General features: G+C 69.3%; 106 protein-coding genes and 1 pseudogene (1 of these 107 only partly in view). 63 read left to right on the top strand and 44 right to left on the bottom strand.

Annotated features, from left to right (window positions below):
• Window positions 1-132, top strand: the final stretch of a protein-coding gene (locus ACIRGA_RS01350) for an NAD(P)-binding domain-containing protein (protein WP_400935481.1). 927 nt of this gene lie to the left of the window's left edge; the window shows 132 of its 1,059 coding nt (coding positions 928-1,059); its start codon lies off the left edge, out of view; its stop codon occupies window positions 130-132.
• Here ACIRGA_RS01350 and ACIRGA_RS01345 read toward each other — a convergent pair.
• The gene (locus ACIRGA_RS01345; RefSeq protein ID WP_400935479.1) at window positions 101-967 is read right to left on the bottom strand and encodes an alpha/beta hydrolase; all 867 of its coding nucleotides are present in this window, start codon (window positions 965-967) and stop codon (window positions 101-103) included. The two genes, ACIRGA_RS01350 and ACIRGA_RS01345, sit on opposite strands and share 32 nt — an antisense overlap.
• Before the next feature lie 166 nt (window positions 968-1,133).
• Here ACIRGA_RS01345 and ACIRGA_RS01340 point away from each other — a divergent pair, with 166 nt between their 5' ends.
• The 4 genes from ACIRGA_RS01340 (at window position 1,134) to ACIRGA_RS01325 (ending at window position 7,260) form a co-directional block, all read left to right on the top strand.
• On the top strand, window positions 1,134-4,913 hold the full coding sequence (locus ACIRGA_RS01340; RefSeq protein ID WP_400935477.1) for an amino acid adenylation domain-containing protein: 3,780 nt from the start codon (window positions 1,134-1,136) through the stop codon (window positions 4,911-4,913).
• Window positions 4,914-4,925: 12 nt separating this feature from the next.
• Entirely contained in the window at window positions 4,926-5,672 is a 747-nt protein-coding gene (locus ACIRGA_RS01335) for an arylmalonate decarboxylase (protein ID WP_400935475.1), read from the top strand.
• Window positions 5,673-5,715: 43 nt separating this feature from the next.
• Window positions 5,716-6,294, top strand: a complete 579-nt coding sequence (locus ACIRGA_RS01330; RefSeq protein WP_400935473.1) for a TetR/AcrR family transcriptional regulator — start codon at window positions 5,716-5,718, stop codon at window positions 6,292-6,294.
• 99 nt (window positions 6,295-6,393) lie between these two features.
• Window positions 6,394-7,260, top strand: coding sequence for an NAD(P)-dependent oxidoreductase (locus ACIRGA_RS01325; RefSeq protein WP_400935472.1), 867 nt, complete (start codon window positions 6,394-6,396; stop codon window positions 7,258-7,260).
• Window positions 7,261-7,264: 4 nt separating this feature from the next.
• Here ACIRGA_RS01325 and iolD read toward each other — a convergent pair whose 3' ends face one another.
• From iolD to ACIRGA_RS01290, 7 genes are read right to left on the bottom strand one after another with little or no spacing between them, the layout of a single operon-like run.
• The gene (gene iolD, locus ACIRGA_RS01320) at window positions 7,265-9,109 is read right to left on the bottom strand and encodes a 3D-(3,5/4)-trihydroxycyclohexane-1,2-dione acylhydrolase (decyclizing) (RefSeq protein ID WP_400935470.1); all 1,845 of its coding nucleotides are present in this window, start codon (window positions 9,107-9,109) and stop codon (window positions 7,265-7,267) included.
• A complete protein-coding gene (gene iolB / locus ACIRGA_RS01315; RefSeq protein ID WP_400935468.1) occupies window positions 9,106-9,996 on the bottom strand; it encodes a 5-deoxy-glucuronate isomerase in 891 nt (296 codons plus the stop codon). The genes iolD and iolB overlap by 4 nt, the downstream gene beginning before the upstream one ends.
• Window positions 9,993-10,925, bottom strand: coding sequence for a 5-dehydro-2-deoxygluconokinase (iolC, locus tag ACIRGA_RS01310; protein ID WP_400935466.1), 933 nt, complete (start codon window positions 10,923-10,925; stop codon window positions 9,993-9,995). Before iolC ends, iolB begins: the two co-directional genes overlap by 4 nt.
• Complete coding sequence (locus ACIRGA_RS01305; RefSeq protein WP_400935464.1) at window positions 10,922-11,707, bottom strand: ATP-binding cassette domain-containing protein; 786 nt, start codon at window positions 11,705-11,707, stop codon at window positions 10,922-10,924. The genes iolC and ACIRGA_RS01305 overlap by 4 nt, the downstream gene beginning before the upstream one ends.
• On the bottom strand, window positions 11,704-12,738 hold the full coding sequence (locus ACIRGA_RS01300) for an ABC transporter permease (RefSeq protein ID WP_400935463.1): 1,035 nt from the start codon (window positions 12,736-12,738) through the stop codon (window positions 11,704-11,706). The genes ACIRGA_RS01305 and ACIRGA_RS01300 overlap by 4 nt, the downstream gene beginning before the upstream one ends.
• A complete protein-coding gene (locus ACIRGA_RS01295; protein ID WP_400935461.1) occupies window positions 12,735-13,724 on the bottom strand; it encodes a sugar ABC transporter substrate-binding protein in 990 nt (329 codons plus the stop codon). Before ACIRGA_RS01295 ends, ACIRGA_RS01300 begins: the two co-directional genes overlap by 4 nt.
• A 24-nt stretch (window positions 13,725-13,748) precedes the next feature.
• Window positions 13,749-14,651: a sugar phosphate isomerase/epimerase family protein gene (locus tag ACIRGA_RS01290; protein WP_400935459.1), complete on the bottom strand. Its 903-nt coding sequence runs from the start codon at window positions 14,649-14,651 to the stop codon at window positions 13,749-13,751.
• A gap of 116 nt (window positions 14,652-14,767) precedes the next feature.
• On the opposite strand from ACIRGA_RS01290, the gene ACIRGA_RS01285 reads away from it, so the two are divergent.
• The 3 genes from ACIRGA_RS01285 (at window position 14,768) to ACIRGA_RS01275 (ending at window position 17,477) form a co-directional block, all read left to right on the top strand.
• Entirely contained in the window at window positions 14,768-15,772 is a 1,005-nt protein-coding gene (locus ACIRGA_RS01285; protein ID WP_400935457.1) for a LacI family DNA-binding transcriptional regulator, read from the top strand.
• 4 nt (window positions 15,773-15,776) lie between these two features.
• Window positions 15,777-16,778, top strand: coding sequence for a Gfo/Idh/MocA family oxidoreductase (locus ACIRGA_RS01280; protein WP_400935455.1), 1,002 nt, complete (start codon window positions 15,777-15,779; stop codon window positions 16,776-16,778).
• Between the two features lie 183 nt (window positions 16,779-16,961).
• On the top strand, window positions 16,962-17,477 hold the full coding sequence (locus ACIRGA_RS01275; protein ID WP_400935453.1) for a hypothetical protein: 516 nt from the start codon (window positions 16,962-16,964) through the stop codon (window positions 17,475-17,477).
• Here the strand turns inward: ACIRGA_RS01275 and ACIRGA_RS01270 are convergent.
• Entirely contained in the window at window positions 17,474-20,452 is a 2,979-nt protein-coding gene (locus tag ACIRGA_RS01270; protein WP_400935451.1) for a BTAD domain-containing putative transcriptional regulator, read from the bottom strand. The genes ACIRGA_RS01275 and ACIRGA_RS01270 overlap by 4 nt on opposite strands.
• A gap of 417 nt (window positions 20,453-20,869) precedes the next feature.
• Here ACIRGA_RS01270 and ACIRGA_RS01265 point away from each other — a divergent pair, with 417 nt between their 5' ends.
• From ACIRGA_RS01265 to ACIRGA_RS01250, 4 genes are read left to right on the top strand one after another with little or no spacing between them, the layout of a single operon-like run.
• Window positions 20,870-21,265, top strand: coding sequence for a GntR family transcriptional regulator (locus tag ACIRGA_RS01265; protein ID WP_400935449.1), 396 nt, complete (start codon window positions 20,870-20,872; stop codon window positions 21,263-21,265).
• Window positions 21,262-22,125: an ABC transporter ATP-binding protein gene (locus tag ACIRGA_RS01260; protein ID WP_400935448.1), complete on the top strand. Its 864-nt coding sequence runs from the start codon at window positions 21,262-21,264 to the stop codon at window positions 22,123-22,125. Before ACIRGA_RS01265 ends, ACIRGA_RS01260 begins: the two co-directional genes overlap by 4 nt.
• Window positions 22,126-22,133: 8 nt before the next feature.
• On the top strand, window positions 22,134-22,922 hold the full coding sequence (locus ACIRGA_RS01255; protein WP_400935446.1) for an ABC transporter permease: 789 nt from the start codon (window positions 22,134-22,136) through the stop codon (window positions 22,920-22,922).
• 14 nt (window positions 22,923-22,936) lie between these two features.
• Window positions 22,937-23,857, top strand: a complete 921-nt coding sequence (locus tag ACIRGA_RS01250) for an ABC transporter permease (protein WP_400935444.1) — start codon at window positions 22,937-22,939, stop codon at window positions 23,855-23,857.
• A gap of 20 nt (window positions 23,858-23,877) precedes the next feature.
• Here ACIRGA_RS01250 and asnB read toward each other — a convergent pair whose 3' ends face one another.
• On the bottom strand, window positions 23,878-25,710 hold the full coding sequence (gene asnB, locus ACIRGA_RS01245; protein WP_400935442.1) for an asparagine synthase (glutamine-hydrolyzing): 1,833 nt from the start codon (window positions 25,708-25,710) through the stop codon (window positions 23,878-23,880).
• A gap of 344 nt (window positions 25,711-26,054) precedes the next feature.
• On the opposite strand from asnB, the gene kdpF reads away from it, so the two are divergent.
• From kdpF to ACIRGA_RS01215, 6 genes are read left to right on the top strand one after another with little or no spacing between them, the layout of a single operon-like run.
• The gene (kdpF, locus tag ACIRGA_RS01240) at window positions 26,055-26,156 is read left to right on the top strand and encodes a K(+)-transporting ATPase subunit F (protein WP_020630647.1); all 102 of its coding nucleotides are present in this window, start codon (window positions 26,055-26,057) and stop codon (window positions 26,154-26,156) included.
• Complete coding sequence (gene kdpA / locus ACIRGA_RS01235; protein ID WP_400935440.1) at window positions 26,156-27,817, top strand: potassium-transporting ATPase subunit KdpA; 1,662 nt, start codon at window positions 26,156-26,158, stop codon at window positions 27,815-27,817. The genes kdpF and kdpA overlap by 1 nt, the downstream gene beginning before the upstream one ends.
• The gene (kdpB, locus tag ACIRGA_RS01230; RefSeq protein ID WP_400935438.1) at window positions 27,814-29,907 is read left to right on the top strand and encodes a potassium-transporting ATPase subunit KdpB; all 2,094 of its coding nucleotides are present in this window, start codon (window positions 27,814-27,816) and stop codon (window positions 29,905-29,907) included. The genes kdpA and kdpB overlap by 4 nt, the downstream gene beginning before the upstream one ends.
• A 3-nt stretch (window positions 29,908-29,910) precedes the next feature.
• On the top strand, window positions 29,911-30,522 hold the full coding sequence (locus ACIRGA_RS01225; RefSeq protein WP_400935437.1) for a potassium-transporting ATPase subunit C: 612 nt from the start codon (window positions 29,911-29,913) through the stop codon (window positions 30,520-30,522).
• 5 nt (window positions 30,523-30,527) lie between these two features.
• Window positions 30,528-33,113 carry a DUF4118 domain-containing protein gene (locus tag ACIRGA_RS01220; RefSeq protein WP_400935435.1) on the top strand — a complete coding sequence of 862 codons (2,586 nt, stop codon included), beginning with the start codon at window positions 30,528-30,530 and terminating at the stop codon, window positions 33,111-33,113.
• Window positions 33,110-33,811, top strand: a complete 702-nt coding sequence (locus tag ACIRGA_RS01215) for a response regulator (protein ID WP_400935433.1) — start codon at window positions 33,110-33,112, stop codon at window positions 33,809-33,811. Before ACIRGA_RS01220 ends, ACIRGA_RS01215 begins: the two co-directional genes overlap by 4 nt.
• A 77-nt stretch (window positions 33,812-33,888) precedes the next feature.
• Here the strand turns inward: ACIRGA_RS01215 and ACIRGA_RS01210 are convergent, their stop codons facing one another.
• Entirely contained in the window at window positions 33,889-34,518 is a 630-nt protein-coding gene (locus ACIRGA_RS01210) for a hypothetical protein (RefSeq protein WP_400935431.1), read from the bottom strand.
• Window positions 34,519-34,685: 167 nt separating this feature from the next.
• Between ACIRGA_RS01210 and ACIRGA_RS01205 the strand changes: the two genes are divergently transcribed.
• Together ACIRGA_RS01205 and smc are read left to right on the top strand one after the other, a co-directional pair.
• Window positions 34,686-34,973, top strand: coding sequence for an acylphosphatase (locus tag ACIRGA_RS01205; protein WP_400935429.1), 288 nt, complete (start codon window positions 34,686-34,688; stop codon window positions 34,971-34,973).
• 88 nt (window positions 34,974-35,061) lie between these two features.
• Entirely contained in the window at window positions 35,062-38,661 is a 3,600-nt protein-coding gene (smc, locus tag ACIRGA_RS01200; protein ID WP_400935427.1) for a chromosome segregation protein SMC, read from the top strand.
• A gap of 3 nt (window positions 38,662-38,664) precedes the next feature.
• Here smc and ACIRGA_RS01195 read toward each other — a convergent pair whose 3' ends face one another.
• The 3 genes from ACIRGA_RS01195 to ACIRGA_RS01185 form a co-directional block, all read right to left on the bottom strand.
• On the bottom strand, window positions 38,665-39,189 hold the full coding sequence (locus ACIRGA_RS01195) for a DUF3455 domain-containing protein (protein WP_400935425.1): 525 nt from the start codon (window positions 39,187-39,189) through the stop codon (window positions 38,665-38,667).
• 90 nt (window positions 39,190-39,279) lie between these two features.
• Window positions 39,280-40,863 (bottom strand): sodium:solute symporter, encoded by a 1,584-nt coding sequence (locus ACIRGA_RS01190; protein WP_400935423.1) that lies wholly within the window; start codon window positions 40,861-40,863, stop codon window positions 39,280-39,282.
• 9 nt (window positions 40,864-40,872) lie between these two features.
• Complete coding sequence (locus ACIRGA_RS01185; protein ID WP_400935421.1) at window positions 40,873-42,081, bottom strand: anhydro-N-acetylmuramic acid kinase; 1,209 nt, start codon at window positions 42,079-42,081, stop codon at window positions 40,873-40,875.
• A 152-nt stretch (window positions 42,082-42,233) separates the two neighbouring features.
• On the opposite strand from ACIRGA_RS01185, the gene ftsY reads away from it, so the two are divergent.
• Entirely contained in the window at window positions 42,234-43,562 is a 1,329-nt protein-coding gene (gene ftsY, locus ACIRGA_RS01180; RefSeq protein ID WP_400935419.1) for a signal recognition particle-docking protein FtsY, read from the top strand.
• Here ftsY and ACIRGA_RS01175 read toward each other — a convergent pair.
• Together ACIRGA_RS01175 and ACIRGA_RS01170 are read right to left on the bottom strand one after the other, a co-directional pair.
• Window positions 43,559-44,149 carry a hypothetical protein gene (locus ACIRGA_RS01175; protein ID WP_400935417.1) on the bottom strand — a complete coding sequence of 197 codons (591 nt, stop codon included), beginning with the start codon at window positions 44,147-44,149 and terminating at the stop codon, window positions 43,559-43,561. The genes ftsY and ACIRGA_RS01175 overlap by 4 nt on opposite strands.
• A 90-nt stretch (window positions 44,150-44,239) precedes the next feature.
• The gene (locus ACIRGA_RS01170; RefSeq protein ID WP_400935415.1) at window positions 44,240-45,730 is read right to left on the bottom strand and encodes an MFS transporter; all 1,491 of its coding nucleotides are present in this window, start codon (window positions 45,728-45,730) and stop codon (window positions 44,240-44,242) included.
• 107 nt (window positions 45,731-45,837) lie between these two features.
• Here ACIRGA_RS01170 and ACIRGA_RS01165 point away from each other — a divergent pair, with 107 nt between their 5' ends.
• Window positions 45,838-46,569, top strand: coding sequence for a TetR/AcrR family transcriptional regulator (locus ACIRGA_RS01165; protein WP_400935413.1), 732 nt, complete (start codon window positions 45,838-45,840; stop codon window positions 46,567-46,569).
• Here the strand turns inward: ACIRGA_RS01165 and ACIRGA_RS01160 are convergent.
• Entirely contained in the window at window positions 46,559-47,335 is a 777-nt protein-coding gene (locus ACIRGA_RS01160) for an IclR family transcriptional regulator (RefSeq protein WP_400935412.1), read from the bottom strand. The two genes, ACIRGA_RS01165 and ACIRGA_RS01160, sit on opposite strands and share 11 nt — an antisense overlap.
• A gap of 103 nt (window positions 47,336-47,438) precedes the next feature.
• On the opposite strand from ACIRGA_RS01160, the gene aceB reads away from it, so the two are divergent.
• Entirely contained in the window at window positions 47,439-49,016 is a 1,578-nt protein-coding gene (gene aceB / locus ACIRGA_RS01155; RefSeq protein ID WP_400935411.1) for a malate synthase A, read from the top strand.
• A 4-nt stretch (window positions 49,017-49,020) separates the two neighbouring features.
• Window positions 49,021-50,217: a DUF6986 family protein gene (locus ACIRGA_RS01150; protein ID WP_400935409.1), complete on the top strand. Its 1,197-nt coding sequence runs from the start codon at window positions 49,021-49,023 to the stop codon at window positions 50,215-50,217.
• Here the strand turns inward: ACIRGA_RS01150 and ACIRGA_RS01145 are convergent.
• Window positions 50,196-50,942 (bottom strand): ABC transporter ATP-binding protein, encoded by a 747-nt coding sequence (locus tag ACIRGA_RS01145; RefSeq protein ID WP_400935407.1) that lies wholly within the window; start codon window positions 50,940-50,942, stop codon window positions 50,196-50,198. The genes ACIRGA_RS01150 and ACIRGA_RS01145 overlap by 22 nt on opposite strands.
• Before the next feature lie 71 nt (window positions 50,943-51,013).
• Here ACIRGA_RS01145 and ACIRGA_RS01140 point away from each other — a divergent pair, with 71 nt between their 5' ends.
• On the top strand, window positions 51,014-51,637 hold the full coding sequence (locus ACIRGA_RS01140; RefSeq protein ID WP_400935405.1) for a TetR/AcrR family transcriptional regulator: 624 nt from the start codon (window positions 51,014-51,016) through the stop codon (window positions 51,635-51,637).
• A gap of 110 nt (window positions 51,638-51,747) precedes the next feature.
• Here the strand turns inward: ACIRGA_RS01140 and ACIRGA_RS01135 are convergent.
• Together ACIRGA_RS01135 and ACIRGA_RS01130 are read right to left on the bottom strand one after the other, a co-directional pair.
• A pseudogene (locus ACIRGA_RS01135) lies at window positions 51,748-53,000 on the bottom strand (DUF222 domain-containing protein).
• Between the two features lie 158 nt (window positions 53,001-53,158).
• On the bottom strand, window positions 53,159-53,545 hold the full coding sequence (locus ACIRGA_RS01130) for a GNAT family N-acetyltransferase (protein ID WP_400935403.1): 387 nt from the start codon (window positions 53,543-53,545) through the stop codon (window positions 53,159-53,161).
• Between the two features lie 154 nt (window positions 53,546-53,699).
• On the opposite strand from ACIRGA_RS01130, the gene ACIRGA_RS01125 reads away from it, so the two are divergent.
• Window positions 53,700-54,332 (top strand): hypothetical protein, encoded by a 633-nt coding sequence (locus tag ACIRGA_RS01125; RefSeq protein WP_400935401.1) that lies wholly within the window; start codon window positions 53,700-53,702, stop codon window positions 54,330-54,332.
• Between the two features lie 6 nt (window positions 54,333-54,338).
• On the opposite strand, the gene ACIRGA_RS01120 is transcribed toward ACIRGA_RS01125, so the two are convergent.
• From ACIRGA_RS01120 to ACIRGA_RS01110, 3 genes are read right to left on the bottom strand one after another with little or no spacing between them, the layout of a single operon-like run.
• Window positions 54,339-54,941: a DsbA family protein gene (locus ACIRGA_RS01120; RefSeq protein ID WP_400935399.1), complete on the bottom strand. Its 603-nt coding sequence runs from the start codon at window positions 54,939-54,941 to the stop codon at window positions 54,339-54,341.
• 35 nt (window positions 54,942-54,976) lie between these two features.
• On the bottom strand, window positions 54,977-55,459 hold the full coding sequence (locus ACIRGA_RS01115) for a MarR family winged helix-turn-helix transcriptional regulator (protein WP_400935397.1): 483 nt from the start codon (window positions 55,457-55,459) through the stop codon (window positions 54,977-54,979).
• A 1-nt stretch (window position 55,460) separates the two neighbouring features.
• The gene (locus ACIRGA_RS01110) at window positions 55,461-56,882 is read right to left on the bottom strand and encodes a PucR family transcriptional regulator (RefSeq protein WP_400935395.1); all 1,422 of its coding nucleotides are present in this window, start codon (window positions 56,880-56,882) and stop codon (window positions 55,461-55,463) included.
• Window positions 56,883-57,018: 136 nt separating this feature from the next.
• On the opposite strand from ACIRGA_RS01110, the gene ACIRGA_RS01105 reads away from it, so the two are divergent.
• Genes ACIRGA_RS01105 through ACIRGA_RS01075 form a run of 7 tightly spaced genes read left to right on the top strand, consistent with a single transcriptional unit; the run spans window position 57,019 to window position 64,337 of the window.
• Window positions 57,019-57,888, top strand: coding sequence for an FAD binding domain-containing protein (locus tag ACIRGA_RS01105; RefSeq protein WP_400935393.1), 870 nt, complete (start codon window positions 57,019-57,021; stop codon window positions 57,886-57,888).
• Entirely contained in the window at window positions 57,879-58,349 is a 471-nt protein-coding gene (locus ACIRGA_RS01100; RefSeq protein ID WP_400935391.1) for a (2Fe-2S)-binding protein, read from the top strand. Before ACIRGA_RS01105 ends, ACIRGA_RS01100 begins: the two co-directional genes overlap by 10 nt.
• Complete coding sequence (locus ACIRGA_RS01095) at window positions 58,346-59,695, top strand: 8-oxoguanine deaminase (protein WP_400935389.1); 1,350 nt, start codon at window positions 58,346-58,348, stop codon at window positions 59,693-59,695. The genes ACIRGA_RS01100 and ACIRGA_RS01095 overlap by 4 nt, the downstream gene beginning before the upstream one ends.
• Window positions 59,692-61,971, top strand: coding sequence for a xanthine dehydrogenase subunit D (pucD, locus tag ACIRGA_RS01090; RefSeq protein WP_400935387.1), 2,280 nt, complete (start codon window positions 59,692-59,694; stop codon window positions 61,969-61,971). The genes ACIRGA_RS01095 and pucD overlap by 4 nt, the downstream gene beginning before the upstream one ends.
• Window positions 61,972-62,004: 33 nt before the next feature.
• Window positions 62,005-62,499, top strand: coding sequence for a nucleoside deaminase (locus tag ACIRGA_RS01085; protein ID WP_083650148.1), 495 nt, complete (start codon window positions 62,005-62,007; stop codon window positions 62,497-62,499).
• 33 nt (window positions 62,500-62,532) lie between these two features.
• Complete coding sequence (locus ACIRGA_RS01080) at window positions 62,533-63,975, top strand: NCS2 family permease (protein WP_400935385.1); 1,443 nt, start codon at window positions 62,533-62,535, stop codon at window positions 63,973-63,975.
• On the top strand, window positions 63,966-64,337 hold the full coding sequence (locus ACIRGA_RS01075; protein WP_400935383.1) for a gamma-glutamylcyclotransferase: 372 nt from the start codon (window positions 63,966-63,968) through the stop codon (window positions 64,335-64,337). The genes ACIRGA_RS01080 and ACIRGA_RS01075 overlap by 10 nt, the downstream gene beginning before the upstream one ends.
• Window positions 64,338-64,425: 88 nt before the next feature.
• Here ACIRGA_RS01075 and ACIRGA_RS01070 read toward each other — a convergent pair whose 3' ends face one another.
• Window positions 64,426-65,115, bottom strand: a complete 690-nt coding sequence (locus ACIRGA_RS01070) for a hypothetical protein (RefSeq protein WP_400935381.1) — start codon at window positions 65,113-65,115, stop codon at window positions 64,426-64,428.
• A gap of 102 nt (window positions 65,116-65,217) precedes the next feature.
• Window positions 65,218-65,769, bottom strand: coding sequence for a TetR/AcrR family transcriptional regulator (locus ACIRGA_RS01065; RefSeq protein ID WP_400935673.1), 552 nt, complete (start codon window positions 65,767-65,769; stop codon window positions 65,218-65,220).
• A gap of 148 nt (window positions 65,770-65,917) precedes the next feature.
• Here ACIRGA_RS01065 and ACIRGA_RS01060 point away from each other — a divergent pair, with 148 nt between their 5' ends.
• Both ACIRGA_RS01060 and ACIRGA_RS01055 read left to right on the top strand, forming a co-directional pair.
• Window positions 65,918-66,916 (top strand): SGNH/GDSL hydrolase family protein, encoded by a 999-nt coding sequence (locus ACIRGA_RS01060; RefSeq protein ID WP_400935379.1) that lies wholly within the window; start codon window positions 65,918-65,920, stop codon window positions 66,914-66,916.
• Between the two features lie 113 nt (window positions 66,917-67,029).
• The gene (locus ACIRGA_RS01055; protein ID WP_400935377.1) at window positions 67,030-68,535 is read left to right on the top strand and encodes an alpha/beta hydrolase; all 1,506 of its coding nucleotides are present in this window, start codon (window positions 67,030-67,032) and stop codon (window positions 68,533-68,535) included.
• On the opposite strand, the gene pucL is transcribed toward ACIRGA_RS01055, so the two are convergent.
• The 4 genes from pucL to ACIRGA_RS01035 are packed head-to-tail and all read right to left on the bottom strand — an operon-like array spanning window position 68,532 to window position 70,757.
• A complete protein-coding gene (gene pucL, locus ACIRGA_RS01050; protein WP_400935375.1) occupies window positions 68,532-69,410 on the bottom strand; it encodes a factor-independent urate hydroxylase in 879 nt (292 codons plus the stop codon). The genes ACIRGA_RS01055 and pucL overlap by 4 nt on opposite strands.
• A 6-nt stretch (window positions 69,411-69,416) precedes the next feature.
• Entirely contained in the window at window positions 69,417-69,734 is a 318-nt protein-coding gene (gene uraH / locus ACIRGA_RS01045) for a hydroxyisourate hydrolase (RefSeq protein ID WP_400935373.1), read from the bottom strand.
• Entirely contained in the window at window positions 69,731-70,222 is a 492-nt protein-coding gene (uraD, locus tag ACIRGA_RS01040; RefSeq protein ID WP_400935371.1) for a 2-oxo-4-hydroxy-4-carboxy-5-ureidoimidazoline decarboxylase, read from the bottom strand. The genes uraH and uraD overlap by 4 nt, the downstream gene beginning before the upstream one ends.
• 58 nt (window positions 70,223-70,280) lie before the next feature.
• A complete protein-coding gene (locus ACIRGA_RS01035) occupies window positions 70,281-70,757 on the bottom strand; it encodes a helix-turn-helix domain-containing protein (protein ID WP_400935369.1) in 477 nt (158 codons plus the stop codon).
• Window positions 70,758-70,861: 104 nt separating this feature from the next.
• Between ACIRGA_RS01035 and allB the strand changes: the two genes are divergently transcribed.
• Both allB and alc read left to right on the top strand, forming a co-directional pair.
• Complete coding sequence (gene allB, locus ACIRGA_RS01030; RefSeq protein ID WP_400935367.1) at window positions 70,862-72,190, top strand: allantoinase AllB; 1,329 nt, start codon at window positions 70,862-70,864, stop codon at window positions 72,188-72,190.
• A gap of 1 nt (window position 72,191) precedes the next feature.
• On the top strand, window positions 72,192-73,208 hold the full coding sequence (gene alc, locus ACIRGA_RS01025) for an allantoicase (protein WP_400935365.1): 1,017 nt from the start codon (window positions 72,192-72,194) through the stop codon (window positions 73,206-73,208).
• Here the strand turns inward: alc and ACIRGA_RS01020 are convergent.
• Genes ACIRGA_RS01020 through ACIRGA_RS00985 form a run of 8 tightly spaced genes read right to left on the bottom strand, consistent with a single transcriptional unit; the run spans window position 73,199 to window position 80,398 of the window.
• The gene (locus ACIRGA_RS01020) at window positions 73,199-73,375 is read right to left on the bottom strand and encodes a hypothetical protein (RefSeq protein ID WP_400935363.1); all 177 of its coding nucleotides are present in this window, start codon (window positions 73,373-73,375) and stop codon (window positions 73,199-73,201) included. The two genes, alc and ACIRGA_RS01020, sit on opposite strands and share 10 nt — an antisense overlap.
• Before the next feature lie 35 nt (window positions 73,376-73,410).
• A complete protein-coding gene (locus tag ACIRGA_RS01015) occupies window positions 73,411-73,887 on the bottom strand; it encodes a CoA-binding protein (RefSeq protein ID WP_400935361.1) in 477 nt (158 codons plus the stop codon).
• A complete protein-coding gene (locus ACIRGA_RS01010; protein WP_400935359.1) occupies window positions 73,884-75,173 on the bottom strand; it encodes an O-acetylhomoserine aminocarboxypropyltransferase/cysteine synthase family protein in 1,290 nt (429 codons plus the stop codon). Before ACIRGA_RS01010 ends, ACIRGA_RS01015 begins: the two co-directional genes overlap by 4 nt.
• Before the next feature lie 54 nt (window positions 75,174-75,227).
• Complete coding sequence (locus ACIRGA_RS01005) at window positions 75,228-76,409, bottom strand: hypothetical protein (protein WP_400935357.1); 1,182 nt, start codon at window positions 76,407-76,409, stop codon at window positions 75,228-75,230.
• Window positions 76,410-76,433: 24 nt separating this feature from the next.
• Complete coding sequence (locus tag ACIRGA_RS01000) at window positions 76,434-77,804, bottom strand: hypothetical protein (protein ID WP_400935355.1); 1,371 nt, start codon at window positions 77,802-77,804, stop codon at window positions 76,434-76,436.
• Window positions 77,801-78,265, bottom strand: coding sequence for a hypothetical protein (locus tag ACIRGA_RS00995; protein WP_400935353.1), 465 nt, complete (start codon window positions 78,263-78,265; stop codon window positions 77,801-77,803). Before ACIRGA_RS00995 ends, ACIRGA_RS01000 begins: the two co-directional genes overlap by 4 nt.
• Window positions 78,262-79,605: a hypothetical protein gene (locus tag ACIRGA_RS00990; protein WP_400935351.1), complete on the bottom strand. Its 1,344-nt coding sequence runs from the start codon at window positions 79,603-79,605 to the stop codon at window positions 78,262-78,264. Before ACIRGA_RS00990 ends, ACIRGA_RS00995 begins: the two co-directional genes overlap by 4 nt.
• On the bottom strand, window positions 79,589-80,398 hold the full coding sequence (locus ACIRGA_RS00985) for a hypothetical protein (protein WP_400935349.1): 810 nt from the start codon (window positions 80,396-80,398) through the stop codon (window positions 79,589-79,591). The genes ACIRGA_RS00990 and ACIRGA_RS00985 overlap by 17 nt, the downstream gene beginning before the upstream one ends.
• 348 nt (window positions 80,399-80,746) lie before the next feature.
• Between ACIRGA_RS00985 and ACIRGA_RS00980 the strand changes: the two genes are divergently transcribed.
• Window positions 80,747-81,046 carry a helix-turn-helix transcriptional regulator gene (locus ACIRGA_RS00980; RefSeq protein ID WP_400935347.1) on the top strand — a complete coding sequence of 100 codons (300 nt, stop codon included), beginning with the start codon at window positions 80,747-80,749 and terminating at the stop codon, window positions 81,044-81,046.
• Between the two features lie 598 nt (window positions 81,047-81,644).
• Here ACIRGA_RS00980 and ACIRGA_RS00975 read toward each other — a convergent pair.
• Both ACIRGA_RS00975 and ACIRGA_RS00970 read right to left on the bottom strand, forming a co-directional pair.
• On the bottom strand, window positions 81,645-82,271 hold the full coding sequence (locus ACIRGA_RS00975; RefSeq protein WP_400935345.1) for a (2Fe-2S)-binding protein: 627 nt from the start codon (window positions 82,269-82,271) through the stop codon (window positions 81,645-81,647).
• The gene (locus ACIRGA_RS00970) at window positions 82,271-83,131 is read right to left on the bottom strand and encodes a putative RNA methyltransferase (protein WP_400935343.1); all 861 of its coding nucleotides are present in this window, start codon (window positions 83,129-83,131) and stop codon (window positions 82,271-82,273) included. Before ACIRGA_RS00970 ends, ACIRGA_RS00975 begins: the two co-directional genes overlap by 1 nt.
• Before the next feature lie 175 nt (window positions 83,132-83,306).
• On the opposite strand from ACIRGA_RS00970, the gene ACIRGA_RS00965 reads away from it, so the two are divergent.
• The 5 genes from ACIRGA_RS00965 (at window position 83,307) to ACIRGA_RS00945 (ending at window position 88,766) form a co-directional block, all read left to right on the top strand.
• On the top strand, window positions 83,307-84,701 hold the full coding sequence (locus ACIRGA_RS00965) for an ammonium transporter (protein WP_400935341.1): 1,395 nt from the start codon (window positions 83,307-83,309) through the stop codon (window positions 84,699-84,701).
• Window positions 84,698-85,036 carry a P-II family nitrogen regulator gene (locus ACIRGA_RS00960; RefSeq protein WP_400935339.1) on the top strand — a complete coding sequence of 113 codons (339 nt, stop codon included), beginning with the start codon at window positions 84,698-84,700 and terminating at the stop codon, window positions 85,034-85,036. The genes ACIRGA_RS00965 and ACIRGA_RS00960 overlap by 4 nt, the downstream gene beginning before the upstream one ends.
• A 9-nt stretch (window positions 85,037-85,045) precedes the next feature.
• On the top strand, window positions 85,046-87,361 hold the full coding sequence (locus ACIRGA_RS00955; RefSeq protein WP_400935337.1) for a [protein-PII] uridylyltransferase: 2,316 nt from the start codon (window positions 85,046-85,048) through the stop codon (window positions 87,359-87,361).
• A 92-nt stretch (window positions 87,362-87,453) separates the two neighbouring features.
• The gene (locus tag ACIRGA_RS00950) at window positions 87,454-87,846 is read left to right on the top strand and encodes a hypothetical protein (protein ID WP_400935672.1); all 393 of its coding nucleotides are present in this window, start codon (window positions 87,454-87,456) and stop codon (window positions 87,844-87,846) included.
• A 50-nt stretch (window positions 87,847-87,896) separates the two neighbouring features.
• Complete coding sequence (locus ACIRGA_RS00945; protein ID WP_400935335.1) at window positions 87,897-88,766, top strand: Ku protein; 870 nt, start codon at window positions 87,897-87,899, stop codon at window positions 88,764-88,766.
• A 247-nt stretch (window positions 88,767-89,013) separates the two neighbouring features.
• Here the strand turns inward: ACIRGA_RS00945 and ACIRGA_RS00940 are convergent, their stop codons facing one another.
• The 4 genes from ACIRGA_RS00940 to ACIRGA_RS00925 are packed head-to-tail and all read right to left on the bottom strand — an operon-like array spanning window position 89,014 to window position 93,962.
• A complete protein-coding gene (locus tag ACIRGA_RS00940; protein ID WP_400935333.1) occupies window positions 89,014-90,024 on the bottom strand; it encodes an NlpC/P60 family protein in 1,011 nt (336 codons plus the stop codon).
• 4 nt (window positions 90,025-90,028) lie between these two features.
• Entirely contained in the window at window positions 90,029-90,511 is a 483-nt protein-coding gene (locus tag ACIRGA_RS00935) for a poly-gamma-glutamate biosynthesis protein PgsC/CapC (RefSeq protein ID WP_038509849.1), read from the bottom strand.
• Window positions 90,511-91,692, bottom strand: coding sequence for a poly-gamma-glutamate synthase PgsB (gene pgsB / locus ACIRGA_RS00930; protein WP_400935331.1), 1,182 nt, complete (start codon window positions 91,690-91,692; stop codon window positions 90,511-90,513). The genes ACIRGA_RS00935 and pgsB overlap by 1 nt, the downstream gene beginning before the upstream one ends.
• On the bottom strand, window positions 91,689-93,962 hold the full coding sequence (locus ACIRGA_RS00925; protein ID WP_400935329.1) for a hypothetical protein: 2,274 nt from the start codon (window positions 93,960-93,962) through the stop codon (window positions 91,689-91,691). The genes pgsB and ACIRGA_RS00925 overlap by 4 nt, the downstream gene beginning before the upstream one ends.
• A gap of 184 nt (window positions 93,963-94,146) precedes the next feature.
• Here ACIRGA_RS00925 and ACIRGA_RS00920 point away from each other — a divergent pair, with 184 nt between their 5' ends.
• The 18 genes from ACIRGA_RS00920 (at window position 94,147) to ACIRGA_RS00835 (ending at window position 109,559) form a co-directional block, all read left to right on the top strand.
• Entirely contained in the window at window positions 94,147-95,058 is a 912-nt protein-coding gene (locus ACIRGA_RS00920) for a hypothetical protein (RefSeq protein WP_400935327.1), read from the top strand.
• Between the two features lie 107 nt (window positions 95,059-95,165).
• Window positions 95,166-96,707, top strand: a complete 1,542-nt coding sequence (gene ffh, locus ACIRGA_RS00915; protein ID WP_125673195.1) for a signal recognition particle protein — start codon at window positions 95,166-95,168, stop codon at window positions 96,705-96,707.
• 3 nt (window positions 96,708-96,710) lie between these two features.
• Complete coding sequence (locus tag ACIRGA_RS00910; protein ID WP_400935324.1) at window positions 96,711-97,784, top strand: amidohydrolase family protein; 1,074 nt, start codon at window positions 96,711-96,713, stop codon at window positions 97,782-97,784.
• Window positions 97,785-97,829: 45 nt separating this feature from the next.
• On the top strand, window positions 97,830-98,582 hold the full coding sequence (locus ACIRGA_RS00905; protein WP_400935670.1) for a lysostaphin resistance A-like protein: 753 nt from the start codon (window positions 97,830-97,832) through the stop codon (window positions 98,580-98,582).
• A gap of 57 nt (window positions 98,583-98,639) precedes the next feature.
• Entirely contained in the window at window positions 98,640-99,446 is an 807-nt protein-coding gene (locus ACIRGA_RS00900) for a lysostaphin resistance A-like protein (protein WP_400935322.1), read from the top strand.
• Between the two features lie 156 nt (window positions 99,447-99,602).
• Complete coding sequence (gene rpsP / locus ACIRGA_RS00895; RefSeq protein ID WP_005154724.1) at window positions 99,603-100,049, top strand: 30S ribosomal protein S16; 447 nt, start codon at window positions 99,603-99,605, stop codon at window positions 100,047-100,049.
• Window positions 100,046-100,285, top strand: a complete 240-nt coding sequence (locus ACIRGA_RS00890) for an RNA-binding protein (RefSeq protein WP_003103110.1) — start codon at window positions 100,046-100,048, stop codon at window positions 100,283-100,285. Before rpsP ends, ACIRGA_RS00890 begins: the two co-directional genes overlap by 4 nt.
• A gap of 16 nt (window positions 100,286-100,301) precedes the next feature.
• Window positions 100,302-100,814, top strand: coding sequence for a ribosome maturation factor RimM (gene rimM / locus ACIRGA_RS00885; RefSeq protein ID WP_400935320.1), 513 nt, complete (start codon window positions 100,302-100,304; stop codon window positions 100,812-100,814).
• Window positions 100,814-101,578, top strand: a complete 765-nt coding sequence (gene trmD, locus ACIRGA_RS00880) for a tRNA (guanosine(37)-N1)-methyltransferase TrmD (RefSeq protein ID WP_400935317.1) — start codon at window positions 100,814-100,816, stop codon at window positions 101,576-101,578. The genes rimM and trmD overlap by 1 nt, the downstream gene beginning before the upstream one ends.
• Window positions 101,579-101,738: 160 nt before the next feature.
• Entirely contained in the window at window positions 101,739-102,107 is a 369-nt protein-coding gene (gene rplS, locus ACIRGA_RS00875; RefSeq protein ID WP_005154717.1) for a 50S ribosomal protein L19, read from the top strand.
• Between the two features lie 31 nt (window positions 102,108-102,138).
• The gene (gene lepB, locus ACIRGA_RS00870) at window positions 102,139-103,068 is read left to right on the top strand and encodes a signal peptidase I (protein WP_038509871.1); all 930 of its coding nucleotides are present in this window, start codon (window positions 102,139-102,141) and stop codon (window positions 103,066-103,068) included.
• Window positions 103,069-103,126: 58 nt separating this feature from the next.
• Entirely contained in the window at window positions 103,127-103,906 is a 780-nt protein-coding gene (locus ACIRGA_RS00865; RefSeq protein ID WP_007032893.1) for a ribonuclease HII, read from the top strand.
• A complete protein-coding gene (locus ACIRGA_RS00860) occupies window positions 103,903-104,226 on the top strand; it encodes a DUF2469 domain-containing protein (protein ID WP_003096226.1) in 324 nt (107 codons plus the stop codon). The genes ACIRGA_RS00865 and ACIRGA_RS00860 overlap by 4 nt, the downstream gene beginning before the upstream one ends.
• A 241-nt stretch (window positions 104,227-104,467) precedes the next feature.
• Window positions 104,468-104,854 carry a YraN family protein gene (locus ACIRGA_RS00855; protein ID WP_400935315.1) on the top strand — a complete coding sequence of 129 codons (387 nt, stop codon included), beginning with the start codon at window positions 104,468-104,470 and terminating at the stop codon, window positions 104,852-104,854.
• A complete protein-coding gene (locus tag ACIRGA_RS00850; protein WP_400935312.1) occupies window positions 104,855-106,366 on the top strand; it encodes a YifB family Mg chelatase-like AAA ATPase in 1,512 nt (503 codons plus the stop codon). It abuts the gene before it with no gap.
• Window positions 106,363-107,502, top strand: coding sequence for a DNA-processing protein DprA (gene dprA / locus ACIRGA_RS00845; protein WP_400935310.1), 1,140 nt, complete (start codon window positions 106,363-106,365; stop codon window positions 107,500-107,502). Before ACIRGA_RS00850 ends, dprA begins: the two co-directional genes overlap by 4 nt.
• Before the next feature lie 105 nt (window positions 107,503-107,607).
• Window positions 107,608-108,603 carry a tyrosine recombinase XerC gene (locus ACIRGA_RS00840; protein WP_400935307.1) on the top strand — a complete coding sequence of 332 codons (996 nt, stop codon included), beginning with the start codon at window positions 107,608-107,610 and terminating at the stop codon, window positions 108,601-108,603.
• A gap of 107 nt (window positions 108,604-108,710) precedes the next feature.
• Window positions 108,711-109,559 carry a FliA/WhiG family RNA polymerase sigma factor gene (locus ACIRGA_RS00835; RefSeq protein WP_400935304.1) on the top strand — a complete coding sequence of 283 codons (849 nt, stop codon included), beginning with the start codon at window positions 108,711-108,713 and terminating at the stop codon, window positions 109,557-109,559.
• Window positions 109,560-109,766: 207 nt separating this feature from the next.
• On the opposite strand, the gene ACIRGA_RS00830 is transcribed toward ACIRGA_RS00835, so the two are convergent.
• Window positions 109,767-110,372, bottom strand: a complete 606-nt coding sequence (locus ACIRGA_RS00830; protein ID WP_400935301.1) for a murein hydrolase activator EnvC family protein — start codon at window positions 110,370-110,372, stop codon at window positions 109,767-109,769.
• Window positions 110,373-110,754: 382 nt separating this feature from the next.
• Between ACIRGA_RS00830 and rpsB the strand changes: the two genes are divergently transcribed.
• Together rpsB and tsf are read left to right on the top strand one after the other, a co-directional pair.
• Window positions 110,755-111,627, top strand: coding sequence for a 30S ribosomal protein S2 (gene rpsB / locus ACIRGA_RS00825; RefSeq protein ID WP_400935299.1), 873 nt, complete (start codon window positions 110,755-110,757; stop codon window positions 111,625-111,627).
• A 92-nt stretch (window positions 111,628-111,719) separates the two neighbouring features.
• Window positions 111,720-112,544 (top strand): translation elongation factor Ts, encoded by an 825-nt coding sequence (gene tsf / locus ACIRGA_RS00820; RefSeq protein WP_093932956.1) that lies wholly within the window; start codon window positions 111,720-111,722, stop codon window positions 112,542-112,544.
• The last annotated feature ends 8 nt before the right edge of the window (window positions 112,545-112,552 follow it).

Here is a 112,552-nt window from a genome sequence, read left to right as displayed (position 1 = left end):
ATGGACGGCACCCGTGTCGTCGCCGAACCGCGGCTGCACCTGGTCGGCTATGGCCCGTCCGCCAGCACCGTCGGCGCGAACCGGGCGGGCCGGGCTGCCGTCACCGAGATCCGGCGCCTTCTCGGACGCTGAGGCCGTCGAGGATCTCGACCAGTCGGGCGGGCCGCTGGAAGAACCCGGCGTGACTGCTTTCGAGGTCGTGGACGTCGAACGGGTTGTCCGGAGTGAGCGCGTCGCCCTCGGCGATGTAGCGGTCCTGCACGGCGAGCGGCATCGACCGGTCTTCGGTCAGCCGGATGAACGTATGCGGGATCCGGCCCCAGGAGTCCTTGCCGGCGCGAATGTCCCACTCCTGCCCGGTCAGCCAGGACACCTCGTCCGGCTGGCTCGTGACGACGACCCGCAGGAATTCCTCCTCGGTGAGTTCGCCGGCAATGGCGTTCCGCAGCGCGTCGCGCTGGGCGCGGTCGGCGCCACGCCAGTTGATCCGGACGAAACCCTGGCGCGCCGGGTCGCCGAGGAAAAGGGGCGCCATCGCGGGGAAGAACGCGGAGGAAGCCCATTCGGGCGACATCGCGTACTCGCCGGGGTGACGGTCGACCGGGCACTGCGCGGAAAGGTAGACGAGCCGCTCGATCAATTCGGGGATCGCGTTGGCGGCGGCGGTGATCGGAAGCCCGCCGAAACTGTGCGCGACCAGGACGACCGGGCCGTGGTGACGCACCCGCTGTACCGCGTCGACGACCGGCCGGACGAAATCGTCCGCGGTCAGATCGCTCATCACCGACGGCTCGGCGGCGAAGGTTTCGAGATCCTGCTCGTGGTAGGCGGTGGTGAATCCCGCGCCTCTGCCGGGGAGATCGAGCGCGAGCGTCCGATGGCCCCGGGCCGCCATTTCCCGTTGGGTGGCCGTCCAGGCGTGTGCCGAACTTCCCGAACCGTGCACGAAGACGTAAGTGGGAATCATGCGTTCGATTGTGGCGGACCCGGGTGATCGAAGGGCGCGATCGCCCCAAAGGGTGGCAAAGAAGGGACGGCCGGGCGTTCTCGTTTATCGGCAGGTATCTCGCGAAGTCCACCTCACTCTTTTGGCATAGGGAAAAAAACCACGGAATTCGCACTGGGGGACGACCTTGCCATCGATCGACAATCTCGCGCCGCTTCATCGCGTCCGCTCCGGCACCTGCCTCACGGATCTGCTCAGGCACTTCTCGGATACGCGGCCGGCGTCGGTCGCCGTCGTGGACGGTGACCGGGAAATGACCTTTCGCGGCCTCGAAGAAGCGAGCGCGGAACTCGCCGCGCACCTCGCCGGTCTCGGAATCGGCACGGACGACACCGTCGGCCTGCACGTCGAGCCTTCCTTGGAACTGATGGCCGGCGCGTGGGGCATTCTCGCCGCCGGCGCGGCTTATCTGCCGTTGTCCCCGGAATATCCGGAAGAACGGCTGCGGTACATGCTCGAAGACAGCGGTACCGGTGTCGTCGTTACGCAGCCGCATCTCGCCGGGCGGCTGGCCGGGCTGGCGCCCGCCGGGACGCGGATCGTTTCGGTGACCGACTCCGCCGGCGCGACCGGCGCGGTTCCGCGCGGACCGCGGCCGGACTCGCTCGCGTATGTCATCTACACCTCCGGCAGCACCGGGAAACCGAAGGGCGTGATGATCGAGCACCACAGCGTCGTCTCGCAGCTGCGCTGGCTGCGGGCCTGCGGGCACCTGGACACCACCGTCACCGTCTTGCAGAAGACGCCGATGAGCTTCGACGCCGCGCAATGGGAGATCCTGGCGCCCGCCACCGGCGCCCGCGTGGTGATGAGCCCGCCGGGGAGTTTCCGGGATCCCGAAGCCCTGATCGACACGGTGGTGAAGCACGGTGTCACGACTTTGCAGTGTGTCCCGACGCTGCTGCAGGCATTGCTCGACACCGAACGCTTCGCGACCTGTGACACGCTGCGAAAAATGTTCTCCGGAGGCGAAGCCCTTTCGCGGCGGTTGGCCGCCGAACTCGCCCGTGAGCTGCCGTCGGCACGGCTGATCAACCTCTACGGACCGACCGAATGCACGATCAACGCGACCGCTCACGTCGTCGATCCGGACACGATCGGCGAGAGCGCCGGAACGGTCCCGATCGGCGTGCCGGTCGACGACACCCAGTGCTTCGTGCTCGACGCAGCCTTGTCCCCGGTCGACATCGGGGAGACGGGCGAGCTGTACATCGGTGGTGGGCAGCTCGCCCGCGGCTACCTGAACCGGCCGGAGCAGACGGCCGAGAAGTTCGTGCCGCACCCGTTCGTGCCCGCCGGACGGCTGTACCGCACCGGTGACCTCGTCCACTGGAACCCGGACGGCACCCTCCAGTTCGCCGGGCGGGCCGACAATCAGGTCAAGCTGCGCGGCTACCGCGTCGAGCTGGACGAGATCGCGGTGGCGATCGAGGAGCACATGTGGGTGCGCCGGGCCGCGGCGGTGGTGACCGACGACGCGCGTACCGGCTCGAAGGCGCTCGTCGCCTGCGTGGAGCTGAATCCGCGCGAAGCCGCGGTGATGGATCAGGGCGACCACGGCGGGCACCACCAGTCGAAGGCCAGCAAACTGCAGGTCAAGGCGCAGCTGTCGAATCCCGGTGTCCGTGACATCGCGGATCGGCCCGTCGTCGCGTTGCCGGGCAAGCGGGAAACCGATCTCCAGCGGCGGGAAGTCTTCGCCCGTAAGACCTATCGCTACTACGAGGGCGGCACGGTCACCCGTGACGACCTCGCCGCCCTCCTGACGCCGGGCCCGATCAGCACGTACTCGCGTGAGCCCGGCGAGCTCGCGTTCTGCGAACTGGGCGAACTGTTGCGCTGGTTCGGCCGGTTCCGCAGCGACGAGCGGCTGCTGCCGAAGTACGCGTACGCCTCGCCCGGTGCGCTGTACGCGACGCAGTTGTACCTGGAGACCAGCGGTCTCGACGGTCTCGGCGCCGGGCTGTACTACTACCACCCGATCGACCACACGCTGGTCCGGATCGGCGACGGCACCGGGCATTCCGTGCACTTCATCGGCCGCACCGGCGCCATCGAACCGGTCTACAAGAACAACATCCGCGAGGTCCTCGAGTTCGAGACGGGGCATATGGCCGGGGTGTTCGAGCAGATCCTGCCCGGATACGGCCTCACGATCAGCCCGGCGACCTTCGACTCCGCGGTCGCCGCCCGTGCCGGGGCCGCCGCCGACGACCACTATCTCGGCTCGTTTTCCTTGCACGCCAACGACGACGAGCGTCGACGGGACGACATCGAGCTGTTCGTACAAGCGCATCCGGGCCGGGTCGAAGGGCTGCCCGCCGGTACCTATCGCTGGCGTGACGGGGATTTCGAACGGATCTCCGGCAACCTCATCGAGGCCAAACACGTGATCGCGATCAATCAGCAGGTGTACGGACGCGCGGCCTTCGGCATCACCGCGGTGAGCCGCACCGCCGACGAGCGGCTCGAGTACATCGGTCTCGGCGCGAAGCTGCATCACTTGCAGCGCAATGGTTTCGGATTCGGCTTCATGTCCTCGGGCTACAGTTCGAAGACCGGCCACCCGCTGCCCGCCGCCCGGCGGATCGACGACATCCTCGCCGGGCAGGGCATCGCCCCCGGGCCGTCGTACTTCTTCCTCGGCGGCAAGGTGAGCTTGGAGCAGGTACGCGACGAGGGCATGCGCGAAGACGCCGTGCACATGAAGGGTCCGGCGGAGATCATCCGGGACGAACTCGCGACCACGTTGCCCGACTACATGATCCCCAACCGGGTGCTGGTGCTGGACGCGTTGCCGTTGACCGCCAACGGAAAGGTCGACGCGCACGCGCTGGCGGAGACCGGCGCCGTCCGCTCCGCGAGCGGTGGCGCGCCGTACGTCGCGCCGTCGACGAGCCACGAACGGTGGCTGGCCGGGGTGTGGGGCAAGGCGCTGAACTACGACGACGTCTCGGCGCGCGACGACTTCTTCGCCGCCGGCGGCAACTCGCTGACCGCGGTCTCCCTGGTGAACCGGATCAATCGCGAGTACGGCACCCGGCTGCCGCTGCAGGTCGTCTTCGAGTGCCCGCAGCTGTCCGAGCTGGCGGCCCGTATCGGCGAGGACGCCGCCCCGTCGTCACGGCTGGTCCCCTTGGCGACCGGCGGTGGTCTCCCGGTGTTCTGCTGGCCGGGCCTCGGCGGTTATCCGATGAATCTGCGGTCGCTGGCTTCGGAAAGCGGCCTGGGGCGGCCGTTCTACGGCGTGCAGGCCCACGGGATCAACGACGGCGAGACGCCGTACGCCACCGTCGAGGAGATGGCGGAGGCCGACGTCGCCGAGATCCGGCGCGTCCAGCCGGAGGGGCCGTACACGCTGTGGGGCTACTCGTTCGGCGCACGGGTCGCCTTCGAAACGGCGTGGCGGCTGGAACGACAGGGGCAGCGGGTGGCCGATCTGCTGCTGATCTGCCCGGGCAATCCCGAAGTCGGGGGCGGCGGGGAGCGGGTGGCGAGCTACACGAACCCGGCGTACCTGACGATCCTGCTCTCGGTCTTCCTCGGATCGATCTCGGGGCCGGAACCGGTGGCCTGCCGGGAAACCGTCCGCGACGAAGACGGCTTCGTGGCCTTCGTGGCGAAGCTGCTGCCCACGCTGGGTGAGCAGCTGATCCGACGGATCGTCCGGATCGTCGAGGAGACCTACGAGTTCGACTACACCTTCCGTGAACTCGCGCGGCGGCGGATCGCGGCCCGGGTGACGCTGTTCAAGGCCGACGGCGACGACTACTCGTTCGTCGAGAACAGCTCCGGGTACTCGGCCACGCCTCCGGAGGTGGTCACGCTCGAAGGCGATCACTACAGCGTCCTCAAGGAGAACGGGGTCGCCGAACTGGTTTCGGCGATCCGTGCCCGGCTGAGCTAAGGAGAAGCGCCAGTGCCCGACTCCCTCGGTCCCCGCCTCAAGGTCGGCGTCGTCGTCCCGTCCACCAACACCTCGGCGCAGCCGGAACTGGACGCGCTGCGCCCCGACGGCGTCACCAACCACACCGGCAGGATGGTGATCGACGACGCCCCGATGGCCGACCAACCCGGGTTCGAGCACGTCATGAGCGAGATCCGGCGGTCGACCCGGCCGGCGATCCGCGGCGTCACCGGCTGCGATCCCGACTGCGTGATCATCGGGGTCTCCCCGGAAAGTTATTGGGAGGGAAGGGAATCGCACGGCCGCGTGCTCCACGCGATGCGGGAAGCGGCGGGTGGCCGTGCGGTGACGATGAGCCCGGACGCGATCATCGCCGCGCTCACGGCGCACGGTGTCCGCCGGATCGCGGTCATCACGCCGTACCTGCCGGTCGGCGACGATCCGGTGCGCCGCTTCTTCGACGACAACGGCTACGACCTGGTACGGCTCCACGGCCTCGGCATGCCCAGCCCGGCCAAGATCTCCCACGTCTCCGAGCGCGCGCTCCGGGACGCGGTCAAGGAGATCGACGGCGCCGACGTCGAAGCCGTCGTCCAGGTCGGCACCAACGTCGCCATGGCGCGGCTCGCGGCGGCCGCCGAGTTCTGGCTCGGCAAACCGGTCCTCTCGAACAACGTCGTCCTGTACTGGCACGCCCTGCGGCAGAACGGTGTCGCCGATCCCGTTCGCGGCTTCGGCTCCTTGCTGTCGGAGTACTGACCGGTATTTGACTGATCGTTACAGAACGTGGGATGCTGGCGTCATGCCCCGCCCCAAGGGATTCGATCCCACCGAGGTGCTCGACGCCGCGGTCGGCACTTTCTGGCGCAAGGGATACGCCGCCACGTCGGCCCAGGACCTGGTCGACGGCACCGGGCTGGGGCGGGGAAGCCTGTACAACACGTTTTCCGGCAAGCGACAGCTGTTCAGCGAGGCGCTGCGCCGCTACGAGGAGACGTCCGCCATCCGGGTGGAGGAGATGCTGGCCGCGCCGGGGACCATCCGGGCGCGGATCAGACGCGTCTTGATGGACGTCGTCGACGACGAGCTGGACTCCTCCGGCGCGCATCGCGGCTGCCTGGCGGTCAACGCCGCCCTCGAACTCGGCGGGATCGACGACGAGGTCACCGCCCGCGTCCGCCACAACTTCGAGCGGGTGGAGAACGCGTTCCACGCCGAGTTCGCCGCCGCGCGGCAGCAGGGCGAGATCGGCCCGGAGCGGGATCCGCGGGCGTTGGCACGGTTCACCGTCGCCGCGATGTACGGCTTGCGGGTACTGGGCAAGACCGCGGACCGGCAGGCGCTCACCCAGGTAGTCGAAACCACCATCCAGGCGTTGTGATGTTCCAGGTTTCGTGACAGGACCCCAGCGCTCGCGCGGATTTCGTTCGAACTCGTTCTTTAACGAACATTCCACTATCGGCAAGGAGCAAGGCAACTCATGACGGAGACCGTCGCGGTGCTCGGCACCGGAATCATCGGCGCCCCGATCGCGCGCAACCTGAGCAAGGCCGGGTTCGCGGTCCGGGCCTGGAACCGCACCGCGGCCAAGGCCGAAGCCCTTTCCTCGCACGGTGTCGAGGTCGCCACGAGCGCCGCGGAAGCCGTCGACGGCGCGCCGGTCGTGATCACGGTCCTCACGGACGGCCAGGCGGTGCTGGAGACGATCCGCGCGGCCGCCCCCGCCGCGGGCACGATCTGGGTGCAGCTCAGCACCGTCGGCGGTGCCGTCGACGAGCTGGCCGCGTACGCCGACGAGCAGGGCCTCGTCTTCGTCGACGCGCCGGTGCAGGGCACCCGCCAGCCTGCCGAACAGGGTCAGCTGATCGTGCTGGCGGCGGGCGCGGCCGACGCGCGCGAGACCGTCCAGCCGCTGTTCGACGCGATCGGCAAGCGCACGCTGTGGGTCGGCGAAGACGGCCGCACCGGCGCGGCGAGCAGGCTCAAACTGGTGCTGAACACCTGGGTGATCGCGCTGACCCACGGCGTCGGCGAGGCGCTGGCGCTGGCCGAAGGCCTCGGTGTCGACCCGCGGCACTTCGTCGACGTCGTCACCGGCGGCCCGATGGACAACGGCTACTTCCAGGCGAAATCCGCCGCGATCCTCAAGAACGACTACACCACCGCCTTCTCCGTCGACAACGCCGAGAAGGACGCACGGCTGGTACTGGAGGCCGCGGCTCGGGCCGGCGTCCGCCTGGACGCCGTCGAGGCCGGGCGAGCCCGCTTCGCGCGCGCGTCCGAGGCCGGACACGGCGACGAAGACATGGCGGCCGGCTACTTCGCCAGCTTCACCGACCGCGTTTAGTCCTCTAAATGCGGGCGTTCACGTAGCGCACCTGCGCCGCCTTCCCGTGTTCGAATCCCTCCCTTCCCGAGAGGTGCTCCGGGACGCCGACCTCCCACCAGGCGCCGGCTTCGGTCCACGAGTCCGGCACGGTCCGCACCACGACCACCGCCGGTCGTTTTTCGGCAACCGCGGCTTCCCGCGCCTTCGCGTAGGCCGCGCGCACATCGTCCAAAGTGGACGCCGTGAACACCGCGCACCCCAGTGACTCCGCGTGCCGCGCGAAGTCGACACGAGGGGGAGTGGCATGCGCGCTCCGGCAGTCGCCGAGGAGGTTGTTGAACGGTTTGCCGCCCTGCCCCTCCTGCAGCCGCGCGATGACCGCGTAGCCGTCGTTGTCGCAGACCACCGCCACGAAGGGATGCCCGGCGAAGGCGGCCGAGAACAGTTCCGAGTTCAGCATCAGGTACGAACCGTCGCCGAGCATCGTGGTGACCAGGCCCTCGGTATGCGCCATCGCCGCGCCCCAGGCGCCCGCGAGCTCGTAGCCCATGCAGGAGAATCCGTATTCGACGTCCATGCTGATCGAACCCGACCCGCGCCAGCCGCCGATGAGTTCGCCCGGCATCCCGCCGGACGCGGTCATCACGTAGTCGTGCGGCTCGGACAGGGCGTTGACCGCGCCGACGACCTGGGCGTAGGTCGGCACGTCGCCGGAAACGGCGCGCAGGGTGTCGATATGTGCGTCCCAGCGGCCTCGCTCCGCCGCGGCCCGCTCTGTCCACAGTGGATCGACTCGCCAGTTTTCGAGCTGGGCCGACAGATCCACGAGCCCCGCGTCGGCGTCGCCCACGACGGCCAGGGCGCCGTGCTTGACCGCGTCGAACCGGGCGGCGTTCAGCGTGATCAGCCGGACGGCGGGGGAGAACACCGTCCAGGACGCCGTGGTGAAGTCCTGCAAACGCGTGCCGACGGCCAGCACGACGTCGGCCTCGGCGGCCAGCACGTTCGCCGAGGTCGAGCCCGTGACCCCGAGCGGACCGGCGTGCAGGGGATGACCGTGCGGCACCAGGGTGCGCCCCGCCGTGGTTTCGGTGACCGGGATACCGTGCCGCCCGGCGAAGGCCAGCGCGCGCTCACCCGCGCCGGAATACCGGACACCGCCGCCGAGCACCAGCAACGGTTTCCGCGCCGCCCGTAGCGCGCCCGCCGCTTCGGTGAGCGCCCGGCGATCGGGCCGCGGACGCTGCGGGCGATGGGTCACCGGCGCGAACAACGCGTCCGGGAAGTCGTAGGTCTCCGCCTGGACGTCCTGGGGGAGCGCCAGTGTCACCGGCCCCGCGTCCGCCGGATCGGTCAGCACCCTGGCGACCTGCGGCAGCGTCGAAAGCAGCTGCTCCGGCCGGGTGATCCGGTCGAAGTACCGGCTCACCGCGCGGAAGGCGTCGTTGACCGTGGCCGTCGGATCACCGAAGTGTTCCACCTGCTGCAGCACGGGATCCGGGGCGCGGCTGGTGAAGGTGTCGCCGGGGAGCAGCAGCACCGGCAGCCGGTTCGCGTGCGCGACCCCGGCCGCGGTGACCATGTTCAGCGCGCCGGGCCCGATCGACGACGTCACCACGCCGACCTGTCGCCGATGCGTCGCCTTGGCGTAGCCGACCGCCGCGAGCGCCATGCCCTGTTCGGTCTGCCCTCGCCACACCGGGAGCTCCTCGCGGTGCTCCTCCAGCGCGGTGCCGAGACCGAGGACGTTGCCGTGCCCGAAGATCGCGAACACGCCGGGGAACAACGGGACTTCCCGGCCGTCCAGGGTTTCCGACCGCTGGGCGAGCAGCCAGCGCACCAGGGCCTGTGCCGTGGTCAGCTTCATGAGACCCGCCCTTCGTGGCTCGTGACCGGACAGCGCGGGTCGAGCGCCTGGTCGTTCCAGGTCTCGCGGACCCAGCCGTGCGCGGGGTCGTCGCAGAACGCCATCGACCGCTCGTCGGCGGGCCCGGCCAGGACGTTCAGGTAGTACATCGGGTAGCCCGGCGCGGCGACACAAGGACCGTGGTAGCCGCGTGGGATCAGGAAGACGTCGCCGTCCCGGACCGCGACGTCCTCGTCCAGCTCGCCGTCGGAGGTGTACGTCCGGTGCAGGCCGAACCCTTCGCGGGAAGGGGTCACGCCGTCGCGGCCGGCGATGCGGAAGTAGTAGATCTCCTCGTTGACGACCTCGCATTCGGACGCCTCGTCGTGTTTGTGCGGCGGATACGACGACCAGTTGCCGCCCGGGGTGATCAGCTCGCAGGCGTTCAGCTTGTCCGCGTGGTCCCAGACACCGGGCACGCCGAAGTTGGTGACCTGCCTGGTCGCCTGCCCCGCCCCGCGCACCTCCACCGGCACGTTCTCGGCCGGTCCGTAGCGGGGTTCGAGACGGCGGCCGCAGCGGGCCATCGGCAGCGCGACCTCGATTCCCGCCACTGTCGACAACTCGACTTCGGCGTCCCGTGGCACATAGGCGAAATCCGTGACCCGGGTGAATACGGAGTCGCGCCCCGCCAGTGCGAAGACCTGCCCGTCGACCCGGACCGTGCACGCGCCGGACAGGGGCAGGACGAACGCTTCGTACTCGCCTGTGCGCACGACTCTGGATTCACCGGCGGCCAGCGAGAGGACCCGCAGGCCGCTGTAGTTCCAGCCCGCCGAATCCGGGGTGAGCCGGACGGGGTCACGCTCGTCCGAAAGCGTCCCGAGTGGACGGTGCAGCTTGCTCACAGCAACTCCTCGATCTCGTCGGCGGTGGGCATGGCGTCGGCGCAGGCGAGCCGGGAAGCGACGAGCGCGCCCGCGGCGTTGGCGTACGTGGCGATGCGCACCGGATCCCAGCCGGACAGCAGACCGTGGATCAGCGCGCCGCCGAAACCGTCGCCGGCGCCGAGCCCGCAGACGACCTCGACCCGCTGAGGCGGCACGGTCCAGCGGCCCTCCGCGGTGGCCACCAGCACACCTTCCGCGCCTTTCTTGATCACCGCCAGTTCGACACCCCTGGCCAGCATCCGCGAGGCGGCCTCGTCGGGATCCGCCGTGCCGACGGCGACCTCCGCCTCGGCGCGGTTGCCGACGGCGACCGTGACGTGGTCCAGCATCCAGCCGATTTCTTCGCGCGCCGTCTCGGTGTCCGGCCAGAACATCGGCCGGAAATCGAGGTCCAGCACGGTATGCGACCGGCGTCCGCGCCGCCGCAGCATCGCGCGCTGCGTGCCGCGCGCCGGTTCGACGGAGACACCCGTGCCGGTGACCCACAGCAGCGGAACGGACTCCACGACGTCCCAGGGCACATCGTTCTCGCCGATGGTCAGATCCGGGGCGATGGGGGAGCGGTAGAACAGCAGCGGCGGATCGGCGGGCGGGTCCAGCGAGCAGAACACCACCGGCGTCTGCAATCCGGCCGAAGTCCCGACGTGCTCGGAAGACACGCCGAACTCCCGCAACGCCTGCCGCACGTAGTCACCGAAGCCGTCCGGTCCTACCTTCGTCAGCACCGAGGTCGAGCGGCCGAGCCGCGCGGCGGCGACCGCGACGTTGGTCGCGGTGCCGCCGAGAGACTTGGCGAAGGTGCTGACCCCGGCCAGCGGCACGCCGCTCTGTTCGGGGTAGAGGTCCACCCCGACCCGGCCGACGGTCAGCGCTTCGAGAGCGGTCATGAAGGGGACTCCGCGGCTCGCAATTCGTGTTCGAGGGCTTCCAGTTCCGCGCCGCCCGCCATCTGCCGGGTCAGCTCGGCCAGGTCGATCCCGGACTTTTCGTAGGCACCGAGCGAAACGCCCCGTTTGAGCAGCAGGAAACGATCGGCCACCGGATACGCGTGATGCGGGTTGTGCGTGATCAGCACGACGCCGAGCCCGCGGTCCCGGGCCTGTGCGACGTACTTGAGCACGACGCCCGCCTGTTTGACGCCCAGCGCGGCCGTCGGCTCGTCGAGGATCAGCACCTTCGCCCCGAAGTGCACGGCTCGCGCGATGGCGACGCACTGCCGCTCGCCACCGGAGAGCGTGCCGACCGGCTGCTCGACGTCGCGCAGGTCGATGCCCATGTCGGACAACGCCTTCTTGGTCGTCTCGCGGCCCTTCTTCCGGTCGAGCGCGCGGAACGGACCGAAGCCGACCGTCGGTTCGGAGCCGAGGAAGAAGTTCCGCCACACGCTCATCAGCGGTACGACCGCGAGATCCTGGTAAACCGTCGCGATGCCGCGATCGAGCGCTTCCCGCGGTGAGGCGAATTTGACCGGCTCGCCCTCGACCAGGAACTCGCCCCGGTCGTGCTGGTGGACGCCCGCCAGGATCTTGATCAACGTGGACTTCCCGGCGCCGTTGTCGCCGAGTACGCAGGTGACCTCGCCCGCGTTGACCACGGTGGAGACGTCGCGCAGCGCGATCACGCTGCCGTAGGTCTTGCCGACGTCCTTGACCTCCAGAAGATGGCTCATCGCCGCACCCTTTCCGCGCGCCGCCGGAAGGCGTTGTTGACCAGGACCGCGGACAGCAGCATCACCCCGAGGAACAGCATGAACCAGTCGCTGTCCCAGCGGGCGAACACGATGCCCTGCCTCGCCATCCCGAAGATCAGCGCGCCGATCGCGGCGCCGATCGCCGAACCGAACCCGCCGGTGAGCAGGCAGCCGCCGATCACGGCCGCGATGATGTACTGGAACTCCAGCCCGATGCCCTGGTTCGCCTGGACGCTCGCGAACCGCAGGATGTTGATCGAGCCGACCAGCCACGCGGCGAGCGCGGTGGTCATGAACAGCATGATCTTGGTGCGCACCACCGGGACCCCAACCGCGCGCGAACTCTGCGCCGAGCCGCCGACGGCGAAGATCCAGTTGCCGAACCGGGTCCGGACCAGCAGCCAGGCCGCCAGCACGGCGAACCCGATCCACCAGAGGATGGAGATCTGGAACGCGGTCCCACCGATGTCCACAGTGGACGCGAAGACGAAACCGGCGGACTCGTAGCCGTTGGTCGAACGCATCCCGGACACCTGGACGGTGCCGGTGACCAGCCGGGTGACGCCGAGGTTGAGCCCCTGCAGGGCCAGGAAGGTGCCCAACGTGACGATGAAACTGGGCAACCCGGTGCGCATCACCAGCCAGCCGTTGAACGCGCCGACCGCGAGGGCGAAGACCAGCGACGCGAACAGCGCGAGCCAGACGTTCCAGCCCGCCTGCGTCGCCAGCGTCGCGGTGACGAGCGCGGTGGACGCGGTCATGACACCGGCCGAGAGGTCGAACTCGCCGCCGATCATCAGCAGGGACACCGCGACCGCCATGATGCCGAGCGTCGAGGCGTCGTCCAGCCAGGTCGCCACGCCGCTGCCGCTGAAGAACTGGTCGGTGACGACGGTGAAGAACAGGAAGACGACGACGGCGCCGAGCAGCGCGCCGATCTCGGGCCGGACGACCAGCCTGTCCAGCAGCCGCGGTTTCGCGATCCGTTCGTCGAGGGTGGTGGTTGTCATCGCGTGCCCCTTTGCACGTACTGGCCGACGGTGTCCACAGTGGATTTGTCGACCAGGTCGGGCCCGGTGAGTACCGGCTTCCCACCGCCGACGACGTTCGCGTTGTCCCGGTAGAGCTTGAGGAACTGCACCGGCAGGTAGCCCTGCTCGTACTGCTGCTGATCGACCGCGAACACCACGTCGCCCGCCTTGATCGCGCCGACCACGTCGGTGTTGAGGTCGAACGTGCCGACCTGGGCCTTCGAACCGACCGCCTTGATCGCGCTCACCGCACGGGCGGCGACCTGCGAGTTCAGTGTCAGGACGGCGTCGAGGGAGGAATCGGTCTGCACCGCGCCCCTGATCCGGGATTCGGCGTCGGTGGGGTTGCTGATGTCGACCTGCAGGGTCTGCACGTCGCCCGCGAAACCGGTCTTGGCGCCGTCGCAGCGCTGGGCCTGGCCGACGTTGCCCGCTTCGTGGACCACGCAAAGGAGCTTCTTCTTGCCCAGTTCCCGGAACTTCTTCCCGGCCTCCTCACCGGCGATGGTCTCGTTCTGCCCGACGTGGGTGAGTGCGCCGTAGCCCGCGCTCTTGTCCTCGCCGGAGTTGATGGTGATGACCGGGATCCCGGCGCGGACCGCGTTCTCGATCGAGGTCTTGAGCGCCTCCGGGTTCGCCATCGACACCACCAGCCCGCCGACCCGCTGGGCGACCGCGTTGTCGATCAGCTTGGCCTGGTTGCCCGGGTCTCCGTCGGAGTTGTACTCGACCTGGACGTCGAGCTGCCTGCCCGCCTCCTCGGCGCCGTTCTTGACCACGTTCCAGAACGCGTCGCCCGCCGTGCCGTGCGAGATGACCGCGACCCGCAGTGGCCCGCTGGGCTGTTCCGACGTCGCCGGGCCCGCGCCGGCGGCGGGTTTCTCCTCGGCCTTCGGCCCGGTGCACGCGGACAGGAGCAGCAGCCCCGCCACGACCACGAAGACCTTCTTCAAGCGATGGGACATCGTCGTCTCTCCTCGCTTCTTCCGTTACCTGGCAGCCGGGAGCCGGCTGACGATTCCGTCGAGATGCGCCAGGCTCCTGGCCACGTCCCGCTTCGGCAGATCTTCCGGGCTCCCCTCGCTCAGCGCGGTGTCCTGTTCGAGCACGTACCACCCGTCGTAGCCCGCCTCGTGGACGGACCTGACCATCGTTTCGATGTCGACGTCCCCATCGCCCAGGGGGACATACAGACCTTTGCCCACGGCTTCGGCATAAGGAAGCCTTCCGGCGCGGACTTCCTCGGCGAGTTCACCGCGCACGTCCTTGAGGTGCAGGTGCCCGACCCGGCCGGGATGGCGTTTCGCCAGCGCGACCGGATCGGTCCCGCCGATCAGGAGATGACCGGTGTCCAGGCACAGCGGGAGAGCGGAATCGGCGAGGAAGCGCTCGACCTCCCGCTCGGTCTCCACGTGCGTCCCCACGTGCGGGTGCAGCACGGTGCGAAGGCCGTGGCGCGCGGCGACTTCCCTTATCTCGCTGGAGGTTTCGACGAGGGTCGTCCATTCTGCGTCGCTCAGCTTCGGCCGGTCGTCGTAGCCGTCGAGACCGGTGGCGGCGGCGAGCACGAGCACGTCACCGCCGCAGGCGGCGAACAGCGCGGCGGACTCCTCGGCCTCCGCCAGCGCGGCTTCCGGGTTCTCGTGGAGCGCGACGGCGAGGAAACCGCCGACCAGTTCGAGTTCGTATCCGCCGAGCAGTTCGCGCAGCTCGGCCGGGTCTCGCGGCAGGTACCCGGGCGGGCCGAGTTCGGTGGCGCGCACGCCCAGCTCCGCCATTTCGCCCAGTACGGCCCCCGCGTCGAGCACGCGGCCCCAGCCGGGGACTTCGCAGACACCCCAGGAGATCGGGGCTGCGGCGACGCGGATCCGGGCTGCTGGCGTGACTGTCATCGGCGGCCTCCGGGTGATCGGGATTAGAGCGCTCTATTGATTAGAGCGCTCTAATCATGTAGCGTCCGTCACAGTAAAGTCAAGGGCAAGGGCACAAGAGCAGGGGGCCAGTGGAAATGGCGCGACCGACGATGGAGGACGTCGCCGCGAAAGCGGGGGTGTCCCGTGCGCTCGTGTCGCTCGTGATGCGGAACGCGCCGAACGTCTCGGACGAGCGGCGCACGCGCGTGCTGTGCGCGGCGCACGAACTGGGGTACGAACCGCACGCGATGGCCAGGTCGCTGGCGAGCCGGACGTCGACCGTTCTCGGCGTGATGGTCTCCGATCTCCGCAACGCGTTCTTCGCCGACGTCGTCGAAGGGCTCGACGCGGCGGCCGAGGCGGCCGGATTCCACCTGATCCTCAACACCGGCGGCCGCAGTCCCGCGCGCGAGCGGGCCGCGTTGAAGAGCCTGTTGTCCTTCCGTCCGGCCGGGGTGATCCTGCTGTCGCCGGTGGTCCCCGCGTCGGCGATCGAGGAGGCGGCCGCGCAATGCCCCGTCGTCCTGGTGTCGCGGACTTCGCGCGCGCCGGGTGTGGACACGGTGAACGACGACGGCGAGGCCGGCTCCGCGCTTGCCGTCGATCACCTGGTTTCCTTGGGGCATCGAAGGATCGCTCATCTGGACGGCGGGCTCGCGGCCGGTGCGGCGGCCCGGCGGCGGGGTTACCTGCGGGCCATGCGGCGGCATCGGCTGCACCCGGTCATCGTGCACAGCGAGCACACCGACACCGCCGGTGAGAAGGCCGTGCACGAACTGCTCAGCGAGCCTCCGCAAGGGGGAATGCCGACGGCGCTGGTGGCGGGCAACGATTTCAACGCCGTCGGCGCGATCTCCGCGCTGGAAGAGGTGGGCCTACGGGTGCCGGAAGACGTTTCCGTGGTCGGCTACGACAACACCTCGCTCGCCGCGCTGCGTCATCTGTCCTTGACCACCGTGGACCAGCCGCGCACGGAGATGGGCAGGCTGGCCGTCGAAGCGCTGCTCGAACGGATCCGGGGCGAACGCGCCGAACCGGTCCGCCATCTGCTGCACCCGTCGCTGGTGGTCCGTTCGACCACCGCCGCTCCAGAAAGGTAACCACATGAGGTTGGGACTCGCCGGCACCGGCCGGATCGGCACCTCGCACGCCGAGACCTTGAAGAGCTTCGACGAGGTTTCCTCCGTGGTCGTCGCCGACGTCGACGGTGCCCGCGCCCAGGCCGCCGCGGCGAAACTCGGCGTCGAGGCGGCGGCGGACATCCCTTCGCTGTTCGCGTCCTCTTTGGACGGTCTGGTGATCGCCGCGGCGACGGACGCGCATCCGGAACTGATCCTCAAGGCCGTGGACGCGGGGATCCCCGTGTTCTGCGAGAAGCCGGTCGCCGCCGACATCCCGGGGACGCTCGCGGTGATCGACAAGATCGCCGGGGCGGACGTCCCGGTGCAGATCGGTTTCCAGCGCCGGTTCGACGCGGGTTACGCGGCCGCCCGGTCTGCGGTGGCGTCGGGCGAACTCGGCTGGCTCCACACCTTGCGCGCGACGACGCTCGACCCGGCACCGCCGCCCGCCGAGTACGTCGCGCACTCCGGCGGCCTGTTCCGCGACTGCGGGGTGCACGATTTCGACGTCGTCCGGTTCGTCAGCGGCCGCGAGGTCGTCGAGGTCTACGCCGTGGGGGCGAACAAGGGCGAGCAGTTCTTCGCCGACGCCGGTGACGTCGACACCGCGGCCGCGACCCTGACCCTGGACGACGGAACGCTGGCGGTGGTTTCGCTGACGCGCTATAACGGCGCGGGCTACGACGTCCGGCTGGAAGTGCTCGGCTCGGCGGGCAACGTCGTCGTGGGCCTGGACGACCGGGCGCCGCTGACCTCGGTGGAACCTGGTGCCCAGCCGCTGCCAGGTCCTGCCTATCCCGGTTTCATGGAACGCTTCCGCCCCGCATACGTCAGCGAGTTGAAGGCTTTCCTCGACGTCGCCGCCGGTCGTGCGCCGAGCCCGTGCGGCGCGGCCGACGCTCTGGAGGCGTTCTACATCGCCGAGGCGTGCGAGGTCTCGCGCCGCGAACGCCGCCCCGTGCGGGTGGACGAGGTCCGCGTCTGACAGATCGGGGCACGGTGGCTCGCGGTGCCTTTGAAGTACATGAAGGAGGCCTTCACGGACAGGGACCGTGCCGCGAAGGCAGCTTCCTGCCATAAACGGTCCGCCACGAGCCGCCTTTCGCTACGGTGACCACGAACCATGACGGGCGGCAGGTTCGTGCCGTCGGACGCGCGAGGAGTGCGGATGCAGCCCAACCCACCGCAACCCGGCTTCCCTCAGTACGGGCAGCAGCCGGGGTGGCCGGGCCAGGTGGCACCGGCCAAGCCGAGGGCCAACGCCGTGGCATCGGTGATCGCCGGCATCCTGGCGCTGCTCGCCGCCGCCATGCTCGTCTGGTTCGCGCTCTACAACGTCTTCGTCGCCGCGGAGGCGAACGGCCACTGGTCGGGCATCACGATGCAGAACCTGGTCAGCGGCACCATCGCCGCTGTCGTGCTGGTGGTCGCCGCGGGATTCACGTTCGCCCGCCGGATTCCCGGCGTGTGGACCCTGTTCGGATTTTGCGTGTTCTACGTGGTCGCCGTCTTCGTGGGGATGCCGCTCGTCTGGGGTACGCCCTTGAGCGCTCAGGTCAAGTGGCTCTTCAGCTTCGACGACGGCGACAGCACCGCGATGGCGCTGATGATCGTCTTCAGCGTCCTCGCGGCGGTCGCGGCGGCGATCGCCGCCGGCGTGAAGTCGCCCGGAAAGCAGATCTAGAGCTCGTCCAGGATCAGTTTCGCGCGTTCCTCGACGAGCCGGTAGCCGGAGCGCGCCGCGAGTTCGAGTGCCAGCTCGCCGTGTGTCCGGGCTTCCGTGAGCTTTCCCAGTTTCAGCAGGGTTTCCGCGAGCCCGGTCCGCGCGGCGGCCTCACACCAGAAGAAGCTGGTCGTCCGTGCGATGGACAGCGCGAGCCGGTAGTGCTCGGCCGCCTCCTCGGGCCGGCCGAGCCGCAGGCAGACCTCGCCGAGCCCGACGAGTGTCCAGGCCTCGGTGCCCCGGTCGCCGATCTTGCGGGTGAGTTCGACGGCTTCGAGCGCGTCGGTGCGGTTCTGCTCGCTCGGCTCGCGCCTGCTTTCGAGCACTGCCCTGCCGGACAGGGCCGTCGCTTCGCCGTACGTGTAGTCCAGTTCGCGGTTGGCCGCGAGCGCGCGGGTGTAGAAGTCGTAGGCGTCGTCGAGCAGCCCGAGGTCGCGGTGCACGTTGCCGAGGTCGACGAGCAGCACCGCGACGCTGAACCGCGCGCCGTCCCGTTCGGAGACCGCCAGCGCGCGGGTGAAGTTGGCGAGCGCCTCGTCGAGCTGACCCGTCTGCCAGTACGGGAAACCAAGGTTCGCCAGCGCCATCGAGACGGCGGGCATGTTCAGTTCTTCGCACAGCCGCAGGGATTCCAGGCCGCAGCGGATCGCCTCCTGCGGGTCGCCGAGGCGCTGGTGCACCGCGCTCAGGTTGTTGAGCACGGCCGCGCGGCCGGCGTCCCAGCCGTCGAGGAGGTCGCCGCGCAAGGCGCTGGTGAGGTGTTCGCGCGCTTCGTCGTAGCGGCCGCTGTTGACGCAGGCGAGCGCGATGCTCAGGTGCATCGCGGCCTGTGCCTGCCCGGCTTCGCTGCGGCGGGCGGCCTTGAGCGCCGTCGAGGCCGTGTCGATCCATTCCGCGTGATGACCGCGCTGGTGGAAGAAGGCGCGGAGCGCGTCGGCGAGATGCCACGAGAACTCGGGTGGGCCGTGTTCGGCACTGTGCTCGACGGCCGCGGCGAGGTTCGGCCACTCGGCGTCGAGCCACGCCAGTGCCTCTTCGGTGTCGGCGAAGGGTTTGTCCGCCGGTTCTTCGCGCGGCAGGCGCAGGAAATGTGGGATCAGGGCGCGTCCAGCGGCGTCGGCCGTGGTCAGGTAGCTCTCGAAGAGCCGCCTCTCCGCGGCCTCGCGCTCGGCCTTCGTGTCCTCCGACAGCGTGCGGCCCGCCGCGAAACTGCGGAGGAGATCGTGGAACCGGTAGCGCCCCGGGGTGTAGCGCTCGACCAGGTGCGCCGCCGCGAGCGCTTTGAGCTGCTGGTTCGCTTTCGATGGCGGAACGCCGGTCAGCGCCTGCGCGGCGGGGGCGGTGAACGTCTGACCGGGAACGAGCGCGAGACGGCGGAACAGCTCCCGGTGCTCCTCGGGAAGTGCCCGATAGGAGACGTTGAAGGCCGTGGTCACGGCACTTTCCTCGGCGCCGTCGACGGTCAGTTCCGCCAGCGGGTCGCCGCCGGCCAGCTCGCGGGCGAGTTCGGCGATCTCGGGTTCGCCGCTGGCGCCGAGGTTCGCCGCCGCGATCCGGAGGGCGAGCGGGAGATGCCCGCACAGCCGGGCGAGCTCCGCGGCCGCGCCTTCCTCGGCGGCGACGGTCTCGCTGCCGAGCACGGCCTCCAGCAGGTGCCGCGCGTCCTCGGCGGGCAGCACGGACAGCGGGAGCGCGCGGGCACCGGTGCGGGCGATGAGGTCGCCGAGCCGTTGGCGGCTGGTGACCAGGACGGTGCCCGACGGCGGCAACAGCGGCAGCACTTGGCCGCTGTCGCGCACGTTGTCCAGCACCAGGAGCACCCGCCTGTCGGCGAGGAGGGAACGGAGCAACGCGGCCCGCGTGTCGGTGTCCGGCGGGATCGCCTTGGGCGCGGTGCCGAGCGCCTGCAGGAGCTGGGTGAGCGCGACGGCCGGGGTGAGCGGTTCGTGGTCGGGGTCGAAACCGCGCAGGTCGAGATAGAGCTGGCCGTCGGGGAAGGCGTCGCGGACGTGGTGGGCCCAGCGGACCGCGAGCGCGGTCTTGCCGACCCCGGCGGTCCCGCTGATGACCCAGATGTCGGTGCCCTCGCCCGCGTGCCGGGTCGCCTCGTCGAGCCGCTCCAGTTCGGTGGCCCGACCGGCGAACCCCCGGACGTCGTGCGGCAGCTGAGCCGGGCGGACCGGCTCGGCTCTGGTCGCGGGTTCCAGCGCGGGATCGGCGGCGAGGATGGCGGCTTCCAGCCGTCGCAGCTCAGGGGAGGGATCGAGGCCCAGTTCGGCGCCGAGCCTGCCCCGCAACGCGCGGAAGGCGTCGAGGGCGTCGTCGGTGCGGCCTTCCCGATGCAGAGCGAGCATGAGCTGCCCGACGAACCGCTGCCGCAAGGGATGCGCGGCGACCAGCTCGGTCAGTTCCGCGAGGACCTGCCTGCCGCGGCCGAGCCGCAGCTGCGCTTCGGCGCGATCTTCCAGCGCCGTCCAGCGTGCCTCGTGCAGGCCTCCGCGAAGTCGTTGGGCGACCTCGCCGCTCACCACGTCGGACAGCGCCTCGCCCCGCCACAAGCCGAGGGCCTCGTCCAGGAGCTCGACGGCCGTCTCGTCGCCGGCGTCGCGGGCTTGCGCCGTCAGCTCGGTGAAGCGGTGCAGGTCGACCTGGCGTGGGTCGACCCTGAGCAGGTACCGGGTCCCCTCGGAGACGATCTCCGGCCCGCCCGCCCCGCGGAACACCGCACGCAGCCTGGACACCAGCGCTTGCACGGTGTTCCGTGCGCTGGCAGGCGGTTCTTCGGGCCAGAGCAGGTCGATGATCCGGTCGCGCGGCACCGGCTTGCCCGCCTCCAGCAGCAGAACCGCCAGCACGAGCCGTTGTTTGGGTGAGCCGAGATCGACCGGAACACCACCGGCCCACGCCTCGACGGCGCCGAGGACGCGGAACTCCACCCGGCCACCTCCGCTCACCCTCGTCAGAGCCTGCAAGCGTAGTGCAAGCGCCCTGCATCCGGACGCCGTGATCCTTGCCTGGTGTCCACCGAGGACCCGTCGCCGGAACCGTGCCCAACCAACCAGACGGGCAGGACCCCCCATTCGGTTCCGGTACGACGGTGGGCACCTTCAACTTGCACAGGCACCGCCATCTGACGGCGGTGGGGGTTGGGGGTAGTGCCAGCTCGACGTCTTCCCCCGTGTCGTCGAACTGGCACTTCTTCTTTGACTGGGGCTGGGGTGTTCCGTGAAGGCCCCCTTGAGGGACTCAGAGTCTCTCAAGGGGGCCTTCACGGTTTTTCGGCGTGATCACTTGACAGAGGCTGACGCCTGCCTGCACCATTTCACTACTTAATTAGTGAAAGGGTGTTGCGAGTGGTCACCTTCCACTTGGACAAGGGCTCGGGCGTCGCGACGTACGTCCAGCTCGTCCAGCAGGTCAAAAACGCCCTCCGCCTGGGGTTGCTGGAGCCGGGGGACCGGCTGCCGACGGCGAAGGAGGTGGTCGCCGAGCTGGCGATCAACCCCAACACCGTCCTGAAGGCCTATCGCGAGCTGGAGCGCGAAGGGCTCGTCGAAGGGAAGCCGGGCCTCGGCACCTTCGTCCAGAAGACGCTCGGAGGCGCTTCGTTCGCGGAGCGCACGCGGTTGCGGAAGAGCCTGGGGGTCTGGGTCCGCGACGCCCGGGAATCGGGGCTGGATCAGGAGGACGTCGAGGCGCTGTTCACCTCGGTGGTGGTCGACGGCTTTCGAGGGGAGCGAACCGCGTGACTGAGAAACCCGTCATCGAGGCGACCGGCCTCGGCAAGCGCTACCACCGCAAGTGGGCGCTGCGGGACTGCTCCCTGGCCGTCCCGAAAGGACGCGTCGTCGCACTGGTCGGGCCCAACGGCGCCGGCAAGACGACCTTCCTCCACCTGGCCGTCGGCCTGCTCGAGCCGACCCTCGGCTCGGTCTCGATCCAGGGGACGGCCGCCTTTCTCGCCCAAGACAAGCCGCTGTATCCGGGATTCAGCATCGCCGAGATGCTCAAGTTCGGCAGACGTCTCAATCCCGGCTGGGACGATGAGTTCGCGCTCAAACGCATCGATTCGCTCGGGCTTCCCTTGAAGCACAAGGTCGGCAAGCTGTCGGGCGGGCAGCGCGCGCAGGTCGCGCTCACCCTCGCGCTCGCGAAACGCCCGGACCTGCTGGTGCTCGACGAACCGCTCGCGAACCTCGACCCGCTGGCCCGGCACGAGGTCATGCGCGGGCTGATGGAGGCGGTCGCCGAAACCGGCATGACCGTGCTGCTCTCGTCCCACGTCGTCTCCGATCTTGAGAACACCTGCGACTGGCTGATCGTCCTCAACGGCGGCCGAGTCCAGGTCAGCGGCGACATCGACGAGCTCGTCGCCGGGCACCGCACCCTCGCCGGACCGGTGGAGGAGGCCGACGCGCTGGCCAGGCGGGTCGCGATCGTGGACGAGGTCCGGGCGGGCAGGCAGACGACCGTCTTCGCCCGCACCGAACCGGTCCCGCTGGGTCCACAGTGGACCGAACGGCCGGCGAACCTGGAGGAGCTGGTGCTCGCCTACTTGCGGCGGCCCGAATCCGCGAGCCTGCCTCGCCCGACACTGGCTTCGGCGTAAGGGGAACGATGTTCTGGCTCACCTACCGCCAGCACCGGATGCAGCTGCTGATCACCGCGGGCATGCTCGTCGGTGTCGGGATCCTGTTGCTGGTCAACGGGAACGCCGCCGCGGACAGCCCGGACGCGGCGAAGCTCTTCAAGGATCTGTACACCTACCTCTCCTGGCTCCAGGTCGTCCCGGTGGCGATCGGCGTGTTCTGGGGTGCCCCGCTGGTCGCGGCGGAGTACGAACGCGGTACGACGAAACTCGTCTGGACCCAGTCGATCTCGCGGTTCCGCTGGCTCGGCGTTAAGCTGGGGTTCCTCGCCGTTCTCGCCACCCTCGGCGGGCTCGCGTTCGGCGCGATGATGCAGCGCTGGGTGGAGGTCTTCCCCACCGATCGCGGCGACACCGCCTTCACCAGCCGCTTCGACAACCCGGTCCTGTTCGCGATGACGGGCGTCGCACCAGGCGCGTGGTGGCTCTTCGGGTTCGTGCTCGGCACCGCCGCGGGCGCGCTCATCCGCAAGACCCTGCCCGCCATCGCCGTCACCATCGCGGTGACCGTCGGGCTGATGATCGGCGTGAGCAATTTACGTGACAGCTACGCGGAGCCCGAACTCGTCCCGCTGGGCAAGGATCCTGTCGGCCGCGTCGTCGAAATGGTCAGGGACGCCGCCGGGGAGATCACCGCGCTCAAGGTCCTGCCCCAAGACTGGTACTGGCGCTTCCAATGGACCGAAGCCGCGATCCTGGCGGGGATCTCGCTCCTGCTCGCCGTCGCCGCGACCTTCGCCATCCGGCGCCGTTCCTAGAAAGGCACATCTCCTTGCTTTGGCTCACCTGGCGGCAGCACCGTACCCAGCTGCTCGTCACCCTCGGGTTCCTGGCGGTGGTCGGCGGGATCCTGCTCCTGTCCGGGCAGATCGCCGGCCACGCCGCGAGCGGCGAGATCTCCTCGTACTGCTACGGCGGCGGCGTTCCTTGCCGCGAATACGACGCGGGACTGGAAGACCTCTACCAGAAGATCTACCCGCTGATCGTGATCCTGCCGTTCGTTCCGTTGCTGGCGGGCGTCTTCTGGGGCGCGCCGCTGCTCGCCAGGGAATACGAACGCGGCACGTATCAGCTCGCCTGGACGCAGTCGGTGAGCCGCGGCCGCTGGCTGGGCGTCAAGTTCGGCGTGCTGGCCTCCGCCGCGGCGCTCGCCGGGCTCGCCTCGGGACAGATGTTCGGCCGGTGGCTGGAGATCTTCCCAGGCAAGGCGGAAACGCTGAGCGAGACGTCGTACTTCGGCGCCGTCGGCGTCGCGCCGGCCGCGTGGTGGCTGTTCGCGTTCGCTCTCGGCGCCGCGGCGGGGGTGCTGGTGCACAAGACGCTGCCCGCCATCGCGATCACGGCCGCGGTGTTCGTCGCGGCCTCGATCACGTTGCTGCTCGTGCGGCCGCACTACGCCGAGCCGGTCCGGACGATCGGTGTCGATCCCTCCACAAAGGACGGATTGATCGTGCGAGCGGGCCGGGTCGCGCCGGACGGCCGGGAGCTGCGCCTGCTCGACGAGGTGCCCGAATGTCCTCGTGGCAAGGGGATGAACGCCTGTGTCGAGGCGGCGGGATATCAGGATTTCACCGTCTACCAGCCCGCCGCGCGATTCTGGCGGTTCCAGTGGACCGAGGCGGGCATCCTGCTCGCCGCGACCGCGGTGCTCGGGGGTGTCGCGGTAGGGGGCACGGTCCGCCGCCGTCGCTGAGACGGCGGCGGACCGGGTACTCAGTCGAGCTGAAGTTCGGGCCGGTACAGGTCGAACCAGTGGTAGAGGTCCAGCGCCCGGTCGATCCCCGAGCGCTGGGCCGAGGACATCGTGGCCGGGTCCACTTCGGACACACGGTGCAGCCAGTCACGGTCCACCAGTTCGAACACAGGATTGTCCCGTTCGGTCAGGGCCTCCTTGGCCTGCTGCTGCAAGGCCGCCGCGTAGCCGGGGTCCTGAGTGGACGGATACGGGCTCTTGACCCTGTCCCGCACCGACGTCGGCAGGACGTGTTCGGTCGCGTGCCGCAGCAGGCTCTTTTCCCTGCCGTCGAACGTCTTCAGCGACCACGGCGTGTTGTAGACGTACTCGACGAGGCGGTGGTCGCAGAACGGCACGCGCACCTCGAGCCCGACGGCCATCGACGCCCGGTCCTTGCGGTCCAGCAGCATCCGCACGAACCGGCTCAGGTGCAGGTTGCAGACCGTGCGCATCTTGCGGTCCTGCTCGCTCTCGCCGTCGAGGTGCTCGACCTGGGCGACGGCGGTGGCGTACTGGTCGGCGATGTAGCCGGGCAGGTCCAGCTTCTCCCGGACCTCGCCGCGCAGGAGGGTGCCCCGCTCGCTGGTGAGCCCCATCCGGAAGGCGAGCCAGGGGAAGGTTCCCGAGTTCACCGCGGCTTCGTCGTGGAACCAGCGGTATCCGCCGAAGACCTCGTCGGCGGATTCGCCGGACAGCGCCACCGTCGACTCGGCGCGGATCGCCTTGAACAGCAGGTAAAGCGACGTGTCCATGTCGCCGAGCCCGGCCGGGATGTCCCGCGCGGTCAGTACCTTGCGGCGGACCTCGGGGTCGCTGAGCTCGGCCGGGTTCAGCACGACGTCCTTGTGGTCGGAGCCGACCAGCCGCGCGACGTCACGGATGTACGGCGAGTCCGGGGTGTCCCGGACCTCGTCCGGCTGGAAGTTCTCCTCCTGCCCCTGGAAATCGACGGAGAACGTGCGCAGCCGCTCACCCTGTTCGGCCAGCCGCGCGGCGGCGAGCCCGGTGACGGCACTGGAATCGAGGCCGCCGGAGAGCAGGACACAGCGGGGCACGTCGGCGATCAGCTGACGGTGCACGATGTCGGTCATCAGCTCGCGCACCCGCTCGACCGTGGTCTCCTGGTCGTCGGTGTGCTGTTTCGCGTCGAGCTTCCAGTAGGTCCGTGTGCGGATCCCGGAGCGGTCGACCGTGACGATCGTGCCCGGGCCGACCTCGTGCATGCCCTTCCACAGCGACCAGCCGGGGGCCTTGGTCATGGACATCAGCTCGCGCAGGCCGTCGGTGTCGACCACCTTGCGCGCCAAGGGATTCGCGAGGATCGCCTTCGGCTCGGAACCGAAGAGGACGCCGTCCGGGGTCGGGTAGTAGTAGAACGGCTTGATACCCATACGGTCGCGGATCATCACGAGCTTCTCGTCGCGCTCGTCCCAGATCGCGAAGGCGTACATCCCGTTGAGGTGGTCGACGACCTCGTCGCCCCACTCCAGGTAGCCGTGGAGCACGACCTCGGTGTCACTGTCGGTCTCGAATTTGTGGCCGCGCTTGAGAAGTTCCTCGCGCAGCTCGGTGAAGTTGTACGCCTCGCCGCTGTAGACCATCGCGGCCAGCCCGGCTTCGGCCATCGGCTGCCTGCCGCCCGGCAGGTCGATGATCGCCAGCCGCCGGTGACCCAGCGCCACCTGGGGCCGCACCCAGGTGCCCGAGTCGTCCGGCCCGCGGCACGCCATGGTCGCGGTCATCGCGTCGACCACTTCGCGGCGTTGTGTCAGGTCAGTGCCGAAGGAGACCCACCCTGCGATTCCGCACATCGCTACCTCCTGGTGATTAGTTAGCACATACAACTATCCGTAACACTGGTGTAACACGGTTCGGCCGGCTTGTCTGCCCGAATTGCACGCTCCGTCCGCAGTGCGTCACGTTCTGTGGGCCACGTCACCGGGCATCAAGAAGTCGTAAAGGCACCCGATCGGGGCATCAAGAGGCCGTCAGGCGAGGGTCGCGATGGCTTGTGCCAGGCGCAGTGTTGCGGGGTCCTGGTCGCCGATGGGGTGACCTGTCTTGAGAGGTGCCTAGTGGCCGACTTGCTTTACGCCGTGCTCCTGATCGGCGTATTCGTGGTTCTCGCCCTGACCCTTCGCGGTCTGGAGAAGCTGTGACCGGCACGGGAACCGTGGCCAATGTCGTCGGCGGGCTGCTGGCGCTGGGGCTGATCGTCTATTTGTTCATCGCACTGGTCAGGCCGGAGAAATTCTGATGTCAGACACCGCGGCCGGCCTTCTGCAGGCCGGCCTCCTCCTCGTCGCGCTCGCCGTGGTCTACCGGCCACTGGGCGACTACATGGCGCGGGTCTTCTCGACCGAGAAGCACACCAAGGCCGAGCGCGGCCTGTACCGCCTGTTCCGGGTGAACCCCGGATCGGAACAGCACTGGAAGACCTACGCGTCCGCCGTGATCGGCTTCTCGTTCGTCTCCGTCGTGTTCCTGTACCTGCTTCAGCGGCTCCAGGCGATCCTGCCGTGGAGCCTCGGCAAGGAACCGGTCTCGCCGGCGGTCGCCTTCAACACCGCCGTCAGCTTCGTGACCAACACGAACTGGCAGTCCTACAGCCCCGAAGCGACCATGGGTCACTTCGTGCAGATGGCCGGCCTGACCGTGCAGAACTTCCTGTCCGCGGCCGTCGGGCTCGCGGTCGCCATCGCGGTCGTCCGCGGCTTCGTCCGCTCGAAGACCGACCGCCTCGGCAACTTCTGGGTGGACCTGACGCGCGGCACGATCCGGATCCTGCTGCCGATCGCCTTCGTGGCGGCGATCGTGCTGATCGCGCTCGGCGTCGTCCAGAGCCTCAAGAGCGGTGTCGACGTCCTCAACCCGGACGGCAGCACGAGCAAGATCGCGCTCGCGCCCGCCGCGAGCCAGGAAGCCATCAAGGAACTCGGTACCAACGGCGGCGGCATCTTCAACGCCAACTCCTCGCACCCGTTCGAAAACCCGAACGCCTGGACCAACCTGATCGAGATCTTCCTGATCCTGGTCATTCCGGTCTCGCTCACCCGGACGTTCGGCAAGCTCGTCGGCAACACCAAACAGGGCTATGTCCTGCTTTCGGTGATGGCCGGGCTCTTCACCGCGATGCTCGCGGTGACCTGGCTGTCCGAAGCCAACGCGAGCGGGCCGGCTTCGCTGGCCGCCGGGGCGAACATGGAGGGCAAGGAACAGCGGTTCGGCATCGGCCTGAGTTCGCTGTTCGCCAACGCCACCACGGGCACGTCCACGGGTGCGGTCAACAGCATGCACGACAGCTACAGCGGGCTCGGCGGTGGCGGAGCGCTGCTCAACATGCTGCTGGGCGAGATTTCGCCGGGCGGGGTGGGCACCGGTCTCTACGGCATCCTCGTGATGGCCGTGATCGCGATGTTCCTCGCCGGGCTGATGGTCGGCCGCACACCGGAATACCTGGGGAAGAAGCTCGGGAAACGCGAGGTCACCTGCGCGGCCGTCTCCATGCTGGCGATGCCGACGGTGGTCCTGCTCGGCTCCGGTGTCGCGCTGATGCTGGCCGACACCCCGGCAGCCATGACCAACTCCGGCGCGCACGGCCTCTCCGAAGTCCTGTACGCCTACGCGTCGGCGGGCAACAACAACGGCAGCGCGTTCGGCGGGCTCACCGTGACGAACGACTGGTTCCAGTCGTCGCTGTCGGTGGCGATGCTGCTCGGCCGGTTCATCCCGATCCTCGCCGTGCTGTGCCTGGCCGGATCCCTTGCCTCCCAGCGGAAGGTTCCGGAGACCGCCGGCACGCTGCCCACCACCGGGCCCCTCTTCGGCACGATGCTCGCGGGCACGATCGTGCTCGTCGCGGCCCTCACCTTCATCCCGGCGCTCGCGCTCGGGCCCATCGCAGAGGCACTCGCATGACCGTCACACAGGACCGCACTCCCGAAGAAACAACCCAGCACCACGTGGAGAACACCGGCCGGGTCGGCGCGGGGATCTTCAGCCCGCGACAGCTGCTGACCTCTCTTCCCGAGGCGCTGCGCAAGCTCAACCCCAAACACCAGCTCGCCAACCCGGTCATGTTCGTGGTGTGGATCGGCTCGGCGCTGACCACGGTCTTCGCGATCACCGACCCGAGCGTGTTCACCATCCTCATCACGATCTGGCTGTGGTTCACCGTCCTGTTCGCGAACCTCGCCGAGGCCGTCGCGGAGGGCCGGGGCAAGGCGCAGGCCGAAACCCTGCGGCGCAGTAAGAAGGAGACCGTCGCGCGCCGCCTCACCGAGGACGGCGACGAGGAGACCGTGCCGGGTGCCGACCTGCGTGTCGGCGATCTCGTGGTCGTCGAGGCCGGACAGGTCATCCCTGGCGACGGTGACGTCGTCGAGGGCATCGCGACCGTCGACGAATCGGCCATCACCGGTGAGTCGGCGCCGGTCATCCGCGAATCGGGCGGCGACCGGTGCGCGGTCACCGGCGGCACGACCGTGCTCTCGGACCGCGTCGTCGTGAAGATCACCACCAAACCCGGCGAGTCCTTTGTGGACCGCATGATCGCCTTGGTGGAGGGCGCTTCCCGGCAGAAGACGCCGAACGAGATCGCGCTGACGATCCTGCTCTCGACGCTCACCATCATCTTCCTGCTCGCCGTCGTGGCGCTGCAGCCGATGGCGGGCTACTCCGGCAGCCAGCAGTCCGTGATCGTGCTGACCGCGCTGCTGGTCTGCCTGATCCCGACGACGATCGGCGCGCTGCTGTCCGCGATCGGCATCGCCGGGATGGACAGGCTGGTGCAGCGCAACGTCCTCGCGACGAGCGGTCGGGCGGTGGAGGCCGCCGGCGACGTCTCCACGCTCCTGCTGGACAAGACCGGCACGATCACCTTCGGCAACCGCAAGGCCACCGAGCTGATCCCGGTCGGCGTGTCCACTGTGGACGACATCGCCAAGGCGGCCCGGCTCTCCAGCCTCGCCGACGGCACGCCGGAAGGCCGCAGCATCGTCGAACTCGTCGCGAGGGAACACGGGCTCGCGGAGACCGCGTCCGCCGACGAGAAGCTCGCGGATTTCGTCGAGTTCACCGCACAGACCCGGATGAGCGGCATCGACATCGGCGAACGGCAGGTCCGCAAGGGAGCCACCGCCTCGGTGCGCGAGTGGGTCCGCGAACGCGGCGGCGACATGCCGGACGAGACCGAACGTGTCGTCGACGAGATCAGCCAGCAGGGCGGGACTCCGCTGGTGGTGGCGGAGTACGACGGCGCGAAAGCGTTCGTGCGCGGCGTGATCCGGCTGTCCGATGTGGTCAAACCCGGGATGAAGGAGCGGTTCGTCCAGCTCCGCGCGATGGGCATCAAGACCGTCATGATCACCGGCGACAACCCGTTGACGGCCAAGGCCATCGCGCGGGACGCGGGCGTCGACGACTACCTCGCCGAGGCCAAGCCCGAAGACAAGATGGCGCTGATCAAGAAGGAGCAGGAGGGCGGGCGGCTGGTCGCGATGACCGGCGACGGCACCAACGACGCCCCCGCGCTCGCGCAGTCCGACGTCGGCGTCGCGATGAACACCGGGACCTCCGCCGCCAAGGAGGCGGGGAACATGGTGGACCTCGACTCCGACCCGACGAAGCTGATCGAGATCGTGGAGATCGGCAAACAGCTGCTGATCACCCGCGGCGCGCTGACCACCTTCAGCGTCGCCAACGACCTCGCGAAGTACTTCGCCATCCTGCCCGCGATGTTCACCGGCATCTTCGCCCAGCTCGGCGCGCTCAACGTCATGCAGCTGGCGACGCCGAAGTCGGCGATCCTCTCGGCGGTCATCTTCAACGCGCTGATCATCGTCGGGCTGATCCCGCTCGCCCTGCGCGGCGTCCGGTACAAGCCGTCGTCGGCCTCGGCGCTGCTGCGCCGGAACCTGCTGGTCTACGGCCTCGGCGGCATCGTCAGCCCGTTCCTCGGGATCTGGCTGATCGACCTGCTCGTCCGTCTCATCCCTGGAATCGGGTAACTCATGAACGCACTGCTGAAGCAGACCCTCGCCGGGCTGCGCGTCCTGCTCGTCTTCACGGTCCTGCTGGGTGTGGTCTACCCCCTGGGTGTCTGGGCGATCTCCCGGATCCCCGGCCTCGATGGCAACGCCGAGGGCTCGATCATCACCCAGAACGGGCAACCCGTCGGCTCGTCCCTGATCGGGATCGACCCGGTCGCGGCGGACCCCGCCAAGGACCCGTGGTTCCACAACCGCCCGTCCGCGGGTTCGAAGGACGCCCTCGGCCCCGGCGACCCGTCGTCGTCCGGCGCGTCGAACAAGGGCCCGTACAACGAGGACCTGGTCGCCGCGATCGGTGAGCGCAAAAAGCTCATCGCCGCCCGCGAAGGTGTCCAGGAGTCGCAGGTGCCCGCGGACGCGGTGACGGCGTCGAGCTCCGGGATGGATCCGGCGATCAGCGTCGCCTACGCCGACCTCCAGATTCCCCGAGTGGCCAGGAACACGGGCCTGTCCGAGGAGAAGGTCCGGCAGCTCGTGGCCGGCACCACGAGCGGTGCCGGGATCGGTGTGCCGGGCGTCAATGTGCTGAAGGTCAACTTGGCCGTGCGTGACGCGGCCGGAGGAGCACACTGACAAGCGTGGACGAGAACACGACCAAGCCGCGCCGGGGTGAGCTGAGGATCTACCTCGGCGCGGCCCCGGGCGTCGGCAAGACCTTCGCGATGCTCGGCGAGGCGCGGCGACGCCTCGACCGGGGTACCGACGTGGTCATCGGCCTGGTCGAGACGCACGGGCGGAAGAAGACCGCGGAACTCGTCGAAGGACTGGAGGTCGTCCCGCGCCGCCGGTCCGCGCACCGGGACCGCGAGTTCGAGGAGATGGACCTCGACGCGTTGCTCGCCCGCGCGCCCGAGGTCGCCGTGGTCGACGAACTCGCGCACACCAACGTGCCGGGATCGCGCAACGAAAAGCGCTGGCAGGACATCGACGAACTGCTCGCCGCCGGCATCGACGTCCTCTCCACGGTCAACGTGCAGCATCTGCAGAGCCTCAACGACGTCGTCGAGCGGATCACCGGCGTCACCCAGCAGGAGACGGTGCCCGACGAGGTCGTGCGGCGGGCCGAACAGCTGGAGCTGGTCGACATCACGCCCGAGGCGCTGCGGCGGCGTCTGGCGCACGGCAACGTGTACCCGGCCGAGCGGATCGACGCGGCGCTGGGCAACTACTTCCGGCCCGGCAACCTCACGGCGTTGCGGGAGCTCGCGTTGCTGTGGGTCGCCGACCAGGTCGACGTGGCGCTGCAGCGGTACCGGGCCGAGCAGAAGATCACCGACACGTGGGAAGCACGCGAACGGGTGGTCGTGTCCATCACCGGCGGTCCCGAGAGCGAGACGCTGATCCGCCGCGCGAGCCGTATCGCGAACCGCGCGGGCGCCGAACTGCAGGTGCTGCACATCCTGCGCGGCGACGGGCTCGCCGGGATGGGGCCGACGGCGGTCGGCAAGTACCGGAAGCTGGCCGAAGAGGTCGGCGCGACCTTCCACACCGTCGTCGGCGACGACGTGCCGACGGCGCTGCTCGACTTCGCGCAGGGGGTGAACGCGACCCAGCTGGTGGTCGGGACCTCACGGCGGTCACGGGTGGCGAGGCTGTTCGACGAGGGCATCGGCGCGGCCGTGGTCCAGCGGTCCGGCCCGATCGACGTCCACATGGTCACGCACGCCCAAGCGGGCGGACGGCTGCGAGCCCGCTTCACCCGGAGCCCGCTCACGCCTTCGCGGCGGCTGACCGGTTGGGTGCTTTCGCTGATGCTGCCCGCTTTGGCGACGCTGCTCGGCGTCCTGCTGAGGGACCATCTCGACTTCTCCACCGACGTGGTCGACTACGTCCTCGCGACCGTGCTGGTCGCGCTCGCGGGCGGGCTCGGGCCCGCGCTCCTGGCGGCGGTGCTTTCGGCGGGGCTGCTGAACTTCTTCTTCACCCCGCCGCTGTACACGTTGACCGTCCACGAACCGCGCAACGTGATCACGCTGGTCGCGATGGTGCTGGTGGCGATCCTCGTCGCCGCGGTCGTCGACACCGCGGCCCGGCGCGCGACGCAGGCCGCGCGGGCGCGGACCGAGGCGGCGCTGCTCGCCTCCTACGCGCGGACGGTGCTCACGCACACGAACCCGATCGAGCGGCTGCTGGAGAAGGTCCGCGAGAACTTCGGCCTGACTTCGGTGACCCTGCTGGAAAAGCGGGACGGGAAGTGGAAGCGGGTGGCGAACGCCGGCACGGACCCCTGCGCCGACCCGGACCAGGCCGACGCCGACATCGCGGTCACCGCCGACGTCCACCTGACGTTGCGGGGCCGCGCGCTGCCCGCGTCGGACCGGGGAGTGCTCGAAGCCGTCGCCGGTCAGGCGTTGCTGGCCCTGCGGCAGCAGCGGACGGCGAAGGCGGCCATCCGCGCCGAACGCAAGGCCGAGGCGACCGAACTCCGCACGGCGTTGCTGTCGGCCGTGGGACACGACCTCCGTACCCCGCTGACGTCGATCAAGGCGTCCATCGGGAGCCTGCGCGCGACCGACATCTCACTGTCCGAAGAGGACACCGACGAACTGCTCGAAGCGATCGAGGAATCGGCGGACCGGCTCGCCGGTCTGATCGACAACCTGCTCGACTCGTCGCGGCTGGCGACCGGTGCCGTGCGCCCGCACCTGCGCCCGGTCGGCTACGACGAGGTGGTCTCGCACGCGTTGTCCAATGTGGACAACTCGGAGTCGGTCGTGGTCGCGATCGACTCGCGGCTGCCGTCGGTGTGCGCCGACCCCGGCCTGCTGGAACGGGTCGTGGCGAACGTGATCGACAACGCCCTGCGGCACGGTGTTTCCGGCGAGCCGGTTTCGGCCCGCGCCAGCACGCATTCGGAGCACGTCGAACTGCGCATCATCGACCACGGGCGCGGGCTCAAGAAGGGCACCGCGGACTCGGCGTTCGCGCCGTTCCAACGGCTCGGGGGAGACCGGGACAGCGTGCCCGGCGTGGGGCTGGGGCTGTCGGTCGCCAAGGGGTTCACCGAGGCGATGGGCGGGCGGATCCGGGCGGAGGACACGCCCGGTGGCGGGCTCACCGTCGTCATCTCGCTGCCCGCATATGTTGGTCAGGATCCGGAAAAGAGCCTCCTCGCTTTCGACGACGAGGGCCTCGAGAACGAAGAGGAGGAGCGAGTGCGATGAGCGCAGACACCACGTCGGCGACCGTGCTGGTCGTCGACGACGAACCGCAGATCGTGCGAGCCCTGCGGATCAACCTGTCCGCCCGCGGCTACAAGGTGATCACCGCGCACGACGGGACGGCCGCGCTGAAGGCCGTCGCCGAGACCAAACCCGACGTCGTCGTGCTCGACCTCGGCCTGCCCGACCTCGACGGCACCGAGGTGATCGCCGGGCTCCGCGGCTGGACGACGGTGCCGATCATCGTGCTGTCCGCGCGCGGCGACTCGGCCGACAAGGTGCAGGCCCTCGACGCCGGCGCCGACGACTACGTCACCAAACCCTTCGGCATGGACGAACTGCTCGCGCGGCTCCGGGCCGCCGTCCGCCGGTCGGCCACGTCCACTGTGGACGGTGCGGACGCGGTGGTGGACACGGGATCCTTCCGTATCGACCTCGCGGCGAAGAAGGTGCGGCGGGACGGCAAGGAAGTCCATCTCACCAAGACCGAATGGGGCGTGCTGGAACTGCTGGTGCGCAACCGGGGCCGTCTGGTGGCGCAGAAGCAGCTGCTGCACGAGGTGTGGGGGCCGACGTACGAGACCGAGTCGCACTACCTGCGGGTGTATCTGGCGCAGCTGAGGCGGAAGCTGGAACCGGAACCCTCGCGGCCGCGGCACCTGCTGACGGAACCGGGGATGGGCTACCGCTTCGAAATGTGAGGCCCGCGCCGCGAAGTAGTGAAGGCCTCCTTCCCTACCCTCAAGGTAGGCAAGGAGGCCTTCACGGACCCGCGGTCTTACTGAGCGTTGCTCGTGGACGTGTCGGTGCCGGAGGTGCTGGACCGGCCCGGGGTCGACTCGCTGGGGGCGCCGCTGGAGCTGGAGCCGCCACCTGTGGTGGTGGTCGGGGTCTCCGACGGGGGCGTCGTGGTCGGAGGGGTCGTCTTCGTCGGCGTGGTCGTGGTCGGCGGCGTGGGCTTCGGGGTCGACGTCGGCGGCAGGACCGTACGCGTCGGCTCGCCGCCGCCCGGAGGCGTCACCGGCGGGGGCGGGGCGACGACACTCGTCGTCTCCTTGCCGTCCGCCCCGACCGACGTCACCGTGGTCGGCGGCGCCGTCGAGCTGGAGGGCGCGCCGGGGGTCGGCGAGCCGCTGACGGTCATCGGGCCGCCGGGGACGGCGTTGCCCGGGACCAGCTGGACGCCGGCGGGAGCGACGCCCTGCCCGCCGCCGGGGACACCGGTGCCGCCCGCGGTGGCGGAGACGCCGGGGCCCGCGAGTTCGGCGATCGCGGCGAAGGCCGTGGCCACCACGAGGCCGCTGACACCGAGTACTGCGTAACCGGCGCGGTTGAGCTTGCCGGTGGCGCCGCGCGGCGGTGCCACGGACACGCGTGCGCTCGAATCAGACCCGTCGGGACGGGGCATGTGCTGGCTCCTCGGATGGGGGACTTCGGGGAGTTCGGCTACCCGGGCGAGGTAGCCCAAAGTGGGGACCCGGCGCGGAGATTATCACCGCCACTTCACCGTCTGCGAACTACAGCGAACCTGGTGTTCACCCTCCGCGTTCATCCGCATGGTGCACGATAGGGGTCGTGAGTGAAGAAGTAACGCACATCAGGCTGACCGCGTGGGTGCACGGCCGGGTGCAGGGTGTCGGTTTCCGCTGGTGGACCCGCAGCAGGGCCCTTGAGCTGGGGTTGGTCGGCAGCGCGGGCAATCTGCCGGACGGGCGTGTCGAGGTGGTAGCGGAGGGTGTTCGTGAACACTGTGAGCGGCTTTTAGCGGCTCTGCGATCCGGGGAATCACCCGGAAGTGTGGATCACGTCGTCGAGCGGTGGTCGCCCGCGAAGGGCGGGCTACGCGGGTTCGTGGAGCGCTGAGGCCCCGCGTCCCACGATCACCGTGAGCACACAGGTAGCCTTGGCCGATTGAAAGACCGGTTCCCGCAGCCAGAGGGGTCAGCACGACGTGCACCTGAAGAGCCTGACGCTCAAGGGCTTCAAGTCCTTCGCCTCGGCGACGACGTTGCGTTTCGAGCCGGGCATCACCTGCGTGGTCGGCCCGAACGGGTCCGGCAAGTCGAATGTCCTCGACGCGCTCCGCTGGGTCATGGGCACCCAGGGCGCGAAGGACCTGCGCGGCGGCAAGATGGAGGACGTCATCTTCGCCGGGACCGCCGGCCGCGCCCCGCTCGGGCGCGCCGAGGTCACCCTGACCATCGACAACGCCGACGGCGCGCTGCCCATCGAGTACTCCGAGGTCTCGATCACCCGCCGGATGTTCCGTGACGGCGCGAGCGAATACGAGATCAACGGCGACCGCTGCCGTCTGATGGACGTGCAGGAACTGCTGTCGGACTCCGGTATCGGCCGCGAGATGCACGTCATCGTCGGGCAGGGACAGCTTTCGGCGATCCTCGAATCCAAGCCCGAGGAGCGCCGCGCCTTCATCGAAGAGGCGGCCGGTGTCCTCAAGCACCGCAAGCGCAAGGAACAGACCCTGCGCAAGCTCGCGAACATGCAGGGCAATCTCGACCGCCTCGGCGACCTCACCACCGAGCTCCGCCGCCAGCTCAAACCGCTGGGCAAGCAGGCCGAGATCGCCCGCAAGGCACAGTGGGTGCAGTCGGAACTGCGCGACGCCCGGCTGCGGCTGTTCGCCCACGACCTCGTCACCCAGCGCGAAGGCATCGCCAAGGAAGAGGCCGACGAGCGCGTCGCCCGCCAGCGTCGCGCCGAGGTCGAGCAGGCGCTGGAGATCGTCGCCGCCGAAGAGGCCGAGCTCGAAGCGTCGCTCGCCGAGGACGCGCCGAAGCTCGCCGCAGCTCAGGAGACTTGGTACAAGCTTTCCGCTTTGACGGAGCGGTTGCGCGGCACGGTGCGGCTCGCGCTGGAGCGTCAGCGGCACCTGTCGTCCGACGTGCAGCAGGCGAGCACCGGCCGCGACCCCGACGAGCTGCTGGCCGAGGCCGAGCAGGTCGCCGAGCGGGAGCAGGAGCTCAACGAGGCCGTCGCCGAGGCCCGCATGGTGCTTTCGGAGACCGTCCAGCGGCGCGAGCAGCTCGAACACCTCGTCCAGGCCGCCGAGCGCGCGCATATGGCCGCCGTCCGCGCGATCGCCGACCGCCGGGAAGGGCTCGCGAAGCTCTCCGGGCAGGTCGAGGCGCTGCGCAGCAAGAACGGCGCCACCTCCGACGAGATCGACAGGCTCACCGTTTCGCTCGAAGAGGCCGCCGAGCGGGCGGAGATCGCCGTCGAGGAGCTCGAAGAGGCCAAGGCGGCGGGCGGCGTCGAGGAATCCGACGACTCCGACCTGCAGGCCCATCACGACCGCGCGGTGGAGGCCAACAACGCCGCCAAGGCGCGGGTCGAGGAGCTGGTCAAGGCCGAGCGGGCCGCCGAACGCGAGATCGCGTCGGAGAAGGCCCGCGTCGAAGCGCTGTCGATGGGCCTGCGGCGCAAGGACGGCGCGGGCGCGCTGCTCGGCGCGCAGCACGAACTGCCGGGCCTGCTCGGTTCGGTGGCCGCGCTGCTGACCGTCGAGGCAGGCCACGAGGTCGCGCTGGCCGCGGCGCTCGGCCCGGTCGCCGACGCGGTCGCGGTCAACGGCGGCGCCGATGCGCTCGCCGCGCTGAAGTTCTTGAAGGACAACGATTCCGGTCGCGCGGGCATTCTGCTCGGCGGCCTGGAATCCACTGTGGACACCAGCTCCTGGCCGTCGCTGCCCGAGGGCGCGCGCTGGGCGCGGGAAGTCGTCACGGCGCCGCCCGCGTTGCGCTCCGCCGTCGAGCACGCGCTCGACCGGGTGGCCATTGTGGACGGTCTGGAGACCGCGCGCCGTCTCGTGGAGGTGTACCCCGAGGTCAGCACGGTCACCCCGGAGGGCGACGTTTTCGGTGCCCGCTGGGCGGTCGGCGGTTCGGCCCGCAGCGAGAGCGTCATCGAGGTGCAGGCCGCGGTCGACGAGGCGGGCGACCGGCTGAACGCCGCCGAGCGCGCGCTGGAACGCACCGCCGCGGAGCTCGAAGGCGCCCGCGCCGGGCAGGCCGCCAGGCGCGAAGAGGTCGGCAGGGCCAAGGAAGCGCTCGGGGACGCGAAGGTCCGCAAGGCGCGTTCGTCCGAGCGCCTGAACCGGATGCAGCAGGCCGCGCGCGCCGCGCAGGCGGAGATGGACCGGCTGAGCAACCAGCGCGCCAAAGTCGAGCAGAGCCGCGAAGAAGCGTTGCGGCAGCTAGCCGAACTCGAAGAGCGGCTGGCCGCCGTCGCCGAACAGGAAGTCGACGAGGATCCGGACACCGCCGAGCGCGACCAGGCCGCCGAAGACCTCGGCACGGTCCGCCAGGAGGAGATGGAGTCCCGGCTCGCGCTGCGCACCGCCGAGGAACGCGCGCGGAGCATCCAGGGCAAGGCCGAATCGCTCCGCCGGGCCGCGCACGCCGAGCGTCAGGCGCGCGAACGTGCCGAAAAGTCCAGGGCCGCACGGAAACGCGGTGCTGAGATCGCCAACGCGGTGGTCAACGGCGGCGAGATCGCGCTGGAGCGCATCGAGGTCTCCGTGCAGCGCGCCGCCCACGAACGGGACGAGGCGCAAGCGCAGCGGCAGTCGCGGGAGACCGCGCTGACCCAGGTCCGCAGCAAGGTCCGCGAGCTGACCGGCGAACTCGAGAAGCTCACCGACGCCGTCCACCGCGACGAGGTGCTGCGCGCCGAACAGCGGCTGCGGCTGGAACAGCTCGAAACCAAGATCGCCGAAGACTTCGGCATCGGCCTCGAAGACCTCGTCAGCGAGTACGGCCCGGACGTTCCCGTGCCGCCGAGCGCGGGGGAGATGGCCGAGTACGAGGCCGCCAAGGAACGCGGCGAGGACGTCACCCCGCCGCCGCCCATGCCGTTCGACCGCGATACCCAGGCCCGCCGGGCGAAGCGCGCGGAGAAGGACCTGAGCCTGCTGGGCAAGGTCAACCCGCTGGCGCTGGAGGAGTTCGCGGCGCTGGAGGAGCGGTACAAGTTCCTCTCGACCCAGCTCGAAGACCTCAAGGACACCCGCAAGGACCTCGAAGCCGTCATCAAGCAGGTCGACGAAAAGATCCTCGAGGTCTTCGCGTCGGCGTACGAAGACGTCGCGCGCGAGTTCGAAACCGTGTTCAGCGTGCTGTTCCCGGGCGGTGAGGGGCGCATGGTGCTCACTCAGCCCAACGACCTGCTCTCCACCGGTGTCGACGTCGAAGCGCGCCCGCCGGGCAAGAAGGTCAAGCGGCTCTCGCTGCTCTCCGGTGGCGAGAAGTCGCTCGTCGCCGTGGGCATGCTGGTGGCGATCTTCCGCGCCCGGCCTTCGCCCTTCTACGTCATGGACGAGGTCGAGGCCGCGCTCGACGACACCAACATGCGACGGCTGATCGGGCTGCTGGAGCAGCTGCGGGATTCTTCGCAGCTGATCATCATCACCCACCAGAAGCCGACCATGGAGATCGCCGACGCCCTGTACGGCGTTTCGATGCAGGGCGACGGCATCACGAAGGTGATCTCGCAGCGGCTGCGGACCTCCGAAGAGGACCCGGTCTCCGCCTAGCGCCTACTTCGCGACCCAGAAGGCGTAATCCGCGGAGTACCGGCTCGCCGTCTGCGCACCGGTCGTGCACGTGCCCGCCGGAGCGAGTCCGCCGCGCGTGTCGAGCCGCTGGACGTAGGTGACCTTGCCGAAGACTCCGTCACCGCTGTTGAGATTCGCCTTCAGCAGCACTTCCGGCACCGCGTCCGGTCTGGGACTGGAGGCACCGGGGACCGCCGCCGCGCCGACCGTACTTCCGTCCACAGTGGACGTCCACACCGGACCCTTGCTGTGCAGCGCGATCGCCTGCCCGCGATGGCTCAGCGTCGCGGCCGGCTGGATCAGCGTCCACGCCCCGTTGGCGCAGCCGTAGATCTGCACGCCTTCGCCCCGGTATGTGACGAGGTGTTTGTTCCCTTCCGGCACTTTGACGGCCTCCGGCACGGGGCGCTGCTTCCCGCTCGTGCCGGAATCGCTCGCGGCATAGGCGGTGGCGCCACTGCCGAGCAGCAGGGCACCGACCGCGATGGACACGGTTGCTCGCTTCATCGTCTCTCCCTCTCCTCGCCCGCCGTCTTCAGGCAGGTCCCGGAGCCGACACGGAGGAGAGGGAGAGACGGTTCAAATGTGTGACTCGGGTCACACTTGCGAAGGTTCCTTGACGTCCGGCTCCGCGAGCGGGTCCACGCTCCCGTGCCGCAGCGACAGCAAACCGCCCACCACGAGCGTGATCACCACACCGCACAGCGTGTACCACGGCCACGCCAGCGCCACCGTGTTCCCGGACGCCTTGCCGAAGTCGACGCCGATCAGGCTGCCGTCCGGTTTGTTGAACTTGACGCCCAGGATGATGAACGCCATCACGATCACCGTCGACACGAACGCCACGATGGCGTCCGCCTGCCTCGCCCGCTTGATCAGCAGCCCCAGGAGGAACGCACCGAGCAGCGCGCCGTAGGTGTAGCCGGTGATGCCGAGCGCCTGCACCACGATCGGATCGGCCGAGGTCTTGTTGGAAGAGGCGAAGAAACCCGCGCACAGGATCAGCGCGCCCGCCCAGACGATCGTCCAGATCCGGCCGTGCCTCAGCCGGTCGGCCTCCGGGAGCTCCCGGCCGATCACCCGTTCGTAGACGTCGGTCACCGTCGACGAGGCCAGCGCGCCGAGCGACGAACTCAGTGCGGCGGCGAGGATCCCGGCGATCACGAACCCGGACAGGCCGCTCGGCAGGTCGTTCACGATGAAGTTCGCGAACAGTTCGTCCTTGTTGGCCAGCCCCAGGCCTTCCGGCTTCGGCTTGGTCGGGGCAAGGCCGTTGTAGAGCGCCCACAGCAGCACGCCGATGAACAGGAACAGCGCGAACTGGATGAACACCACGAAACCGCTGGCCACCAACGCCTTACGCGCGGCACGCAGATCGTTGGTGGACTGAAGGCGCTGCACGATCAGCTGGTCCGAGCCGTGGGAGGCCATCGAGAGCACCGCGCCGCCGATCAGCGCGGTGAAGAACGCGTACTGCCCGGTGAGCATGTTCGAGGAGAAGTCGAAGATCTGGAACTTGTTCGCGTCGACGGCCTTGCCGAACCAGCCGTCCGGCAGCCTGCCGGCGATCACCCAGATCACCACGACCGCGCCGAGGATGTACCAGAGCATTTGGATCGCGTCGACCCAGACGACCGCGCGGACCCCGCCGAAGAAGCTGTAGAGCACCATCGCGATACCGAGCCCGACCACGATGGTCCAGTACGAGACGTTCAGGCCGTAGGCCGCCATCACCACCTTGATCGGGATCGCGGTGGCGAACAGCCGGATGCCGTCGGCCAGCGTGCGGGTGAGCAGGAAGGTCACCGACGCGGTGCCCTGCAGCCCGCTGCCGAAGCGCTTGCCGAGGAAGGCGTACGCGGTGACCAGGTTGCCCGCCACGTAACGCGGCAACAGCACCATCGACACCACGATCCGGCCGGCGATGTAGCCGATGGCCAGCGCGAGGTAGGTCATCCCGCCGTCGCCGGGGGTGGCGATGTAGGCCACCGTCGGCACGGAGAGCACGGTGAGGGTGGACGTCTCCGCGGAGACCACCGAGAGGCAGGCCACCCACCAGGAGATCTTGCCTTCGCCGACGAAGTAGTCGGAGCCGGATTTCTGTTTGCCACCGATCCAAACGCCCAGCAAGGGCATGCCGACCAGAAAAAGCCCGATGATCGCGAGGTCAAGTGCGCGCATCCATATCTCCTATCGCTCGCCGGTCTTCGCCGCTACCCGTAACCGGGTCACGGTTGAGCTGTGCGGGGCGGGGAGCCGCAGGGGGCCCGCGCCCGGGGTGATGCTGCCGAGCAACCGGTGGCCGCGGGCGCCGGTCGCCGACGGGAGATTCCCCGGGACGCCGGACCAGGTCAGCCAGCCGAGCAGAATGGTCAGGTATGCCTCTTTGCCCGCGCGCGGCAGCCCATGGTCGTCGCTGGTCTTCAGGGCCGTCCCGGGCAGGTTCCTGGCGAGCGCGGCCATCAGCGCCGGATTGTCGGCGCCGCCGCCGGAGACGATCAGCGTGGCGATGTCGTGGCGGCGGCATTCCGCGGCGATCGTCACCGCGGTCAGTTCGGTGAGCGTCGCCAGGAGATCCTCCGCGCCGACCGGCGGGAGGCCGTCCAGCGCCGCGTCGAGGTACGCGCCGTGGAACAGCTCCTTGCCGGTGGATTTCGGCGGCGCGGCCGCGTAATACGGGTCGAGCAGGAGTTTCGCCAGCAGGTCGGGCCGGACGGCGCCGCGCAGGGCGAGCGCGCCGTCGATGTCGGCACGACGGCCGGTGACGCGGTGCGCGGCGATGTCCATCAACGCGTTGCCGGGGCCGGTGTCGTAGGCCAGGACGGCACCGTCGGCCGGTACCACGGTGATGTTCGCGATGCCGCCGATGTTGAGCGCCGCGACCGGGCCGAGCGCGGCCATTTCCCGCAGCCACAACGCGTCCAGCGTGCTGGCGAGCGGCGCGCCGTGCCCTCCGGCGGCGACGTCGCGGACGCGCAGGTCGGCGACGACCGGCAGTCCGGTGCGTTCGGCGATCCACGCCGGGTTGCCCAGTTGCAGGGTGCCGCGCGCGGTGCCGTCCTCGACCCAGTGGAACACCGTCTGACCCAGGGAGGCGACGAGGTCGGCCTCGCCGCCGGCCAGTTCGTCGACGCCGCGCGCGGCCGCCTCGGCGAAGGCCCGCGCCACCAGTGTGTCGAGCTTCGTGAGCTGTTCGGCGTCGCAGGGATTCGGCGGAAGGGCGGCGAGCAGGGCTTCGCGGAGCGTTTCGGGGTAAGGGACTTCGAGCTGGCCGAGCGGCGAAAGCACCACCGTGTCCCCGTCGGCGCGCAGTTCGGCGGCCGCCACGTCGATCCCGTCGATCGACGTGCCGGAGATGAGTCCGATCACCCGGACCCCAGAGCCGGAAGAAACCGTCATTCGGAGTGGTCTAGCCCTCGATCCCGAGGCCGCGCAAGCGACACCGTTTCTTCTTGTCCGAAATGAGTCCTATCCAGTGGATGCCTGACAAGATCGGCTTCCTTCCCGTGGGGCGTCTGAGCGCGACGGGGTGCGGATGCGAGGATGGCGCCGTGTCGAGTACCCCCTGGTTCTGGATCGTTGTCGTTGCCGTCGTGGTCCTGGTCGCCGTTCTGGTGGCCGGGCTGCTCATCGCGCGCCGCCGCCGGATCAGCCTGGACGAGTCCAAGGCTGCCGACGTCGTCGAGAAGCCGAAGGGTGGCGGCTATACCGCGACAGGCGGGATCGCGCTCGCGCCTGGCGGCGAGAAGACCGAAGAACCCGAGCACCCGGTCGAGGAGCGTCCCGAAACCGACGGCCAGCCCGCCGTCGGGGACGACGCCGCGGTGCCGCGGGATTCCGCGCAGCGGACGGTGCGCGACGTCGAACTGCCCGAACCCGCCGAAGCCACTGAAGTCACTGAGGAAACGGTCCCCGAGCCCACCCCCGCTCCTGCCGAGGAGATCGCTCCGGCCACGGGTCGCCTGGAGCGGCTGCGCGGCAGGCTCGGCAAGTCCCGTTCGGTGTTCGGGCAGAGCCTGCTGGGCCTGCTGGGCGCCGGCGACCTGGACGAGGACTCCTGGCAGGACGTCGAGGACACGCTGCTCATGGCGGACCTGGGCGCCGCGACGACCACCGAGATCGTCGAGCGTCTTCGCGACGAGCTGAAGCGCCGCGCCGTTCGGACGTCGGAGGAGGCGCGCGCGGTCTTGCAGGAGGTGCTGACCGCCGCCCTGTCGACCGACGCGGTGCGGGCCGTCCGCGCGCTGCCGCACACCGTCGACGGGGTGAAGCAGCCCGCCGTCGTGCTGGTCGCCGGGGTCAACGGCACCGGCAAGACCACCACCACCGGCAAACTCGCCCGGGTGCTCGTCGCGCAGGGGAGCACCGTGGTGCTCGGCGCGGCCGACACCTTCCGCGCCGCCGCGGCGGACCAGCTGCAGACGTGGGCCGAGCGCGTGGGCGCGGAGGTCGTGCGCGGCAAGGAAGGCGCGGACCCGGCGGCGGTCGCCTTCGACGCGGTCAAACGCGGCATCGAGGCGGGCGTGGACGCGGTCCTGGTCGACACCGCCGGCCGTCTGCACACCAAGACCGGCCTGATGGACGAGCTGGGCAAGGTCAAGCGAGTCGTCGAGAAGCAGGCGAAGGTCGACGAGGTGCTGCTGGTGCTCGACGCCACCACCGGGCAGAACGGGCTGATGCAGGCTCGCGTGTTCTCGGAGGTCATCGACGTCACCGGCATCGTCCTGACCAAACTGGACGGCACCGCGAAGGGCGGCATCGTCTTCCAGGTGCAGCGTGAACTCGGCGTGCCGGTGAAGCTGGTCGGCCTCGGTGAGGGGCCGGACGATCTGGCGCCGTTCGAGCCGGGCGCGTTCGTCGCGGCCCTGCTCAGCAGCTAGGCCGCGCGCATGCGGGGGACCAGCACTTCCACCAGGTAGCGGGAGACGTGGAGGCGGTGGTCCAGGCAGAGTCCGTAGTTCCTCCCGGGGCCATCGCACATCAGGCATCCCGGGCGCTTGAAGCCGGCCGCCGGGGGCGACCCGGCGGCTCGGATGAGCACCGGAGCCGGGCGGATACAGGCTTTCTCGGTGCCGTTGCCGCCCAGCCACAGCAACTGTGACCCGACGGCGTGAAGGATCGGCGAGGGGCCGAGCCGGGGAGACAGTTCGTGGATCTTCGCCGTGATCTCGTAGCGGCCTCGTTTCAGCCGCACACGGGCGGTTTCCCCGAGCACCATGTCCAGCCTCAGGCTCTCCTCGTGCCCGGGGTGACGGTCGAGCCTCCGCAAAGTAAGGACGACCGGTGCTTTCGCGCCCCGGTAGTACGGCAAGGTGTACTTCACCGTGATGTCGAGGTCGCTGGTCGCTTCGGCGCCTTGGACGCTGAGATCGTGCCGCTGTCGCTTCCGGCCGGCTGAGGTCACCGCTCGGTCGAGGGCCTTCTCCGCGAGCTTCTGCCCGATCCAGGTGATCATCGCGTCGACCATCTGAAATCCCCTCGCTCGGCTCACCTCGAGGTTACGGCGAAGGCGCCTCTCCCGGCTCTGCCGAAAGAGGGGCCTTCGCGGACTTCCCGGTCAGGCGGAGACCGGAGCCTCGGCCGGGACCGGCGCCGTCTTCTTGTCCCGCATCACCAGGAACGCGACCACCGCCGCGGCCAGCACACCCACCGCGCTCACCAGGAACGTTGTCGACATCGCCGAGGTGAACGACTCGCGGGCCGCGGCGATGAGGCCGCCGTCGCCGGTCGCGAAGGCGTCGCCGATCGAAAGCCGCGCCTGCGCCGGGGCGAACTCGGGCATATGCGACGTGAACAGGCTCGACACGATGCTGCCCAGGATCGCGATGCCGAGCGCGGCACCCAGCTGCTGGATGGTGTCGTTGAGCGCGGAGCCGACCCCGGCCTGCTCCTCCGGGACCTCGCCCATCAGCGCCGCGATCGCCGCCGGCATGGCCAGTCCGCCGCCCGCGCCGAGCAGGAACAGCGCGACCGCGGGCAGCAGGAAGCCCTCGTTCGCCGACATCGTCGCGAGCAGGCCGAACCCACCCGCCATCACGATCATGCCGGCCGTGGCCAGCGCGCGGTTGCCGATCTTCTGGCCCAGCGTGGCGCCGAGGGTGTTGCACAGCAGCGACGCGACGGCCATCGGGATGAACGCGAGACCCGCCTCGGTCGGGGTGTAGCCGAGCACGAACTGCAGGTACTGGGTCAGGAGCAGCAGCAGGCCGCCGTTGCCGATCTGCACCAGCGTGAGCGACAGGCTGCCGCCGCTGAAGTTGCGCTTGCGGAACAGCTTCAGCGGGACCATCGGCGACGGCGTGTGCCGCTCCCAGAGCACGAAGCCGGTCAGGCTCACCGCCGCGATCGCCAGCGGGATCAGGGTGCCGGCCTCGGCGAGGCCGTGCTTGGGCAGTTCGATGATCGTCCAGACCAGCGCGACCATGCCGGTCGCGGACAGGATCGCGCCGAGCGGATCCGGCTTCTGCCACGGGCCCTTGGACTCCGGCATCAGCGTGAGCGCCGCGAGCACCGCGATGACGACGATCGGCACGTTGATCAGGAACACCGCGCCCCACCAGAACCACGCGATCAGCACGCCGCCCAGCACCGGACCGCCGATCAGGCCGATCATCGCGACCGCGCTCCACGCCGCCATCGCCTTGCGGCGCTCTTCGTCGTCGAAGACGGTGATCAGGATCGACAGGGTGCTCGGCATGATCAGCGCGCCGCCGACGCCCATCACCGCGCGGGACGCGATCAGTTCGAGCGGGTTCGTGGCGAACGCGGCGACGAGTGAGGCCGCCCCGAACAGGAGGAGGCCGATGATCATGACCTTCCGGCGCCCGAACCGGTCGCCGAGGCTTCCCGACGTGAGCAGCAGGCCGGCGAAGACCAGGATGTAGGAGTCCAGGATCCATTGCGTGTCCTGGGCGCTCGCCCCGAGATCTTCGGCCAGCGGCGGCACGGCGACGGTCAGCACCATGTTGTCGACCACCAGCACCAGCGTGCTCAGGCACAGCACGATCAGGATCCACCAGCGGCGTGGATCGCGGATGGGCTCGTTCATCGGGAAACCCCCAGAAGTGTTTGCGTACGTTGTTCGTTCGATGCGCACACTGTACGCATAATGAAACGTCGTACGCAAGGGAGTACTTCGTGCGCTAGGGTGGGGGCATGTCAATCGAGGAACAGCCGATCCAGTCGGTGTGGACCCGTCCTCGCCGGAAGCGGGATCAACCCGCGCTGAGCCAGGCGCAGATCGTGGCCGAGGCCGTCCGGCTCCTGGATGTCGAAGGTGTCGACGCGCTGAGCATGCGCAGGCTGGGCACCGCGCTGAACGCGGGCGCGACCTCGCTCTACCGGCACGTCGCCAACCGCGACGAGCTGATCGAGCTGGTCGTCGACGAGGTCTACGGCGAGATCACCGTGCCGCACGGCGATGATCCGGCGCGGTGGCGTGAAGCGGCCGTGGTCGGGGCGGAAAGCGTCCGCGCGATGATCCTGCGGCACCCCTGGGTCGCTTCACTGCTCGGTTCGGTCGGCCTGTCATACCTCGGGCCGAACGTCATGCGGCTCAACGAGCGGCTGCTGGGCGTCTTCGTGGGCGCGGGCTTCCCTGGCGACGAGGCGGATCAGGCGATCAGCGCGGTGATCTCGTACGTCATCGGCATGGGGACGACCGAGGCGGCTTGGCTCACGACGGTCGCCAAGAGCGGCCGGAGCGAGCGCGAGTGGGCGGAACGCCTGCGTCCCGCCGTCGAGGAGGCGGCGCGAGAGCATCCGCATCAGCGGGAAATGCTCGCCAGGGGAGAGGGCGAGGCCGATCCTGTCCGGCTCCGCGACGAGAAGTTCCGCTACGGGCTGGACAGGATGCTCGACGGTTTGGAGACCAGGCTCAAACGGTGACCCCGTCCCGCGAAAGGGTCGAGCCGAGCGAGGTCGCGATCCGCTGGACGACGGGCGCGATCCGCTCGACGGCCTCCATCGTGAGCCGTCCCGACGGCCCGGACACCGACACGGCCGCCGGCACCGGCGCGCCGGGAACCGCGACGGCCACGCACCGGACGCCCAGCTCCTGCTCGGCTTCGTCGAGCGCGTAACCCTGCTGGGCGATTTTCGCCAGCTCGCGCAGGAGCGCGTCCTCGTCGGTGAAGGTGTGCTCGGTGTAGGAGGGCATACCCGTCCGGGCGAGCAACGCCGTCACGTCTTCGGACGGCAGATGCGCGAGCATCGCCTTCCCCACGCCGGTGCCGTGCGGCAGGAGCCGCCGTCCGACCTCGGTGAACATCCGCATCGAGTGCTTCGACGGCACCTGGGCGACGTACACGACCTCGTCCCGCTCCAGCACCGCGAGGTTCGCGGTCTCGCCGACCTCGTCGACCAGCTCCGCGAGCAACGGGCGCGCCCATGAGCCGAACTGCATGCTGGCGTTCTCACCTAGCCGGATGAGCCGGGCGCCCAGCGCGTACCGGCGGTTGGTGTTCTGCCGGACGTAGCCCAGATCCACCAGCGTCCTGATCAGCCGGTGGATGGTCGGCATCGGCAGCCCGGACAGGGTCGCCAGCTCCGAAAGACTGGCCTCCCCGCCGGTGTCCGCGAGATGCTCGAGGAGCTCGAAGGCCCGCTGAAGGGACTGGACGCCGCCGTCGCGCCCGTTCTTCTCCGCTGCCACCGTGGTACTCCTTACGTCGGCGTTGATGTTCCGCTATGCAGAAACTATAGTCCGTCATGTAAAACCGTAGGGACGTTATTTATCGAACTCGGGGTGTTGCGCAATGTCTGAAGCTCAGGTGCTCGGCGATCCGGTCGAGCGCGGGGACGAAATCCTCACGCCGGAGGCGCTCGCCTTCCTCGCCGGCCTGCACGAGGCCTTCGCCGCCCGGCGCGACGAGCTGCTGCAGGCCAGGAGCAAACGCCGCGAGGAGGCCAGGACCACCGGCAAGCTGGACTTCCTGCCCGAGACCAAGGAGATCCGCGAAGGCGACTGGAAGGTCGCCGAAGCCCCGCCCGCGCTGCGCGACCGCCGCGTCGAGATCACCGGCCCGACCGACCGCAAGATGACCATCAACGCGCTGAACTCCGGCGCCAAGGTCTGGCTCGCCGACCTCGAGGACGCCAACACGCCGCACTGGGCGAACGTCGTCTCCGGCCAGGTCAACCTGTACGACGCGGTCCGCGAGACCATCACGCTGGAGAGCGGTGGCAAGAGCTACGCGCTGAAGGACGACGTCGAGCACGCGACCATCGTCGTCCGCCCGCGCGGCTGGCACCTCGACGAGCGTGGCCTGTCCTTCGGCGGGCGTCAGGCGGTCGGCGCGCTGGTCGACTTCGGTCTCTACTTCTTCCACAACGCCCAGGAACTGCTCAACCGCGGCAAGGGCCCGTACTTCTACCTGCCGAAGATGGAGAGCCACCTCGAAGCCCGGCTCTGGAACGACGTCTTCACCCACGCGGAGAAGGCGCTCGGTATCGAGCACGGCACCGTCCGCGCGACCGTGCTGATCGAGACCATCCCGGCCGCGTTCGAGATGGAGGAGATCCTCTACGAACTGCGCGAGCACGCCTCCGGCCTCAACGCCGGCCGCTGGGACTACCTGTTCAGCGTCATCAAGTACTTCCGTGACGCGGGCGAGAAGTTCGTCCTGCCGGACCGCAACTCGGTCACCATGACCGCGCCGTTCATGCGCGCGTACACCGAACTGCTGGTGCGCACCTGCCACAAGCGCGGCGCGTTCGCGATCGGCGGCATGGCCGCGTTCATCCCGAACCGCAAGGACCCGGAAGTCACCGCCGCGGCGCTCGACAAGGTCCGCGCCGACAAGAGCCGTGAAGCGGGCGACGGCTTCGACGGTTCCTGGGTCGCGCACCCCGGCATGGTGGACATCTGCCGCGAGGAGTTCGACAAGGTCCTCGGCGACAAGCCGAACCAGCTCGACCGCACCCGCGACGAGGTGTCCGTCACCGCCGACCAGCTGCTCGACGCGGCTTCGACGCCGGGCGGCGCCACCGCGGCCGGGCTGCGGGCCGCCGTCGACGTCGGCATCCGCTACATCGCCTCCTGGCTGAGCGGGAACGGCGCGGCGGCCATCCACAACCTGATGGAGGACGCGGCCACCGCGGAGATCTCGCGTTCGCAGGTGTGGCAGTGGGTGCGCAACGGCACTCAGCTCGACACCGGCGACAAGGTCACCGCCGAACTGGTGCGCGGTGTTCTGACTGAGGTTCGCGGTGAACTCACCGCCGAGATCAAGCCGGAGCTGCTGGAGCCCGCCGTCGAGCTGTTCGAGCAGGTCGCGCTCGCCGACGAGTTCCCGGACTTCCTGACCCTGCCCGCCTACGAACGGATCAAGTAGACAGATGGGGAACGGGCGGCTCACCGAGGACGTCTACACCGCCGCTGACGCGCGCCTCGCCGAGGCTGACGCGCGCGTCGCGGCCAAGTACCCCGGCGAGCCGCCCGGCCGCCAGCCCGTGCACACCGTGTACGTGCCCGCGTCGCAGTACAAGACGCGGCTCGTGGCGGACTGGGGCAAGCAGGCCCTGCGGGTCTTCGGCGAACACGCGGATCAGCTGGGCCTGGACGCGGACATCGCCGACCGGGTCCGGACCAAACTGCTGACCGAGCCGATCGAGGATCTGCGGATCGATTTCGAGGACGGGCTCGGCAGGCCTGGCGACGAAGAAGAGGACGCCATCGCGCTCGCCGCGGGGCGGACGCTCGCGGTCACGGGCGGCACGCCGTTCGTCGGCATCCGGTTCAAGAGTTTCGAGCAGGCGACCCGCCGCCGCGGCATCCGCACGCTCGATCTCTTCCTGGCCGGGTTGCTGGAAAGCGGGCCGCTGCCGGACGGCTTCGTCGTCACGCTGCCGAAGGTGACCGCCGTCGAGCAGGTCGAGGTGGCGGCGGATGTCCTGGAGCGCCTCGAATCCGCGTACGGCCTGCCCGAAGGCACGCTGCGGTTCGAAGTCCAGATCGAGACGGCGCAGTCCATTGTGGACATCGACGGGACGGTCGCGGTCCCGCGGATCATCGAAGCCGCGCGCGGCCGGTGTTCCGGGCTGCACTACGGAACCTACGACTACAGCGCCGGGCTCGGGATCAGCGCCGAGTATCAGAGCATGGAACACCCGGCCGCCGATTTCGCCAAGCAGCTCATGCAGGTTTCGGCCGCGGGCACCGGCGTCCGGCTTTCGGACGGCTCGACGAACAAACTGCCCGTCGGCGACGCGATCCTCCCGGCCTGGCGCGAACATCTGCGGCTGATCCGGCGATCCCTCGAACGCGGTTTCTATCAGGGCTGGGATCTGCATCCGCACCAGCTGCCGACCCGGTTCGCCGCCACGTACGCGTTCTTCCGCGAGGGGTTCCCGGCGGCGCTGGGCCGCTTGCGGGACTACGCCGACCAGACCGGGCGTGGAGTGCTGGACGAACCGGCGACCGCGCAGGCGCTGGCGAGTTTCCTGCTGCGAGGGCTGGATTGCGGAGCCGTGGACGTGGGGGAGCTTTCGTTCTCCCGAGCGGAGTTGGACGGCTACGCGCGAAGGACCGCGTGATAGTCGGCGAGAACCTCGTCGAGTGAACCGCGCGCCCGGATCCGCCCTTCGTCCATCCAAAGGGCGGTGGTGCACAGTTCGCGCAGCAATTCGTCCGAGTGCGACGCGAACACCAGCACGCCCGAGCGGCGAGCGAGGTCGACCAGCCGTTGGCGCGCCTTGGTGAGGAACGCGGCGTCGATCGCGCCGAGCCCCTCGTCGAGGATGAGGATCTCCGGATCGATGGTGGTCACCACGCCGAGCGCGAGCCGCACCCGCATGCCGGCGGAATAGGTGCGCAGCGGCAGGTGTAGATAGTCGCCCAGTTCGGTGAATTCGGCGATGTCGTCGACCCGTTTCGCCAACTGTTTGCGGCTCATGCCGAGGAACAGGCCCCGGATCAGGATGTTCTCGTGGCCGGAAACCTCGGGATCCAGTCCCACGCCGAGGTCGAACACCGGCGCGATCCGGCCGACGACCCGCGTGCTGCCCCTGGTCGGCTCGTAGATGCCGGACAGCAGCCGCAGGAGAGTGGATTTCCCGGCGCCGTTGTGCCCGACCAGGCCGACCCGATCGCCCTCGCCCAGTGACAGGGAGATGTCCCGCAGGGCTTCGATGATCGGGACCTTGGCACCGGTGCCGATCTTGCCGCCGGCTTTGCCGAGCACCTGTTTCTTGAGCGACCGGGTCTTGGCGTCGAAAACCGGGAAATCGACGTAGGCGTCCTGCACTTCGATGCTCACCACGGGGCCGGCCTCCTCGTTCTCGTCAGATGCGAACGGAAGTTATCATTCGCGTTTGTGGTAACGTCCGGCCGGTGAGTCAGTCATCCGCCGATCAGGGCTTCCGGCCGCCGCGGCAAGCCCGCAGCCGCGAGTCCCTGCAGAAGGTGCTGGCCGCCGCCGAGCACGTTCTGGCGGTCCAGGGTTTCGAGGAGCTCACCGTCGCGGCGGTCGCCGAGCAGGCGGGAATGTCGGTGGGCACGATCTATCGCCGGTTTTCCGGCAAGAGCCAGCTGCTGTACGCCGTGAAAGACGAGCTGCTGGGGCAGCTGGAATCCGGCGTCAGCGAAGCACTTGGCTCCGCGGGGCCGGGGCTGCGCGGGGTTGTCGGCGCCTTCATTCAGGCTCTGGCAGGAACATTCGCCCGCCACGACCGGATCTTCTCCGAACTGCTCGACAGCCAGCGCGCCGACGGGCGCGATCGCGGCCTCCAGGCGCTGGCCACGATCCAGCGCGATTTCCTGGAGGTGGCCCGGCCCTGTCTCGGTGAGATCCGGCGGCCGGATGGCGAACGGGCGATCCGGATGATGAGCCGGACCGTCATCGGATCCTGTGTGCACCGGGCGGCCAGTGGCCGGTTCTGGTCCGACGACTTGAGCTGGGACGCTTGGGCGAGCGAGACGACCGAGATGGCGTTGGCTTATCTGGAGTCGGCTTAGGGCTTCGGCGGTGTCCGGGACGGGACTGCCGCTGTCCGTCTCGGTCGCGCGATTTGATTCGGGCATGACGAGGGGCCCGTCGCCGGTGTGGCTGGCGGGCTCCTCGATATTCAGACGTGATGCAGGGTGTTGCGCCGGGGTTGTCGCAGCGGATCTCGGTATTGGGGTGGGATGAATTCCGGTAGCCCGTCGGCGGCCATGCGTACTTCCCAGTCACCGTGATGAATCAACCGATGGTGGAAACCGCACAGCAGCACGAGGTTCCGGAGATCGGTGGGTCCGCCGTCCACCCAGTGGTGAATGTGGTGGGCGTGGCAATTCTTGGGTTTCCGTGGCAGCCGGGGAAGGCGCAGCCTCCGTCGCGGATGTTCAACGCGCGTCGCTGGCCGGGGGTGACGAACCGTCGGAGCCGTCCCACGTCGAGGGGTTCTCCGGCTGAGCTCATCACGACCGGCAACATGAGGCAGTCGCAGGCGGCGAGCCGTGCTTCGCGGGCGGTCATCGTCCCGACAAAGTCGAGGCACGCGGTGCCGAGACCGGACTTCAACTCCTCAAGCCCGATCGTGACGTGGATCAGGGTCCGGTAGCCGCTGGTGCCCGGCTGATCGGGGCAGGCGATCGCCAGGTCGAGGACGTCGACCCACGCGTCACCCATCCGTTCGCACTTCATCCGCAGGTCCGCCTGCCCGAACTCATCCACCGGCCGTGGCTGGGCGTAGGCATCCAAAGCGGCAGCCGTCCGGGCACCGGTCTCATCATCGAGCAGACCGGTGAGTTTCCAGAACCCGTCCTTGCGGCGTTCCAGGGTGATCTCGCGGCGCGGCTCTTTCGGCTCGGGATCCTTGGGTTCCTTGCCGTCGGGGTCGAGCCAGCCCAGCAGGCTCATCTCAGCGTCAGCGAGCTGACGGGGACCGGCATTCGGGGCCAGGTCGGCGAGGATCTTCTCCGCGCTCTCCCGATCCTCAGCGGTGGTGTCGGCGGGGAGTCTTTTCAAGATTTCCAGGATCTGATCGATCCGCTCATTCCCGACCAATCCCTTGGCGGCGACCGCGGCGGTGGTGGGCGCGACAGGCGGAAGCTCTGTGCCGTCCAAAGCGCGAGTCGGGTTCAGGGCAAGGGCCCGCTTCACCACGGCACTCGCCTCGGCGGCGGACAATCCCGCTATATCGGCGAACCAGGCAGCCGTCCGCCCGTAGCCGTACAAGTCTTTCGCGCCACGAGCCTCGATCTCCGCCAGGAACTGCCCCAAAGCAGCGGTGGCCATCCGAATCACCTGCAGGGACTGCTGCACGCCCTGGGCAAGCTCCAGCTTGCCGGCGCGCCACAGTTCCTGCGGCAGTTCGGGGAGGAAGGTCTCGGACACCCCTCAATAATACCGCAACCACGTCGAACATGTGTTCGTAATTTTAAGCGACCGGCGAAATGCGCCGACAACACTGAAGAGTGATTGCTGCCCGCAAGGTGACCACGCAAAGAGAGTGTCGCGCAGTTAGTCGACTAAACGCGCCCAATCACGAAAACTCAAGCAACCGATTTCGCATATCGACGACAGGGCACCGAAACCGGCCCATCCGGACCGGCAACCCGATTGTCGAACTCGCCCTCGTCGGCCCATCCGCAGCGTTCGTAAAACCGCCGCGCCCGACCATTTCCCGGCGCCACCGCGAGCCAAGCGCGCGAATGCCCGCCTATGCGCACAAGCCGTTCCGCTTCCGCGAGCAGCGCGCCGGCCACGCCGCTTCCACGGTGATCCGACGAAACGTAGACCTGTTCGACCTCGTCGCCGACGACCATCACGAAACCCGCCACCGCATCGCCCAGCACGGCGACGGTCGTATCGCCGACGCGTTCCGCGGCCCGTTTCCAGAACGACTCGCGAGTCCGGATCCGGACGAGTGAATCGGGCACGTTGCCGAGATGGCCGTCCTGCCAGCCGTGGTACCAGATCTCCGCGACGGCGCCGGCGTCCGTGGGCGTCGCCCGTCAAAGCGTGACAGAGGTGGGCATGGCGCCAGCCTAAGGGGGACTACGTCGTGTGACCGGGATCGGGCAGTATCGGCTCATGGGAACCAGCTACGGCCTTGACCCCTTGGATCCTGACGCGTCGTCGGCCCCCTTGCTTCTCGTGGAGGTGGACCTCGGCCAGCTGCCCACGCTGGAGGACTATCAGCGGAACGTCACCGCGCTCCTGATTTTGGCCGGGCACGCCAGCCTGCTCCCACCGCTCGGGCCCCGGTGGCAGGACCCGTCGGCGCGAATTCTGCCGAGGTCCCCCAGCGTCGTCCGGACCACCATGGCCAGTCCATGGGTGAGCGTGTTGTCGGGGCTCGCCGAACGTTCGGCGCCGGTCGCCTATGGCGCGGCCGCCCTCTATGGGTTGCATCGCCTGTTGGAAATGGTGATGACCTGGCAACGGCATCGGCTGGAGATTGAGGAGGGGAAGGCGCGCCTGGAGCAGCTTCGAGGGCAATTGCGGGACACCGGCGTTCAGCTGCGCCGAGAATTCGATCAGCGCGTGGAGCTACCCCGCGATGAACAAGGCGAGCCGGCCGCGCGGTCGGTGGAGGCCGAACTGGCGGAGCGGGCGGCGAACCCGCCTGCCGAGGTCGTGCGGGCGGCCGACGGGATCGGATCGATCATCGGCGCGGAAATGATCGATCCGCGTGATCCTCGCGCCGGGCGGAGCGAAAACTAGGCGGTTCTACGAGACCAGCGCGCCGATCCGCCGCTCCACTTCGTCCGCGCTCGCGTTCCCGGCGACCAGGGTCACCACCCGCTCCCCGTCGTCCGCAAGCAGGCTCGGATATCCGGTCACGCCCAAGTCGCGCGCCCGCCGGAAGTCGTCGGCCGCGGAAACCCGGTCCAGCGCGGCCTCGACGGCGTCCGCGTCCAGGCCTGCCCGTTGCGCGACCACGCGATAGGTCGAGACCTCGGACAGGCTCAGCCCGTCTAGGTAGAAAGCCTCCTGTAGCAACGCCGCGAGCCGTACCGCGCGGTCCGGCGCGACCTCGCGCAACGCCGCCATCCCGCAGGCGGCGGCCTCGGAATCCATGACGAACTCGCCGTCGGCGATGAGCCGTTCGTAGCTCTCCCCGAACGGCGCGCCGGTGCGGCGGGTGATCTCGGCGTTGGCTCCTTGGACGTAGCCGAATTGCCGGATCGGCACCCGGCGCCCGCCGAGGAACAGGCCGCCGGACACCACTTCGACCGGCAGGTCCGGATGCCGGTGCGCGACGTCGGCCATGGTGCGGGCGAACCCGTACGACCAGCCGCAGTACGCGTCGAAGACATAGATGAGCTTCATGACCAGGCCAACGATGTCTGACTGGTCAGATATTCCTACCGGAGCTTGGGGAGTGCGTCACGTGCCGAGTGGCTCAGTGTCCGCAGGTCCTGGGCGAACCGTTCGCGGTGGTCCGCGGGCAGCGGGTCGAGGAAGAGCCGCTGGATGTTCTCGACGTGCACCCGCGCGGCCCGCACGGTCGTCTCCTCGCCTTGAGCGGTCAGCCTTACGAGCTGGACGCGGCGATCCTGCGAATCGGAGGAGCGGACGACCAGGCCGAGCGTGGTCATCCGGTCGACCAGCCGGGTCGCGCCACCGGTGGTCAGCACCTGCTCCTGCGCGATCGCGCGCATGCTCATCCCGGCCTCGCCCGACCTGCCGACGATCAGGAGGACTTCGAACATCAGATGCGAGATCCCGCATTCTGTCTCCAGCGCGCGGCCGAGCAGGTATTCGAGCCGGTTCGCCGCGCCCATCATCCGCCCGAAGGCGACCACGCGCGGGTCGTAGGCGGCTTCTTTCGCGGTGGTGATGCGCATTTCAGCTCCCTGCCGACAAGGCCAAATAAACGTCGAGCTGTTCGGTGAACTCGGTCAGATCGGTGCCGAGCAGTTCGCTCGCTCGTCCGATCCGGTACCGCAACGTGTTGACGTGGACGTGCAGCGCCCGCGCGGCCCGCGTCGGCGAGCCGGAGCATTCGAGGAAGATGCGCAAGGTGTGCACCAGATCGGTGCCCTGCTCGGCGTCGTAGCTCAGCAACGGGCCCAGCACCCGTCGCCGCAACGCCGCCCGCAGGTCGTCGGGTGTGCCCGCCAGCAGCAGCCGGTGCATGCCGATCTCGCCACCGGGGACGACTTCGATCGTGCCGGGCCGTTCCGCCGCCACGGCCAGCGCGTAACGCGCGACCTCCTTCGCGCCTCGCAGCACGGAGACCGGGGCACGGTCGCTGATGCCGATCAGCACCCGGCGGCACGGCAGCAGCGGCTCCACTGTGGACAGTGTGGCGGTCACCGTGGCGGGCCACTCTTCCGGCCATTCGCCGTCGTCCTCGGCCACCGCCCAGGTGGTTTCCCCGGCCGGGCCGACCAGCGCGCCCGGCGGCAGTAGTTCCGTCAGGATGCCGCGTGCCGCTTCGGATCCTTCGGTGCGCGCGACGATGAACCGCAGATCGCCGCGCAGCCCGGTCGCGGTCAGCGCCGCGTGCGGATCGCTTCCTTCATCGAGCGCGGCGAGCAAGGGTTCGAGCACCCTGTCGGTGACGGCGCGCACCTCATCCGCCCGCGTGCGCGCGAGCCCGATCAGCCCGGCGAGTTCCTCGGCGATCTCCGCCTGGGCGGCGGTCAGCGCGCCGCCGATCGCGAGCAGCCACGGTAACGCGTGCCTGCCCCCGACCGGCCGGACCGAGACGTCGTCCGCTTCCAGGGACCGTCCGCCCGCGGCCACGAACCGCCGCACCAGATCCGACGCCGTGCCGACGGGCACGACCCAGCAGGGGAGGCCGATCTCCGCGCGCGCCCGCTCCAGGAGGGTCTCCACCGACGCGTCTTCCGTCGCGGCTGAAAGCAAACGTTTGCGAGCGCCTTCCGCGGCCGCGGCCAGCGCCAGGACGACGCGTTCGGTGACGACCGAGAACGACAGGTCCGCCGGCACCTCCAGCAGCGGGATCCCGTGGCGCGTGCAGGCTTCGACGAGGTCTTCGGGGATTCCGTCGGAATCCGCCCCGGACGCCGCCAGCGCCGCCGCTCCGGCCTTCGCGAGCGCGGCGACGAAGGCCTCGGAATCACCCGGCCCGCGCCACCACAGCAACCCGCTCAGGACGAGTTCGCCCGCCGACACGTACCGCCCGGGATCGGGCAGTTCCGTGACGTAGATCCGGGACACCGGACGGTCGAGCAAAGCCGTCCCGGCGCGCACGCGCAAGCGCAGCCCGGGTAGCGCGAGCAGAGTTTTCACGGTCGTCATCAGGTTTGTAGGAAAGCACAAAACGACCGGTGCGTGCAGGGGAGATTTCATGCTTCGGCACCGTTGCCGCCGTATGGGCGCAGGGCGTCTACTGAGTCAGCCGTCACACATCGCCGCCGAACCGAGGAGCCCGAGAGTGGATTTCCTGCGCCCCAGCTCGCTGACCGAGGCGCTCGCCGTCAAGGCCGAGCGACCCGACGCGGTGCCCATCGCGGGCGGCACGGACGTCATGGTGGAGCTCAACTTCGACCACCGCCGCCCCGGCGCGCTGCTCGACCTCAACCGTGTCACCGAACTCGCCGAGTGGACCGAAACCGACGGCAAGATCCGCCTCGGCGCCTCGGTGCCCTACGTCCGGGTGATCGCTGAGCTGGGTGAAGTTCTGCCCGCGCTGGCGATGGCCTCCCGCACCGTCGGCTCGCCGCAGATCCGTAACCGGGGCACCGTCGGCGGCAACCTGGGCGCCGCTTCGCCCGCCGGCGACACGCATCCCGTGCTGCTCGTGCTCGGCGCCGAGGTGGAAGCCGCGTCGGTGCGCGGGACGCGGTTGATCCCGGCCGAGGAGTTCTACCTCGGCGTCAAACGCAACGCCCTCGAACCCGACGAGCTGATCACCGCCGTGCATTTGCCCGCCGAGGTCGGTCCGCAGCAGTTCGCCAAGGTCGGAACGCGTAACGCGATGGTCATCGCGGTCTGCTCGTTCGCGCTGGCGCTGCACCTGGACACCCGCGAGATCCGCGCGGCCGTCGGCTCGGCGGCACCGACCCCACGTCGCGCGACCGAGGCGGAGGAGTACCTCGGCAACGAACTTCCCTGGTCCACCAAGGCGTCTCTCACGGATTCCGTCAAACGCCGGTTCGGCGAGCTGGTCTCTCAGGCGGCGTCGCCGATCGACGACGTCCGTGGCAGCGCCGATTACCGCAAACACGCGTTGTCCGTCCTGGCGCGGCGGACGCTGACCTGGGCGTGGAACGACTTCCAGAAGGGTGAACGCGAGTGCGCGTGAACGTGACGATCAACGGCGAGTCCCGCCAGGCCGACGACGTCTGGGAGGGCGAAAGCCTGCTCTACGTGCTCCGCGAGCGGCTCGGTCTCCCGGGCTCCAAGAACGCCTGCGAACAGGGCGAATGCGGCTCCTGCACGGTGTACCTCGACGACGTCCCGGTGTGTTCGTGCCTGGTCGCGGCCGGTCAGGTCGAGGGCCGCGAGGTCCGCACGGTCGAAGGGCTGGCCGACGGCGACGAGCTGGACCGGGTCCAGCAGTCCTTTGTGGACGCGGGCGCCGTCCAATGTGGCTTCTGCACGCCAGGCCTCGTGGTGGCCGCGCACGATCTGCTCAACCGCGTCGAAAACCCCGCCGACGAGGAGATCCGCGAGGCGCTGGCGGGGAACCTCTGCCGGTGCACCGGCTACGAGAAGATCCTCGACGCCGTCCGGCTGGCCGCGACCAGGGGAGCGACCCCGTGAAGACCGTCATCGAGAACGCCGCGATCGCCACCGTCGACGGTGCGGGCACCGAGCACGCCTCGGGCCACGTCGTCATCGAGAACGACCGCATCGCGGCGGTCGGCGCGGGGAAGGCGCCCGACGGCGAGTACGACGAGCGCGTCGACGGCTCCGGCTGCCTGGTCACCCCCGGCCTGATCAACACCCACCACCATCTCTACCAGTGGGCCACGCGCGGCCTCGCCGCCGACCACACCCTCTTCGAGTGGCTGGTCGCGCTGTACCCGATCTGGGGCAGGCTCGACGCCGAGATCACGCACGCGGCGGCCACGGCCGGGCTCACCCGGCTCGCGACCACCGGCTGCACCACGGTCGCCGACCACCACTACGTCTTCCCGCGCGACGGCGGAGACCAGGTGGAAGCCCTCGCCGCCGCCCGGATCCGCGTCGGCGTCCGGCTGCACGTCGTGCGCGGTTCGATGGACCGGGGCGAGTCGCAGGGCGGGCTGCCGCCGGACAACCTCGTCGAGGAGACCGAGGCCGCGCTGCTCGGCACCGAGGCCGCGATCGAGCGGTTCCACGACGCCTCCGCCGGCGCGCATCTGCAGATCGCGGCCGGCCCGTGCTCGCCGTTCTCGGTGAGCGAGCGGCTGATGACCGGTGCGGCGGAATTGGCGCGCCGCAAGGGAGTCCGTCTCCACACGCACCTCGCCGAGACGGTCGACGAGGAGAAGCAGTGCCTCGCCGAAGTCGGGTGCACCCCGGCCGAATACGCCGACAAACTCGGCTGGCTCGCGGACGACGTCTGGCTCGCGCACTCGATCCACCTCGCCCCGGAGGCGATCCGGCGGATGGGCGCCACCGGTACCGGTGCGGCGCATTGCCCGACGTCCAACGGACGGATCGGCGCCGGGATCGCCCCGGTGCGGCAGCTGCTCGACGCCGGGGTGCCGGTCGGGCTCGGTGCCGACGGTGCCGCGTCCAACGAATCCGGTGGCCTCGGCGAGGAACTGCACCAGTCGCTGCTGCAGGCACGTCAGCGCGGCGGACCGCGAGGGCTGACCACACGGGAAGCGCTGTGGATGGGCACGATGGGCGGCGCGCGCTGCCTGGGCCGCGAGAAGGACTTGGGTTCGATCGAGGCCGGCAAGCTCGCTGACCTCGCGGTCTGGAACTTGAACGGCCTGAACTACGCCGGGATCACCGATCCGGTCGCCGCCTTGGTGCTCGGCACCACTCCGCCGGTCGAGCGGCTGTACGTCGGCGGTGCGACCGTGGTGTCCGGCGGGGCGTTGCGCGAGGAATCCGAAGACGAGATCGCCCGTGAGCTGGCCGTGGCCAGTGCCCGGCTGAGGGAGACGGTATGACCTCCACACAGACCACCACGGCGACCGGCAACGGCGTGGGCACGAGCCCGCGGCGGCCCGACGGCACGGTCAAGGTCCGTGGCGAATTCGCCTACTCCTCGGACCTGTGGCACGAGGACATGCTGTGGGGCGCGACGCTGCGCAGCCCGCATCCGTACGCGCGGATCACCGGCATCGACATCACCGAAGCCCTTGCCGTGCAAGGGGTCTACGCGGTGCTGACGCACGAAGACGTGCCCGGGGTGAACAAGTACGGCCTGGAGCACGCGGATCAGCCGGTGCTCGCCGTCGACGTGGTGCGCTACCAGGGCGAGCCCGTCGCGCTCGTCGCCGCGGACCATCCGGAGACCGCGCGCCGGGCGATGAAGCGGATCAAGGTCTCCTACGAGGTCCTCGAACCGGTGACGGATTCCGAGAAGGCCGCCGCCGGCGAGGGAGCCGAGCTGCACCCCGGCGGGAACGTCGTGCGGTACGCGAAGATCCGGCACGGCGACCAGTCGGTGAAGGCCGACGTCGTGGTGTCCGGTGTCTACGAGGTCGGCATGCAGGACCAGGCTTTCCTCGGGCCGGAGTCGGGAATGGCGATCCCCGACACTGAAGGTGGCGTCGACCTTTACGTGGCCACGCAGTGGCTTCACGTCGACCAGCAGCAGATCGTCGCCGCGCTGGGCCTGCCCAAGGACAAGGTGCGGCTGACGCTCGGCGGGGTCGGCGGCGCGTTCGGTGGCCGTGAGGACCTCTCGATCCAGGTCCACGCGTGTTTGCTGGCGTTGCACACGGGCAAGCCGGTCAAGATGGTCTACAACCGCGAGGAATCCTTCTACGGCCACGTGCACCGCCACCCGGCGAAGATGTACTACGAGCACGGCGCGGACAAGGACGGCAGGCTCGTTTATGTGAAGGCGAAGCTGTACCTGGACGGCGGCGCGTATGCCTCGTCCACCGGCGCGGTGGTCGCGAACGCCGCCACGCTCGGCGTCGGTCCGTACAATGTGGACAGTGCTTCGGTCGATTGCTGGGGCGTGTACACCAACAACCCGCCGTGCGGCGCGATGCGTGGCTTCGGCGCGGTGCAGGCGGGCTTCGCCTACGAGTCCCAGATGGACAAGCTCGCCGAGGCGTGCGGCATCGACCCGGTCGACATCCGGATCCGCAACGCGATGGCCGAGGGCAGCGTGATGCCGACCGGTCAGATCGTCGACTCGGCCGCTCCGGTCGCCGAACTGCTGGAACGCCTGCGCGCCAAACCGCTTCCTGCCAAGGACAAGGTCCTGGATCTGCGCAGGATGCCCGGCGGCGTCTCCAACACCACGCACGGCGAAGGCGTCGTCCGGGGTGTCGGGTACGCGGTCGGCATCAAGAACATCTGCTTCTCCGAGGGTTTCGACGACTACTCGACGGCCCGCGTGCGGTTGCAGCTCGTCGGCGGCGAACCCGCGGCGACCGTGCACACCGCGGCCTGCGAGGTCGGCCAGGGCCTGGTGACGATCATGCAGCAGATCGTGCGGACCGAACTCGGCATCGAGCAGGTGACGATCCTGCCGATGGACACCACCATCGGCAACGGCGGCTCGACGTCGGCCTCCCGGCAGAGTTACGTCACCGGCGGCGCCGTCCAGGCGGCGTGCGTCGCGGTGCGATCCGGGCTGCACAAGCATCTCGCGGGCAGGCTCGACGCCGACGGGAAGCTGAACGTCGTCGGGAACAAGGTCGTCTCGGCCGACGGCAGTGTGCTCGCGGACCTCGCCGACGTCCTCGGCGACGAGGTCTTCGACGAGACCGTCGAATGGCGGCACCGGCCGACGGCGCCCATCGATCCCGAGACAGGGCAAGGGAACGCGCACGTCCAGTACGGTTTCGCGGCACACCGCGCGGTCGTGGACGTCGACACCGAACTCGGCCTGATCAAGGTCGTCGCGCTCGACTGCGCGCAGGACGTCGGCAAGGCGCTCAACCCGCAGGCGGTGCTCGGCCAGATCCAGGGCGGTTCCGCGCAGGGGCTCGGGCTGGCGGTGATGGAGGAGATCCAGACCGCCGACGGGAAGATCCGCAACCCGTCGTTCACCGACTACCTGATCCCGACCGTGCTGGACATGCCCCCGATGGACATCGACGTCCTGGAACGGCCCGACCCCAACGCGCCGTATGGTCTGCGCGGGGTCGGCGAACCGCCGACGATCTCCTCCACCCCGGCGATCGTCGCGGCCATCCGCGCGGCCACCGGGCTCGCGCTGCCCCGTGTCCCGGTGCGTCCCGAACACCTCACCGGCACCTGAGAAACCGTACTTTTTCGAGCTAGGAGCACATCCGTGGGTACCCGTCTGTCCATTTCGGAGTCCGACGAGCAGAAATGGCTCGCCGAAGCCGTCCAGCTGGCCACCGCGAACGTCGGAAACGGCGGTGGCCCGTTCGGCGCGATGATCGTGCGGGACGGTTCGGTGCTGGCCACCGGGACCAACCAGGTGACGCCGACGCTGGACCCGACGGCGCACGCCGAGGTGGTCGCGATCCGCGCGGCCTGCCAGGCGATCGGCGACTACAAACTCGACGGCTGCGTCCTCGTAACCTCTTGCGAGCCCTGCCCGCTCTGCCTTTCGGCCGCGCTCTGGGCGCGTGTCGGCAAGGTCGTCTACGCCGCGGACCGCCACGACGCGGCCGAGGCGGGTTTCGACGACCGCGAGTTCTACGACCTCTTTTCCCGCCCGCGCGAGACCTGGTCACTACCCGTCGGCCAACTGTCCCTTCCGGACTCTTTCGCGCCTTTCCAGGCCTGGCTGTCGAAACCCGACAAGAAGGCTTACTAGTCTCTTCCCGCCCCACAACGTTGTGGAGTAGGCATGACCCAATTAGGTACAGAGCGTCCCCACCTGCCCTCGCCCGAGCCGGGGCGGCTGTCCGGGCTCGACCGCTGGTTCAAGATCTCCCACCGCGGCAGCACGATCGGCCGCGAGGTGCGCGGCGGGATCACCACGTTCGTCGCGATGTGCTACATCGTGTTGCTCAACCCGCTCATCCTCGGCGCGTCGGCCGACATCACCGGCGCCCGGCTGAGCACCGAGGCGATCACCACCGCGACCGCGCTGGCGGCGGGGGTCACCACGATCCTGATGGGACTGGTCGGCAACGCGCCGCTGGCTCTCGCGGCTGGCCTCGGCGTCAACGGTGTCGTCGCCTTCCAGATGGCTCCGGCCATGACGTGGGCGCAGGCCTTCGGGCTCGTCGTCCTCGAAGGCGTCTGCATCGTGTTCATGGCCGTTTCCGGTATCCGGGAACGGATCATCAACGCGATCCCGATGGCGCTCAAGGTCGCGATCACCGTCGGCATCGGGCTCTACATCGCGCTGGTCGGGCTCGTGAGCGCCGGCTTCGTGACCAGGACACCGGACTCCGCGCAGTCGACGGTGCCGGTGCGGATGGGGATCGCCGGCCATCTCGAAGGCTGGCCGATCGCGATCTTCTGCCTCGGGCTGCTGCTGATGATCGTGCTCGTGAGCCGCGGGGTGCCGGGCGCGGTACTGATCAGCATCGCGGTCGCGACCGGGCTCGCGGTGCTGGTCAACAGCGTGTTCCACGTCCAAGGCTGGGGCCTGGTCGAGCCCAAGGTGCCCGACCAGGTCGTGGCGCATCCCGATTTCAGCCTGCTGGGGGACATCGATCTCTTCGGCGGGTTCGGCTCGGCGGGCGCGGTGACGGCGGCGGTGTTCCTGTTCACGCTGGTGCTTTCCGGGTTCTTCGACGCGATGGGCACGATCACCTCCGTCTCTGAGGAGGCCGGGCTGGTCAAGAACGGCAAGGTCGAGGGGATGGGCCGGATCCTGCTGGTCGACGGCGCGGGCGCGCTGGCGGGCGGCGTCACCGGATCGGCTCCGAACACCGTGTTCCTCGAATCGGCGGCCGGTGTGGGTGAAGGCGCGCGGACCGGGCTGGCGAGCATCGTCACCGGCGGGTTGTTCACCGCGACGTTGTTCCTGACGCCGCTCGCGGCGGTCGTCCCGGCACAGGCCGCCGCGCCCGCGCTGGTGGTCATCGGCGGGATGATGATGGCGCAGTGCCGCCGGATCCCTTGGCAGGACCTGGATTTCGCGATCCCGGTGTTCCTGACCATCGCGCTGATCCCGTTCACCTACTCGATCACCAACGGGATCGGGGCCGGGCTGGTCGCCTACGTGCTGATCAAGATCTGCAAGGGCAAGATCCGCGAGATCGGCTGGATCCTCGGGATCCTGGCCGCGGTGTTCGGGGTGTACTTCGGGATCGAAGGGATCATGTCGTGGTTCTGATGTTCCTCAACGGCGGCGGGATGCGTGGCGGACCGCTGCACGAACAGTTGCAGGGCGCGCCCTTGTGCTGCGTGGCCCGATCCGCGCCCAAGTACCACTACTACTCCGTGGGCGACCGGTTCCCGGCGATGCACGAAGGCGGCTCCGCGTCCGTCGTGGGCGAGGTCTACGACCTGCCGCTCACGGTGCTTCGGGATCATCTCGTTCCCGCGGAACCGCCGGAACTGGAGCTGGGCGTCATCGAACTGGAGGACGGCGCGGCCTGCCTCGCCACCGTCCTGCGCTCGTCCTTTGTGGACTCGCCGGAGTTGACGGACATCTCCTCTGTCGGCGATTGGCGGGCGTATCTCGCGTCCCGCTAGCGACACACGCGTGATTGGAGGCGTAACTCGCGTGATTGAACGGCGAACACGTGAGTTACGCCTCTGATCACGCGAGTTCGGGGGAACGTCAGAGCACGAAGACGAGGTCGCTCGCCGCCGCGTGGAACATCTCGGGCGAGCCCGCGTAGAAGGCCCGCCAGACGCCGGGTTTGCGGTGCTCGGCCGAAGCCGCGAAGGCCCAGGTGGTGCCGTTCCAGGCGGCGTCGACCGTCGCCGCCCTCGTCCAGCGGTAGGTGCTGAGCGAGAAGTACTGGAGTTCGACCGGGATCGGGTTCGCGGTGTACCGGCCGGGGAACTCGATCGTGCCGGACGCGGTCACGGCCTTGTCCGCGCCGCGGCCCGCCGCGAACGACGTGATCACCGCAGGGTGGAGCACGATGATCTTCGGGGTGTCGGCGTGCGAGTTCGCGATCGACGGATCGGTGGAGAAGAAGTCGGCGTGGTAGTTGCCGGTGCGGATCGGGGTCAGCGTCGCGCTGTAGGCACCGGTGGCGTCGGTGACCGGCTTGGCCTGCGCCTCACCGCAGAAACCGTTGAAGCAGAACGAGATGCCGACCTCGGCCCCTGCGATCGGCGTGGTGTCGGCCTTGGTGAGCTTCCCGGAGATCGTGACGGTCTGCCCGGCGTCGATCCGGGTACTGCCGGTGGTCGTGGTGAGGGTGGACGGCTGGACTTCGGTGGCGTTCGCGGGCACCGCGCCCGCGGTGAGCAGCGCGGCCGCGGCGATGGCGCCGATCACGAGCTTCTTGATGATCATGGTCTCCCCAAGCGGATTCCGGTGTTGGCGACCGCTAGGTCGGCCGGAAGCGGTTGTGCGTTGCGGGGAAATCCCGGTGTTCAGCAGTCGGCCGTCGGTGCTTCACGCTTCGGGGAGCAACGTGCGCGCGAAGGCGACGGACGACGCCCCCGCGACCTCGAGCGCTTCGGTGTTACGCAGTGACCGGCTCAGCACGAACGCTCCTTCGAGGCTGTTCACCAACGCGATCGTGAGCCGCCGCGCGGACTCGGGTTCGAGGCCGTACTTGCCCAGCTTCTCGGCTCCGGTCTCGATCCACGCCGTGAACACGTCGGCGGTGGCGATCCGGAGCTTCTCGTTGGTGCTGGCGACCTCGAGCGCGACCGTCGCGATGGGGCACGCGTCGGCGTAGTCGGTCTCTTTCAGCGTCTCGGCGGCGCCGGCGAAGCACGCCTCGATACCGTGGATCAGGTCCGGCTCGTCGGCGAAGAAGATCTCGAACAGCGCGAGATACATCATCCCCGACGTGCGGATGACCTCCTCGCCGAGCTGTTCCTTGCCGCCGGGGAAGAAGTGGTACAGCGAGCCGAACGGCGCGTTCGCCGCCTCGACGATCTGCTTCACCCCGGTGCCGGTGTACCCGTTGCGCCGGAGCAGCTCGGCGCCGGCGTTCACGATGCGTTCCCGTGTTCCAGTCACGGCTCCATGATAGAGCGTTCTATCAAAACCGCCTGAAACGTGAAAGATGCTCACTTCTATTGTGGACAGAGGTGGGGACTTGTCAGGATCGGCCGGTAGTCCAACGACGGATCACGAGGTCGCCATGCGCCGTACCGCCCGAATTGTCCTCGCCACGCTGGTGGCTGTCCTCTCACTGGCGAGTTTGGGGACACCGGCGAACGCCGCGGAAACCCCGTCCTTCCGCAAGTACGTCGCCCTCGGCGACTCCTACACCGCCGGTCCGCTGATCCCGTGGCAGCAGGCGAGCTGGTGCTTCCGGTCGAACAACAACTACCCGGCCTGGCTCGCCACCAAGCTCGGGCTCTACTACAAGTCGGGCGCCTTCACCGACGTCAGCTGCTCGTCGGCGGACACCACGAACATGACGAAACCTCAGACGGTGCCCTCGCCGAGCCTCGCGCTGGGCAGCGTCCCGCCGCAGTTCGACGCGCTGACGCTGGACACCGACCTGGTGACGATCGGCATCGGCGGCAACGACTACGGCGTCTTCGGCAGCCTGATCGGCACCTGCCCCGGGCTGCGCGACAGCGACCCGACCGGCTCGCCGTGCAAGGACCACTTCACCATCAACGGCACCGACACCTTGCTCGCCGCACTCCGGAACACCGAGCGGAACCTCGAACGGGTGGTCAAGGGCGTCCGGGAGCGTTCGCCCGCCGCCACGATCGTGCTGGTCGGCTACCCGCGGATCGTGCCGCCGAAGGGCTATTGCCCCAGCGTGGTCCCGTTCGCCGACGGCGACTACGCCTGGGCCGACGAGGTCGAGCGCGCGCTCAACAAGGCCGTGTCCACCGCCGCCCGGAAACAGGGCGCCCGCTACATCGACACCTATGGGCCCAGCCGCGGCCACGACGCCTGCTCGGGTGACGCGGCGTGGGTGAGCGGCAAGGACACCAACCTGTTCCGTGCGGTCGCCTATCACCCGTACGCGGCGGGAATGAAGGCCGAAGCCGACCTGATCTTCAAGGCGCTCGGCGGGACCACCGCGGCGTCCACCGGCGCGCCGGACGCGCGGAACGCGACCACCGCGGCCGAGGTCCAGCGCAAGGCCGCCGTGGCGGGACTTGTGCCTCGGTCCTAGCCGCTCCTTCGACCTTGGTCCACCTTCCGGCGCTACCTGCGGTCGATGTTCGGGTGGTGCGCCCGGCCCTAGCGTCGGGAGCCGTGGGGAATCCAAGGAAGAAGGGGACGAAGATGAAGCGGCTATTGGCCGTCGGGATGCTCCCGGTGATCGTGGGCGGGTTGCTCGCCGGAGCCACACCGGCCTCGGCGGGCGTCCCGGCTCACTACACCGGCCAGAAGCTGGATTGGCGTCCTTGCGCGGCGGAGGACCTGATCTCGTTGCCGCCGGGCACCGATATCAGCGGGCTCGAATGCTCGACGTTCCGTACTCCCCGGGACTGGGACCGCGCGGGCGAGCGGCAGGACCTGACCATCGCGATCAGCAGGCTGAAGTCCACCGGGACTTCGACGGCCTCGCTGCTCACCAACCCGGGTGGGCCGGGCGGCCCCGGCCGCTGGCAGCCGACGATGTTCCGCGGGCAGGAGAAACTGCGCGAGCACCAGGACATCATCGGCATCGACGTGCGCGGGACCGGCAAGAGCACCAACGTCACCTGCCGGGGAGCCGTCGACGGCATCCGGAAGCTGGATCCGCGCGACCGGGATCCGCGCAATCTGGACCAGATCCTGGCGAACGCCGAGTACGCGGCCAAATCCTGCCAGAGCGCCGGCGGCGAACTCGGGCCGCTGATCACCACCTACCAGACGATCAGGGACTTCGACCTGCTCCGGGCGCTGCTCGGCCGGGAGAAGATCAACTGGGTCGGGTACTCGGGCGGCACCTGGCTGGGGGCGCATTACGCCCAGCAGTTCCCGCAGCGGACGGGACGATTCGTGCTGGACTCCTCGACGGAGTTCACCACCGACTGGCAGAAGACGTTCGACCGGCAGCCGGTCGGTTTCGAACGGCGCTGGCGGCAGGACTTCCTGCCGTGGATGGCGCGGTACGACGCCAAGTACCACTTCGGCACCAACGGCGAAGAGGTCCGGCAGACCTACGAGCGGGCCCGCTATGCCTTGTCCCGCAACCCGTTGGACGGGAGCGGGCCGATGGAGCTCGACACCGCCATCATCTACATGCTCTACAAGAAGGCGACTTTCCCGGCACTGGCCGATCTGCTGGTCAAGATCCGGGACGCGATGGAGAACCCGAAGGCGAAGGCCGAGGCCAAGGCCGCCGTCGAGGCCGCAGGTGACTTCGCCGATGCGCAGGACGCCACCTTCTGGAACACCGTGTGCGGTGAAGGGCGTTTCACCGGCACCCGGGAGTCGCTGATCCGCGCTTCCCAGCGGAACCTGGACCGTGGCCTGCTCCTGGCGGGTGGCGGCACGCTGAACGCCTCGGTTTGCCTGTTCTGGGACAAGGAACCGCGTCCGCTGCCGAAACTGGACGGCAAAGGAGTGCCGCCGGTGCTGATCGTCCACTCCGAGCACGACCCGGCGACGGCGATCGAAGGCGCCCGGAAGGCGCACGCGGGGTTCGCGAACTCGCGCATGCTGACCGTGACCGGTGAGGGTGACCACGGGCTTTACGCGGACGGGAATCCCAGGGTGGACGAAATCGTGAACGCCTACCTGGTCGACGGGGTCGTCCCCGCCGACCAGAGCGTCCCCGGCATGCCGCTGCCCGTGCCCTAGAAGGCGGCCAGGGTGTGCCAGGCCAGACCGGCGTCCTCGGCGTCATCGCGGAGGACCACACCCTCGATCAGGCCGTACGGGCGATCGGCGGCGTAGAAGACCTCGTTGTCGTTCTTCAGCCCGAACGGTGACAGATCCACCAGGAAGTGGTGCTTGTTCGGCAGCGAGAGCCGGACTTCGGCGACCTCTTCGCGTTCCTTGAGCACAGCCTCTCCCATCGCGTACAGCGTCTGCTGCAGGGAGAGGCTGTGCTTGTCCGCGAAGGTCTCCAGCAGGATCCGCCGGACTTCCGCGTGGCTCGTGGCCCAGTCGATCCCGTCGCCCTGGTAGCGCCAGCGCGCGGTCACGGCGGTCGCGAGGATCCGGTCGTTCGTCTCGGCCAGCGTCGTGTACTCGTCGCGCGGGAAGCCGTGGAATTCCGAACCGGTCGACTTGAGCACGACGAGATCGTCCAAACCGGACACGACCCAGGCCTGGTCACCCTGGATGGTCACGGCCGTCGTCCGCTTTTCGCTGCCCGCCTGGGAGAACGCGTGGTCGTGGCCGGAGATGCGGTTCCAGCCGTGTTCGTCGATCAGGATCCGGGCGCCGGTGATGTGTTCGAACGAGCCGACGAAATGACGTCCGAGCCGCAGCGCGAAATCCTCGATCTCGCCGACCGGGGCCTCCTTGGCGAAGGCGTAGACGGTGTTCTTCTGGGTGTCGGTCGCTACGACGTCGGCGTTGTCGCCGGTGAGGTGCGTCGCCGCGAGATCGCCGCGCAGCGACGTCGAAACGGTGAGGTCCTTGAGGTGGTGGACGGTGCCTTCGCGCTGAACGGTGACGAGCCGGACTTCGGCCTTGCCGTACTGGTTGGGGCCCAGGGTGATGGCCACGGGCGATCAGCTCCCTCGATAGGTGGAATAGGCGAACGGGCTCAGCAGCAACGGCACGTGGTGGTGCTCGGTCCCGTCGGCGATGCGGAAGGTCAAGGTGACTTCGGGGAAGAAGGAGTCCGGGCCGAGGTGGGCGCCGGTGTCGAAGATCAGGCGGTACACCCCGGGGTCCAGGGTGTCCGGGCCGAGGTCGCGGATCCGGCCGTCGGCGTCGGTCCGGCCTTCGGCGACGGGATCACCCGCGCCGGTTTCGAGCCGGACTCGGACGCCCGCGGCGGGCCGTCCCGCGGCGGTGTCGAGGATGTGCGTGGTCACGAGGCTCATGCCGCCACCGCCTTCTCCAGCCGCAGCGCGGCGATCTTGGCCAGCTCTTGGCCGGCCACTTCGAGTTCCTTCTCGGGATCGTTCGAAAGCCTCGAACGCAGGTTTTCCAGCAGTTCGGCGCCGCTCCGGCCGCTCGCGCAGACCAGGAAGACATGCCCGAACGTCGCTTCGTATTCGGCGTTGGCCGCGGCGAACTCACGCGCCGCGTCACCGTCCACACCGGACTGTTCGGAGCGCGACCAGCCCGCCTCGGTGCTTTTCCCGCCCGCTTTCTCCCCGATCCGGGGATGGGCGGCCATGGCACGACGGACCTCTTCGGGGCGCAACGGGGTGAGTGCCTCGGACGCTGCGAGCAGCGCGGCGAGATCGGCGTAGGGGCGCCTGGCCAGCAGGGATTCCACCCAGCGTGGGACGTCGAGGCAGGCGGTCAGCGCCGGCCGGATGTCCTGTGCGGGAGCCTCGTTGAACTCTCGAATGGTGAGCGGCACGGGAACCGACGGTACGGCGACGCTTCCACTGCCGTCAACATTTTGTTGAAATCACTCTTCAGTCTTGGTCCCGGTTGAGGTAGTTGTAGACCGTGAACCTCGTGACCCCCAGTGCCTCGGCGACGGTCGACACCGACTTGCGGAGGCCGAACGCGCCGCGTTCCTTGAGCAGCCGTACCGCGCGCTGCTTGGCGGCGCGGTCGAGGGTGTCGAGTTTGCCGCCGAGCTCGCGTTCGACGTCGCCGATGAGCCGGGCGAGGGCGCTGTGCAGTTCGACGGCGGGCTCGCTCGTTTCGTCGCCGACCTGCCGGAGCTGGAGGGTCACGCGCGTGGCGCCGCCGTCCAGCGCCGCCCTGGCGATGGCGGGAATCGCGTCGAGGAGGGCGTCGGCGTCGCCGCGGACGAGGGTGCCGAGCGGGCCGAAGTCGGCGGTCAGGCCCGCGTCTTCCGCAGTGTCGCGGGCTTTGACGGCGTGTTCGGGTGGCGGACCCTCGCCGTGGAACGGTTCGCTGGTGAACTCGGCTTCTAACTGCACGAAGCGAAGGTAGCGCCGCCTGGGCTCGTTGACGAGCAGGGTGGCCGGAGTTAATGTCGGAGTGCGAAACCTCGATTCCACTGAGTGGAAATTGGAGGCTTTAGATGGACTTGGTGATCAAGGCCGCGCGGGCCGTGACGGCCGCCGGGGAAGTACCCGCGACCATCGGCGTCGACGGTGGCCGCATCGTCGCGGTGGAACCCGCCGGAGCCGATCTGGACGGCGATCGGGTACTCGAACTCGGCGAGGACGTCGTCCTGCTGCCTGGTCTCGTGGACACCCACGTGCACGTCAACGACCCCGGCCGCACCGAATGGGAGGGTTTCGCCTCGGCGACCCGCGCGGCCGCGGCGGGCGGGGTCACCACGATCGTGGACATGCCGCTGAACAGCCTGCCGCCGACGGTCGACGTCGCGTCGCTGGAGGTGAAGCGCAAGACCGCCGAGGGGCGGGTGCACGTCGACGTCGGGTTCTGGGGCGGCGCGATTCCCGGCAATCTCGCGGAGCTGCGCGGTCTGCACGAGGCCGGGGTCTTCGGTTTCAAGTCGTTCCTGCTGCATTCCGGCGTCGACGAGTTCCCGCCGCTGGACGCGCGCGGGCTCGAAGAGGCGATGACCGAACTACGGACCTTCGACGGCATGATCATCGTGCACGCGGAGGACTCCGACGCGATCGATCACGCGCCCGATCCGCACGGCGAGAAGTACGAGGACTTCCTGCACTCGCGTCCGCGAGGCGCGGAGAACGTGGCGATCGCGCAGGTCATCGAGCTGGCCAGGAAGACCGGCGTGCGCGCGCACATCCTGCATCTGTCCTCTTCGGACGCGCTGCCGATGGTCGAGAGCGCCAGGCGCGACGGCGTCCGGCTGACCGCCGAGACCTGCCCGCACTACCTGAGCTTCACCGCGGAGGAGATCGGCGACGGCGCCACACAGTTCAAGTGCTGCCCGCCGATCCGCGAGGCCGGGAACCGTGAACTGCTGTGGAAGGGCCTCGCGGACGGTGTCATCGACTGCGTGGTGACCGACCATTCGCCGTGCACCCCCGAGCTGAAACGCTTCGACAGCGGCGATTTCGGGCTGGCCTGGGGCGGGATCGCCGGTCTGCAACTCGGCCTGTCCGCCGTCTGGACGCAGGCGCGGCAGCGCGGGTTCGCGCTCACCGACGTCGTCCGCTGGATGGCCGAACATCCGGCCGCGCAGGCGGGGATGCGGCGCAAGGGACATCTCGCGCCGGGTTACGACGCCGACTTCAGCGTGTTCGCGCCCGACGAGGCTTTCGTCGTCGACGTCGCGAAGTTGAAGCACCGCAACCCGGTCAGCGCCTACCACGGACGGCCGCTCGCCGGTGTCGTCCGGAGCACGTGGTTGCGAGGCGAGGAGATCACCGGTGAAGACCCGGCAGGCGTTCTGCTGACCCGGGGTGACTGCTGAGATGGAGGATGCCGTGAACGACCGTCCTGAGTGGACAGCCCTGCCCGATCTGGCCTCGCGCAAATTCGGCGGGACCGTGATGTGGGCGACGGACGAGTTGTTCGCCGAGAAGGAGAACCTGGTCAATCCCTGGGTGCCCGCGCATCAGACGGAGACCTTCGGCCCCAAGGGCCAGGTCTACGACGGTTGGGAGACCCGGCGGCACCGCGAACCCGGCGACGACCAGGCCGTCGTCCGGCTCGGCCTGGCGGGGGCGATCACCGGTGTCATCGTGGACACGGCGTTCTTCAAGGGGAACTACCCGCCCTTCGTCTCGGTCGAGGCGTGCGCCGTCGACGGCTATCCCAACGCCGCCGAGCTGGCCGAGGCGGACTGGGACGTGCTGGTGAAACGCGGCGCGGCGGCGGGGCACACGGAGAACTTCTTCGAGATCGGCGGGAGCAAGCGCTACACGCACGTCCGGCTGACCATGCACCCGGACGGCGGCGTGGCCCGGCTGCGGGTGCACGGCACCCCGATCCCGGACCCGCGCCTGCTCGACCTCGGCGCGCTCGACCTCGCCGCGCTGGAGAACGGCGCGGTGGTCACCGGGTGCAGCAACATGTTCTATTCCTCGCCCAACAACCTCTTCTCGCCGGGGCTCGCCGCGCATCAGGCCGAGGGCTGGGAGACCGCCCGGCGCCGGGACGACGGGAACGACTGGGTCACGGTGCGGCTCGCGGGCGCGGGCGTCGTCCGGTTCGCCGAGTTCGACAACAGCAACCTGAAGGGCAACGCGCCGGGTTGGGCGGCGCTGAGCGGCCGGAACGGCGACGGCGAGTGGGTCGAGCTGTTGCCGAAGACGCGGCTCCAGCCCGACACGCGGCACCGGTTCGCGCTCGCTTCGGGACCCGAGGTGACCGAAGTCCGTCTCGACATCTATCCCGACGGCGGGATGGCGCGCCTACGGCTCTTCGGAGCGCTTTCGGAGCGTGGCCGCGCCGACGTCGCTTCGCGTTTCGAGGCCGCTCAGGGCTGAGCGCCAGGCCGGTTCAGGTACGCGGAGAACAGCGAAAGGACGATACCGACCGAGAAGATCGCGGTGAGCCACACGGCGCCGCCGATGGACAGGTTCCACACCAGGGCACCCGCCATGAGCAGTGCCATGACGATGTTCCTGAGCTGCAGCGGCGTCGGTTTGGCCATGCCGCCACCCTCTCACGGGCCCCGGCGGGCCCTGGTCAGGGGGCGGACTGGCGGCGGGAGCTGATCACGCCGGTGTTGAACCCGGCGAGGTGGAGCCCGCCGGCGAACCGGGCGTGCTCGATCTTGACGCAGCGGTTCATCACCACGTCCAGCCCGGCCTCCTTGGCGCGGTCGGCGACGGGCTCGTGCCACAGGCCCAGCTGAAGCCAGAGCGTGCGTGCTCCGGCCTTGACGACCTCCTCGGCGACGCCGGGGAGGTCGTCGTGCTTGCGGAACACGCTGACCAGGTCGACCTCGCCGGGCACGTCGGCCAGTGACGGGTACACCGGGCGGCCGAGGAGCTCGTCCAGCCGCGGGTTCACGAAGTTGACCTCGTACTTGCTGGAGGAGAGCAGGTACGTCGCGACGAAGTAGCTCGGCCGCGCGGGATTGTTCGAGGCGCCGACGATGGTCACCGACCTCGTCCGCGAAAGGATGCGGCGGCGTTCGACCGCGCCGACGTCGTAGGTCATCCCGCCACCGCCTTGCCGAGTGCCTGATCGAGATCCCACAGGATGTCGTCGACGTCCTCCAGGCCGACCGACAGGCGGATCAGATCCGCCCCGACCCCCGCCGCGCGCAGCTGGTCTTCGGAAAGCTGCTGGTGGGTGGTGGACGCCGGATGGATGACCAGCGTCCGCGCGTCCCCGACGTTCGCCAGATGCGACAGCAGCTCGACGGAGTTCACGAACGTCTCCCCGGCCGCGCGGCCGCCGTCGACACCGAAGGAGAACACGGCGCCCGGCCCGGCGGGCAGGTACTTCTTCGCGCGGTCGTGGTGCGGATGATCCGGCAGACCCGCGTAGTTCACCCAGGCCACCCGGCCGTCGTTCGCGAGGTACTCCGCGACGGCTCGCGCGTTGGCGACGTGGGCGTCCATCCGCTGTGGCAGCGTCTCGACCCCTTGCAGGAGGAGGAAGGCCGAGTGCGGGGAGAGGACGGCGCCGATATCGCGCAACTGCTCGGCGCGGAGCCGGGTGCAGAAGGCGTACTCGCCGAAGTTCTCCCAGTACTTCAGGCCGCCGTAGCTCTCGACGACCTCGGTCATCCTCGGGAACTTCCCGTTGCCCCAATCGAACTTCCCGGATTCGACGACCACGCCGCCCAGCGTGGTGCCGTGCCCGCCGAGGAACTTCGTGGCCGAATGCAGCACGATGTCCGCGCCGTGTTCGATCGGGCGGCACAGGTACGGCGTCGCGAGGGTGGCGTCGACGACCAGCGGGATGTCGTGCGCGTGCGCGAGCTCGGCCAGCCCGGCGATATCGGCGATCCCGCCGCCGGGATTGCCGATGACCTCGGTGAAGATCAGCTTCGTCCGGTCGGTGATGGCTGCCGCGTAGTCCTCGATGCGGTCTCCGCTGACGAAGGTGGTCTCGATCCCGAAGCGGCGCAGCGTCCCGGTGAGCTGTGTGACCGTTCCGCCGTAGAGCCCGCCGGCCGAGACGATGTGGTCGCCCGCCTCGGCGAGGGCGGAGAACGTCAGGAACTCCGCTGCCTGACCACTACTGGTGGCGACCCCGCCGATCGCGCCTTCGAGGCTGGCCAACCGCTCCTCGAAGGCCGCGACCGTCGGATTGCCGATGCGGCTGTAGACGTTGCCGTACTTCTGCAGCGCGAACAGGTTCGCCGCGTCCGCCGCGTCCTCGAAGACGAAGCTCGTGGTCTGGTAGATGGGCACGGCGCGGGCGCCGGTCGCCGGATCGGGCGTCCCGCCCGCGTGCAGCGCGCGGGTGCGGAAGCCCCAGGTGCGTTCACTCATCGCGCCCGACGCTACCTCGCGTCCCACTCCGTGGCCATCGTTCCCAGCCCTTGGCTACCCGCGGTCCAGGGTGATCACGGTGCCGGGCCGGTGACCGTTCCGGCGGGGGGTGACCGGACGCGGTTCACGGGACACCGCGACCCCGGCAGGCCGCTGCCGATCGACCGGCAGTACCTCCCGCGAGTTCGTCCGGTCGGCCAGCCGCAGGGACTGGGCCGAGGTCAGCCACTCTTCGGCGGGCTCCGCGATCTCCAGCAGCAGTGCCTCGAACTCGGACCGAGTGGTCTCGAGGATGTGCGGCGCCGCGAGCCAGCGCAGCACCTGACGTCCGGTGACCGCCATCCGCTGACGCGGCGAGGACACCAGTCGCTGATCGAAGTAGCGGATCAGCACCTCGTCCACGGTGTCCCACGCGTTGGCCGCGCCGAACAGATCCAGCACGTCCTCCGAACCGAGGATCTTGAACGCCTCGGTCAGCAGTTGCATGACCTCGACCCGCAGGACGTTCAGGTGACCGTACGAGGTGAACTTCAGGTTGTTCCGCAGGTCGAGACCGCTGCGCCGGACGACCGCCACACTGCCGAAACTCGGGTCGTACGCGCGTTCGCGGACGACGTCGGAGATCCGCTTGTCCCGCCAGAACAACGCGACCTGGTTGCTGAACTGGGTGAACAGCTGGTGGAAATCGGTGTTCGGCCGCGAGTTCGCCGAGCCGAGCCCCTTGCCGTAGCCGAGCACACGCCGGTACGCGCTGACGCGGTCCCGCCGGGTGTAGCGCAGGACGTCCCGCCGGTCGAACCGGTACAGCCCGAACGCGCCGGGGCCGTCCGAAAGCCGGATGGCGCCGCCCTGGAACAGCTCCTGCAGCTTCTGCACCACACGGAACACGCCGATCCGTTCGTGCTGGTACAGGTAGTACAGATCGCCGACCGCGATGACCCGTTCCGAGGCGACGGTCTCGTCGTAGGCGTCGACCCCCGGCGGCATCGCCGTCGCGCCGAGATCCGCGGCCGAACCGTCGCCGAGACCGACGAGCTGCGCGATCCCGCCGTCCGCGGGCCCCGGTTTGCCCCGCTGCTCGGCCTCGACCGCGGTGAGCATGTCGTCCAGCTGTTTGAGGACCGCGTCGCCGAGTTTCGGATCGCTGCCCAGTTCGTTCGCGAGCTTCCCGGCGACCTGGCCGCGCAAGGCCGCGACCCGGTCGAAGAGTTCCCGGTATTCCTTTTCCGTGCCCATCGTCTTCCTCCCGTACGGGTCCGGCTACTGCCCGGGCCGCTTGCGCGTGGTCCGGGGTTTCGGCGGTTCCTCCGCCTCGGGTGGTGTCTGCCCCTCTCCGGCGCCGTGCCCCTCACGGAGCTCGGCGACCGAAGGCACCGCCGGCGTCCGGCCGGGCGGTGGCGAGAGCTGCGGGGTGGGCGGCGCGGGCGGGTTCGGATCGGACGACGACGGCGAACCGTCCCGCCCGATCGGCTCGGCGATCCGGACGACCTCCTGGAGGTGGTCGTCGAGTTCGTCGATGGCCCGCTGCACGCGGGAGCTGAAGAACCCCGGAGGGAGTGACGCGCGGAAGTTGCCCGGCACGTCGCCGTTGGGGCCGCCGGTGCTCTGCCGGGGGAGGTTCGCCACGATCTTCTGCAGCCGCCTCGCGATCTGCAGGAACGACGTCCCGACGCCTTCCTTCCCCGCGGACTCGATCAGTTTGCCGCCCTCGAAGGTGGCGAACTCGCGTATCCAGCGCAGCAGCCCGCCGAGCGACATGGTCCCGCCCTGCGGATCGGGGACGCGGAGCACTTCGAGGTCCTCCTGCTGGACGAACACCGACCGCAGCATCGCGACGACCTCGTCGACCTGAGACGCCGTCGCGGACAGCAGCCGGGAGAGCGCGACCACGGCCGGACCGAAGAACGGCTGACCGCCGGCCGGCTGCGAGAACGGGTCGATCTTGTCGCGTGCGTCCTGCCAGCCCCTGAACAACGAGACCACCCAATCCGTCAGCGTGATAAAGGAGGTCTGGATGCGTTCCTCTTCGATCGTGTTGACCTTGCCCGAGACCAGGCCGAACTCGTCCCGCAGCTGGCCGAGGTGCCCTTGCGTCCGGTCCCCGGCGCCGACCGCGAGGCCGCCGTTCCCGAGCAGCAGCAGGAAGAGCTGATCGACCCGGGCCACGCGGAGCAGCGGGCTCTCCAGCTCCTGCCGGATCTGTTCGAGATCGTGCCGGACGAGCGAACGGAAACCCTCCGCGTTCTCGGGATCCGCGTCCGTCCTCAGTGGACGGAGCGAGTCGAGCAGGGCGAGCGAGTCCTTGACCGCGCTCCTGGCCCTGGCCGCGAGCGAGGCCTGGCCGCCGGTGACGGCGCCGAGGTCGGCCTGGATGGCATATCCGCGCGGAGTCCATTTCGCCTCGGTGCGCCCCTGGACCTCTTTCAACTCGAAACTGCCGGTCAGCGCGGCCACGAAACCCTTCGTGTCGCCTTCGCGCCACTTCCAGCCGAGCGTGTCGCTGATCGTCTGTTCGGCGAGCACTCCGGGTGGCGCCGCCGGTGGTGGGTACTGCCCGGTCGACAGCGGATACGCGCTGTCGATGTCCTGTGCGCGCGGCAACGTCGCGCCGCGGTCGTCGTTGATCGTCATCGGGTCGCCCCACATCCCTTGAATTCGGCCAGTTCCACTGCTTCACGCCAGCACCGCACCATCACGTCCTCCGCCGAAGACAAGGCCGCGGCGCATTGGTCCACCCCGGCGTGGAAGCTCTTCGCCCAGCCCCGCCATTCCTGTTCCCGTCCGTGCACCGCGCGCAGCAGCCCGGAGACCGCGTGGTGCGAACGGCAGTGCCCGTCCACCCGTCGCCGCAGCTTCAGCAGCGACGACGCCGTGGTGTGCAACGACTCCGCGCTCACCGGGCGCTGTGTCGCGCGGGTGGCCGCCTCGACCTCTCCGGTGCCGTCCAAGACGACCTCGGCGAGATGGTCCGCCGCGGCCAGCCCGACACCGGCGGGCCGGTCTTCGGCGACGCTGATCTCCAAGGCCCGCCAGCACGCGGCCACCTGGTTCACTTCCTTGCCCAGCCGGGAGAATTCGGTGTCGAGCGTCATCTCGCCCTCCTGCCGAGCTCTTCCATGAAGAAGCCGAAAAGCCGTTTCGGTGGAGCCATCCGTTCGTCGAGGGCGAACCGCACCGCGCCGATCAGGAACCGCTCCGGCACCACGCCCGGGGACACCCCATCGGCCAGTCTTCCCGCGGCTTCTTCGATCATCGCCTGTTCCTTGGCTTCGAACCGCAGCACCTTCGCCAGGGGCCGGTGCCCCAGCGAGGGGAACGAGGTGAAGCACATCGCGTCCACCACCACCGGAATCGCCTTGTCCGCCGTCCTCAGCAGCTCCGGCGGCGCGTTCACCAGCTTCGCTCTCGGGTACAGCTTGTGCCACATCGCCGAGTACGACTTGGCGTGCCGGGTGAAACCCATGCGGCGCAACAGTTCCACCGAGATCTTCGCGCGGAGGTACGGCACGGGGTGTACCGCGCGCGGCGTGAAACCCGTCGTTTCGAGCTCGGTGCGCCCGATGACGTCGAACAGCGAACCGACCACCGCCGGGCCGCCCAGCAACAACGCGGACAGGTCGGCGAACGTCTCCCGGTTCCACCTGACCCAGACGGCGGTCACCTCCCGCGGCACCCCCGCCTCGACGAGCCTCGCCGCCACCTGCAGCGGGACCGCCCTGGCGATGCCGAGGTCGTTCTGCAGGTTGTGGCTCACCTCGTGCAGCACCGCGCCGAGCGTCCACGGGTTCACCAGCCGGTGGTAGGGAAGCTGGATCAGCGGAAAGGGATTGAGCCGGTTCCCCAGCCGCCGCAAGGGGATCCCGCGGCGCGAGGTGGCCGGGCCGGAGCCGGTGCGCAGGTAGCAGAACGGTGGCGGGGTCGGGATCGACCGCCAGCGCCCGATCCCGAGGTAGGCGTACTGATAGCAGTCGAGCGCCACCCGGTCGCACGCCACCAGCCACGGGGCGAACGCGCCTTGCCGCTGGTTGAACAGATCGAGGTAGAAATCCCAGACCCCTTCGGTGGTCTTGACCCAGCGCTGTGCCCGGGACTTCGCCCGCAGCAGCCGCGCGAGCTCGGCCCGTCCTGGCCGGGCCACCGCCTCGTCCGCGGTACGGCGCACCGAACGGGTCGCGGAGTACAACGGCTTCCGCAAGGTCTCCATCGTCCGGTTGACCGCCGCGAGGTGCGCCCGGCTCGGCCCGGTCGCCGGGTCGCCGAACTCCGACCAGCGGAACGGCCGCAGCGCCTCCAGATGCCGTTCGACGTTGGTGGCCTGGGACAGGACCCAAGCCGTCAGCTCGCCGTCCCCGGATGGCCTCGCCCGCCGGTACCCGGTGGACGAGGCCGATTCACCGGATGCCGCGGGCAGCGCCTCAACGGCGGCGCGCACGGCCGCGCGCCTTGCCACGACGGGCGGCACCCGCCCGGGCCCGGGACTGCGTCCGACGTCCGCCGCGGGCGGCGGGACGACGGCGGCGCTGCTGGGGGCGGCCGCGACGGCGCTGCTGGTTCCGCCGGTTCGCGGGCGCGTTCTGCGCGCTGTTCACGGTGTGGCCGACCAGCCTGCGCGTGATGTACCGGGCGTTGATCGGGCGGCCGTCGGCGTACCGGCGGCCGACGTCGCGCGCGGTGCGTCCGATGATCTTCGGGATATGCCGGACGGCGCGCCGGGTCGCCGGGTTCCGCCAGAGCTTGCGCCCGAGGTTGACCGCGCCGCGGATCAGCTGCGGACCGTGTTTGATGATCTTCGGCACCGCCCATTTCGCCGCCTGGAACGCCAGCGGCGCGAGCGCGCCGAGGAAGGCCTCCGCCTCGTCCTCGGTCTCGGCGTTCTCGGCCTGGAAGGCCAGCTGCGCCATCATCTCGGCGTCGGGATAGACCCGCCGCCCCGGATGCGTGAAGTCTTCGTCCTCGGACTCCAGTTCGAACTCGTCCTCGAGCTCGCGGACGACGGCCTCGAACTCGGACTCGAATTCGTCTTCGTCCTCGTACTCGCCGTAGACCTCGTCCTCCAGCTCGTCTTCGAGCTCCCTGGCCAGGCCGCCGAGCTCGTCTTCGAACTCGTCCTCGTCCTCGAATTCGCCTTCCAGTTCGTCCTCGAGTTCGTTTTCGAACTCGGCCTCGAGTTCACGGCTCAGCTCGTCTTCCAGCTCGCCGTCCACTGCCGCATAGCCACGGCTCATAACCGTTCTCCTCTGCTCCGGTGAAAATCCGCGATCGCCGGCGCGGTGCGTCGGTGAGCACGCGTCCGACACTGCCCGCATACCGGGGGCCACCGGTAGTCACACGTTCTCGTGTGACATGAATCGACTAGTTCGTACTTGTCACACAAACCGACGATGCGCTTTTCCTGTCGGAGGGGTTTGCTAGAGAAGGAGGGAGACCTAGAGGGGGGAGGCCGGTCTATGTCCACGAGCCCGGTGATGGGATTTCCTGCGTCATCGCTACACGACCTCGCGCGGCAGCGGACGGCGGTCGTCACGGAGGACGAAGCCGTACGAAGCCTGGCGAGATCACTCGTCAGACGTGTCATGGAACTGAACGACGGGGCCAGCGTGCAGCGGAAGCCGCTGCTCGACGTCACCGAGCACGGCGTCAGATGCCTGCTCGTCCCGGTGGCACCGGAGCCGCACGACCTGCTCAGCCCGCGCGAACACGAAGTGGCGCGCATGGTCGGCCGCGGCTATACGAACAAGCAGATCGCCGGCGTGCTGGAAATCAGCCTGAACACGGTTTCCGCGCATATGCGCCGGATCTTCACCAAACTGGGGGTCGGTTCGCGTGCGGCGATGGTGGCCGCGCTGACCGGTGAGAATCTCGCCGCCGTGTGAGCGGCGACGGTGTGTGGGTTGTGAGTGGCGATTCGGGTTCTGGTGGAATCGGGATGTCGAGTTGATCAAGGTTCTCCGTCGATCAAGGCCACACCATCCGGCCGACACCTCGAGCGGGGAAGAATCCGGACACTGAGCGTCCGGAAACTTCCCCGCTCGCCACTCACGATCCCCTTGACTCACCGCATTCCGGCGCCCGTGGTGGCGCGAAGGACATGAAAGATTCCCCCCCTTCGACTATCCACAAAGGACGATTCCTGAGGGCTCGAGGTTCGCTTGGTGCGTATATGTACGGTCTTCAAGTGGGGTGGTGAGTGGCAAGGAGGGTTCTATTGAGGGGTGAGTCAAACGTGGCGTGGGCCCTCTTCGCTGACGCCTAAGCGCCGCTGAGTGTCCACAAGGGACACTCTTCGACTGCACGGCGTCCGTTTTATGCTCATTTGTACGACCCCTTCCTGGCGCACTCGAACCGGTCTAATCGGGCACCGTCCTCTTGGGGAGACGCCTTTGTGGGCAGTGGGGTCGGGTGGTGGCTTCCCGCAAGTGGTCGTGCAGCCGCGACACCTGAGGTGCGCAAGGAAGGGGGCGTTCCCAAGCGCTAACCGAGAGCGGCGCGAAGCCGCCGGTCCCGTTCCTCCGGGGTCTGCCGGGGGCAACTGGTGCACTTCGGATTGCCCGCTTCGTAGATCAGGCAACAGGAAGCACGGCGCACCACGGTGTTCCGCCCGACCTTGGAGAACCGCGGCTCCGGCATCCCGAGCCCGATCGCGGCCACGAGCGGTGCCGCCAAGGCGATCGCTCGTTCGGTGTCGCCGGTCCACAGCAGGCGGTTGCCGATCGAATCCGTCGCGATCGCGCCCAGCGCGCGCGGATTCGCCCCCGTGACGGCCGAAATCGTGCCGATCGCCGTGCCCAGTGTCCCGGCGAACGCCTCACCGAGTTCGGCCAGGCCACCGGCGACTCCACCGTCGAGGACCCGTGACGACCGGGCGCCGGTGAAGCGGCCGTCCGGGACGAGGTCGATCGTGACGGCGTCGAGCGAGGGGTCCAAGGGTTCGCCGCGCACGAGGGATTCCACCGAGGGCGCGACGAGAACGGAGGACAGCGAGTACCACCAGATCGTGCCGAGTACTTCGGGCCGGGTGCAGCCGTAGAGTTTCGCGGCGCCGCCGATGCGGGCGCCGACCCACGTGGCGTCGGCGAGCAGGGTCGCGGGTGCCTCCATCAGGACACCGGCCGGTACAGCGTGACGCTGAACGAAGTGGTGACGTCCACCGGCTCCACAATCGCGTCGAGGCGTTCACGGCGGCCGTCGCGATGGAGATGATGCGCGCTCGGCCCCATCTCCACCACCTGGCGGATCTGCGCGGGCGCCAAGGTCACCTGCTGGGTGACGTCGTGCCGGTCCGCCCGGAGGAAGTGCTCGCCGAGCGTGTCCTCCAGCCGTGCGTCCTTGCCACTGTCGACGGAGATCACCAGGTCGCCCAGTTCCCGGAGGTGTCCCGGATTCGGCGTCGCGACGACCAGCAGCCCGTCCGCGGTCAGGACGCGGTGGAACTGCGGGGCGTTGCGGGGCGCGAAAACGTTGAGGATCAGCGACGCGCTCGAGTCCGCCACCGGCCAGGGCTCCCACAGATTCCACACGGCCGCGCCCGCGCGCGTGTGCGCGCGAGCGGCCCGGCGCAGGGCGACGGCGGAGACGTCGAGCGCCAGTCCGTACGCGGCGGGGACGGCGTCGAGCACGTGCGCGAGGTAGTACCCCGTGCCCGCCCCGGCGTCGATGACCATCCCGTTCTCGATGTGCTCCGAAGCCACCTTTGCGAGGGCGTTGGCGAGGGGTAGGTAAACACCCGAAGAGAGCAGGTCGACACGAGCCGCGACCATCGGCGCCGTGTCCGCGGTGCCCGTCGGGATGCGTGCGTGCAGAAGGTTGACGTAACCCTGCTTCGCCACGTCGAACGAGTGGCCCCGGTCGCAACGCACCGTGCGCTCGCTTACCCCGACCGGGTCACCACAGACCGAACACCGCAGCGACCGGACGATCGCCGGTGGCAGAGGGTCATGGCCGGATACACGCGCGTTCATGGCCCTATTCGACCACGAGGTTTCGCAACCGGACAGAACGCACCAGGTCACGGGAAACCTGGACGTAACAACGCCGTACCGACAGTTCACGCGGGTGAAACCTGAATCGCCGCCCGAGGAAACACCGCCGACCAAAGATTCCTGCCCAGTACACCCCAGGCACGGGAGGAAGATTGTGCTGAACGCAGGAGACACCGCATGGGTGTTGATCAGCGCCGCGCTGGTCATGCTCATGACACCGGGATTGGCGTTCTTCTACGGCGGCATGGTCCGCGCGAAGAGCGTTCTGAACATGTTGATGATGAACTTCATCGCGCTGGCCGTCGTCGGTGTCCTCTGGACGCTGTACGGCTTCACGATGGCGTTCGGCAACGACGTGGGCGGCGGGTTGCTCGGGAACTTCGACTTCGCGGGTCTCTCGACCATCTCCGGCAAGCTCGCCGGGTTCGCGACCGCCGCGACCAGCACCACGCCCGAGGTCGCCTGGCCCGGCGCGGACGCGTTGCCGCTGTTCGCCTTCGTGATGTTCCAGCTGATGTTCGCGATCATCACGCCCGCGCTGATCTCCGGTGCCATCGCCGACCGCGCCAAGTTCTGGGGCTGGACGCTGTTCGTCGCGGTGTGGGTGACCATCGTGTACTTCCCGGTCGCGCACTGGGTGTTCTCGTTCAACGGCTTCATCGGCGCCGATTCGGTCGGCGGCTGGATCGCCAACCAGCTCAAGGCGCTCGACTTCGCGGGCGGTACCGCGGTCCACATCAACGCCGGCGCGGCGGGCCTGGCGCTCGCGATCGTGCTCGGCAAGCGCAAGGGCTGGCCGAAGGGCACCGGACGTCCGCACAACGTGCCGTTCGTGCTCCTGGGCGCCTCGCTCCTGTGGTTCGGCTGGTACGGCTTCAACGCCGGTTCGTCGCTGGCCGCCAACGATCTCGCCGCCGTCGCGTTCACCAACACCACCGTCGCGACCGCGGCCGCGGTGCTCGGCTGGCTGATCGTCGAGCAGATCAAGATCGGCAAGCCGACCACTCTCGGCGCCGCTTCCGGTGCCGTCGCCGGTCTCGTCGCGATCACCCCGGCCGCCGGCTTCGTCAGCCCGCTGGGTGCCATCGCGATCGGTCTCATCGCCGGTGTCCTGTGCGCACTGGCGATCAGCCTCAAGTTCCGCTTCGGTCTCGACGACTCCCTCGACGTCGTCGGCGTCCACCTCGTGGGCGGTCTCGTCGGTACGCTGCTCATCGGCTTCTTCGGCACCACCAGCGTCAACTCCCTCGGCGTCGACGGCCTGTTCTACGGCGGCGGGCTCGGCCAGCTGGGCAAGCAGGCCGCGGCGGCGGGAGCCGTCCTCGTGTACTCGTTCGTGCTCACCTTCATCATCGGCTGGGTGATCAAGAAGCTCGGCGGGTTCCGCGTCAGCGCGGAGGACGAGGTCAGTGGTATCGATGAGGCGCAGCACGCGGAGAGCGCGTACGACTTCACCGGTTCCGGCGGCGGCCTCGGCCAGCCGAGCACCATCCCGGTCAAGGCGTCCACCGGAAACGCGGCCACGAAACTCGAGGAGAGCAAGGCATGAAGCTGATCACCGCGATCGTGAAGCCGTTCACGCTCGACGACGTCCGCTCCTCGCTGGAGCAGCTGGGCGTGCTCGGCATGACGGTCAGTGAGGTGCAGGGCTACGGCAGGCAGAAGGGCCACACCGAGGTCTACCGGGGTGCGGAGTACTCCGTGGACTTCGTGGCGAAGCTGCGGGTCGAGGTCGTCACCGACGATTCCAACGTCGAGAAGGTCCTCGACGCGATCACCACGGCCGCCCACACCGGCAAGATCGGTGACGGCAAGATCTGGGTGTCGCCGGTGGAGACGGTCATCCGGGTACGCACCGGCGAGCGCGGCTCGGACGCCCTATAGGCGCCCACGATGGCCGACGGGGGTGAACTGGTCAAGGCCACCGAGCGTTTGCTCGAGGGCAGGCACGGGAGGCTGGGGGCGGCCGCATTGCGGGCGGCCCTGGTCGACCTCTACGAATTCTGGTTGGGCAAGGGCGCCGCGGCGGCCGGCGTCGACACCGCTGAACCCGGTGTCGCGCTGGCCGCCGTCGGCGGCCTGGGGCGCAGCGAGCTGGTGCCCTACTCCGATCTCGACCTTTTGTTGCTGCACAACGGGAACTCGCGGGTCGGTGAGATCGCCGACGCGATCTGGTACCCGTTGTGGGACGCCAAGATCGGCCTCGATCACTCGGTCCGCACGCCGGGTGAGGCGCTGAAGGTGGCGTCCGAGGATCTGCGGACCGCGATGGGGCTGCTCGACATCCGCCATATCGCCGGGGACGCCGAGATCACCGCCAGGCTGGCGGCCGCGGCGCGGGATCAGTGGCGGCGGACCGCCCGGAAACGGATGGACGACCTGTCGGACGCGGTGCGCCGGCGCTGGGCCCGCAGTGGCGAGATCGCGCAGTCCGCCGAGCCGGATCTCAAGCACGGCCGAGGCGGGCTTCGCGACTTCGCCGTCTTGGAAGCGCTGGCGGCGGCGCAGCTGACGGCGAGGCCCGGCGAGGAACTGCTGGCGGCCAAGAGCCTGCTGCTCGACGTCCGGACGGAATTGCGCCGGGAACTGCGCCGGGAGCGGGACATCCTCAGCGCGCCGGAAGCCGAGACGGTCGCGGGCGAGCTCGGCTTCGGTGATCGGTTCACGTTGGCGCGCAAGCTTTCCGGTGCCGGGCGGACGATCGCGTACGCGGTCGACGTGGCGCTCCGGTCCACTGTGGAGCCGCCCAAGGCCCGGTTCGGGCGGCGGCCCGCGCGGACGCCGCTCGACGAGGGGGTCGTCCTGCACGGGAACGAGGTCGCGCTGGCGCGGGACGCCTTGCCCGCCAAGGATCCGGCGCTGCTGCTGCGGGTCGCCGCGGCGTCGGCGCGGATCCGGAAGCCCATCGCGCACGGGACCCTGCGGGCGCTCGCCGACACCGCGCCCGAACTGCGCGCGCCGTGGCCCGCCGACGCCCTCAAAGCGCTGGTGGAACTGCTCGGCGCGGGCGAGGGGCTCGTCGACGCCGTGGAGGCGCTGGACCGTACCGGCCTGTGGGCGCGGCTGTTCCCCGAATGGGGCGCGGTGCGGGATCTCCCGCCGAGGTCACCGGTGCATTCGTGGACCGTCGACAGGCATCTCGTGCGGGCCGCGGTCGAGGCGTCGAAACTGACGACCACCGTTTCACGGCCGGATCTGTTGCTGATCGGCGCGCTGCTGCACGACATCGGCAAGGGCCGCGACGCGGACCATTCCGAACTCGGCGCGAAGATCAGCGCACAGGTGGCGGCCCGGCTCGGGTTGCCGCGCGCCGATGCCGTGCTGGTGGCGGCCATGGTGCGGCATCACCTGTTGCTGCCGCACACCGCGACGCGGCGGGACATCAGCGATCCCGCCACGATCCAGCGGGTCACCAAGACACTCGACGAGAACCTCGTCCTGCTGGAACTGCTGCACGCCCTGACGACGGCGGATTCACTGGCCACCGGGCCGGGCGTGTGGACGGACTGGAAGGCGCGCCTGCTCGCCGAGCTCGTGTCCGGTTGTGAAGAAGCGTTGCACGGCAAGGGTTTCGTGCCGCCGGAGCCGATGGGTGCCGAACAACGGGAGCTCGTGGCCGAAGCCGTCGCGTCCGGCCGTGGCGAGGTGCGCATCACCGCCGCCGGCAAGGTGGTGACGGTGGTGCTCGCGGTCCCGGCTCGCGCGGAACTGCTGGCGCCCGCGGCGGGGGTGCTCGCGCTGAACTCGCTCGAGGTCCACGCGGCGGTGCTGCGCGGGCACGACGGGGGACGGGCGGGGGTCTTCACGGCGTCACCGAAGTTCGGCTCGCTGCCCGACGTCACGCTGCTGCGGGAGCAGTTCGCGCGGGCGGTGGCGGGGACGCTGCCGCTCACCCAGCGGCTCGCGGCGAAGGAACGGGACTACGGCGGTGGGGAGGCGCCGTCGGCCGGGGCCAAGGTGATCTGGTTCGACGACGAGACCAGCGGGCACGACACGGTCGTGGTCGAACTGCGGGCCGCGAACCGGATCGGGTTGCTGTACCGGGTCGCGGGCGCGTTGCGGCGGTGCGAGGCCGAGGTGCGCTGGGCGAAGGTGGCCACCCTGGGCGGCGCGGTCGTCGACTCGTTCGCCGTCGCGCCGCGGAGCGGCCGGGTCGACCAGGCGTGGCGGTCGAAAATCGAAGCGGCGTTGCTGGCGGCGGCATCTTGAGCCCGGGTTCGGGGTGTCGTGCGAGTCGCGGAGGGTAGCGGTGGCAGGATGTGCGCGGTCGAGACCCGAAGGAGCCGGAGGGCGGTGAGCGCGTGCTGGGGCACGAGCCGAACTCGCCCGGACCACAGCGGATCTCCCTGCCGCCGACCGTCGTCGCCTCCCATCTCCGCGCGTGCGCGGACGACCTCGCCGTCTCCCTGACCGCGTCCGGTACCGCCGCGACCGTGCCCGAGCTGCTCAAAGTGGTCCGGCACCTCGTGGCGGGCCAGCAGGCGCTGGCCATCGCGCTCGAAGGCATGGCGGGCCGGGTCGAAGGGGGCGGCGAAGGCGCGCTGGCCACCGCGCCGATGGTCGACGTCGAGGTGGTCGCCGAAGTGCTCCGTGCGGCGGCCACCGCTGTCGACTGTTCGGCCGAGGCACTCGCCGAATCACGCCCGTCATTCGAATGTGTGAGCGATTCAGTAGCCCCTGACACCCGTTTGTAGCTGTCCCGCCGCTTCGGCGCGTGGATACGCTGACCAGGCGGAGGTGGGCCATGCGCGCGGTGTGGAAAGGCACGATCGGATTCGGGACCTACGCCATTCCGGTGAAGGCGTACAGCGCGACCGAAGAGCACAACGTCCCCCTCCACCAGGTGCACGAGCCGGACGGCGGCCGGGTGCGGGTGAAGTGGGTCTGCGAGGTCGACGGCGCCGAGGTGCCCGCGGCCGAGATCGTGAAGGGGTACCCCGTCCCCAACGGCGACGTCGTCCTGCTGACCGCCGGTGACTTCGCGTCGCTGCTCGCGCCGACCACCCAGTCGATGGACGTCGTCGGCTTCACTCCGGCCGAGCAGGTCGACTCGATGTACTTCGCGCGCAGTTACTACCTGGAACCGGAGCCGGCGGGCACCAAGCCGTACGTGTTGTTGAGCGAGGCGCTCCAGCAGTCCGGGCGGATCGCGATCGTGAAGGTGACCTTGCGGCAGCGTGAGACGCTCGGTGCGCTGCGCGTGCGGGACCAGGTGATCCTGCTCGAGACGATGCTGTGGCCCGACGAGATCCGGCGGCCCGACTTCCCGTTCCTGCACGAGGACGTCGATCTGCGGCGCGGGGAGCTGCGGAACGCGGTCTCGCTGATCGAAGACCTGACCCGGGATTTCGACCCCGGCCGGTACACCGATCGCCACCGTGAGGCGCTCGAAGCGCTCATCCAGGCCAAGCTGGACGGCGACGACGTCCTCCAGCCGACCGCCGCCGAACAGGCGGAAGGGGTGACGCGGCTGCTGGCGGCGTTGCAGCGGAGCGCGGTCGAGGCCGATCGTGCCCCGGTCGAGAAGGCCAAGGAAGCGGCGGACAAGGCACGCCAGGCGCGGACGCGGGCGAAGCGGACCTCGTCGTCGGCGTCGTCGTCCAAGACCCGTTGAGTAGATCTACTCACGGGGAGTTGGGGGTCTTCACGCTGCCGTGACCCCCTGGTGACCGGGCATGGTTATGTCATCGCGCGGAGAGAGCGCGGGCAGCGAATCGCCCGGTACTGGGGGTCTGGCGAAACCGAGTCCCGCGAAGCTCGCCAAGTGTGCTTACGGTCGGCTCGCGGGGAGGCGAGCCTTCCGTAGGGGCTCCGGTACCGGTCTGCGAGGGGCGATCGGTCCCGGAGCCCTGTTTTTCGACCTAGAGCCGCTTGGCCGCGCGGAACGCCTTCGCGTAGGTGCCTTCGCCGTCGATCAGCGATGTGCCACCGGCGTCGCCGAAGGTCGGCCCGTTGGCGACCTTCCGGCTGGACAGCACCCGCCGCCTGCCGTCGCTGTCGAGACCGAGGTAGATGCCGGTATGCGAAACCCGGGGCCCGAGCGCCGGTTCCAGGTTGAAGAACAGCAGATCCCCGGGCTGCAGAGCCGCGTAGTTCGTGGCCTGTGCCCTGGCGTCCTCGATCAACTGCGTGCCCGGCCCGAGCTCCGACATCGCCCAGGCGCGCCGCGGCAGTCCCGGCCCTTTCGTGTTGCCGCCGAGCAACGGGTACCCCGCGCGGTAGCCGTAGACCATCCGTACGAAGCCCGAGCAGTCGAGGGAACCGAACCGGGCGCGCTCCGCCTTTTCGCGCTTGTCGGGGAACTCCCAGTCGACGCCGAGATAGTCGTAGAAGTCGGACTTTTCAAGCCGTCCTTCGGCACTGTCGGGCCCGAAGGAAGCGTCACCGGCTACGCGAAGCTTCTTGGACGTCTGGGGTTGGGAGCCGTCGGTGTACTGAAGGGCTATCGCGAGCAGATCCGGGGACGTGTCGCCGAGGGCCTTGGGCAGCCAGTCGCGGAACCACCCCTCCCGCTCGGCGCCCGCCTTCCACGGTTCGGGCGCGAACCGGATCCACGCCGACGACGTGACGGTGGCCGCGGTGAACTTCGGTTCGGCGAAGGTCCGGCTCTTGCCGGTCAGCATCGCCGATCGCGATCCGTCGGTGAAGGACGCCAGCTGGGTGCCGAGGGAATCCCGGACGACGGTCCGGGCGGGATTTTCGAGCCGTTCGTAGGTGTACCCGCCGATCGCCGCCGCCTCGCCGCCGGAAGGCGCGGACGCCGACACCGCGGTGATGTCCCGTGGCTCCTGCTTCGCGACGTACACCGCGGCCGTCCCGGACACGCCGATCACCGCGACCAGTACCCCGATCCGGATCGCCCTGCGCATCATGGCCTCACAACGTCGGAACCAGCCCGACCAGCACGCCGCTGATCAGGATCGCGTAACTGGCGAGGCTCACGCCCCCGGTGGCGAGGACGGTCGCCGCCGGCGGTTGCCGGACCAGCTGGTAGGCCACCAGGCCGGGGACCACGAAACCCAGCGTCTGGTGCACGAACAACAGCGGGAAGTCGGCCTGCAGGACGAGCAGCAGGGTGGTCTGCAGGACGACCCCCAGCAGGACCACGGCGGCGAACAGGCGCTTGCCGTAGAGGATCACCACCCGCTGCAGGATCTTGGTGCCGACATAGGTCAGCGCGGTCATCAGCACGATGATCGCCGCGCGCCGGAAGTCCTCGACGATGGTCAGCGCGATCCAGCCCGGGGTGATCATGCCGCCGGGGGACAGGTTCGTGGTCAGGTAACAGACCAGCGACAGCAGCAGCCCGATGGCGAGCCCGATCGTGGCGACCTCGGGGGAGAGTGAAGTGGTGAGCATCAGGAGGCGATCGTTTCCAGTTTCGCGAGTTCGTCGATGAGCAGTTCGCCCTGACCGTGGATGTTGCCGATGGCGACCAGCGACGCGTGCCGGTCGATACCGCCGATGATCTTGCGCAGCAGCTCCTTGGAGGGCCGCGAGCCGCCGAGGTCGACGACGCGGTCCTGCCACTCGTCGGGGATCGCGACCCGGGCGCTGCGCGTCGGCTCGCCGATCAGCACCACCCGTTCCGGCGCGACCCGCGGGATCAGCGCGCCCATCTGGCCGTTGCGCTCGACGCGGTCAGGGCGGCAGTTGATGATCACGTGCAGCGGATCGGCGATCGCCCCCTGCGCGCGGAGCTGATCGATGTTCATCAGCGTCGATTCGGGATCGTTCGCGGCGAAGACGTTCGCGAAGCGCACTTGACGCCGTCCGGCGCGATAGCGGTGGACCTGGAGCACCCCCGGATCGGGCGGCGCGGCCCACATCCCTTCCAGGGCCAGGCGCCGGTTGACCTTGAGCAGGTCGGCGACGGCCAGCGCGATCGCCACGTTCTCCTTGAAGGTGATCCAGCCGAACCCGCGCATCTCCTCGTCGGTGACGCTTTCCGGATCGACGGCGATCAGGCGGCAGTCCCGCTTGTCCGCCTCTTCCTGGAGGATCGCGAGCCGGTCCTTCTCCGCGGTGAGACAGATCCCGCCGACCGGCATCGAGCGGCTCAGCGAACGCGCCACGTCGTCCAGCGTCGGGCCCATTTCGGCGAGATGGTCCTCGCGGACGTTGCACAGCACGCCGATGGTGGAGCGGATCAGCTTGCTCTGGTTGATCTCCTGGAGATCCGGCATCACCGCCATGCACTCGATCACCAGCGCGTCCGGCCGGTACGCGGCGGCACGGCGGACGATGCCGATCTGCTCGACGACGTTGGCGATGCCGAACTTGCGGTAGACCGGTTCCTCGCTGCCGTCGGGATGGATGAACCTGGCCGCCGTGCCGGTCGTCTTCGCGGTCGTCACGAGACCGCCACCGCGCAGCGCGCCCGCGCAGAGGCGGGTGATCGACGATTTGCCGCGGATGCCGTTGACCAGCACCCGGGTCGGGATGCTGTGCAGGTTCCGGTAGTGGCGGCGTTGCTCGGCGATACCCGCGGCGAGCATCGCCCCCGACGCGACGAGGAGCACGCAGTAAAGGAAGGTCATCGCCGGCTCCGGCCCCGTCCCGCCAGCTCGGGACGCCTCGGCCGCTCGCGGACGGGCTCGGCCTCGATCCGCTGGATCAGCTTGGTCTCGTCGGTCGCCGCGCCCACCGGACGGCGGACCTCGCCGAGCCGCGTCTTGCCGTCGGTCAGCGCTTGGCGGCAGATCTCGACGCAGGACGCGATGGTGCCGATCTCGTCCTGGCGCTGCGGGTAGACCACCGCGCCCATGCCGACGCCCTTGGCGATCGGCACGGCGCTTTCGGCCACCCGCCGCAACGGCAGGACGACGACCAGCAGATGCCAGGCGAACAGCATCAGGGCGACGACGGCGGCGAGGAGGGCGGCGACCCTGGCTCCCGACCGCACGGTGTTGTCGGCGACGCCGAGTGAACCGATCGGCTGATCGGCGACAACGACCCACTTCAGCGCGGCCACACTGCCTTCGGCGGCCAGCCTGCTCGCGACGACCAAGGACGAATCGGTGCTCTCGCGGGCCTCCTCGCCCGACTGCGCGGTGGCGATGTTCTTGACCAGCACCGCGTCGGTGAGCTCGGAGAAGGCGAGGTAGCCCTGGGTGTCGGCGATGGTGCGCTTGCCCTCGTCGACCACGCGGACGCGGCCGCCGGCCGGGTCGAGCACCGACGCCATCCTCGGTATGTCGTACTCGCCGACCAGGACCTTCCCGGAGTCCGGCAGATGCGCGAAGGCGTACACCACCGGGACCCGGCCGCTCGTGTTGTGCTGGCGGATGCCCCAGCCGTCGGGCAGTTTCCCCGGATCGCGCAGCGACTCGCGGCCCTCCTGGTGGAGCACCGCGCCTTCCGCGTCGGCGACGTAGACGCTCCGGAACCGGCTTTCGTTCTCGGCCAGCCGCCCGAGCATGCCGTCGAGCCGGTCCGGCGGCACGGTCGCTCCCAGCCGGGCGACGGAACGCAGATCACCGAGGCCCTGGGCGAGGCTGCGGCGCAGGGTTTCGGCCGCATGCGTGACGCGGCCGCCGTACTCGCTGAGCACGGTGGGGGAGACCGTGGCGTGCTGGCGGCCGAGGGTCGCCGCGACGGCGACCGACCAGCCGAGCAACGCGATCGTGACCATGGCGACGACGAGCTGAGCGGAGAGCATCGGCTTCACCTTGTCGCGGGGTCTGCGCCTGGCCAGTTTCGACCGGTACCGCTCGACCGCGCGGGTCAGCCGGTTCACTTCGCGGATCCTCGATTGCCGCACCGGTTCGTCGAGCGAGCCCGCCGCGACCGCGAGCGCGTCGGCGCGCAGGCGGAGGATCGGGTTGACGACGGCGCCCCGCAGCAGCACGAACCCGGCGACGGCGAGCACCAGCAACGCGGCGGCCGGGATCAGGCCCGGCCACCGGAGGGGGACCGGCTCGACCGGGAACCGGCTGAGCGTGACGGCCGCCAGCCCGAGACTGCCCGCGGTGCCGTCCGACGTGATCGGGGCGTAGGCCACGACCGGCGCCACCTGCTGGCCCGGTTTGGCCGGATCGGTCGCGGCGTCGCCGGTGAGCACACCCGATTCCCCCGCCGCGGCCGCCGCGGCGGCGCGACCGAGCAGGTCCTGGGAAACGCTGTCGGTCCCGGGTACTTCGGCACCGGACGAGGACAGCACCGCACCGTCGGGCGTGACCAGGCGGATCTGCCGCACGATGCCCTTGCCGAGTTCCGCCGAGATACCGCGCAGCGGGGTCGACACGACGAGGAGCCTGCCGGCACGGGCGCCGGTGAGGGGAAGGGCGGTGAGGACGAGTGGACTGTCGCCGGGCCGGGCGATCGGGCGGACGGTCAGATTCGTGATGTCGACGTCGCGAAGGTTCTCGACGGCCACCGGTTCACCGTGGGTGGCCACGACCTTCTTCGCCGCTGGGTCGAAGACGGCGATTCCGCGCCAGTCCGGGTACGTCTCGCCGAGGCGGGCGAGGACGGCGTTGTCGCCGGTGTCGTCGAACACCCCGGAATCCATGGCGACCCGCAGGTCTCCCGCCGCCGAGGTGGCCGAAGTGGCCAGTGCCTGCGCGAGTGCCGTGGTCGCGTGCCGGCGGCCGGCGGTGACCTCGTCCGGGACCTGCCCGCCCGGATCCGTGCGGAGCAGGGAGAGCGGTCCGGCAGTCGACAGGTAGAGGGCGGTGAACGCGGTGATCATCAGGAGCAGGACGAAGGTCGTGACGGAAGCCACCCCGACACCGCGCGGGAATCCCGCCTCCGGGATCTGGTCGCGCAGACGCGTCGCGGGATCGGGTCGGTCCTTCTGCCGCTTCACAGGCCTCCGGCCTTTCGGTTCACAATCGGCTGGTTCGCGGCTCACGTCGGCCCGTAGCGGAACGTGTTCCCGATCAGGTCACATCGAGGTATCAAAAGTGTTAGCGAGGACGTTACAACTCACCTCAGCGTCGGCAAAACGCGCATAAGGCTACCCATTCGGATTAGTCAGTAGAGTTCGGGCGGTGATCGGCCGAAACCGGATGTTGCTCAGCGTGATCAGTGTCGCCGTCGCCCTCGCTTTGGCGCTGACTCTCGTCCTGATCCTCGATGACGAAGCGTCACCGCCACCCCTTCCCGACCCGGAGGCCGACCTGAGTTCCTTCATCGACGGATTCGCGTCCTCGCTTTCCGCTGAGCAGGACTACCGGCCGCCGGGGGCCGGTGAACGGCGCACGGCCGCGGCCGGTTTCGCCGCGTTGCTGGACGCCGCGCCCACCGCCGCGGCCGACCTCGGGAAGCTCGGATTCGCGGTACGCGACGGGATGGACCGGCAGACCGGGCGGCCCTACACGGTGGCCGTGAACGAATCCGGGAGCGAGCGATCCTGGGGGATGTACCTGATCGACCGGTCGGCCCCGCCGTCGCTGGCCGTCGAGGTCCCGCATCCCGCGTCGGACCTGAAGACCGAATCGTTCGGTCTCGACTACTTCCGCCGGGTGCCGGGCGCGGTGCTGCTGATCGCGGGCGCGCACCGCAAGGCGGACGACGGCCGCGCGGACGTCGCGCACGAGGTGGATTCCGTGTTCCACGTGGTCGCCACCACCCTCGGCGGCCGGGGGCTGCCGCAGGTCCAGCTGCACGGCTTCGACGACCAGAACCTGCCCGACGACGACATCGTGCTCTCGTCCGGCGCGACCGTCGCCGGGCCGCCCGCCCGCCGCGCCGCGGACCGGCTCGAAGCCGCCGGTCTCGGTGTCTGCCGAGCCTGGGCGTCGTCGTGCGGTGCGCTGGAAGGGACGAAGAACGTCCAGGGCAAGGCGGCGGCGAAGGACGGCACGGTCTTCCTGCACGTCGAGATGAGCCGTACCGTCCGGGAATCCGGTATCGCGAAGGTGATCCAGGCTCTGGTCGAAGCCGACCTTCGCGCCCCCTGAACGGGTCTTCGCAACCGTGTCAACGCCTGGCTCGAACACCGACTACCCTGGGAAGCCGCCGGTTCGTACCGGCAAGCCACAACGACCCAGCTGGAGCGTGCACACCCGTGTTCGACACCCTCTCCGATCGGCTCACGTCCGCCCTGCAGACCCTGTCTCGCAAGGGCAGGCTCTCCGACGCCGACATCGACGCCACCGCGCGCGAGATCCGTATCGCGCTGCTCGAGGCGGATGTCGCGCTGTCGGTGGTCAAGGACTTCATCGCCCGGATCAAGGAGCGCGCCAAGGGTGCCGAGGTACACGGCGCGCTGAACCCGGCGCAGCAGGTCATCAAGATCGTCAACGAGGAACTCGTCACCATTCTCGGCGGCGAGACCAGGCGGCTCACGTTCGCGAAGAACCCGCCGACGGTCATCATGCTCGCGGGTCTGCAGGGTGCCGGTAAGACGACGCTCGCGGGCAAGCTCGCGATGTGGCTGAAGAAGCAGGGCCACGCGCCGATGCTGGTCGCGTGCGACCTCCAGCGCCCCAACGCGGTCACGCAGCTGCAGGTCGTCGGCGAGCGGGCAGGCGTCGCGGTCTTCGCGCCCGAGCCCGGGAACGGCGTCGGCGACCCGGTCGACGTCGCCCGTCGCGCCATCGACGAGGCCAAGCGCGCCCAGCACGACATCGTCCTGGTCGACACCGCCGGCCGTCTCGGCGTCGACGAAGAGCTGATGAAGCAGGCCGCGGACATCCGCGACGCCGTTTCGCCGGACGAGACGCTGTTCGTCGTCGACGCGATGATCGGTCAGGACGCGGTCACCACGGCCGAGGCGTTCCGCGACGGCGTCGGCTTCACCGGTGTCGTGCTCACCAAGCTCGACGGTGACGCCCGCGGTGGTGCCGCGCTGTCGGTTCGCCAGGTCACCGGCCAGCCGATCCTGTTCGCCTCCAATGGTGAGAAGCTCGAGGACTTCGACCTCTTCCACCCGGACCGGATGGCCAGCCGGATCCTCGGCATGGGCGACGTGCTCAGCCTCATCGAGCAGGCCGAGCAGCACTTCGACCAGGAGAAGGCCGAGCAGACCGCGGCCAAGCTCGGCAGCGGCCAGCTCACCCTCGAAGACTTCCTCGAGCAGATGCTCGCGGTCCGCAAGATGGGCCCGATCGGCAACCTGCTCGGCATGCTGCCCGGCGCCGGGCAGATGAAGGACCAGCTAGCGCAGGTCGACGACAAGCAGCTCGACAAGCTGCAGGCGATCATCCGCGGCATGACCCCCGCCGAGCGCGCCGACCCGAAGATCATCAACGCCTCGCGCCGCGTGCGGATCTCGAAGGGGTCCGGTGTCGCCGTCCGCGACGTCAACGACCTGGTCAACCGGTTCTTCGAAGCGCGCAAGATGATGGCGCAGATGGCGGGCCGCTTCGGCTTCGGCGGCGGAGGCGGCGGCAGCAAGAACCGCAAGGGCAAGAAGGGGAAGAAGGGCAAGGGGCGCGGCCCGACGCAGCCCAAGGTCCGCGGCGGCTTCCCCGGCGGTATGCCGATGCTGCCCCCTGGCGGGATGCCCGGCGCCGGCGGCGGGATGCCCGACCTTTCGCAGCTCGGCGGCATGAACGACGTACCCGGGTTCGACCCGAAGAAGTTCAAGCTGCCGAAGGACAAGTAGCTCGTGGAGACGCTGCACCTGGCAGGCGTCGTCCTGCCCGATGGCGAGCACCGCGAGCTGTGGGTCACCGGCGGCCGGATCACCACCGAGCCGGTCGCGGGAGCGGAAACCGTTGTCCGGGAAGGCTTTCTCGTCCCTGGGCTGGTCGACGCGCACTGCCATCCCGGGATCGGGGTCGGCGGCGCGACCACGCTGGAAGAGGCCACCGAACAGGCGATCACCGACCGCGACGCCGGCACGCTGCTGATCCGCGACTGCGGGCTGCCGATCGACGTCCGGCCGTTGCAGGAGCGGGCCGATCTGCCGCGGATCATCCGGGCCGGACGGCATCTCGCCCTGCGCAAGCGCTACATCCCCGGCCTCGGTATCGAACTCGAAGACCCCGCCGAACTGCCGAAGGCGGTCGCCGAACAGGCCCGCGACGGCGACGGCTGGGTCAAACTCGTCGGCGACTGGATCGACCGGGGCGTCGGCGATCTCGCGCCGCTGTGGCCCGACGACGTCCTCGCCGAAGCCATCGCCGTCGCGCACGCCGAGGGCGCCAAGGTGACGGCGCACGTGTTCGGCCAGGCCGCGTTGCCCGGCCTGATCGACGCGGGGATCGACTGCCTCGAACACGGCACGGAACTCTCGGCGGATCAGCTGGGTGTCCTCGCCGAACGCGGCATCGCGCTCGTGCCGACCCTGATCAACATCGAGAACTTCCCTGGTATCGCGGACAAGGCGGGCAAGTACCCGGTGTACGCCGACCACATGCGGGCGCTGCACGCCGGTGTGGGGGAGATGGTCTCGACGGCGATCGAGGCCGGTGTCCAGGTCTACGCCGGAAGCGACGCGGGCGGCATGGTCGAGCACGGCAGGCTCGTCGACGAGATCGAGGCACTGCACAAGGCGGGCATGTCCGCGGAGCAGGCGCTCGCTTCGGCTTCGTGGGCGGCGCGCGAATGGCTGGGCGTACCGGGAATCGTCGATGGCGCTTCGGCCGATCTGCTCGTCTACCCGTCCGATCCGCGTGAGGATCTCGCGGTACTCCGCCATCCGAGCCATATCGTCCTGCGTGGCAAGATCTACGCCTGACCCGACTCCACCGGTGACCGGAGCGGCACTTAGCGTGGAGGCGTGGTGGACGACGGGCAGGCTCGCGAGCGTCTGGTGCTCGGAGCGCACTGGGGCTTCGTAGCGTTCTTCGCGGGCATCGCCGGATACCACCTCGTCACGCTCGTCATGAGCTTCGTGATGTCAGGCCGCTTCGGCGGCTACGACCCACTCGAACTCCGTGACGTCGGCCCGCTGTTGATCCTCGCGTTCCTGCCGACCCTCGTGCTCGGCCTCGGTCCCGCGGTCGGTTCACGAGTCTGGGGGCAGGGGCTCCGCACGGACTTCGGCCTCAAGCCCACCTGGCGCGACGTCCGGATCGGGCTCGCCTGCGGAGCGGCCGCGCTCGCCGCCGGCTACCTCCTCAACCTGCTCCTGCTCGCCGTCTACGGGACCGACAGCGACGACAGGACCTTCTCCGACGTCTCGCCCGGCCCCCCGATCACCGAGCTCTCCGGCACCACCGACGGCGACACCGTCTGGCTGGTGCTCGCCGCGGTCATCGTCGTCCTCGCCGCTCCGGTCACCGAAGAACTGCTCTTCCGCGGCACCCTGTGGAACGCGATGGGCTTCCATCGCCTGCCCTCGTGGGTGATCCTCCTGGTCACCGCGCTGGTTTTCGCCCAGCTGCACGGGGAAGCCGCGCGCACGATCGCGCTGTTCGGCCAAGGCATCGCCATCGGCCTCGCCCGCTATCTCTCCGGCCGGGTGAGCGCGGCCGTGATCGCGCACGCGGCCAACAACCTCCCACCGGCTGTATTGCTCTTCGCGGCAAGGTGATCGCCGCTCCAGGCGGTTAGAGTCTTTGAGTAACCGAACGATCACCGGAGGATCGGCGTGACCGTATCTCAGCCCAGGGAGCCGATCCCCGAGGCCGCGCCGCCGGACGAACTCGCTGCCGGAGGTGAGGTGGCCGCGCTCGGCACGCCACCGTCGCATCGCTGGGGATTCGGGGCCTTCCTTCTGGTGGAAGCGGTCCTCCTGGCGTCGGCGGCGTTCATCAGCGTCCTGCTCGGAGACGTCCAGCCGGGTCAGCCCCTGCCGATGCGCATGGTGCTGCTGGGCACCATGGTGCCGACGATGATCGCCGCAGGGGTCGCCCTGCTGATCACCCGCCTGCGCGGCAACGGCCCGTTCATCGACCTGCGGATCGGCTGGAGCTGGGCCGACGTCAAAATCGGGCTCAAACTCGGCGTGCTCGGGCTCGGGTTCACCTCGCTCGCCGCCTACGTCTGGACGCAGGTCGTCGGCAACGAGAACGCGACCTCGGCGATCAGCGCGCTCGTGGAGGACCGGCGGATGTCGGTCTCGGCGGCCGTCGTCATGTTCATCTACCTGTGGCTGGTCGGGCCGATCTGCGAGGAGATCATCTACCGCGGCCTTCTCTGGGGCGCGGTGGAGCGGCTGACCTGGCGCACCGAACGCTGGGGGAGGATCGCGGCGTTCCTGGTCTCCACGGCCGTTTTCGCGGCGAGCCACCTCGAACCGCTGCGCACCACGCTGCTGCTGGTGATCGCGATCCCGATCGGGCTGGCCAGGGTGTTCACCGGGCGGCTGCTCGGCAGCGTGGTCGCCCATCAGGTGAACAACTTCCTCCCGGCCGTGACGATCCTGCTCGCCTCGCTCGGGATAGCCGCGTTCTGACAGCCGATCGGCGTCTGGCAGAATGTACGCTTGCCTGCTTTGGCCGGACCCTCTCACCGTGCCCGAGCCAACCCTTCGGGTGTGCGCGGCCGTTCCCCACTCGGCCGGCGTACGCCTTCCACCTGCATCAGAGAGAACTGAGGAGTACCCACACCCGTGGCCGTCAAGATCAAGCTGCAGCGTCTCGGCAAGATCCGTGCGCCGTACTACCGCATCATCGTCGCCGACGCGCGCACCCGCCGTGATGGCAAGGCCATCGAGACGATCGGCAAGTACCACCCGAAGGAAGAGCCCAGCTTCATCGAGGTCGACACCGAGCGCGCTCAGCACTGGCTGTCCGTCGGCGCCCAGCCGACCGAGCCGGTCCAGCGCATCCTCGAGATCACCGGTGACTGGCAGAAGTTCAAGGGCCTGCCGGGCGCCGAGGGCACCCTGAAGGTCGCCGAGCCGAAGCCGTCGAAGCAGGACCTGTTCAACGCCGCGCTCGCCGCCGCCGGTGACTCGGCCTCCGCCGAGGCCACCACGCCGAAGAAGAAGTCCGCCCCGAAGAAGGCCGAAGCCGACAAGGCCGAGGCCGCCGAGGGTGACAAGGCCGAGGCGTGAGCTTCCTCGCTGACTCCCTCGAGCACCTGGTGCGCGGGATCGTCGACAACCCGGACGAGGTCCGGGTCGAGCTGCTGACCACGCGTCGTGGCCGCACGCTCGAGGTGCACGTGCACCCCGACGATCTCGGCAAGGTGATCGGCCGGGGCGGTCGTACCGCGACCGCCCTGCGCACCGTCATGGGCGGCATCGGTGGCCGCGGCGTCCGCGTGGACGTCGTCGACACCGATCGCTGACCAAGGACACAACGGGATGGACGTCGTAGTAGGCCGGATCGCCAAGGCGCACGGAATCCGCGGGGAACTCGCGGTGGACGTGCGCACGGACTCGCCGGAACAGCGGTTCGCGGTCGGTTCGGCCGTCACGACGAAGCTGCGTGACGGCAGCAGCAGAAACCTCACCATCGCAGCCGCCCGCGAACACAGCGGGCGGCTGCTGGTGCGTTTCGAAGAGGTGCTGACCAGGGACGTCGCGGAGACCCTCCGCGGCGCGCTGCTGATCGCGGACACCTCGACGCTGCCGCCGACCGAAGACCCCGACGAGTTCTACGACCACGAACTCGAAGGCCTCCGGGCCGAACTCGCCGACGGCACGGTCGTAGGCAAGGTGCTCGAAATCGTGCATTCGCCCGCCGGCGAACTGCTGTCGATCGAGCACGACGGACGCGAGGTGCTGGTGCCGTTCGTGAAGGCGATCGTCCCGGCCGTCGACGTCCCGGGTGGCCGCGTCGTCCTCGACCCGCCGGAAGGCCTGCTGGACGCCTGATGCGCCTCGACGTAGTCACGATCTTCCCCGAATACCTCGACCCGCTCCGCGCCGCGCTGCTCGGGCGCGCGATCGACCGCGGCCTCATCGAGGTCGGCGTCCACGACCTGCGGAACTGGACGCACGACGTCCACCGCGCCGTCGACGACGCCCCGTACGGCGGCGGGCCCGGCATGGTGATGAAACCGCAGATCTGGGGCCCCGCCCTGGACGACGTCTGCGGCGAGAACACCCGCCTCGTGGTCCCGACCCCCGCCGGTCGGCCGTTCACCCAGGCCATGGCCCACCAGTACGCCGCGGAGGAGCACCTGGTGTTCGCGTGCGGCCGCTACGAGGGCATCGACCAGCGGGTGATCGACGACGCCGCGCGGCGGATGCCCGTCGACGAGGTCTCCATCGGCGACTACGTGCTGGTCGGCGGCGAGGCCGCGGTGCTGGTGATGGTCGAGGCGGTCGTCCGGCTGCTCCCCGGAGTGCTCGGCAACGCCCGCTCCGCCGAGGAGGACTCGTTCTCCGACGGCCTCCTCGAAGGCCCCAGCTACACCCGTCCGGAGGTCTGGCGCGAGCTGGCCGTACCGGAGGTCCTGCGCTCGGGAAACCACGCGCTGATCGACCGCTGGCGCCGCGACCAGGCGCTGGAACGCACCGTCCGGCGCAGGCCCGAACTGATCGGGCAACTGCCGGAAGGTAGTCTCGACAAGCACGATCTCCGGGTCCTCGAACGGTTGGACGAGGGCACCGGCCAGGCCGGGTCAACCACCTGAGACCTGGTCTGCAATACTTGACAGGTTGGCGTGAGTGGACGCGCGGCTTCACAGCCGGCGCCGTACACCGGAACGCCATCAGCCCCCGGGTAGGTCGCAGTGCCCGACACTGCGCGCCCAAGCTGCACGTAAGCCATACGAAGACGAGGACGGACCACCGATGAACACCCTGGACGCGCTGGACGCGCAGTCACTGCGTTCCGACATCCCGGACTTCCGACCGGGCGACACGCTCAAGGTTCACGTCCGCGTCATCGAGGGCAACCGCGAGCGCAACCAGATCTTCCAGGGCGTCGTGCTGCGTCGCCAGGGCGGCGGCATCCGCGAGACCTTCACGGTCCGCAAGGTGTCGTTCGGCATCGGCGTGGAGCGCACCTTCCCGGTGCACTCGCCGAACATCGCCGAGGTCGAGGTCTTCAAGCGCGGCGACGTCCGCCGGGCGAAGCTGTACTACCTCCGCGAGCTGCGCGGCAAGGCCGCCAAGATCAAGGAACGCCGCGAAAACCGCGAGACGACCTCCGCCAAGTAGGTAGCCACTCGGTTACAGGTAACCTGGCGTCGTGGTCGAACCCGTGTCCCAGAACACCTCCGAAGACGAGCCCGATCGCCCCGAAGAGGAGCGCCCCACCCGGGCCTCCCGGCGGGGCCGATCCGGTTCCAAGAAATTCGGCAAGGTCAACAAGAAGCGGTCGTTCTGGAAGGAACTGCCGATCCTGATCGTCGTCGCCCTCGTGCTGACGATCTTGATCCAGCAGTTCCTCGCCAAGGTCTACATGATCCCCTCGGGATCGATGGAGACCACCTTGCACGGCTGCTCGGGATGCACGGGCGACCGGATCCTGGTCGACCGGATCACGTACGACTTCACCGATCCCGGCCCGGGCGACGTGGTGGTCTTCAAGGGACCGCCCGCCTGGGTCGGCGAGATCGACACGCCGGAGTCCAGCAACATCTTCGTCACCGGATTCCGCACGCTGGGTTCCCTGATCGGCTTCGCGCCGCCGGACGAGCGTGACTTCGTCAAGCGGATCATCGCGGTCGGCGGCCAGACGGTCCAATGTTGCGACAACAACCGCGTCGTCGTCGACGGCAAGGCACTCGACGAGCCGTACGTTCACTGGGAAGAGGGCATGGCCCCCACCGAGCGGACGTTCGAGCCGGTCAAGGTGCCCGCCGGCTACGTCTGGGTGATGGGCGACAACCGCAACAACTCGAGCGACTCCCGTATCCAGGGTGGCGGCGGGGTCAACGGCGCCGTCCCGGTCGACAACATCATCGGCAAGGCACGGGTCATCGTGCTCCCGCCCGGCCGCTGGGGTGGCGTTTCGGACCACAACCCGCAGGCGAACGCTCAGCCGCTGGCGCTCGGCGCCCCGGCTTGGCAGCAGGGACTTCCCTTGGGAGTCGGTATCGCCGCGGCGTGGCCCGTGCTCTTCCTCGGCAGGCGGATGTCGGCAGGAGTGCGCAAGGCGGTCGACCGGAGGCGGTAAGGCCTTGAGAGTTCCTGTACCGCTCACACCGGCCGAGCCGCTTCGGCCGCCGCGGGCAGTGGTGCGCGGCGACCTCTTCTGGGGGTTGCAGGGTGCGCTGGACCGGCGGGGCCTCGGGCCCGTCGCCGGAGTCGACGAGGCAGGGCGCGGTGCTTGCGCCGGCCCGCTCGTCGTGGCCGCCTGCGTCCTGCGTCCAGGCGACGCCGCGCGCCTGCCCGAGCTCACCGACTCGAAAGTGCTCACGGCCAAGGCCCGCGACCGGGTGTACGACCGGGTCGTCCAGCGTGCCGTCGACTACTCGGTCATCGTCATCCCGGCGGCCGAGGTCGACCTGTTCGGCATCCACGTCATGAACCTCGAAGGCATGCGACGGGCCGTCTCGGCACTGCGGAACACGCCTGGCTACGTCCTGACCGACGGGTTCCGCGTGTCCGGGCTGCCCGCCCCGAGCGTCCCGGTGATCAAGGGCGACAAGGCCGTCGCGTGCGTGGCGGCGGCGTCCGTGCTGGCGAAGGTCACCCGCGACCGGATCATGGGCGACCTGCACGACGTCCACCCGCACTACGGTTTCGACGTGCACAAGGGATACAGCACCACCGACCACAGCGCGGCCCTGAACACTCACGGTCCGAGTCCGGTCCATCGCTGGTCGTACGCCAATGTGGCCACCGCGGCCGCCGCGCACCGGGTGCGGCCGCCTCACCCGGTCGTGCTGACCGTCGCGGCGCTGGAAAACCCGAGCGTGCCGATACGTGCCCTCGGCCCGTACGTGGGTAACAATGAACGCTCCGCCGCTGGAACAGCAGCAAAATCGCGAGGAGGGGCGCGGATTTCATGAGCGCAGAGGATCTCGAGAAGTACGAGACCGAGATGGAGCTCTCGCTTTACCGCGAGTATCGCGACATAGTCGGCCAGTTCTCGTACGTGGTGGAGACCGAGCGGCGGTTCTATCTGGCCAACGCCGTCGACGTGCAGGTGCGCGACGGCGGCGGTGAGGTGTACTTCGAGGTCCGCATGTCCGACGCGTGGGTCTGGGACATGTACCGGCCCGCCCGGTTCGTCAAGCACGTCCGGGTCATCACGTTCAAGGACGTCAACGTCGAGGAGCTCGACAAACCGGATCTCCGGCTGCCGGAAGACGGGCCGTTCTCCGGCTGAACCCCCAAGTACGTGAAGGCCCCCTTCACGGCGCCAGACGCCGTGAAGGGGGCCTTCACGTACTTGGGCGGTGCACATAGCACAGCCCACCGACGATTCCGGCCGACGACCTCCCACGGTGGCCGAACCATCCACAACACCCCAGTTGTCCACAGGCCGCGAAATCAGGTCTGTCCGCCACCCGCTCACCCTGGCAGCGTTGATCGCACACGCACTGTGACGATCGCTGAGGGGGATCGAGATGACGAGCACGGCCGAACAGCCGCCCGCCGGAGCACCACATATCGAACTGGGCCGTTGGGGCGAGGACCTCGCGGTCCGGCATCTGGAGAAGACAGGCTATGTCGTCCTGAGCCGCAACTGGCGTTGCCGTGACGGCGAGCTGGATCTCATCGCGACCGATACGAAACGCCTCGTCTTCTGTGAGGTGAAGACGAGGTCGGGGGTGGGCTTCGGTACTCCGGCCGAGGCGGTGACCCCGGAGAAGGCGGATCGCATCCGCCGTCTCGCGTACCAGTGGCAGCGCAAATTCATGCTCCGCTGGTGCCCGGTCCGCTACGACATCATCGCGATCGTCGCCAGGCCCGACGCCCTGCCCCAGGTGCGGCATATCAAGGCGGCGTTCTGAATGGCGCTGGCGAAGGCCTGGTCCGTCGCATTGCTCGGCGTCGACGGCAGGATGATCGAGATCGAAGCCGACATCGGCGGTGGATCGCCGAAGGTGACGATGGTCGGTCTTCCCGACACCGGGTTGAAAGAGGCCAAGGACAGGGTTCGTTCGGCCGTTCGCAATTCCGGGCGGACCTGGCCGGACGAGAGGGTGATCCTCGGCCTGTCGCCGGCGAATCTGCCGAAGGTGGGGTCGGGCTACGACCTGGGGATCGCGGCGGCGGTGCTGGCCGCCACCGGCTCGGTTCCCGCCACGAAGCTGCTGAACACCGTGCTGCTCGGTGAGCTCGCCCTCGACGGCCGGGTACGGGCGGTCCGCGGGGTCCTGCCGGGACTGTTGGCGGCGCGTAACGCCGGGTACCGGCGGGCTGTCGTCCCCGCCGAATCGCTGTTCGAAGCCGCTCTCGTGGACGGGCTGGAGGTCGGCGGGGTGGCGCGGCTGAGCGAATTCGTGGACTGGCTCAAGGGCGAAGGGGAGCTCACCCGCCCCGAGCCGTGTGCCCTCCAGCAGCCGCCGCAAGTACCCGACCTCGCCGACGTCGTCGGACAGCCGGAGGCGCGATGGGCACTGGAGGTGGCCGCGGCGGGCGGGCATCACCTGCTGATGACCGGCCCGCCCGGGGTGGGCAAGACGATGCTCGCGAAACGCCTTCCCGGTCTCCTGCCGCGGCTGACCGCCGAAGAGTCGTTGCAGGTGACGGCTGTGCATTCGATCGACGGTTCGCTCTCCCGGTCCGAGCCCTTGGTCACCGTGCCGCCGTTCGTCGCGCCGCATCATTCGATCAGCGTGCCCGCCCTGATCGGCGGTGGAAGCGGCCTGGCCGTGCCTGGCGCGATCAGCCGCGCGCACCGGGGAATCCTGTTCCTCGACGAAGTGTGCGAATTCGGCCCGGAGCGGCTGGAGTCGCTGCGCACGGTGCTCGAAGAGGGCGAAGTGCGGATCGCGAGGGTCAAGGGCGCCGTGCGGTACCCGGCACGGTTCCAGCTGGTGCTGGCGACCAACCCTTGCCCTTGTGCCCCGGCGAAGGACGCCGACTGCACCTGTTCGGCGACCGTGCGAAGGCGCTACTTGGGCAGGCTGTCCGGGCCCTTACTCGATCGGGTGGATTTACGGGTGCGGCTGCGCCCGCTGTCCGCGCTCAGCGCGCACCTGAGCGAGCCGCCCGAGGCGTCGGAGGCCGTCCGAGAGCGAGTGCTGGAGGCACGCGAGCGGGCCGGGAAACGCTGGGCGGAACAAGGCTGGCTCACGAACGCGGAAGTGCCCGGCCCCGCGCTGCGCCGGGAGTTCGCCCTGCCGGCGCAGGTCACAGCGCTGCTGGACCGCGCGTTGGAGAGGGGCGCGATCACCGCGCGCGGCGCCGATCGCTGCCTTCGCATCGCTTGGACGCTCGCCGATTTGAAGGGGGCCGACAAACCGGAGGGGGACCAGGTCGCGGCAGCACTGAACTTCCGGGAGAGGTCATCCGGATGAGTGAACTCGAAGCCGAACGCGTCGCGCGGTCGTATCTCTTGCGCGTGGCGGAGCCGCCGGCACCCGCCTTGGCCGATTTCGTCGGTGAACTAGGCCCCGTTGCCGCCGCGGAGCGAGTGCGGCGTGCCGAGTGCCCGCCGAAGGTGCGCGACGAGACTGCCGCGCGGCGAGCGCACGACTACGCCGAGCGGGATCTGGACCGCGCGGCGGCCGCCGAGACCAGGCTCGTCATCCCGGAAGACGCCGAATGGCCGGCCTGGCCGTTGCTTTCGCTGGCCGTGGCCCAGCGCAGAGGCGTTTCCGGTGTGGCACCTCCGCTGGCACTGTGGGTCCGCGGCCCGGCGAAGCTCGACGAGGCCGTCGACCAGGCGATCGCGATCGTCGGCGCCCGCGCGGCGACCGGGTACGGCGAGCACAACGCGGCCGAAGTGGGCTATCACCTCGCGAGCCGGGGGATCCCGGTGTTCTCGGGGGCGGCGTACGGCATCGACGGAGCTGCCCACCGGGGCGCGTTGAGCGCCGACGGGACGACGGTCGCCTTGCTCGGCTGTGGGGTCGACGTCAGTTATCCGGCGCAGCACGCGACCCTGCTGCGCACCATCGCGAAGGCCGGCGCGCTGGTCAGCGAGTACCCGCCGGGCACCACGCCCGCGAGGCATCGGTTCCTCGTACGGAACAGGCTCATCGCGGCCCTCACGGAAGGGACCGTCGTGGTCGAGGCGGGCAGGCGCAGCGGCGCGCGGAACACCGCGGGGACGGCCGGGGCCCTCGGCAAGGTCGTGATGGCCATGCCGGGACCGGTGTCGTCGGGGATGTCCGCGGGCTGTCACGCGCTGATCCGCGAAGGCGAGGCCACGCTGGTGACCTCGGTCGACGAGATCCTCGAAACCGCCGGACGGTTCGGCGCGCCGGGAGCGGATCCGTCGAAACCGCGTCGCCGCACCGATCGGCTCGGCCCGGAGGCCTCGCGAGTGCACGACGCCCTGTCCGACCGGTCCGCGAGACCGGAGGAACGGATCGCCGCCGAGTCCGGCATCCCGGTCGAGCGCGTGCGCTCCCTGCTGCCCGAACTGGAACTCGACGGCTTCGCGGAAAGGAGTGACGCAGGGTGGCGAAGACGGGCCGCCAAGACCTGACTGGCCTACACCTGCGACGCCATCCCGGCACGATCCGACCACGGACACCGCAACAGGGTGCGGCGATACTTGACCATCCGTCGTACATCGCGCAGCGTGATCGGCATGCCGTCGACCGAAGGTCCCCACGGCACGGGGAAACGCGCCCGCAGACCCGATCTGCGTGCCGCCCGTGCCGCGCTGCCGGAGCCCGTCCGGAAGCTGATCGACGACTACGAGCGGCATCTTTCCCTGGAACGCGGGCTGTCCGCGCACACGGTGCGTGCCTACCTCGGCGACGTGGTGTCGCTGCTGGGTTTCGTGGACGGGAACGGTGGCCGGTTCGAGGATCTCGACATCGGGACACTGCGCGGCTGGCTCGCCCGGCAACGCGAGGAGGGGGCGAGCCGCACGACACTGGCGCGACGAGCGGCGGCGGCCCGCACCTTCACCGCGTGGGCCCATCGAGGCGGGGCGCTCGCATCGGATCCAGGGGGACGGCTGGTGGCGCCACGCGCGCACCGCAAGCTTCCCGGGGTCCTCCGCGCGGAGCAGGCCGGCGACGTCATGCGCTTCTCAGCCGCCGGTGCCGAACAGCGCGACCCGGTGGCTTTGAGGGACAGTGCCATCGTGGAACTGCTCTACGCGACCGGTGTGCGGGTCTCGGAACTGTGCGGGCTGGATGTGGGCGACGTCGACTTCGCCCGCCGGGTCGTGCTCGTGCTGGGCAAGGGCGGCAAGGAACGTGTCGTGCCGTTCGGTGTCCCCGCCGAAGCGGCTTTGCGGGCCTGGCTGGACGAGGGCCGGGGAAAGCTCGCCGTCGAAACGAAGGAGCCGGCGAAAGCGGCGCTCTTCCTGGGGGCACGGGGAGGCAGGCTCGACCCGCGGGCGGCCCGCCGCGTCGTCCACGACGCCGTCGGTTCGGTGCCGGGCGCGAACGACATGGGGCCGCACGGCCTGAGGCATTCCGCGGCCACCCATCTGCTCGAAGGCGGCGCTGATCTTCGAAGCGTTCAGGAACTGCTTGGTCACGCTACGCTGGCTACAACGCAGCTCTACACTCATGTGACCGTCGATCGGCTGAAGGCGATCCACGACCGCGCGCACCCCCGGGCCCGATGATGCCGGGGAGAACTCGGCAGGTGACCCGGCGGCCCGAACCGGCGGCGCACGCGCATCCGCACGAGCACGGAGACCACGCTGAGTCGCATGCTGAGAACGGCGGTCCGATGACCGCCGACCCACATGTCACCGAAGCCGCCGGGAAACAACGTCCCGGCGGGGACGGTCCTGCCGTCGCGCCCGAAGCGCGGTCCGGCTACGAGGTGGACGCCGGGATCCAGGCGCTGTGGCGGGAGTTCACCGAGTCTCCGGACCAGATCGTGCGCGACAGGCTCGTGCTGCACTACGCCCCACTCGTCAAGTACGTCGCGGGCCGGGTCGGCACCGGGCTGCCGACCCACGTCGACGTCGGTGACCTGATCCAGTCCGGGATCTTCGGCCTGGTCGACGCGATCGAGAAGTTCGAACCCGCGAGGGGCCTGCGGTTCGAGACCTACGCGATGCAGCGCATCCGGGGCGCGATCCTCGACGATCTCCGTTCGCAGGACTGGGTCCCCAGGGCGGTCCGGAGCAAGGCCCGCGAGGCCGAGCGCGCACTGGAACGCCTCGGCGCCCGGCTGAACCGCACACCGACCGACGCCGAACTCGCGGCCGAGCTCGAAATCAGCGTCGACGACCTGCGCGAGTTCTACGGGCAGTTGCAGCTGACCAGCGTCATCGCCCTGGAAGACCTCGTCGCCGCGGGCAAGGACAGCGGCTCGCTCGTCGACACCCTGCCCGACGACGGCGCGGTCGACCCGGTGGCCGTCCTGGTCGACCAGGACAACCGGCGCCAGCTGGCACAGGCGATCGCGCAGCTGACCGAACGCGACCGGATCGTGGTCGGTCTCTACTACTTCGAGAGCCTGACGCTCGCCGAGATCGGCAAGGTCCTCGGCGTCACCGAGTCACGGGTCAGCCAGCTGCACACCCGCGCCGTCATGCGGCTGCGCGCCAAACTCGTCGAGCAGGCCTGACCGGCCGATCCCGCGACCACGAGCCGACTCGCCCGACCCAACCCGCGCCGGGTCGCCTTCGCGTGTTCGCTCCCCAATCACGCATGATCGCCCTCCAATCACGTGTGATCGCTCCCCAATCACGTGTGTTCGCGCTCCAAACACGTGTGTCCGTTGCTTGGACACGCGAAGCGCCGCCATCTGCCGAAACAGGTGGTACGAAAATGTTCAGTCCCCTTCCCACGGTTTGAGGCGGATCTCGGATGGCTCTCCGATCAGCGCGAGCGGATCGACGTACTCCTCGCCCCGCCGGACGCCGAAATGCAGGCACGCCGGCTCCGGGCAGCCCGGGTGTCCCGCCGCGAGGGTGCCGAGGACCTGACCCCGGTAGACCTGGTCACCCATGGTGACCGTCGGCGCCATCGGTTCGTAGGTGGTGCGCAGTCCGCCTTCGTGGTCGATCGACACCACTCCGCGGCCCGCCACCTGCCCGGCGAACATCACCACTCCTTCGGCGGCCGCGAGCACGTTCGCACCCGGCGCCGCCGCCAGGTCGACGCCTCGATGACCGGGGCCGTACGGAGTCGAGGGCGGCTCGAAGTACCTGGTGACGCTCGGTGCCGGGGAGAGCGGCCAAGAGAGGCGTCCTTGCGGGAACGGCGCGCCTCTGGCCGTGCCCGGCATCGCCGCCGACGCGAAGATCGCGAGCACGGTCGCGAGGATCGCGAGGCGGGGAAGGCGTCGCGGGCGCCCAGGGCGGCGGTGCCTGCCGCCGGCGCGGTCGAGCGCGAAGGAATGCCTGGTGACAGGGCGGGAACAGGTCGTCATGGTCATGTGTTCCAGCGTGGGGGACCGGCGTGGCGTGCGGGGCGCGCCGGGGGAATCTGTGGATAAGCGGGGCGGTTGTGGACAACCCCTCTCATCAGGGACTGCCGGTGCGGTACCCGGTGGCGACAGGGAGTAGACTCTTTTGCGCGGTCCGCGGCAGCGGACTGACTTCGCGTGCACGTGCGCGCTCCCGATGGCCGATCTCCTCACGGAGGGTCAGGACAGCCGGGGGCACACGGCCCGGCGGTCCCTGAAGTCACTTCGCTCCAGGGTCCGGGCCCGAGCATCGGCACCAGGGCGATCGGCCACCCGGCCGAGAGCGACGAACCGAGCAAGCGCGTTCCGGCGGAGCCGGGCGCGCACGACACAGAAGAGGTTGATTCCGGCAATGGCCGTCGTCACCATGAAGCAGCTGCTCGACAGCGGCGTCCACTTCGGGCACCAGACCCGTCGGTGGAACCCGAAGATGAAGCGCTACATCTTCACCGAGCGCAACGGCATCTACATCATCGACCTGCAGCAGACGCTGACGTACATCGACCGTGCGTACGAGTTCATCAAGGAAACCGTCGCGCACGGCGGCACCATCATGTTCGTCGGCACGAAGAAGCAGGCTCAGGAAGCCATCGCCTCCGAGGCCTCGCGCGTGGGCATGCCCTACGTGAACCAGCGCTGGCTCGGCGGCATGCTGACCAACTTCCAGACGGTGCACAAGCGTCTTCTCCGCCTGAAGGAGCTCGAGTCGCAGGAGCAGACCGGTGGTTTCGCCGGCCTGACCAAGCGCGAGATCCTCACGCTCACCCGTGAGAAGGACAAGCTCGAGAAGACCCTCGGCGGTATCCGCGACATGGCCAAGGTGCCGAGCATCGTGTGGATCGTCGACACGAAGAAGGAGCACATCGCCGTCGGCGAGGCTCGCAAGCTGAACATCCCGGTCGTCGCGATCCTGGACACCAACTGCGACCCGGACGAGGTCGACTACCCGATCCCGGGTAACGACGACGCGATCCGTTCGGCCGCGCTGCTGACCAAGGTCGTGGCCGAGGCCGCCGCCGCCGGTCTGATGGCCCGCTCCAGCCGCAACGGTTCCTCCGCCGACGCCAAGCCCGAGGCCGGCGTCGCCACGGACGAGCCGCTGGCCGAGTGGGAGAAGGAGCTGCTCGCCGGCTCCGAGACCGCCGCCGCGGACGCCAAGGAAGCCGCCGCCGCGACCGAGGCCCCCACCGAGGCCCCGGCCGAGCAGGCCACCGCCTCCTCCTGATCCACCCGCTCGTGGGGCCGCCTCCGGGCGGCCCCACGAGTTACTTCCCCAAAAGACTTTCTCGTACCTGAAAAAGGACGGACACACCCACGATGGCGAACTACACCGCCGCAGACGTGAAGCGTCTCCGGGAGCTGACCGGCTCCGGCATGATGAACTGCAAGAAGGCGCTGGAGGAGAACGACGGCGACTTCGACAAGGCCGTCGAGTTCCTGCGCATCAAGGGCGCCAAGGACGTCGGCAAGCGCGCCGAGCGCGCCACCGCCGAGGGCCTCGTCGCCGGTGACGGCGGCGTGCTGATCGAGCTCGACTCCGAGACCGACTTCGTCGCGAAGAACGAGGACTTCCAGGCCCTCGCCGCGAAGATCGTCGAGGTCGCGAAGGCCGAGAAGACCAGCGACGTCGAGAAGCTGAAGGCCGCTTCGCTCGATGGCAAGACCGTCGACGAGCAGGTCCAGGAGCTGGCCGCCCGTATCGGTGAGAAGCTCGAGCTGCGCCGTGTCGCCGCTTACGAGGGCACCACCACCACGTACCTGCACCGTCGCGGTGCGGACCTCCCGCCCGCCGTCGGCGTGCTCATCGAGTACACCGGTGAGGGCGAGGCCGCCGCCGAGGCCGCTCGTGGCGCCGCCATGCAGGTCGCCGCGCTCAAGGCGAAGTACCTCACCCGCGAAGAGGTCCCGGCCGAGATCGTCGAGAACGAGCGTCGCGTCGCCGAGGCCACCGCCCGCGAAGAGGGCAAGCCGGAGCAGGCCATGCCCAAGATCATCGAGGGCAAGGTCAACGCCTACTACAAGGACAACGTCCTGCTCGAGCAGCCGTCGGTCAAGGACAACAAGAAGACCGTCAAGGCCCTGCTCGACGAGGCCGGCGTGGCCGTGAGCCGGTTCGCCCGGTTCGAGGTCGGCCAGGCCTGATCCAGGCG

It is taken from the genome of Amycolatopsis sp. NPDC102389, from assembly GCF_044765885.1.
GTDB lineage: Bacteria > Actinomycetota > Actinomycetes > Mycobacteriales > Pseudonocardiaceae > Amycolatopsis.
The sequence above is the reverse complement of the archived record's forward strand: the minus strand, read 5'-3'. Positions and strand labels throughout refer to the sequence as shown.

What these genes read in the sequence shown, in the direction of transcription:
- ACIRGA_RS01345 (WP_400935479.1), bottom strand. Translation starts at nt 967, where the DNA reads ATGATTCCCACTTACGTCTTCGTGCACGGTTCGGGAAGTTCGGCACAC.
- ACIRGA_RS01330 (WP_400935473.1), top strand. Translation starts at nt 5,716, where the DNA reads ATGCCCCGCCCCAAGGGATTCGATCCCACCGAGGTGCTCGACGCCGCG.
- ACIRGA_RS01325 (WP_400935472.1), top strand. Translation starts at nt 6,394, where the DNA reads ATGACGGAGACCGTCGCGGTGCTCGGCACCGGAATCATCGGCGCCCCG.
- iolD (WP_400935470.1), bottom strand. Translation starts at nt 9,109, where the DNA reads ATGAAGCTGACCACGGCACAGGCCCTGGTGCGCTGGCTGCTCGCCCAG.
- iolC (WP_400935466.1), bottom strand. Translation starts at nt 10,925, where the DNA reads ATGACCGCTCTCGAAGCGCTGACCGTCGGCCGGGTCGGGGTGGACCTC.
- ACIRGA_RS01305 (WP_400935464.1), bottom strand. Translation starts at nt 11,707, where the DNA reads ATGAGCCATCTTCTGGAGGTCAAGGACGTCGGCAAGACCTACGGCAGC.
- ACIRGA_RS01300 (WP_400935463.1), bottom strand. Translation starts at nt 12,738, where the DNA reads ATGACAACCACCACCCTCGACGAACGGATCGCGAAACCGCGGCTGCTG.
- ACIRGA_RS01295 (WP_400935461.1), bottom strand. Translation starts at nt 13,724, where the DNA reads ATGTCCCATCGCTTGAAGAAGGTCTTCGTGGTCGTGGCGGGGCTGCTG.
- ACIRGA_RS01290 (WP_400935459.1), bottom strand. Translation starts at nt 14,651, where the DNA reads ATGACAGTCACGCCAGCAGCCCGGATCCGCGTCGCCGCAGCCCCGATC.
- ACIRGA_RS01285 (WP_400935457.1), top strand. Translation starts at nt 14,768, where the DNA reads ATGGCGCGACCGACGATGGAGGACGTCGCCGCGAAAGCGGGGGTGTCC.
- ACIRGA_RS01280 (WP_400935455.1), top strand. Translation starts at nt 15,777, where the DNA reads ATGAGGTTGGGACTCGCCGGCACCGGCCGGATCGGCACCTCGCACGCC.
- ACIRGA_RS01275 (WP_400935453.1), top strand. Translation starts at nt 16,962, where the DNA reads ATGCAGCCCAACCCACCGCAACCCGGCTTCCCTCAGTACGGGCAGCAG.
- ACIRGA_RS01255 (WP_400935446.1), top strand. Translation starts at nt 22,134, where the DNA reads ATGTTCTGGCTCACCTACCGCCAGCACCGGATGCAGCTGCTGATCACC.
- asnB (WP_400935442.1), bottom strand. Translation starts at nt 25,710, where the DNA reads ATGTGCGGAATCGCAGGGTGGGTCTCCTTCGGCACTGACCTGACACAA.
- kdpA (WP_400935440.1), top strand. Translation starts at nt 26,156, where the DNA reads ATGTCAGACACCGCGGCCGGCCTTCTGCAGGCCGGCCTCCTCCTCGTC.
- kdpB (WP_400935438.1), top strand. Translation starts at nt 27,814, where the DNA reads ATGACCGTCACACAGGACCGCACTCCCGAAGAAACAACCCAGCACCAC.
- ACIRGA_RS01225 (WP_400935437.1), top strand. Translation starts at nt 29,911, where the DNA reads ATGAACGCACTGCTGAAGCAGACCCTCGCCGGGCTGCGCGTCCTGCTC.
- ACIRGA_RS01215 (WP_400935433.1), top strand. Translation starts at nt 33,110, where the DNA reads ATGAGCGCAGACACCACGTCGGCGACCGTGCTGGTCGTCGACGACGAA.
- ACIRGA_RS01210 (WP_400935431.1), bottom strand. Translation starts at nt 34,518, where the DNA reads ATGCCCCGTCCCGACGGGTCTGATTCGAGCGCACGCGTGTCCGTGGCA.
- ACIRGA_RS01195 (WP_400935425.1), bottom strand. Translation starts at nt 39,189, where the DNA reads ATGAAGCGAGCAACCGTGTCCATCGCGGTCGGTGCCCTGCTGCTCGGC.
- ACIRGA_RS01190 (WP_400935423.1), bottom strand. Translation starts at nt 40,863, where the DNA reads ATGCGCGCACTTGACCTCGCGATCATCGGGCTTTTTCTGGTCGGCATG.
- ACIRGA_RS01185 (WP_400935421.1), bottom strand. Translation starts at nt 42,081, where the DNA reads ATGACGGTTTCTTCCGGCTCTGGGGTCCGGGTGATCGGACTCATCTCC.
- ACIRGA_RS01175 (WP_400935417.1), bottom strand. Translation starts at nt 44,149, where the DNA reads ATGGTCGACGCGATGATCACCTGGATCGGGCAGAAGCTCGCGGAGAAG.
- ACIRGA_RS01170 (WP_400935415.1), bottom strand. Translation starts at nt 45,730, where the DNA reads ATGAACGAGCCCATCCGCGATCCACGCCGCTGGTGGATCCTGATCGTG.
- ACIRGA_RS01165 (WP_400935413.1), top strand. Translation starts at nt 45,838, where the DNA reads ATGTCAATCGAGGAACAGCCGATCCAGTCGGTGTGGACCCGTCCTCGC.
- aceB (WP_400935411.1), top strand. Translation starts at nt 47,439, where the DNA reads ATGTCTGAAGCTCAGGTGCTCGGCGATCCGGTCGAGCGCGGGGACGAA.
- ACIRGA_RS01150 (WP_400935409.1), top strand. Translation starts at nt 49,021, where the DNA reads ATGGGGAACGGGCGGCTCACCGAGGACGTCTACACCGCCGCTGACGCG.
- ACIRGA_RS01125 (WP_400935401.1), top strand. Translation starts at nt 53,700, where the DNA reads ATGGGAACCAGCTACGGCCTTGACCCCTTGGATCCTGACGCGTCGTCG.
- ACIRGA_RS01120 (WP_400935399.1), bottom strand. Translation starts at nt 54,941, where the DNA reads ATGAAGCTCATCTATGTCTTCGACGCGTACTGCGGCTGGTCGTACGGG.
- ACIRGA_RS01115 (WP_400935397.1), bottom strand. Translation starts at nt 55,459, where the DNA reads ATGCGCATCACCACCGCGAAAGAAGCCGCCTACGACCCGCGCGTGGTC.
- ACIRGA_RS01110 (WP_400935395.1), bottom strand. Translation starts at nt 56,882, where the DNA reads ATGACGACCGTGAAAACTCTGCTCGCGCTACCCGGGCTGCGCTTGCGC.
- pucD (WP_400935387.1), top strand. Translation starts at nt 59,692, where the DNA reads ATGACCTCCACACAGACCACCACGGCGACCGGCAACGGCGTGGGCACG.
- ACIRGA_RS01080 (WP_400935385.1), top strand. Translation starts at nt 62,533, where the DNA reads ATGACCCAATTAGGTACAGAGCGTCCCCACCTGCCCTCGCCCGAGCCG.
- ACIRGA_RS01070 (WP_400935381.1), bottom strand. Translation starts at nt 65,115, where the DNA reads ATGATCATCAAGAAGCTCGTGATCGGCGCCATCGCCGCGGCCGCGCTG.
- ACIRGA_RS01060 (WP_400935379.1), top strand. Translation starts at nt 65,918, where the DNA reads ATGCGCCGTACCGCCCGAATTGTCCTCGCCACGCTGGTGGCTGTCCTC.
- ACIRGA_RS01055 (WP_400935377.1), top strand. Translation starts at nt 67,030, where the DNA reads ATGAAGCGGCTATTGGCCGTCGGGATGCTCCCGGTGATCGTGGGCGGG.
- uraH (WP_400935373.1), bottom strand. Translation starts at nt 69,734, where the DNA reads ATGAGCCTCGTGACCACGCACATCCTCGACACCGCCGCGGGACGGCCC.
- allB (WP_400935367.1), top strand. Translation starts at nt 70,862, where the DNA reads ATGGACTTGGTGATCAAGGCCGCGCGGGCCGTGACGGCCGCCGGGGAA.
- alc (WP_400935365.1), top strand. Translation starts at nt 72,192, where the DNA reads ATGGAGGATGCCGTGAACGACCGTCCTGAGTGGACAGCCCTGCCCGAT.
- ACIRGA_RS01020 (WP_400935363.1), bottom strand. Translation starts at nt 73,375, where the DNA reads ATGGCCAAACCGACGCCGCTGCAGCTCAGGAACATCGTCATGGCACTG.
- ACIRGA_RS01015 (WP_400935361.1), bottom strand. Translation starts at nt 73,887, where the DNA reads ATGACCTACGACGTCGGCGCGGTCGAACGCCGCCGCATCCTTTCGCGG.
- ACIRGA_RS01010 (WP_400935359.1), bottom strand. Translation starts at nt 75,173, where the DNA reads ATGAGTGAACGCACCTGGGGCTTCCGCACCCGCGCGCTGCACGCGGGC.
- ACIRGA_RS01005 (WP_400935357.1), bottom strand. Translation starts at nt 76,409, where the DNA reads ATGGGCACGGAAAAGGAATACCGGGAACTCTTCGACCGGGTCGCGGCC.
- ACIRGA_RS01000 (WP_400935355.1), bottom strand. Translation starts at nt 77,804, where the DNA reads ATGACGATCAACGACGACCGCGGCGCGACGTTGCCGCGCGCACAGGAC.
- ACIRGA_RS00995 (WP_400935353.1), bottom strand. Translation starts at nt 78,265, where the DNA reads ATGACGCTCGACACCGAATTCTCCCGGCTGGGCAAGGAAGTGAACCAG.
- ACIRGA_RS00985 (WP_400935349.1), bottom strand. Translation starts at nt 80,398, where the DNA reads ATGAGCCGTGGCTATGCGGCAGTGGACGGCGAGCTGGAAGACGAGCTG.
- ACIRGA_RS00980 (WP_400935347.1), top strand. Translation starts at nt 80,747, where the DNA reads ATGGAACTGAACGACGGGGCCAGCGTGCAGCGGAAGCCGCTGCTCGAC.
- ACIRGA_RS00975 (WP_400935345.1), bottom strand. Translation starts at nt 82,271, where the DNA reads ATGGAGGCACCCGCGACCCTGCTCGCCGACGCCACGTGGGTCGGCGCC.
- ACIRGA_RS00970 (WP_400935343.1), bottom strand. Translation starts at nt 83,131, where the DNA reads ATGAACGCGCGTGTATCCGGCCATGACCCTCTGCCACCGGCGATCGTC.
- ACIRGA_RS00960 (WP_400935339.1), top strand. Translation starts at nt 84,698, where the DNA reads ATGAAGCTGATCACCGCGATCGTGAAGCCGTTCACGCTCGACGACGTC.
- ACIRGA_RS00955 (WP_400935337.1), top strand. Translation starts at nt 85,046, where the DNA reads ATGGCCGACGGGGGTGAACTGGTCAAGGCCACCGAGCGTTTGCTCGAG.
- ACIRGA_RS00945 (WP_400935335.1), top strand. Translation starts at nt 87,897, where the DNA reads ATGCGCGCGGTGTGGAAAGGCACGATCGGATTCGGGACCTACGCCATT.
- ACIRGA_RS00940 (WP_400935333.1), bottom strand. Translation starts at nt 90,024, where the DNA reads ATGATGCGCAGGGCGATCCGGATCGGGGTACTGGTCGCGGTGATCGGC.
- ACIRGA_RS00935 (WP_038509849.1), bottom strand. Translation starts at nt 90,511, where the DNA reads ATGCTCACCACTTCACTCTCCCCCGAGGTCGCCACGATCGGGCTCGCC.
- pgsB (WP_400935331.1), bottom strand. Translation starts at nt 91,692, where the DNA reads ATGACCTTCCTTTACTGCGTGCTCCTCGTCGCGTCGGGGGCGATGCTC.
- rimM (WP_400935320.1), top strand. Translation starts at nt 100,302, where the DNA reads ATGGACGTCGTAGTAGGCCGGATCGCCAAGGCGCACGGAATCCGCGGG.
- trmD (WP_400935317.1), top strand. Translation starts at nt 100,814, where the DNA reads ATGCGCCTCGACGTAGTCACGATCTTCCCCGAATACCTCGACCCGCTC.
- rplS (WP_005154717.1), top strand. Translation starts at nt 101,739, where the DNA reads ATGAACACCCTGGACGCGCTGGACGCGCAGTCACTGCGTTCCGACATC.
- ACIRGA_RS00860 (WP_003096226.1), top strand. Translation starts at nt 103,903, where the DNA reads ATGAGCGCAGAGGATCTCGAGAAGTACGAGACCGAGATGGAGCTCTCG.
- ACIRGA_RS00855 (WP_400935315.1), top strand. Translation starts at nt 104,468, where the DNA reads ATGACGAGCACGGCCGAACAGCCGCCCGCCGGAGCACCACATATCGAA.
- ACIRGA_RS00850 (WP_400935312.1), top strand. Translation starts at nt 104,855, where the DNA reads ATGGCGCTGGCGAAGGCCTGGTCCGTCGCATTGCTCGGCGTCGACGGC.
- dprA (WP_400935310.1), top strand. Translation starts at nt 106,363, where the DNA reads ATGAGTGAACTCGAAGCCGAACGCGTCGCGCGGTCGTATCTCTTGCGC.
- ACIRGA_RS00840 (WP_400935307.1), top strand. Translation starts at nt 107,608, where the DNA reads ATGCCGTCGACCGAAGGTCCCCACGGCACGGGGAAACGCGCCCGCAGA.
- ACIRGA_RS00835 (WP_400935304.1), top strand. Translation starts at nt 108,711, where the DNA reads ATGACCGCCGACCCACATGTCACCGAAGCCGCCGGGAAACAACGTCCC.
- ACIRGA_RS00830 (WP_400935301.1), bottom strand. Translation starts at nt 110,372, where the DNA reads ATGACCATGACGACCTGTTCCCGCCCTGTCACCAGGCATTCCTTCGCG.
- rpsB (WP_400935299.1), top strand. Translation starts at nt 110,755, where the DNA reads ATGGCCGTCGTCACCATGAAGCAGCTGCTCGACAGCGGCGTCCACTTC.
- tsf (WP_093932956.1), top strand. Translation starts at nt 111,720, where the DNA reads ATGGCGAACTACACCGCCGCAGACGTGAAGCGTCTCCGGGAGCTGACC.